This is a genomic window from Trichocoleus sp. FACHB-6 (assembly GCF_014695815.1).
Taxonomy (GTDB): Bacteria; Cyanobacteriota; Cyanobacteriia; order Cyanobacteriales; family FACHB-T130; genus Funiculus; species Funiculus sociatus.
On the sequence record NZ_JACJOY010000021.1, the window covers coordinates 1 to 115343 of the forward strand.

General features: G+C 45.7%; 104 protein-coding genes and 3 pseudogenes (1 of these 107 running past the window's edge). 51 read left to right on the forward strand and 56 right to left on the reverse strand.

All coding sequences use genetic code 11. The features are described from left to right. Nucleotides 1–128: pseudogene (locus H6F66_RS29190) on the forward strand (IS1 family transposase); the annotation flags it as partial. A 244-nt stretch (nucleotides 129–372) separates the two neighbouring features. Then, entirely contained in the window at nucleotides 373–975 is a 603-nt protein-coding gene (locus H6F66_RS03580; protein WP_206755769.1) for a GIY-YIG nuclease family protein, read from the forward strand. 67 nt (nucleotides 976–1042) lie between these two features. Here H6F66_RS03580 and H6F66_RS03585 read toward each other — a convergent pair whose 3' ends face one another. The 3 genes from H6F66_RS03585 to H6F66_RS03595 all read right to left on the reverse strand — a co-directional run bounded on the left by H6F66_RS03585 (nucleotide 1043) and on the right by H6F66_RS03595 (nucleotide 2260). Continuing rightward, nucleotides 1043–1429 (reverse strand): alr0857 family protein, encoded by a 387-nt coding sequence (locus H6F66_RS03585; RefSeq protein ID WP_190418287.1) that lies wholly within the window; start codon nucleotides 1427–1429, stop codon nucleotides 1043–1045. Nucleotides 1430–1444: 15 nt separating this feature from the next. Next, a complete protein-coding gene (locus tag H6F66_RS03590; protein WP_190418289.1) occupies nucleotides 1445–1963 on the reverse strand; it encodes an HNH endonuclease in 519 nt (172 codons plus the stop codon). 81 nt (nucleotides 1964–2044) lie between these two features. After that, nucleotides 2045–2260, reverse strand: a complete 216-nt coding sequence (locus H6F66_RS03595; protein WP_190418291.1) for a hypothetical protein — start codon at nucleotides 2258–2260, stop codon at nucleotides 2045–2047. A gap of 113 nt (nucleotides 2261–2373) precedes the next feature. On the opposite strand from H6F66_RS03595, the gene H6F66_RS03600 reads away from it, so the two are divergent. Further along, a complete protein-coding gene (locus H6F66_RS03600) occupies nucleotides 2374–2712 on the forward strand; it encodes a hypothetical protein (protein WP_190418293.1) in 339 nt (112 codons plus the stop codon). A gap of 155 nt (nucleotides 2713–2867) precedes the next feature. Here the strand turns inward: H6F66_RS03600 and apcB are convergent, their stop codons facing one another. Continuing rightward, nucleotides 2868–3377, reverse strand: coding sequence for an allophycocyanin subunit beta (apcB, locus tag H6F66_RS03605; RefSeq protein ID WP_190418295.1), 510 nt, complete (start codon nucleotides 3375–3377; stop codon nucleotides 2868–2870). Between the two features lie 160 nt (nucleotides 3378–3537). Further along, the gene (locus H6F66_RS27520) at nucleotides 3538–3861 is read right to left on the reverse strand and encodes a hypothetical protein (protein WP_199313293.1); all 324 of its coding nucleotides are present in this window, start codon (nucleotides 3859–3861) and stop codon (nucleotides 3538–3540) included. 330 nt (nucleotides 3862–4191) lie between these two features. Here H6F66_RS27520 and glnA point away from each other — a divergent pair, with 330 nt between their 5' ends. The 5 genes from glnA (at nucleotide 4192) to H6F66_RS03635 (ending at nucleotide 8715) form a co-directional block, all read left to right on the forward strand. Further along, nucleotides 4192–5613: a type I glutamate--ammonia ligase gene (glnA, locus tag H6F66_RS03615; protein ID WP_190418297.1), complete on the forward strand. Its 1422-nt coding sequence runs from the start codon at nucleotides 4192–4194 to the stop codon at nucleotides 5611–5613. A 252-nt stretch (nucleotides 5614–5865) separates the two neighbouring features. After that, complete coding sequence (locus tag H6F66_RS03620) at nucleotides 5866–6927, forward strand: methyltransferase domain-containing protein (protein WP_190418476.1); 1062 nt, start codon at nucleotides 5866–5868, stop codon at nucleotides 6925–6927. A 224-nt stretch (nucleotides 6928–7151) separates the two neighbouring features. Beyond that, nucleotides 7152–7652 (forward strand): YbjN domain-containing protein, encoded by a 501-nt coding sequence (locus H6F66_RS03625; RefSeq protein WP_190418299.1) that lies wholly within the window; start codon nucleotides 7152–7154, stop codon nucleotides 7650–7652. Nucleotides 7653–7754: 102 nt separating this feature from the next. After that, the gene (locus tag H6F66_RS03630; protein ID WP_190418301.1) at nucleotides 7755–8510 is read left to right on the forward strand and encodes a biotin/lipoate A/B protein ligase family protein; all 756 of its coding nucleotides are present in this window, start codon (nucleotides 7755–7757) and stop codon (nucleotides 8508–8510) included. 4 nt (nucleotides 8511–8514) lie between these two features. After that, nucleotides 8515–8715, forward strand: coding sequence for a hypothetical protein (locus H6F66_RS03635; protein ID WP_190418303.1), 201 nt, complete (start codon nucleotides 8515–8517; stop codon nucleotides 8713–8715). A 253-nt stretch (nucleotides 8716–8968) separates the two neighbouring features. Here H6F66_RS03635 and H6F66_RS03640 read toward each other — a convergent pair whose 3' ends face one another. From H6F66_RS03640 to psaK (H6F66_RS03650), 3 genes are all read right to left on the reverse strand, one after another. Then, nucleotides 8969–10174, reverse strand: a complete 1206-nt coding sequence (locus H6F66_RS03640) for a site-2 protease family protein (RefSeq protein WP_190418305.1) — start codon at nucleotides 10172–10174, stop codon at nucleotides 8969–8971. 158 nt (nucleotides 10175–10332) lie between these two features. Continuing rightward, entirely contained in the window at nucleotides 10333–10614 is a 282-nt protein-coding gene (psaK, locus tag H6F66_RS03645; RefSeq protein ID WP_190418307.1) for a photosystem I reaction center subunit PsaK, read from the reverse strand. 166 nt (nucleotides 10615–10780) lie between these two features. Beyond that, complete coding sequence (gene psaK, locus H6F66_RS03650; protein ID WP_190418309.1) at nucleotides 10781–11050, reverse strand: photosystem I reaction center subunit PsaK; 270 nt, start codon at nucleotides 11048–11050, stop codon at nucleotides 10781–10783. Between the two features lie 132 nt (nucleotides 11051–11182). Here psaK (H6F66_RS03650) and H6F66_RS03655 point away from each other — a divergent pair, with 132 nt between their 5' ends. Next, entirely contained in the window at nucleotides 11183–11818 is a 636-nt protein-coding gene (locus H6F66_RS03655; protein ID WP_190418311.1) for a phosphoribosylanthranilate isomerase, read from the forward strand. Nucleotides 11819–12194: 376 nt separating this feature from the next. Here the strand turns inward: H6F66_RS03655 and psaK (H6F66_RS03660) are convergent, their stop codons facing one another. Further along, complete coding sequence (psaK, locus tag H6F66_RS03660) at nucleotides 12195–12464, reverse strand: photosystem I reaction center subunit PsaK (RefSeq protein ID WP_190418478.1); 270 nt, start codon at nucleotides 12462–12464, stop codon at nucleotides 12195–12197. A gap of 401 nt (nucleotides 12465–12865) precedes the next feature. On the opposite strand from psaK (H6F66_RS03660), the gene H6F66_RS03665 reads away from it, so the two are divergent. Beyond that, the gene (locus tag H6F66_RS03665; RefSeq protein ID WP_190418313.1) at nucleotides 12866–13360 is read left to right on the forward strand and encodes an orange carotenoid protein N-terminal domain-containing protein; all 495 of its coding nucleotides are present in this window, start codon (nucleotides 12866–12868) and stop codon (nucleotides 13358–13360) included. Nucleotides 13361–13487: 127 nt separating this feature from the next. On the opposite strand, the gene folE is transcribed toward H6F66_RS03665, so the two are convergent. From folE to H6F66_RS03690, 5 genes are all read right to left on the reverse strand, one after another. Beyond that, entirely contained in the window at nucleotides 13488–14183 is a 696-nt protein-coding gene (gene folE / locus H6F66_RS03670) for a GTP cyclohydrolase I FolE (RefSeq protein WP_190418315.1), read from the reverse strand. A 126-nt stretch (nucleotides 14184–14309) separates the two neighbouring features. Continuing rightward, on the reverse strand, nucleotides 14310–15035 hold the full coding sequence (locus H6F66_RS03675; protein ID WP_190418317.1) for an SDR family oxidoreductase: 726 nt from the start codon (nucleotides 15033–15035) through the stop codon (nucleotides 14310–14312). A 276-nt stretch (nucleotides 15036–15311) separates the two neighbouring features. Then, on the reverse strand, nucleotides 15312–16292 hold the full coding sequence (gene accA / locus H6F66_RS03680) for an acetyl-CoA carboxylase carboxyl transferase subunit alpha (RefSeq protein ID WP_190418319.1): 981 nt from the start codon (nucleotides 16290–16292) through the stop codon (nucleotides 15312–15314). Between the two features lie 406 nt (nucleotides 16293–16698). After that, nucleotides 16699–17724, reverse strand: coding sequence for a long-chain acyl-[acyl-carrier-protein] reductase (locus H6F66_RS03685; RefSeq protein WP_190418321.1), 1026 nt, complete (start codon nucleotides 17722–17724; stop codon nucleotides 16699–16701). A 195-nt stretch (nucleotides 17725–17919) separates the two neighbouring features. Beyond that, nucleotides 17920–18612: an aldehyde oxygenase (deformylating) gene (locus H6F66_RS03690; protein ID WP_190418323.1), complete on the reverse strand. Its 693-nt coding sequence runs from the start codon at nucleotides 18610–18612 to the stop codon at nucleotides 17920–17922. Nucleotides 18613–18806: 194 nt separating this feature from the next. Here H6F66_RS03690 and H6F66_RS03695 point away from each other — a divergent pair, with 194 nt between their 5' ends. Both H6F66_RS03695 and H6F66_RS03700 read left to right on the forward strand, forming a co-directional pair. Further along, on the forward strand, nucleotides 18807–19643 hold the full coding sequence (locus H6F66_RS03695; RefSeq protein WP_190418325.1) for a carbohydrate ABC transporter permease: 837 nt from the start codon (nucleotides 18807–18809) through the stop codon (nucleotides 19641–19643). A gap of 110 nt (nucleotides 19644–19753) precedes the next feature. Further along, a complete protein-coding gene (locus H6F66_RS03700; RefSeq protein ID WP_190418327.1) occupies nucleotides 19754–20005 on the forward strand; it encodes a transporter suffix domain-containing protein in 252 nt (83 codons plus the stop codon). A gap of 49 nt (nucleotides 20006–20054) precedes the next feature. Here the strand turns inward: H6F66_RS03700 and H6F66_RS03705 are convergent, their stop codons facing one another. Next, nucleotides 20055–21092 (reverse strand): hypothetical protein, encoded by a 1038-nt coding sequence (locus tag H6F66_RS03705; RefSeq protein WP_190418329.1) that lies wholly within the window; start codon nucleotides 21090–21092, stop codon nucleotides 20055–20057. Nucleotides 21093–21274: 182 nt separating this feature from the next. On the opposite strand from H6F66_RS03705, the gene H6F66_RS03710 reads away from it, so the two are divergent. Together H6F66_RS03710 and H6F66_RS03715 are read left to right on the forward strand one after the other, a co-directional pair. Further along, on the forward strand, nucleotides 21275–21568 hold the full coding sequence (locus H6F66_RS03710) for a DUF433 domain-containing protein (protein ID WP_190418480.1): 294 nt from the start codon (nucleotides 21275–21277) through the stop codon (nucleotides 21566–21568). 184 nt (nucleotides 21569–21752) lie between these two features. Beyond that, a complete protein-coding gene (locus H6F66_RS03715) occupies nucleotides 21753–23852 on the forward strand; it encodes a pentapeptide repeat-containing protein (RefSeq protein ID WP_190418331.1) in 2100 nt (699 codons plus the stop codon). 34 nt (nucleotides 23853–23886) lie between these two features. Here the strand turns inward: H6F66_RS03715 and H6F66_RS03720 are convergent, their stop codons facing one another. Next, the gene (locus tag H6F66_RS03720; protein WP_190418333.1) at nucleotides 23887–24363 is read right to left on the reverse strand and encodes a DUF4278 domain-containing protein; all 477 of its coding nucleotides are present in this window, start codon (nucleotides 24361–24363) and stop codon (nucleotides 23887–23889) included. Nucleotides 24364–24651: 288 nt separating this feature from the next. On the opposite strand from H6F66_RS03720, the gene H6F66_RS03725 reads away from it, so the two are divergent. Then, nucleotides 24652–24867, forward strand: a complete 216-nt coding sequence (locus H6F66_RS03725; RefSeq protein WP_190418336.1) for a hypothetical protein — start codon at nucleotides 24652–24654, stop codon at nucleotides 24865–24867. Between the two features lie 63 nt (nucleotides 24868–24930). Here H6F66_RS03725 and H6F66_RS03730 read toward each other — a convergent pair whose 3' ends face one another. The 3 genes from H6F66_RS03730 to H6F66_RS03740 all read right to left on the reverse strand — a co-directional run bounded on the left by H6F66_RS03730 (nucleotide 24931) and on the right by H6F66_RS03740 (nucleotide 26805). Beyond that, nucleotides 24931–25890: an alpha/beta hydrolase gene (locus H6F66_RS03730; RefSeq protein ID WP_190418338.1), complete on the reverse strand. Its 960-nt coding sequence runs from the start codon at nucleotides 25888–25890 to the stop codon at nucleotides 24931–24933. A 138-nt stretch (nucleotides 25891–26028) separates the two neighbouring features. Next, nucleotides 26029–26532, reverse strand: coding sequence for a DUF4112 domain-containing protein (locus H6F66_RS03735; RefSeq protein WP_190418340.1), 504 nt, complete (start codon nucleotides 26530–26532; stop codon nucleotides 26029–26031). Between the two features lie 102 nt (nucleotides 26533–26634). Beyond that, entirely contained in the window at nucleotides 26635–26805 is a 171-nt protein-coding gene (locus H6F66_RS03740; protein ID WP_190418342.1) for a hypothetical protein, read from the reverse strand. 241 nt (nucleotides 26806–27046) lie between these two features. On the opposite strand from H6F66_RS03740, the gene H6F66_RS03745 reads away from it, so the two are divergent. The 5 genes from H6F66_RS03745 (at nucleotide 27047) to H6F66_RS03765 (ending at nucleotide 31513) form a co-directional block, all read left to right on the forward strand. Beyond that, a complete protein-coding gene (locus tag H6F66_RS03745; RefSeq protein WP_190418344.1) occupies nucleotides 27047–27238 on the forward strand; it encodes a hypothetical protein in 192 nt (63 codons plus the stop codon). A gap of 203 nt (nucleotides 27239–27441) precedes the next feature. Then, nucleotides 27442–27957, forward strand: a complete 516-nt coding sequence (locus tag H6F66_RS03750; protein ID WP_190418346.1) for an inorganic diphosphatase — start codon at nucleotides 27442–27444, stop codon at nucleotides 27955–27957. Nucleotides 27958–28159: 202 nt separating this feature from the next. Further along, a complete protein-coding gene (gene panD / locus H6F66_RS03755) occupies nucleotides 28160–28549 on the forward strand; it encodes an aspartate 1-decarboxylase (protein ID WP_190418348.1) in 390 nt (129 codons plus the stop codon). An 8-nt stretch (nucleotides 28550–28557) separates the two neighbouring features. Next, the gene (locus H6F66_RS03760) at nucleotides 28558–29493 is read left to right on the forward strand and encodes an MBL fold metallo-hydrolase (protein ID WP_190418350.1); all 936 of its coding nucleotides are present in this window, start codon (nucleotides 28558–28560) and stop codon (nucleotides 29491–29493) included. A gap of 337 nt (nucleotides 29494–29830) precedes the next feature. Beyond that, a complete protein-coding gene (locus tag H6F66_RS03765) occupies nucleotides 29831–31513 on the forward strand; it encodes an amidase family protein (protein WP_190418352.1) in 1683 nt (560 codons plus the stop codon). A 102-nt stretch (nucleotides 31514–31615) separates the two neighbouring features. On the opposite strand, the gene H6F66_RS03770 is transcribed toward H6F66_RS03765, so the two are convergent. From H6F66_RS03770 to H6F66_RS03780, 3 genes are all read right to left on the reverse strand, one after another. Next, on the reverse strand, nucleotides 31616–32716 hold the full coding sequence (locus H6F66_RS03770) for an anthranilate phosphoribosyltransferase family protein (protein ID WP_190418354.1): 1101 nt from the start codon (nucleotides 32714–32716) through the stop codon (nucleotides 31616–31618). Nucleotides 32717–32762: 46 nt separating this feature from the next. Beyond that, nucleotides 32763–33755: a LysR family transcriptional regulator gene (locus H6F66_RS03775; RefSeq protein ID WP_190418356.1), complete on the reverse strand. Its 993-nt coding sequence runs from the start codon at nucleotides 33753–33755 to the stop codon at nucleotides 32763–32765. 155 nt (nucleotides 33756–33910) lie between these two features. Further along, the gene (locus H6F66_RS03780) at nucleotides 33911–35227 is read right to left on the reverse strand and encodes a HEAT repeat domain-containing protein (RefSeq protein ID WP_199295151.1); all 1317 of its coding nucleotides are present in this window, start codon (nucleotides 35225–35227) and stop codon (nucleotides 33911–33913) included. A gap of 336 nt (nucleotides 35228–35563) precedes the next feature. On the opposite strand from H6F66_RS03780, the gene H6F66_RS03785 reads away from it, so the two are divergent. Further along, the gene (locus tag H6F66_RS03785; RefSeq protein ID WP_190418358.1) at nucleotides 35564–36130 is read left to right on the forward strand and encodes a hypothetical protein; all 567 of its coding nucleotides are present in this window, start codon (nucleotides 35564–35566) and stop codon (nucleotides 36128–36130) included. A gap of 213 nt (nucleotides 36131–36343) precedes the next feature. On the opposite strand, the gene larB is transcribed toward H6F66_RS03785, so the two are convergent. The 7 genes from larB to trmD form a co-directional block, all read right to left on the reverse strand. Continuing rightward, entirely contained in the window at nucleotides 36344–37114 is a 771-nt protein-coding gene (gene larB, locus H6F66_RS03790) for a nickel pincer cofactor biosynthesis protein LarB (RefSeq protein ID WP_190418360.1), read from the reverse strand. Nucleotides 37115–37202: 88 nt separating this feature from the next. Continuing rightward, the gene (locus tag H6F66_RS03795) at nucleotides 37203–38960 is read right to left on the reverse strand and encodes an ABC transporter substrate-binding protein (protein WP_347269336.1); all 1758 of its coding nucleotides are present in this window, start codon (nucleotides 38958–38960) and stop codon (nucleotides 37203–37205) included. 252 nt (nucleotides 38961–39212) lie between these two features. Continuing rightward, on the reverse strand, nucleotides 39213–41009 hold the full coding sequence (locus H6F66_RS03800; protein WP_190418364.1) for an ABC transporter substrate-binding protein: 1797 nt from the start codon (nucleotides 41007–41009) through the stop codon (nucleotides 39213–39215). Between the two features lie 29 nt (nucleotides 41010–41038). Further along, nucleotides 41039–41638 carry a PIN domain-containing protein gene (locus tag H6F66_RS03805; RefSeq protein ID WP_190418484.1) on the reverse strand — a complete coding sequence of 200 codons (600 nt, stop codon included), beginning with the start codon at nucleotides 41636–41638 and terminating at the stop codon, nucleotides 41039–41041. Beyond that, nucleotides 41635–42117 (reverse strand): type I restriction enzyme HsdR N-terminal domain-containing protein, encoded by a 483-nt coding sequence (locus tag H6F66_RS03810; RefSeq protein ID WP_190418366.1) that lies wholly within the window; start codon nucleotides 42115–42117, stop codon nucleotides 41635–41637. Before H6F66_RS03810 ends, H6F66_RS03805 begins: the two co-directional genes overlap by 4 nt. A gap of 103 nt (nucleotides 42118–42220) precedes the next feature. Further along, nucleotides 42221–42703: a 2-C-methyl-D-erythritol 2,4-cyclodiphosphate synthase gene (gene ispF / locus H6F66_RS03815; RefSeq protein WP_190418368.1), complete on the reverse strand. Its 483-nt coding sequence runs from the start codon at nucleotides 42701–42703 to the stop codon at nucleotides 42221–42223. 150 nt (nucleotides 42704–42853) lie between these two features. Beyond that, nucleotides 42854–43555: a tRNA (guanosine(37)-N1)-methyltransferase TrmD gene (gene trmD, locus H6F66_RS03820; protein ID WP_190418370.1), complete on the reverse strand. Its 702-nt coding sequence runs from the start codon at nucleotides 43553–43555 to the stop codon at nucleotides 42854–42856. A 474-nt stretch (nucleotides 43556–44029) separates the two neighbouring features. Between trmD and H6F66_RS03825 the strand changes: the two genes are divergently transcribed. Together H6F66_RS03825 and cphA are read left to right on the forward strand one after the other, a co-directional pair. After that, complete coding sequence (locus tag H6F66_RS03825) at nucleotides 44030–44881, forward strand: cyanophycinase (protein ID WP_190418372.1); 852 nt, start codon at nucleotides 44030–44032, stop codon at nucleotides 44879–44881. A gap of 251 nt (nucleotides 44882–45132) precedes the next feature. Beyond that, complete coding sequence (cphA, locus tag H6F66_RS03830) at nucleotides 45133–47826, forward strand: cyanophycin synthetase (RefSeq protein WP_190418374.1); 2694 nt, start codon at nucleotides 45133–45135, stop codon at nucleotides 47824–47826. A 48-nt stretch (nucleotides 47827–47874) separates the two neighbouring features. On the opposite strand, the gene tatA is transcribed toward cphA, so the two are convergent. From tatA to H6F66_RS03845, 4 genes are all read right to left on the reverse strand, one after another. Beyond that, nucleotides 47875–48051, reverse strand: a complete 177-nt coding sequence (tatA, locus tag H6F66_RS03835) for a twin-arginine translocase TatA/TatE family subunit (RefSeq protein ID WP_190418376.1) — start codon at nucleotides 48049–48051, stop codon at nucleotides 47875–47877. A 184-nt stretch (nucleotides 48052–48235) separates the two neighbouring features. Then, nucleotides 48236–49567 carry a serine/threonine-protein kinase gene (locus H6F66_RS03840; protein ID WP_190418378.1) on the reverse strand — a complete coding sequence of 444 codons (1332 nt, stop codon included), beginning with the start codon at nucleotides 49565–49567 and terminating at the stop codon, nucleotides 48236–48238. Continuing rightward, nucleotides 49564–49692 carry a hypothetical protein gene (locus H6F66_RS28715; RefSeq protein ID WP_277873877.1) on the reverse strand — a complete coding sequence of 43 codons (129 nt, stop codon included), beginning with the start codon at nucleotides 49690–49692 and terminating at the stop codon, nucleotides 49564–49566. The genes H6F66_RS03840 and H6F66_RS28715 overlap by 4 nt, the downstream gene beginning before the upstream one ends. Nucleotides 49693–49708: 16 nt before the next feature. Continuing rightward, the gene (locus H6F66_RS03845; protein ID WP_190418380.1) at nucleotides 49709–51130 is read right to left on the reverse strand and encodes a serine/threonine-protein kinase; all 1422 of its coding nucleotides are present in this window, start codon (nucleotides 51128–51130) and stop codon (nucleotides 49709–49711) included. 127 nt (nucleotides 51131–51257) lie between these two features. Here H6F66_RS03845 and H6F66_RS03850 point away from each other — a divergent pair, with 127 nt between their 5' ends. Beyond that, nucleotides 51258–51992 (forward strand): phycocyanobilin:ferredoxin oxidoreductase, encoded by a 735-nt coding sequence (locus H6F66_RS03850; RefSeq protein ID WP_190418382.1) that lies wholly within the window; start codon nucleotides 51258–51260, stop codon nucleotides 51990–51992. 161 nt (nucleotides 51993–52153) lie between these two features. Here H6F66_RS03850 and H6F66_RS03855 read toward each other — a convergent pair whose 3' ends face one another. From H6F66_RS03855 to H6F66_RS03865, 3 genes are all read right to left on the reverse strand, one after another. After that, entirely contained in the window at nucleotides 52154–53263 is a 1110-nt protein-coding gene (locus H6F66_RS03855; protein WP_190418384.1) for an S-(hydroxymethyl)glutathione dehydrogenase/class III alcohol dehydrogenase, read from the reverse strand. A 114-nt stretch (nucleotides 53264–53377) separates the two neighbouring features. Next, complete coding sequence (locus H6F66_RS03860) at nucleotides 53378–54922, reverse strand: NAD(P)/FAD-dependent oxidoreductase (RefSeq protein WP_190418386.1); 1545 nt, start codon at nucleotides 54920–54922, stop codon at nucleotides 53378–53380. Nucleotides 54923–54993: 71 nt separating this feature from the next. Beyond that, nucleotides 54994–55563: an SRPBCC family protein gene (locus H6F66_RS03865; RefSeq protein ID WP_190418388.1), complete on the reverse strand. Its 570-nt coding sequence runs from the start codon at nucleotides 55561–55563 to the stop codon at nucleotides 54994–54996. Between the two features lie 385 nt (nucleotides 55564–55948). Between H6F66_RS03865 and H6F66_RS03870 the strand changes: the two genes are divergently transcribed. The 6 genes from H6F66_RS03870 to H6F66_RS03895 all read left to right on the forward strand — a co-directional run bounded on the left by H6F66_RS03870 (nucleotide 55949) and on the right by H6F66_RS03895 (nucleotide 60426). After that, the gene (locus tag H6F66_RS03870; RefSeq protein ID WP_190418390.1) at nucleotides 55949–56143 is read left to right on the forward strand and encodes a hypothetical protein; all 195 of its coding nucleotides are present in this window, start codon (nucleotides 55949–55951) and stop codon (nucleotides 56141–56143) included. A gap of 134 nt (nucleotides 56144–56277) precedes the next feature. Next, the gene (locus tag H6F66_RS03875) at nucleotides 56278–57069 is read left to right on the forward strand and encodes a ChaB family protein (RefSeq protein WP_190418392.1); all 792 of its coding nucleotides are present in this window, start codon (nucleotides 56278–56280) and stop codon (nucleotides 57067–57069) included. A gap of 338 nt (nucleotides 57070–57407) precedes the next feature. After that, nucleotides 57408–57566 (forward strand): rubredoxin, encoded by a 159-nt coding sequence (gene rd / locus H6F66_RS03880; RefSeq protein ID WP_190418394.1) that lies wholly within the window; start codon nucleotides 57408–57410, stop codon nucleotides 57564–57566. Nucleotides 57567–57589: 23 nt separating this feature from the next. Then, nucleotides 57590–58858 carry an aminoacetone oxidase family FAD-binding enzyme gene (locus tag H6F66_RS03885; RefSeq protein ID WP_190418396.1) on the forward strand — a complete coding sequence of 423 codons (1269 nt, stop codon included), beginning with the start codon at nucleotides 57590–57592 and terminating at the stop codon, nucleotides 58856–58858. A 57-nt stretch (nucleotides 58859–58915) separates the two neighbouring features. Further along, nucleotides 58916–59959: a UDP-3-O-(3-hydroxymyristoyl)glucosamine N-acyltransferase gene (gene lpxD / locus H6F66_RS03890; RefSeq protein WP_190418398.1), complete on the forward strand. Its 1044-nt coding sequence runs from the start codon at nucleotides 58916–58918 to the stop codon at nucleotides 59957–59959. A gap of 167 nt (nucleotides 59960–60126) precedes the next feature. Next, nucleotides 60127–60426 carry a WGxxGxxG family protein gene (locus tag H6F66_RS03895; protein WP_190418400.1) on the forward strand — a complete coding sequence of 100 codons (300 nt, stop codon included), beginning with the start codon at nucleotides 60127–60129 and terminating at the stop codon, nucleotides 60424–60426. Between the two features lie 140 nt (nucleotides 60427–60566). On the opposite strand, the gene H6F66_RS03900 is transcribed toward H6F66_RS03895, so the two are convergent. Both H6F66_RS03900 and H6F66_RS03905 read right to left on the reverse strand, forming a co-directional pair. After that, on the reverse strand, nucleotides 60567–61118 hold the full coding sequence (locus H6F66_RS03900) for a peroxiredoxin (protein WP_190418402.1): 552 nt from the start codon (nucleotides 61116–61118) through the stop codon (nucleotides 60567–60569). Nucleotides 61119–61330: 212 nt separating this feature from the next. Continuing rightward, nucleotides 61331–62413, reverse strand: coding sequence for a DUF3474 domain-containing protein (locus tag H6F66_RS03905; RefSeq protein WP_190418404.1), 1083 nt, complete (start codon nucleotides 62411–62413; stop codon nucleotides 61331–61333). Between the two features lie 162 nt (nucleotides 62414–62575). Here H6F66_RS03905 and H6F66_RS28720 point away from each other — a divergent pair, with 162 nt between their 5' ends. The 3 genes and pseudogenes from H6F66_RS28720 to H6F66_RS03915 all read left to right on the forward strand — a co-directional run. Then, entirely contained in the window at nucleotides 62576–62710 is a 135-nt protein-coding gene (locus H6F66_RS28720; protein ID WP_277873878.1) for a hypothetical protein, read from the forward strand. Between the two features lie 88 nt (nucleotides 62711–62798). Further along, nucleotides 62799–63155, forward strand: a complete 357-nt coding sequence (locus tag H6F66_RS03910; protein ID WP_190418406.1) for a hypothetical protein — start codon at nucleotides 62799–62801, stop codon at nucleotides 63153–63155. Between the two features lie 67 nt (nucleotides 63156–63222). Continuing rightward, nucleotides 63223–63773: pseudogene (locus tag H6F66_RS03915) on the forward strand (spore photoproduct lyase family protein); the annotation flags it as partial. Nucleotides 63774–64073: 300 nt separating this feature from the next. On the opposite strand, the gene H6F66_RS03920 reads toward H6F66_RS03915, so the two are convergent. Beyond that, complete coding sequence (locus H6F66_RS03920; protein WP_190418408.1) at nucleotides 64074–64637, reverse strand: Uma2 family endonuclease; 564 nt, start codon at nucleotides 64635–64637, stop codon at nucleotides 64074–64076. Nucleotides 64638–64784: 147 nt separating this feature from the next. Here H6F66_RS03920 and fusA point away from each other — a divergent pair, with 147 nt between their 5' ends. After that, the gene (fusA, locus tag H6F66_RS03925; RefSeq protein WP_190418410.1) at nucleotides 64785–66854 is read left to right on the forward strand and encodes an elongation factor G; all 2070 of its coding nucleotides are present in this window, start codon (nucleotides 64785–64787) and stop codon (nucleotides 66852–66854) included. Nucleotides 66855–67044: 190 nt separating this feature from the next. On the opposite strand, the gene clpB is transcribed toward fusA, so the two are convergent. Continuing rightward, entirely contained in the window at nucleotides 67045–69666 is a 2622-nt protein-coding gene (gene clpB / locus H6F66_RS03930) for an ATP-dependent chaperone ClpB (protein WP_190418412.1), read from the reverse strand. Between the two features lie 690 nt (nucleotides 69667–70356). Here clpB and H6F66_RS03935 point away from each other — a divergent pair. Then, nucleotides 70357–70836: a pentapeptide repeat-containing protein gene (locus tag H6F66_RS03935; RefSeq protein WP_190418414.1), complete on the forward strand. Its 480-nt coding sequence runs from the start codon at nucleotides 70357–70359 to the stop codon at nucleotides 70834–70836. A gap of 364 nt (nucleotides 70837–71200) precedes the next feature. Here the strand turns inward: H6F66_RS03935 and H6F66_RS03940 are convergent, their stop codons facing one another. Then, nucleotides 71201–71827, reverse strand: a complete 627-nt coding sequence (locus H6F66_RS03940) for a D-Ala-D-Ala carboxypeptidase family metallohydrolase (protein ID WP_190418416.1) — start codon at nucleotides 71825–71827, stop codon at nucleotides 71201–71203. A gap of 264 nt (nucleotides 71828–72091) precedes the next feature. Between H6F66_RS03940 and lepB the strand changes: the two genes are divergently transcribed. Both lepB and H6F66_RS03950 read left to right on the forward strand, forming a co-directional pair. Further along, the gene (lepB, locus tag H6F66_RS03945; protein ID WP_190418487.1) at nucleotides 72092–72646 is read left to right on the forward strand and encodes a signal peptidase I; all 555 of its coding nucleotides are present in this window, start codon (nucleotides 72092–72094) and stop codon (nucleotides 72644–72646) included. Between the two features lie 103 nt (nucleotides 72647–72749). Further along, a complete protein-coding gene (locus H6F66_RS03950; RefSeq protein WP_190418418.1) occupies nucleotides 72750–73496 on the forward strand; it encodes a Uma2 family endonuclease in 747 nt (248 codons plus the stop codon). A 53-nt stretch (nucleotides 73497–73549) separates the two neighbouring features. Here the strand turns inward: H6F66_RS03950 and H6F66_RS03955 are convergent, their stop codons facing one another. Both H6F66_RS03955 and H6F66_RS03960 read right to left on the reverse strand, forming a co-directional pair. Further along, nucleotides 73550–73813 carry a hypothetical protein gene (locus tag H6F66_RS03955; protein ID WP_190418419.1) on the reverse strand — a complete coding sequence of 88 codons (264 nt, stop codon included), beginning with the start codon at nucleotides 73811–73813 and terminating at the stop codon, nucleotides 73550–73552. A gap of 403 nt (nucleotides 73814–74216) precedes the next feature. Further along, complete coding sequence (locus H6F66_RS03960; protein WP_190418421.1) at nucleotides 74217–74990, reverse strand: HAD family hydrolase; 774 nt, start codon at nucleotides 74988–74990, stop codon at nucleotides 74217–74219. Nucleotides 74991–75015: 25 nt separating this feature from the next. On the opposite strand from H6F66_RS03960, the gene H6F66_RS03965 reads away from it, so the two are divergent. The 3 genes from H6F66_RS03965 (at nucleotide 75016) to fghA (ending at nucleotide 78915) form a co-directional block, all read left to right on the forward strand. Continuing rightward, complete coding sequence (locus H6F66_RS03965) at nucleotides 75016–76749, forward strand: D-Ala-D-Ala carboxypeptidase family metallohydrolase (protein ID WP_242019136.1); 1734 nt, start codon at nucleotides 75016–75018, stop codon at nucleotides 76747–76749. A gap of 92 nt (nucleotides 76750–76841) precedes the next feature. Next, nucleotides 76842–77648 carry a hypothetical protein gene (locus H6F66_RS03970; RefSeq protein ID WP_190418423.1) on the forward strand — a complete coding sequence of 269 codons (807 nt, stop codon included), beginning with the start codon at nucleotides 76842–76844 and terminating at the stop codon, nucleotides 77646–77648. A 418-nt stretch (nucleotides 77649–78066) separates the two neighbouring features. Continuing rightward, on the forward strand, nucleotides 78067–78915 hold the full coding sequence (gene fghA / locus H6F66_RS03975; RefSeq protein ID WP_190418426.1) for an S-formylglutathione hydrolase: 849 nt from the start codon (nucleotides 78067–78069) through the stop codon (nucleotides 78913–78915). 305 nt (nucleotides 78916–79220) lie between these two features. Here the strand turns inward: fghA and H6F66_RS03980 are convergent, their stop codons facing one another. Further along, on the reverse strand, nucleotides 79221–79568 hold the full coding sequence (locus H6F66_RS03980; protein WP_190418428.1) for a hypothetical protein: 348 nt from the start codon (nucleotides 79566–79568) through the stop codon (nucleotides 79221–79223). A gap of 92 nt (nucleotides 79569–79660) precedes the next feature. Between H6F66_RS03980 and H6F66_RS03985 the strand changes: the two genes are divergently transcribed. Next, the gene (locus H6F66_RS03985) at nucleotides 79661–79957 is read left to right on the forward strand and encodes a helix-turn-helix transcriptional regulator (RefSeq protein ID WP_190418430.1); all 297 of its coding nucleotides are present in this window, start codon (nucleotides 79661–79663) and stop codon (nucleotides 79955–79957) included. Between the two features lie 7 nt (nucleotides 79958–79964). Next, nucleotides 79965–84137 carry an ATP-binding protein gene (locus H6F66_RS03990; RefSeq protein ID WP_190418432.1) on the forward strand — a complete coding sequence of 1391 codons (4173 nt, stop codon included), beginning with the start codon at nucleotides 79965–79967 and terminating at the stop codon, nucleotides 84135–84137. Between the two features lie 140 nt (nucleotides 84138–84277). Here H6F66_RS03990 and H6F66_RS03995 read toward each other — a convergent pair whose 3' ends face one another. Further along, nucleotides 84278–84988: a gamma-glutamyl-gamma-aminobutyrate hydrolase family protein gene (locus H6F66_RS03995; protein WP_190418434.1), complete on the reverse strand. Its 711-nt coding sequence runs from the start codon at nucleotides 84986–84988 to the stop codon at nucleotides 84278–84280. A gap of 266 nt (nucleotides 84989–85254) precedes the next feature. On the opposite strand from H6F66_RS03995, the gene H6F66_RS04000 reads away from it, so the two are divergent. The 3 genes from H6F66_RS04000 to H6F66_RS04010 all read left to right on the forward strand — a co-directional run bounded on the left by H6F66_RS04000 (nucleotide 85255) and on the right by H6F66_RS04010 (nucleotide 86930). Then, nucleotides 85255–85737, forward strand: coding sequence for a hypothetical protein (locus H6F66_RS04000; RefSeq protein WP_190418436.1), 483 nt, complete (start codon nucleotides 85255–85257; stop codon nucleotides 85735–85737). Nucleotides 85738–85782: 45 nt separating this feature from the next. Next, nucleotides 85783–86034: a hypothetical protein gene (locus tag H6F66_RS04005; RefSeq protein WP_190418438.1), complete on the forward strand. Its 252-nt coding sequence runs from the start codon at nucleotides 85783–85785 to the stop codon at nucleotides 86032–86034. 71 nt (nucleotides 86035–86105) lie between these two features. Beyond that, nucleotides 86106–86930: a hypothetical protein gene (locus tag H6F66_RS04010; RefSeq protein WP_190418440.1), complete on the forward strand. Its 825-nt coding sequence runs from the start codon at nucleotides 86106–86108 to the stop codon at nucleotides 86928–86930. Between the two features lie 66 nt (nucleotides 86931–86996). Here H6F66_RS04010 and H6F66_RS04015 read toward each other — a convergent pair whose 3' ends face one another. From H6F66_RS04015 to H6F66_RS04035, 5 genes are all read right to left on the reverse strand, one after another. Further along, entirely contained in the window at nucleotides 86997–89147 is a 2151-nt protein-coding gene (locus tag H6F66_RS04015) for a response regulator (RefSeq protein WP_190418442.1), read from the reverse strand. A 197-nt stretch (nucleotides 89148–89344) separates the two neighbouring features. Then, nucleotides 89345–89917, reverse strand: a complete 573-nt coding sequence (locus H6F66_RS04020; protein WP_190418444.1) for a chemotaxis protein CheB — start codon at nucleotides 89915–89917, stop codon at nucleotides 89345–89347. Nucleotides 89918–90096: 179 nt separating this feature from the next. Then, entirely contained in the window at nucleotides 90097–90921 is an 825-nt protein-coding gene (locus H6F66_RS04025; RefSeq protein WP_190418491.1) for a protein-glutamate O-methyltransferase CheR, read from the reverse strand. 251 nt (nucleotides 90922–91172) lie between these two features. Further along, complete coding sequence (locus tag H6F66_RS04030; RefSeq protein WP_190418446.1) at nucleotides 91173–97883, reverse strand: HAMP domain-containing protein; 6711 nt, start codon at nucleotides 97881–97883, stop codon at nucleotides 91173–91175. A gap of 337 nt (nucleotides 97884–98220) precedes the next feature. After that, complete coding sequence (locus H6F66_RS04035) at nucleotides 98221–99072, reverse strand: Npun_R2479 family HD domain-containing metalloprotein (protein ID WP_190418448.1); 852 nt, start codon at nucleotides 99070–99072, stop codon at nucleotides 98221–98223. Nucleotides 99073–99682: 610 nt separating this feature from the next. Between H6F66_RS04035 and H6F66_RS04040 the strand changes: the two genes are divergently transcribed. From H6F66_RS04040 to cysK, 4 genes and pseudogenes are all read left to right on the forward strand, one after another. Further along, a complete protein-coding gene (locus tag H6F66_RS04040) occupies nucleotides 99683–101626 on the forward strand; it encodes an AAA-like domain-containing protein (protein ID WP_190418451.1) in 1944 nt (647 codons plus the stop codon). Between the two features lie 43 nt (nucleotides 101627–101669). After that, a pseudogene (locus tag H6F66_RS04045) lies at nucleotides 101670–101837 on the forward strand (DUF4058 family protein); the annotation flags it as partial. Nucleotides 101838–101993: 156 nt separating this feature from the next. Continuing rightward, nucleotides 101994–105470, forward strand: a complete 3477-nt coding sequence (locus tag H6F66_RS04050) for a GAF domain-containing protein (protein ID WP_190418455.1) — start codon at nucleotides 101994–101996, stop codon at nucleotides 105468–105470. A gap of 628 nt (nucleotides 105471–106098) precedes the next feature. After that, entirely contained in the window at nucleotides 106099–107061 is a 963-nt protein-coding gene (cysK, locus tag H6F66_RS04055) for a cysteine synthase A (RefSeq protein WP_190418458.1), read from the forward strand. Between the two features lie 289 nt (nucleotides 107062–107350). On the opposite strand, the gene H6F66_RS04060 is transcribed toward cysK, so the two are convergent. Next, a complete protein-coding gene (locus tag H6F66_RS04060; RefSeq protein WP_347269335.1) occupies nucleotides 107351–107761 on the reverse strand; it encodes a DUF202 domain-containing protein in 411 nt (136 codons plus the stop codon). 286 nt (nucleotides 107762–108047) lie between these two features. Further along, nucleotides 108048–108638 carry a Crp/Fnr family transcriptional regulator gene (locus H6F66_RS04065; protein WP_190418460.1) on the reverse strand — a complete coding sequence of 197 codons (591 nt, stop codon included), beginning with the start codon at nucleotides 108636–108638 and terminating at the stop codon, nucleotides 108048–108050. A 130-nt stretch (nucleotides 108639–108768) separates the two neighbouring features. Between H6F66_RS04065 and H6F66_RS04070 the strand changes: the two genes are divergently transcribed. Further along, nucleotides 108769–109602: a PhnD/SsuA/transferrin family substrate-binding protein gene (locus H6F66_RS04070; protein WP_242019137.1), complete on the forward strand. Its 834-nt coding sequence runs from the start codon at nucleotides 108769–108771 to the stop codon at nucleotides 109600–109602. Nucleotides 109603–109699: 97 nt separating this feature from the next. Here the strand turns inward: H6F66_RS04070 and H6F66_RS04075 are convergent, their stop codons facing one another. The 4 genes from H6F66_RS04075 to H6F66_RS04090 all read right to left on the reverse strand — a co-directional run bounded on the left by H6F66_RS04075 (nucleotide 109700) and on the right by H6F66_RS04090 (nucleotide 113983). Next, complete coding sequence (locus H6F66_RS04075) at nucleotides 109700–111076, reverse strand: tetratricopeptide repeat protein (protein WP_199295154.1); 1377 nt, start codon at nucleotides 111074–111076, stop codon at nucleotides 109700–109702. Between the two features lie 636 nt (nucleotides 111077–111712). After that, nucleotides 111713–113353 carry an alkaline phosphatase D family protein gene (locus H6F66_RS04080; RefSeq protein ID WP_190418462.1) on the reverse strand — a complete coding sequence of 547 codons (1641 nt, stop codon included), beginning with the start codon at nucleotides 113351–113353 and terminating at the stop codon, nucleotides 111713–111715. Nucleotides 113354–113626: 273 nt separating this feature from the next. Continuing rightward, the gene (locus tag H6F66_RS04085; RefSeq protein WP_190418464.1) at nucleotides 113627–113830 is read right to left on the reverse strand and encodes a hypothetical protein; all 204 of its coding nucleotides are present in this window, start codon (nucleotides 113828–113830) and stop codon (nucleotides 113627–113629) included. A 6-nt stretch (nucleotides 113831–113836) separates the two neighbouring features. After that, nucleotides 113837–113983, reverse strand: coding sequence for a hypothetical protein (locus tag H6F66_RS04090; protein ID WP_190418466.1), 147 nt, complete (start codon nucleotides 113981–113983; stop codon nucleotides 113837–113839). A 358-nt stretch (nucleotides 113984–114341) separates the two neighbouring features. Here H6F66_RS04090 and H6F66_RS04095 point away from each other — a divergent pair, with 358 nt between their 5' ends. Continuing rightward, nucleotides 114342–115343, forward strand: the 5' portion of a protein-coding gene (locus tag H6F66_RS04095; RefSeq protein ID WP_190418468.1) for an IS701 family transposase. The gene runs 327 nt beyond the window's last position; only the first 1002 of its 1329 coding nucleotides appear in the window; the start codon lies at nucleotides 114342–114344; the stop codon falls past the right edge of the window.

The window sequence follows — 115343 nt, forward strand, 5'->3', positions numbered from 1 at the left end:
GACAAAGAATATCGCGTTTAGTAAGAAAAACTCTTTCGTTCTCTAAAAAACTCTCCAATCATATAGGAGCTATCTGGTATTTTATTCATGAGTATAACGCCAGTTTATCTATAGAGCAAAAAGCTTGATTATCATTACTATGCAGGACTACCCAAAACCTGTATAGGCAGGTTTCAAAAGTCCGCGTACCATCCGGACTTCGTTTGTGTAACCGCGATTACGAACATCGCTAGGGTTGCTTGCTCTTTTTATATATTCTCAGATAAGCTAAGGGCATTAATTAGATCCTTGTTTGTAGCTAATTTTTCAAAAATGATAAATATTAATCCGCAAACAATTGACCTAATGAATCTACCATCAGTTCCGTTGGAGATGAAATTTCAATTACCACGAACTTCTAGTATCTATTTCGCTATTGATTCATCGAACAAAGTCCAATATATAGGAAAAGCAAATAATCTACGTCAAAGGTGGAGTAGCCACAACAAGTTTTGGGAAATCAAGATATTAAATAGAGTTAGATTAGCATGGTTAGAGATAAGTGAGAAATCACAATTATCCTTAGCTGAAAAAGAATTAATTAAATATTTTAATCCACCACTAAACCGCATAAAAATTGACCCTAGAAGAACAGCCAAAGTTATAGAACTTAGGAGAAAAGGAAAAAGTCACCGTTTAATTGCAGAAGAACTAGGTATAGATGAAAAACAGGTGCGGCGAATCCTAAAAGGAATTAATGATTCGTTTCCAAATAAAGTTTTAGGAACAAATGGAAAGCTTTATAGTTGCAAATATAAACCAAATATTCAAAAACAGGGAGTTGGTGGAGGCATAACGAACATAGAAGAATTAGAGCAGCACTTAGCTTTGAAAGATGAAGAAATTCAGCGAATATCCCATGAATTGCTGCTCCTAAGCGAAGAAAATACTTCTCTTAAAGCCGAGCTAGAAAATATTTTACGTCCTCCATCTTAGATTCAGCTATTACCTCCAGAATGTCTAAAAAAGGGTGGGTTTTTTGACCCACCCAAAAGTGATTTGATTACCTCAAGGAGGAGGTACAGGATTGAGCATCTTGCCACAGCTTGAAGAGGAAGAATTCAGCGCGATCGCTTAATGCAGCTACAAACACACCTTCGCCATTCTCCCCATCTCCCTCGATCCAAGTTCCATTCAGACAGACTTCGATGTAATCGGCATCGCAAGCACACACGCCGATGATTTCAGAACCTTCCCGCTGTACCAGAGTTGCTAATTGTTCTACTTCTGGCAAAGTAGCGGGGAGCAAAAACGAAGCAGTGCTGGGTTCGATGGAGATACTTGTGCCAACTCGCAGCGCCAAAACAACCCGTAGTGTTACCCACTCCTCTAAGGATTGAGCCAGACATTCCAAGTAAAATCCATTTTCGGTGTATGTTAATTTCAACATTGCCTGGTATCTCCTTTACTCAGAGTGAGTGTGCTGTTCGCGCCAAAACTGTTCGGCAAAGGCAACAGCAGGGTGCATCGGTGCTTTTGGCTGGGTGCGAAGTGGCATTCCCGCTTGTAGGGGAGTGCGATCGCCTTTACGTTGGTTACACTTTTCGCAGGCTATAACTACGTTATCCCAAGTGTGTTTTCCGCCTTTTGATAAGGGAATGACGTGATCTATCGTCAACTGTTTCGTGTTACCGCAGTATTGACAGGTGTGATGATCTCGCCGCAGCAATTCTCTACGATTTACCGGGGGAACCCGCCAGACTCTCTCTGCGCCAGTCACCGTTAAGCGGATTTGTTCTGGCACATCGATAACTATGCTGGGCGATCGCACTTGCCAACCGGCTGCATCGCTAAAATTTAGCGGTTCGGCTTTACCGCTGATCATCAATGCGATCGCTCGTTTAATATTCACCCGGCTCATCGGTAAGTAATTCTGGGAAAATACCACTACCGACCTATTTAACACCTCAGTTGCGCTTGTCACGACTTGGCTCCTCATACAATTAACCCCCGCCTCTTTTTCTTAGAAGCGGGGGCTGGAAAACTGCTCTTGGGTCTTCTCGTCCTATATTGGTACAGTCACTTTTTGCCTGTACCTCCCGCTTTGTTTATTTATCTGTGGTTCTGCAAACCGCAGACTACCACCATTTTTGCCATCCAAATTTTTTTCATCAATCCCGCAGGAATCTCCCTGTAAGCCATAATCGCCCATAAATCGAAACTCCACGACAATAGCCGCCGATTCCCAACTTGTTTGGGCGTTCGGATGGCAGGTTGACATGGAGCGGGTAGGTATGTGTCTCACAGGAAAGCTTTTTGAAGGTTTTAATTTGAATGTGACTTTCAATATACTACACTTGTATTACTATGTCCACATCTTTAGGAGAAAAAATCATGCGTACCTTACCACGCACCTCGACAACAGAAATGGAAGTCACCAGCATACGCCTAGAAAGGGAACTCAAGGAAGAACTCAAAGAACTCGCAGGACATCAAGGATATCAAGCGTTGATTCGAGATATCCTCTGGAACTACGTGCAGCAAAAATCCGATGAGTATAAACCCAAATTTTCCCGGTCTGATATTCGAGCCAGCGTTCCCGCCACAGCGCAGCAGGAAGAACGCTGTGTACTGACAGGCAAGTTTATCCGACAGCATGAGCCAATGCTGTTAGGATACACAACACATGGGGATTTGGTGCCGTTAAGTGTCGAGAGTTTAGGATCGAGATAGGCTTTTATTTGGTTCAAAAAGCTACATAAAAAAGCGATCGCGCCTTTCCCCAATACAAAGGAAAAAGTGCGATCGCTCCAAAAAGCAAGTGGAAGGTTAGAAGGTTACAGGTTATAACCTCCAATCCTCCATCTTCTAAGCTTCAATCTTCTAGCTTAAACATCCTGTTCGCTCAAATCGCGAGTCATATGGTCAAACGGCTGATCTACAAATCCAGTATTTTCCACCCCAGCCGCTGCTACCTGCTGCTTCACAATATCCTTCATTATCTGGATACCGCGCACAGTCGGGCCAATAGGCACACCCAAGGAATTGTAGGTTTCCCGCAGACCTTGTAGCACTCGCTCATCCAGCACATTCGTATCACCCGCGACCAACGCATAGCTGGCATAGCGCAGATAATAGTCCATATCCCGCAGACAAGCCGCATAACGGCGAGTCGTATAAGCATTTCCACCCGGTCGAATCAACTCCGGCAATTCTTCAAATAGCTGGGAACCAGCTTGCTTGACAATCGATGCTGAATTGGCATTGATTGCCGCAGCCGCTTGGACTCGTGCCGTACCTGTCTGAAAATAAGACTTCAGCGAATCGACGGCATTACGATCCAGGTAACGACCCGAAACATCGTAATTCTTAATCAGGTTTGTGATTGCGTCCCGCATGATATTACTCTCCCAACAACAAGCTCTATAGATGATTTTCTATCACTCAGGGTGCTGTTGCCTACCCACTACCAACGTTGTAGTTTACAACACTCAACACTTCCCTGAGCATATTCTCATCTATTAAGCATCCCACAGTGTTGATGCGTGCGGTGCTTTCTTAGTGGGCAACTTTTGGAAGAGAGCAACTGCGATATGCCAGCGACCTTGTGCTGCTGTTTGGAGACTGGGAAGCTTGCGATCGCACTTTCCGACTCCCCACTGCTTTCAACCAGCTGACATTCATACCTGCTGCTGGCACCAATGTCAACTCTTCTGGATAGCGTGGTTGAGGATCATTAACCAACCAGATTGGCGGCACCATCATCGGGTCATATTCAGCAATAATATCTACAACCCCAGGACGCTGCTTTAGCTCTACCCGCGTTCCTGATTGATACTGTAGTGCTTCTTGCTGGTCAAAATCCTTATTTAATTTAAACACCACGCTTCCCCCGCCTAAAAAGTAGCTTTTGATACTGATTAATTATAATTATGATGCACATAAGAGATATTTGTAAATTTTGCTACAATTTTTAACTTTTTTCAGATTAGTGGCAAATCAGCACTCGTAATTTTGTATACTACGATACAAATTATCCGGAAACCTATCTTTAGGATGTTTCAGTACAAGCATTGCCTTCTGTCGGAAAATTGCTTGCCCTCGATCCAAGTTTTCCCCTTGACTTGGCGATCCACCACCCCTGATGATCGTTAGACCGTTTTTTTTGGCTTTCCAGATTTGAGCCAGCATAGAAATTAAGGAGTCCGCCAAATGTTCCAGAACCCGCAAGAGTTCCTAAATTACGTTAAAGAAAAAAACATCCAGATCATTGACCTAAAGTTCATCGATATGCCGGGTATCTGGCAGCATTTGTCGGTGTATCAAAACCAAATCGATGAAAGCAGCTTCACCGAAGGCGTACCTTTCGATGGCTCAAGTATTCGAGGTTGGAAAGCCATCAACGAATCAGACATGGCGATGGTGCTTGATCCAACAACTGCCTGGATCGACCCGTTCATGGCAGAGCCAACTTTGAGCGTAGTCTGTAGCATTGTCGAACCCCGGACAGGCGAACCATACAGCCGCGACCCCCGGACGATTGCCCAGAAAGCAGTAGATTACTTAATTTCTACCGGAATTGGCGATACCGTCTTCATCGGCCCAGAAGCTGAATTTTTCATTTTTGATGATGTTCGCTTTGACCAAAACCAGCATGAAGGCTATTACCACGTAGATTCCATCGAAGGGCGTTGGAATTCTGGTAAAAAAGAAGAAGGTGGCAACCTCGGTTACAAGCCTCGCTACAAAGAAGGTTACTTCCCCGTTGCCCCGACCGATACCTCCCAAGATATGCGGACGGAAATGCTGCTGACGATGGCAAAGTGCGGCGTGCCAATTGAAAAGCATCACCATGAGGTTGCTTCGGGCGGTCAGTGCGAACTCGGTTTCCGCTTTGAAACTTTGATCAAGGCAGCTGACTCTTTGATGACGTATAAGTATGTGATCAAGAACGTTGCCAGGAAATATGGCAAAACCGTCACCTTCATGCCGAAGCCAGTATTTAACGATAACGGTTCCGGGATGCACACCCACCAGTCTATCTGGAAAGATGGGCAACCGCTGTTTGCAGGCGATAAGTACGCTGGTTTGAGTCAAATGGCGCTGCATTACATTGGTGGCTTGCTCAAGCACGCACCCGCACTGTTGGCGTTGACTAACCCCACAACCAATTCTTACAAGCGCCTAGTCCCCGGCTTTGAAGCACCCGTAAACTTAGCTTACTCGCAAGGCAACCGTTCCGCCTCCATCCGGATTCCTCTATCTGGCACCAATCCCAAGGCGAAGCGCTTAGAGTTCCGTTGTCCGGATGCCACCAGCAATCCCTATTTGGCTTTTGCTGCGATGCTCTGTGCTGGTCTAGATGGTATCAAGAACCAAATTGACCCCGGCCCTTCCCTGGATGTTGATATCTACGACCTCAGCCCCGAAGAGTTGAGCAAAATTCCTTCCACCCCAGGTTCTCTGGATGCAGCACTCGAAGCACTAGAACACGATCACGCTTTCTTAACTGAACCGGGTGTGTTCACAGAAGACTTCATCAATACCTGGATTTCTTACAAGCTGGATAACGAAGTTAACCCAATGCGGTTGCGTCCTCATCCTTACGAGTTCGCCCTCTACTACGATTGCTAATTTTCTCGTTCTCGTTTCCAGTCTCCGACCGGGAACGAGAAAACCAAATCTAAAGCGCCACTCTGACGGGTGGCGCTTTTTTTTGCTGTCTCACCAAGGACAGATCGAAACTGAAAAAACTGAGCTACGATAAAAAATGTATCTTTACAAAACTAAATAAACCTTCTCATCGTTTTATACTCATCCCAAGTTAGAAAGCGCAAATCTTCAATCGCTATGCAGTCCACCTCCAAAATTGACCAATTAATTCCCATTCCTGACAATCTCGCCAAGCTGACCTATCAAACTTTTCAGCAGGGAAAAAGTTACTTTGGTCTAGCTCATAAAGCCTTAACTACACAGCTGCTGAACCTAATCTCTCCTCGTGTTGAGATAAAAAGTAAACCTGTTCCGCCAGAAGTTATACCCAAACTTCAACAACGGATGAATCAGATTATCGAAGCAGACTGGCAGGATGCCGAACGGGGCGTATATCCCCAGAGTGTGCTGTTTGATAATCCTTGGTCAGATTTTTTCCGCTACTATCCCGTGCTTTGCCTGGATACGCTGCAAATTTGGCAGCGCGCAAATCAGAAGCGTTATCAAGAGTTTTCGCCAGACATTGCGATGGATGGTTATCCTAGCTACTATCTGCAAAACTTCCATCATCAAACTGATGGCTACTTGAGCGATTGGTCAGCAAATCTGTATGATTTGCAGGTGGAAATTTTGTTTGGTGGCACAGCAGATCCGATGCGGCGGCGCATTCTCGCTCCGTTGAAGCAAGCACTAAAAGCTTTTGATTCAACTCCACCACAACAAATTCGCATCCTTGATGTGGCTTGCGGAACGGGTCGCACTTTGAAGTTAATTCGCGATGCTCTGCCGAAGGCATCCCTCTTTGGTGTAGATTTGTCGCCTGCTTACTTGCGTAAGGCAAATCAACTGTTGACGGAAAATCAAGGGGAATTGCCGCAACTGTTACAGGCGAATGGGGAAGAGTTACCTTATGTGGATAACTATTTCCATGCGACAACGTCTGTTTTCTTGTTCCACGAGTTGCCAGCGGCGGCGCGTCAGCGGGTGATTGAGGAATCCTTCCGGGTGACGCAACCGGGAGGAGTGTTTATTATTTGCGACTCGATTCAGATGAGCGATTCTCCAGAATTGAAGCCACTGATGGAAAATTTTCACGAAATGTTCCACGAGCCGTATTACAAGCACTACATCACTGATGATTTGGTGGAAAGGTTAGATAAGGCTGGGTTCACGGACATTACCACTGAGGTTCACTTTATGAGCAAGTATTTGATCGCGAGAAAGCCACTGGTATAACGATAGTCTCGCACTATGGTTGTCTCCTGGGGACGCGATCGCTTCCTTCTCTAGCGTTCCCAGGCTCATCCTGGGAACGAGTTATGGGGAGGGGAGGTATGAGGCTCGCCCATTCAAATTTCAGAAACTTAAAAAAAACTAATCTATTGGGGTGTCCTCAAAGCGTCCCTCTAGACGATAGAGTTGGTCTAAGCAAACCGCAAAACTCATAAGCAGAAGGTTTTATGACCACCAAACAGCCTGCTACCGAAATTTCCACTCAAGGACTTTCAACAGAGGATCTGATTACCAACGAGCAGATCGAGGATGCAACGGCAGTGAATTATGTAGATGTGATTCAAACTGTCATCTCCAGCTTGGATCAGGACGACACCGCGATGGTGAGTCAAGGCGAGGAAAATAAATACCTCTGGAAGTTTAAGTACGGTACTGCCGAAGTGTTTGTGCAACTCACTGGCATCACCGATGATGATACGTTTACAGTTTGGTCTAATGTACTGAAGCTACCTGCCAAAAACGAAGCGCAGTTAATGCGGAAACTACTGGAAATGAACTGGTCTGAAACGTTTGAATCGCATTTCGGTATTGTAGACAACCAAGTTGTTGTGCTTTCGTCTCGCACTGTGGCAGAGCTTTCTCCGGGAGAAATTTCCCGCGCTATTACCATTGTGGCGACTATTGCAGATAACAACGACGAACCTTTACAGGCTGAATATGGTAGTTAGTCATTAGTCAGTGGTCATTAGTCAAAAGCTAGTAGCTAATTGGTAATCTCAAAAACAAGATGGCAATTAGCTACTACGAATACTTCAATGGACAACTGACTAATGACTAATGACAACTATTGGCGTTTGATTCCCTTGCTGCAAGCGTCAGGTTGCGTCCAGATGGCTATCGACCGATGGTTATTGGAGCAACACCAGCTGGGACGGCATCCGCCAGCTTTGCGCTTTTATACTTGGTCTCCAGCGGCAATCTCGCTGGGGTATCACCAACTTCGATGGCCTGCATCTTGGCAGCAGCTAAATGCAGGTGGTGTGTTGGATTTGGTGCGTCGTCCGACTGGCGGACGCGCTGTGTTGCACCAAGGCGATCTCACCTATATGGTTGTTACTTCAGGGTTGGCTGGGAGTCGCCTGAAGGCGTATGAGGCAATTTGTGAGTTTTTGATTCAAGGATGGCGATCGCTTGGCTTAGACTTACACTACGGTACAGCTGGGCGTGGCTACATTCACAATCCGAATTGTTTTGGCACCGCCACTGGTGCTGATTTAGTTACTGTTGATGGTTATAAGTTGATTGGTAGCGCTCAACTGCGGCGAGGCAATGCTATTTTACAACACGGTTCGATGCGTTTGTCTCCGGATGCTGAGTTGTTTAAGCAGGTGTTTGGCGAAGTTATGACACCGATAAAGTTACCCTTTTCTCAGCAGGGAAATACGCTGATTCAAACTGTTGTGGATGCCCTAACTGTAGCAGCGGGTAATTGTTTCGGTGTTGAGATGGTGATGCAGCCTTTATCTGATGCAGAGTGGCAAGAAATTTTAGCGCACTCCAGTACAGATGTTATAGAAAAAAAGTAAAGTTATGAATCTCCTACGCCGCACAATTGTAATTGTGGGAACAGCTACTGTGTTGGCTGGACTACCTTTAATTATCTATGAACCACTACAAACACCTATTAATCACATGAGTGCTGAATACTTCTATAAACAGGGAATGGAAAAGGCTGGCATAGGGGATTATGAAGGAGTAATTGAGGATTTACAAAAAGCGGCGATACATTAATTATTGGCAAAAATTTGTATAATTCGTTAATGATTATACAGCAGCAAAAAATCATCTAAAGCTAATGTTTAGAGTTAGTATGTTAGCTTCTTATTATTCAACTTTTCTGAGATATTAACAAAAAAAGATTGGCTACATGGACAAAACTAGTAAGGTAGTTATTGCTTCGTGTTAGTGACGTTTGAGCGGAAGCTGAGTTATATCGACAAGTCAGGAAAGATAGTTATTCAGCCGTAACTTGAAGTTAATGGTGTTAGTCTTGGAGGGTTGCTGCTTTAGCGATCGCATTCAATTGTAAACTCGCCGGATAGCTAGCTTCTGCTTTGACGCGCTTGATGTCTGCATCGGAAATTGCCAGATTTAGTTTGGCGGCTACCGCACGCACAATATCACCTCTGTCAATAACGCCAGCAACCGCGCCTGCGGGTGAAAGTACGGTAATTCGATTTAACTGTTTGGCTTCCATAAAGTTAATCACTTCCGCTATGGGTGTCTTTTCTTCAACTGTGGCAATTTCTGTCAGCGGATGTACGATACTCTGTAGGGTTTCGGTTTCCCAACGGCTGCGTTCAATGAAGTGCAAATCGTCAACTGAAACTAAACCGCGATAGCGACCTTCGGAAGCTGCAAAGTAAACGGGGAAGTGGGAAGCTTCTAAAATGTATCCGTCAGCAAACTGACGCAAGGTCATGTTAGCATCCACAACTCGGAATTCCTGTTGCATAGCATCTGCTGCTATTATCTGTAGCAAGGTTTCCTGTAAGGTAGACATCCGCTCGTAGGACGTAGCGTTGCGGATGCCAAACCAGCCGAGTAAGCCAATCCAGAAGCCATTGAACCACTGATCATTGAAAGCAATAATTGCCATCCCCAATGCGATCGCGCCCCATCCTAAAACTAAACCAAATTTAGCTGCCCAACGCACGCCTTGAAAGCGGTTTCCGGTGGCTTTCCATACCGCAGCTTTCACAACTTGTCCGCCATCTAAAGGCAGTCCGGGAATTAAGTTAAATAATGCTAAGATAAGGTTTATTTTTGCCAGGTTTAATGTCATAACCTGCACTATACCCGTTACTGGGAGAGTGTGAGCCACGAGGTAAAATAACGACCAGAGAACAAAACTAACAGCAGGCCCTGCGATCGCAACTTGAAATGCTTCGCCTGGGGTTTTTGATTCCTGCTCGATAGAAGCAATTCCACCAAATAGAAATAAAGTAATTGAGTTAACTTGAATGCCTTGCTTTCGCGCTACCAAACTGTGGCCCAGTTCGTGTAGCAAGACGGAACCAAACAGCAATAAAGCCATTAATAATCCAGCGCCTCCGCCTAGAACTGGGCCTAAAACTGTTGAGAAATCTAGGGCATTGGCAAGAGTTATCAAAGCTAAAATAAAAAACCACGAATAATCTATAAACAGCGGAATTCCGAATATCGAGCCAATACGCCAACTTGCTTGCATCGAAATTTTCCTCTTTGATTCCTGCTATTACAAATAACAAACGATTCATCCCGTTGCTTCTAGCTGTGGGATGAATCGATTCAGAGCGCCATAATCACCAAGGTGAGCAATACCCACCTTAGTAACTTGTTCGTTTCGCTCGCAGTTAAATCAGAGTGCTAAAGGACACCAATGTTGGTCAGCCCTAAAATCGCACCAGTCCCCAGCACATGACCAAAGCTCATCCCTGCAAGAAATTGAGCAACGCTAAAGTTTTTACCAAAACCAGGAAGCTGCAAAGGCAATTTGGGGCCGACTCCCTTCTTTTGGACTGCATTGGCGGCGACGAACAAGCCAAGAAGATTGAAAATACCCATGATAATGAACCCGGCCATAGTGCCGCTTGGAGTTGGGGGAACAGTAGGCTGCACTGCGGCAAGTAAACTACTTAAGTCAACCATTTTTGTTTTCTCCTGAATTGTTAATAGGGGATAGGGGCTGAAAAGGAAAAAGTGAAGAATTATTTTTGCCTTTTGCCTGTTTTGCCTCAAGATCCGGGGAAGGCTGTAGCGCGATCGCGCTCATCCTCGCACCAGAATTTTGGACGCTTTTGCCTGTTGCCTTATTTTATAGCGCTCCGGCGTTAGTCAGTCCCAGAATGACACCTGCGCCAATTATGTGACCAAAGCTCATGGTTGCCAGCAATTCAGGAATACTGAAATTCCGGAACAGAGCAGGTTTTTCAAAGGGCAAGTCAGGCCCCACACCGGGTTTCTGGATGGCAAAGCGACCGATGACAATAGCAAGTAAGTTGCATAAAATCATCACCAGCCCTATTGTGGGAGTCCATGATGGTGTCGCGGGAACGGTAGACTGGAGGGCAGCTAGTATTGTCATCAAATTACTGTCTCCTGCTTTTATTAAAATCTAGTAACAAAAAAGATTATAAAAATCTCTTTGCACTAAGTCAGAATTTGTTTTAAGAGTTAACAGTTATATTAATTTTTAATACAAATCAGAACAATTTCAATGCGAATTAAAATTTGTGGGATTACGAAACCGGAGCAAGGGCAAGCGATCGCGCATCTGGGAGCAACCGCTCTGGGATTTATCTGCGTACAGGCGTCCCCGCGCTACGTCAGTGCCGTGCAAATCCGAGCAGTCGGGAAAGAACTGCCCCCCGAAGTTGACCGGATTGGTGTCTTTGCCAACGCTACACAAGAGGAAATCTGCGAAACTGTCGCCGTTGCAGCCTTGACAGGTGTACAGTTACATGGAATAGAAACAACGGAATTTTGCCACAAGCTGCGTCAATCTCTGCCTAACGTGGAAATCATCAAAGCGTTGAGAATAAAAACGACAGAAGATTTAACTCAGGCAGATGCCTATGGAGAGTGTGCAGACACTCTACTGCTGGATGCCTATCATCCCCAAATGCTGGGAGGAACCGGAAAAACACTGGACTGGGCTACCTTAGAACAATTCCAGCCTAGCTGTCCCTGGTTTCTTGCAGGTGGCTTAACACCCGATAACGTGTTGGATGCCTTAACGCAGGTGTATCCGTCCGGTATTGATTTATCTAGCGGCGTGGAGCGATCGCCTGGGGACAAAGATTTAGACAGAGTAGCCCAGCTATTTGAGAAGCTAGAAGGGAAGCGGCAGTAGTAATCTTACGATCTCTTCGTGTCTTTTATCTGCCCCATTGTCACCCTAAGACTGGGCAAAGTAGCCCGGATTAATAAAGCTGAAGCAAAGGTGAGATTAGAAGCATAATTGCACCCACAGCCACAAAAGCCAAAGTTGTCTAAAAAAAGATGCTCATAAACATTTCCTCGTCTTGATGTTTAGTAGTAGGGTGGGTATTGCCTACTCTACAAAATCTTAAAACCTCTTAGGTTATTGGCTTGACAATCTCAATTCAAACTTTTGCTTGATTTAGAGGCATTTTGCTTTCTTCCAGAGACTAATATTATTAGTCCTATAAAGAAAGTAAATTGCCTCTTTAAAATCGATAAACCACAACCTGATTAGCTGAGGGTAGTTACTTTAAAACTTGCATATTGGATAGCACAATAACTGCGGTAACTCCAATCATATGACCGAAGCTCATCGCAGCCAGAAAGCCTCCCACACTAATGTTGTTGAAAAGAGACGGGAAAGGCAAAGGCATCTTAGCACCAACTTGAGGATAGCGAATAGTGCGACTAGCAATTAATAAAACCAAGAGACAAGAACCAATTATGATTGGCGTTCCTTGCCAGTGCCATAATGCAGTATCGGGAGTGGTCGATTGTATTGCTGCCAATAACATTGAGTTAAACAAGAGTTTTCTCCTACTTTGACAAATTATTAGAAAGAATTCACCCACTGAAAGTAAGCATTCTTCCCATAATTTAGTTACAATAATGGGCTTTTTGCTTACCTTTTGTGTCACCCAAACTATGAGGCTACAGGATTTTTAAAACCTTTTTGCCAAAAGTGGGTGTGGCTACAAATCATAGTCTTAGCTTTACCTAATATTGCGCCTCCTACTGCCGAAGGATTTATTCGGATCAATATCTGGAAAAAGCCTCTGCCTTTGTATAGGCGTTGACCTTTTATTAAAGGTTTACATTTGTTTACAGAAATAACCTCGAATTACTCAGGGCGCAGTAAAGATATTTGCTTAGCCCCTGAGACTAAGAAGCTGTCGTCAATTTTTTAGAAGTCTCTATGACATTTACAAACACCGATACACTCGACCAAGCTGTAAAAGCCTTTAAGCGCTTACCTGTAGATGACCAGCTGGCTGCACTCGCCTCCATTTACACCGCAGCAAGCGGATCGCTTTCATCTTCCGCTTCCGGTATAGCTTCATCAAAAGATGCTGGAGAGATGCTAAAGCACGTTAAGGAAATGCGGCCGGATGAACAGGTGCAATTGTTGCGCGATGTTTTCTCCGACCAAAAGACTCAAGCAGAAGAGGAAGTGCTTGACCCACATCCTAGCAAGGCACTGCTGGAGCTGATTCCTGGGGTAGGTACTCCCCCCCTAAGTCAGTATCGCTCTCTGGATACTAACTCCCGTTTAGGCTTTTTGTATCAGCTTGCACAACAGGTTAGCTTGCCGACTGACTATCAGCTCTCGTCGGAAGGTACAGAATTGTTGAACTCTCTGAAATCTCTTGACTTTGACCAACAGGTGAAGTTTTTGAGCCAGGTAGTATAGCCCTTTAAGGCTTGGGTTCTATAAATCTGTAGGGACATGGCAATGCCATGTCCCTACAGTAAATAATTTTTTTTGATTCCCCAATCCCCCTAAATAAGGGGGTTGGGATTACCGCCTAAGAACCTTGCTAAAAGAAGGCTGGTTGATGGCGAATCAAGTTCAGAAACTCTTCGCGAGTTTTTTGATCCTCCTGAAATACGCCCACCATTGCACTGGTGACAGTCCAAGAACCGGGCTTCTGGACACCTCGCATCACCATGCACATATGAGTAGCTTCCATGACAACAGCGACTCCCTGCGGCTCCAAAACTAATTGAACTGCTTCTGCAATCTGCCGCGTTAGCCGTTCTTGCACCTGTAAACGCCGCGCATACATCTCGACAATCCGAGCCAGCTTACTAAGTCCTACCACTTTTTGGTTGGGGACGTAGGCGACGTGCGCTCTGCCCATAAATGGCAGCATATGGTGTTCGCAAAGGCTAAAGAAGTTGATATCCCGCACGAGAACCATTTCGTTGTGACCTTCATCAAAGATGGCTCCATTGACAAGTTCTTCCAAGGATTCATTGTAGCCACCAGTTAGGAATCGCATTGCCTCTGCTACCCGCTTCGGCGTTTTCAGGAGTCCCTCACGTTCTGGGTCTTCGCCTACTCCCAATAGGAGCGTCCGCACAGCGTCCATCATTTCGTCATTGATTTCTTCCGAGGGCGGCTGCAAATTCGGTTCTTTGCCATTGAGTGTGTTCCGGTCAGGTCGAGGCGCAGCAATTTTAGAGCCTAAATCGGCGGATAAGTTAGAGCCGCTGGAAGAAGCAATAGTCATGATAAGTCTGTGTTATGGTTTGGAGTTGTTTTGAGAGTTATAAATTTTGAGGATTGAGTTAAGAATTATTTGAGAGTATTGAATTATAAATTTCACTCTTCACATTCCTAACTCAAAACTCAAAACTCATAAAGCGCCAGCACTGGGCATTAAGGTTAGTTCTTCAATTACTGCCTGTTCTGGTAGCAGTGTCATGTGAAGAATCGACTGGGCAACTATTTCTGGTGTTAACATGGCTGAACGGTTTAGGTCAGCTTGAACCGTTTCTGTGTCCCAAATCGGGGTATTAACAGCACCAGGATTTATGGTAACAATGCGAATGCCTTTGGCACGTTCCTCAGCTGCGAGGGTTTTAGACAAAGCAACTAAGCCAGCTTTGCTGACGCTATAGGCACCCCAACCGGGAAAGGGTTGCTGGGCAGCAATTGATGTCACATTAATAATTGTCCCAGACCCGCGATCGCGCATCTGAGGTAAAATTCCTTGGATGCACTGAAATACGCTGGTAAGATTCAGGTCAATTACTTGCTGCCAGTCAGTTAGGGGTGTTTCCATAACTGTGTTGGTGTAGCCCATTCCGGCGTTGTTGACCAAAATATCAATGGCACCAAATGAGTTAGCGATCGCGCTAATCTTTTCTTTCACCTGACCAACTTCCGCCAGATCCAAGGGATAAGCTTTAGCTTCCACCCCAGCTTCCCTAGCAGCTTCGGCTACCGCCTCTAACTTTGACTCTTGACGGCTCACTAAAGCCAGATTAATCCCCGCTTTAGCAAACGCCAGAGCCGTCGCTTTGCCAATTCCACTACTTGCCCCGGTAATCAAGGCAGACTTACGAACAGGAGAAGTCATCAAATCTTCCCATTTTCTCGACGAAGAATAGCCATCAATTCTCAGCTTAGCTTTCCCCTTGAGGAATGCTACCAATAATGCCCACGGGAGCGCTTATTGCGTACATTTTCGCCTTTCGAGCCGTTGTCTATCATCTGTAAGCGACAGCTACAATTGCTAAGATTGCATCTGTCGCTAATTTTTAAGAAAGCTAACGGTCGCTGCCAGCAAAACTGTAATATTTCGTTACTCGCTAATTATAGCACTCGCCACAATGCCTGATACTGTCAACCTCCTCTAGGCAGAGATTTCAGTAAAAACCCCAATGCGACGAAACTTTTGATAGCGCAACTCGCGGCGTTGTTGTCCTGTCAAATTGGTGAGTTCTTCCAAATTTTGCAGAAGGGCATCTTTGAGGATACTGGCTGCTTTAAGAGGATCGGCGTGAGCGCCGCCAATCGGCTCTGGCAAAATAGTATCGAGAATGCCGAGATTTTTCAAATCCCAAGCGGTGATTTTGAGTGCGGCTGCGGCTTGGGGAGCTTTGCTGGAATCTCTCCAGAGGATAGCGGCGCACGCTTCGGGTGTTGCTACGGTATAAACTGCGTGTTCAAACATTAACAGGCGATCGCCTACGCCAATTCCCAAAGCGCCACCGGAACCGCCTTCGCCAATAACGGTGCAGACGATGGGGACATCTAGGCGGAACATCTCGCGCAAATTATAAGCGATCGCTTCTCCCTGTCCCAATTCCTCAGCTTCCACACCCGCCCAAGCACCGGGAGTATCGATAAATGTTAAAATCGGCATCCCAAAACGGTTAGCGTGTTCCATCAACCGCATTGCCTTGCGGTAGCCGCCCGGAGAAGCCTGTCCAAAGTTACGGGCGATATTGTCCTTTGTGTCTCTGCCTTTTTGATGACCGAGCATCAACACCGGACGACCGCCCAGACGAGCCACGCCGCCGACTAAAGCCGGGTCATCACAACCACCGCGATCGCCATGTAGTTCCATCCATTCATCGCTGATCGCCTGGATGTAGTCTAATGTACTAGGTCGCCGAGGATGACGAGCCAGTTGCAGCCGCTGAGACGGCGACAAACTGCTAAAAATCTCCTCACGAAGTTGCACCGCTCGCACCTCCAGCTGCCGAATCTGCTCCGAGACATCGACATCCTGATCTTCGGCAAGTTCGCGAATCTGGTGAATTCGTGCCTCCAGCTCAGAGAGAGGCTTTTCAAAATCTAAAAGTAACGGCTTGCGCTCAGGATTTGCCACCTTAACGAGTTCGATAACATTAAGTACATTATCTCAACATCCTACCTCGTAAGAGTATGCAAAAAATCTACCCTAACCTCGATCACCCGATTCTTGTTCGCAGAAATCTGCGCGAACTGCCAGAAAATTTGGATGGGATTTTACCGCAGGTAGTGACTGATGGCAAATAAGTGATTTTGCACCACTAAGGCAATGGTATAGCCGTTTTAGCGCCAATTGAAGATTTAGCGCTTTTGGTTTTAGTGAAAGTTGAACAGCGCCGGGAAATCTATGGCAATTTTACGTGAAAAAACTAGAGCGATCGCTCTAGTTCCTGTTGTACAAAATTGCGGTACATCGCATTTACAGTGGAATCGGCTGGATTATAAACTGCACTCCCAGTCTCTGACTGGGAACGAGAGTAAAGTTAATAGCTCAACAGCGGTCGGAATCCGTGCTTCACAGAAGCCTCGCCGATTAGCTCCATTTTTTCCACAGTAATCTGATTCCGTCCCCAAGAAAAGTTGGTATACCGCTTTTCAAATTCCAGCAGCATCGATTCAGCAAAACAGGCAAACAACTGACGACCTGGCACATCCATCAAGTTGACGATTTTCATAATTCGCCAGTCAATATCCAGGGAATGCTCCACAATTCCACCATTGACGACGTAAACGCCCGGATGCTGAATATTAGTTGCCATGTTTTTAGGATAGCCACCATCAATCAGCAAACATGGTTTCTTTAAAACCGTGGGGTCAATTTCGACACCTTTAGGCATACTGGCAACCCAAACCACAATGTCAGCTTGGGGTAGAGCTTCTTCCAAGTCCATAATTTTGCCCCTGCCCAATTCCGCCTGCAAAGCTTGCAATCGCTCTTGCTTCCGGGCAATCAGCAACAACTCCGCCACATCCGTCCGCGCATCTAGCCAGCGACATACAGCACTGCCAATATCGCCAGTAGCTCCACAAACTGCAACAGTCGCCTTATTCAGTTCGATTCCCAGCTTTTTCGATACCTGTTCCACTTGGCGGCAAATAATGTATGCCGTATGGGTGTTGCCTGTCGTAAAGCGCTCGAACTCTAGCTTGATGTTGCGAACCTGCTTGCTTTCGTGCAGGTTAAATTCTTCAAAAATAATTGAGGAAAAGCCGCCCAAAGCGCTAATGTTGATACCATGCTTTTGAGCATGAGCCATAGCATTGAGAACTTTCCGCACCGCCGTCTTCCCTCTGCCAGTGGCAAGCATTTCTGGCACAAAGCAAGATTCCACATACCGACCTTCGATTTTTTGCCCAGTAATGCTGGTGACGGTGATGTGATCGACGATTTGAGGCGGAGCGCTACACCAGAAATCCAGCCCTTGATCGGCGTATTCTGGATAGCCTAGCTCTCTAGCGACAGATTGGGCGTGTTGCAAATTGGTAAGGTGACCGATTAGACCAAACATGGACTGTTTTATTTAAACCTGCGTTTCAGGCAAAAAAGTGTGGATGGGACAGAGAACCAAAGATAAACCTTAAAAAGGTTACGCAAAATTGCCGATCAGAATACTCATTGACTGATCGGCACGACTGAGGACGAATTTAGGTGAAAAGATGATGGTTTTGGTTTTGACTTGAGTATCCTCACCGACCTTTTTCTATTATGCCCCGGTTAAACCGTAAGCTGAGAGGCGCATAATGTCGCGGGTGGTAAAGCCAATATTGCTTAGGGCTTCACCGTATTGAATCATGAAGTCTTCAACCAGCGATTCTTTTTCCATTCCCAGGACGCTAGCATCATCCTCAACAGAGTTGAGCATTTTCCAAACCAGAGGTAGGTTTTGACGATTCGCTTGTTCGAGTTCGGCTTTGGATTCCTCAAAATGGTTTTTCAGCCAAACTTCGCCGTAGTTGAGATGAGAGTATTCGTCTTTGACAACACCCTCAGTTATTTTACGGGCAAAGTCATCAGCCACAGGAATGTAGATGTTGTATGCCGCGATCGCAAAGCACTCAATAATCAATGATTGAATCAGCAAGCAGGTTACAATCTGACCTTGAGCTGCTGCATCTTGGAAATTTTTGTGCAATCCGGAAAAGAACTCGCGGGCAAAGTCCATGTCTGGTGTCACCGAAAGATTCCTGCCGCAAGCTTCAAATCCTTTCTTGTGACGATTCTCCATTTTGGATAGGCGGATTAACTCCTCCTTCTCCTCTGGGATCATTTCGCCCAGTTGGATGTAATTTTCATGTGCCTCTTGTTCGCCTTCAATCACTATGGCGTTGATGCGGCTGTAAGCGTCCTTGTAGGTTTCGCTCTGGAAGTCAATTGCGGCGTTGGCTGCAATCTGCATTTCTTGCTTGTCTCCTGTGTGCGTAACTAAGCTGTCCGAGATATGTAAACCCTGGAAATTCAGGGTGCGGGACAAAATGGTTAAATATAACTTAACAAATGTCTATGTTAGACGTTACTACTCTTTGATACATCTTCCCCATTTGGAAGAATAGCGGATCTGATTACTAAAAGCATAGAGTTAAATGCGTACTTATGCCTAAAAGACATCTAAAAAATTGGTCGGCTGGGTTTTGGCAACCGCTAAGCTTAGGTGTACTACTATTGGGCGCTGGGATTGTACTTCTGCCGCTGGGCATAGTTTTCTTCACCTCCTTTGATAAAGCTGGCACCGCGCCCGGTAGCTTGTTGCCATCTGCCCCTACCCTTGTAAACTACACAGAAGCTTGGCGGCGCGGAAAGTTCCCGCTGGCGTTTGCAAATTCGAGTTTAGTAGCGATCGCGGTGACTGCGTTTCAGGTTTTCACCTCAGCATTGGCAGGTTATGCCTTGGCGCGTCTCAAATTCCGGGGACGACAGGCAATTTTGTTAATTGTGCTGGCAACGCTGGTGATTCCGTTTCAGCTGTTGGTGATTCCGATTTTCCTGGTTTTGAAGTGGGGACACCTAATTAACACCTACTGGGCGCTAATTTTGCCCACAGCAGCGAATGGTTTTGGAATTTTCCTGCTGCGGCAGTATTTTCAGACAATTCCAGTAGAGTTGGAGGAAGCGGCGGCGTTGGATGGGGCGAATCGGCTGCAAATTTTGTGGCGGGTGATGCTTCCCTTGTCTCGTCCAGCTTTGGTGACACTGTTTCTGTTCACCTTTATTGGTGAGTGGAACGATTTATTTAAGCCGTTGGTATTCACCACGCGCCCAGAGTTGCGGACGGTGCAGCTGGCTTTGGCAGAGTTTCAGGAGCAATTTACCAGTAGTTGGCAACTGTTGATGGCGGCTGTAGTAATTGCTACCGTGCCTGTGGTGTTGCTGTTTCTCGCCGGGCAGCGTCAGTTTATTCGTGGTATTGCCGCAACTGGGATTAAGAATTAGCGCCCTTATGCGCGCAGGTTTCAATCTGCGGCTACATCGAACTTAGTTAATCATAGGGAATGGTTGAGGTACCCAAAGAGTAGACTCAAATTCTGCCACAATCAAGATATATGCAGAAGCTTGGTCTATTTTTAATTGTTTTCTCTTTTCTGCCTTGGGCGGCGATATTATTGGTTGTGCCGTTGCTACCACTAGCGATCGCTCAAAAAGCTCTCTTAGTTCCGGTGTTGGCGGTTTCGGCAGAAGTTACCTTTTGGGTGGGTTTGTTGCTAGTGGGAAAAGAAGCAGCAACCAAATATCGCCGTTACTTGAATCCTGGCACTATTTGGCAGAATTTGAAAAAATTGCTCCGCAGAAAGTAGAAACGCGCAAACCTACAACGTATCTTTAAGGGTAGGGAAGATGCCCGCCCTACTCAGCATCGGTGAGAACTTTGAGGCGAATAGTGCGCTCGCCTGTATCATCAAGATTAACTTCGATCACCTCACCAGCGAGACGTTCCAAGCAAGTGAGAAGCGATCGCAAATTGGGGGTACTTGCGCCAGTGTCCACATAAAGTCTATCTGCCAAACTGCCCAGACGCTTCCAGGTCATGTAAAATTTGGCGATAGTTTGTTCCAGCTGCGCCGCTTGCTTCACCATGTCAGCAGCGGTATTCAGACAACCCACCCGCAAAGCTTCCTCTAACGCCATTTCCACATCTAGAGTAGTTTCGCTGATCGCTTGGACTTGGGCAGCAGCATCCAGATACTTAGATAAATTACGGGCATCTGATGTAGCTTGTTTAACAGTATCAACGTCAGGATTTCCCGCAACTTCCCCTCTTAGTACCTTCAGGTGAGAGTCTGGCAATTTTTCCATTTCCTTGACTAGGGGAGACAGATAGCGGGAAGGAAGAGAACCGGATGCAGCCATTTCCTTGACTTCATCGGGTAGCAAGTCGGAATTCATCGCTGTCCACTCATCGGCAAGTTGTCGAACTTCCCGCCTGGTGATGCGATCGCCTTTATTCGCCGCCTCTGTCACCAGTTGTTGAATTTCTGGAGATGCCTTAGAAGTTTCAATGAAGGCGCGTTTGCTAAAGCTGCGAATGGCATCTGGGTCTAACTTTCCCTCTTCTAAGAGCGTATCAGCGCTATTTGCCAGTTGAATCAAGGAATAAGCCTGACTTTTGCTGATTTCCCGCTCTTTTAGCCAGTTGAGGAATCCCGTCCCGCGTCCGTCGCCGCCTTTTTTCTCTCTGTCGCGCACCACCCGCAAAATCCGCCCCCGCCAAATTTCTGTCTGTAGGTCGAAGCGATCGCACACTAGCCAAGCATTATCTACCTGCTGCTGAAAATCCAGTTCTGGAATCTCCTCGTCCTCTGGATCGGGCAGATGAAAATCCAAATCAACTGGGTTGTTCAGGATAGCAGCTAAGTCGCTGGGGGATTGGGGTACTTGCACCATTAGTAGCGTTCACTGGGGAGAGATCGCCCTATTATGACACAATCTGTAGGCGATCGCTGTTGGTTTAATCTTGGAATGAACCGCGAAGTCTAGGGCGGATGCGAAAAACAAGGGGAAGGAAAACGGATTTTTGCGCGATCGCTGCAACGTTAAAATATAAGCCAAATCTTACCGCGCTAAATATGTCAACTATCACCGACATCGGGACATTAATTATGCGTACTCCAGAAACCTGTGGAGGCCGTCCGCGAATTGCAGGGAGGAGAGTTTCTGTCCAAGCAATTGTCGTTTTGTACAAACAGGGTATGAGTCCGGAGGAGATTGCCGAGGAGTTTGAGTTTTTAACCTTGGCACAGATATATGCAGCTTTGGCATATTATCACGCTAACAAAGATGAAATAGAGGCCTATCTAGCAGAGGAGAAAGTCGAGTATGAACGTTTAGAAGCAGAATATATCGCGGGTAAGCTGAAGTGAGTCAGATTCGTTTATATCTGGATGAAGATATGATTAGGCGAACTTTGATACAGGCTCTACGAAACGCTGATATAGACGTAGTGACAACTTCAGAAGCTAATAATCTTATTTGTACAGATGAGCATTCTTCAGGCAGATATGCTATGCCTATATTAAAATTTATCCCAATTCTCTGTAACTGAACGTGGCTCAAGACTTTCGCCGTGCTAATCTCAGAGGCAAATCTTTCAAAGGGCAAGATTTAACAGGTGCAGACTTCTCGCACTCAGATATCCGAGGTGCAAACTTCACTGGTGCCATCCTGAACGGGGCAAACTTCAGCCACGCTAAAGCGGGATTGCAACGACGTTGGGCAACTTTTCTCGTAATCGTCTCATTACTTTTGTCAGAACTATCAGGATTTATTTCGTTTTTAACTACCTCTTTTACAGTATATTTTTTTACCCCTTCTATTATCAAAGAAATCACTATTATTCCTGGTGCGGTCTTCTTAATAGTGCTAGCAGTCTTCTTTATTGTTACTATCCGTCAAGGTTTATTGGCAGGGGCAGCGGCAGTGGCAGCGGCAGCGGCAGTGGCAGGTCTAGTTGCAGGTCTAGTTGCAGGTCTAGTTGCAGGGGCAGTGGGAGTGGCAGTGGGAGTGGCAGGGGCAGCGGCAGCGGCAGGGGCAGTGGGAGTGGCAGTGGCAGCGGCAGGGACAGTGGCAGGGGCAGCGGCAGTGGCAGGGGCAACGGCAGGGGCAGGGGCAGTGGGAGCGGCAGTGGCAGGGGCAGTGGGAGCGGCAGTGGCAGGGGTAGGGGCAATGGGAGCGGGAGCGGCAGGGGCAGGGGCAGGGGCAGCGGCAGGGGCAGGATTGGGTATCTATATGGCTTGGCGTGCCTTAGCTGGGGATGAGAAGTATGCCTTTATTCGCACCATTGCTATTGCCTTTGCTGCTACAGGTGGCACTAGCTTTCGGGGTGCTGATTTAACTGATGCTGATTTCACCCAGGCAACCCTCAAAAATACAAATTTTCAAGGTGCTATTCTTACGCGGACTTGTTGGCATCAAGCCAAAAAACTTGACCGCGCTAGAGTCGGTGATTCTATACTGGCTAAGGCTGCTGTAAGAGATTTATTAGTCGGTGGCAATGGCTATAAAAAATCTTATCAGGGTGCAAATCTCAAAGGTGCTAACCTTACAGGAGTAAACCTCAACGAAGCTAATCTGAAGGAAGCAGATATCAGTGAAGCTACGTTACAAAAAGCTAATTTAGAAGGGGCAAACTTGACGAAAGCTCAGTCAGTTGGCACTGATTTTACCAATGCTTCCTTAACTGACGCTTGCCTGGAAGCATGGAATATTGACTCGACAACAAAACTAGAGCAAGTTGATTGTCGATATGTTTATCTCCTTGAACATCCTAACCCTCTAACAGGCGATAGAGAGCGTCGCCCTCACGATCCCGATAAAGTATTTGAACCCGGTGATTTTGAAAAGCTCTATAAAAAAATCATGAATACTGTGCAGATACTTCTGCGAAACGGTATTAATCAAGAAGCTTTTAATATAGCTTTTCAGAAATTAATGGAGGAAAACCCAGAAATTCACCCCGATTCAATTCAAGCGATTGAGAAAAAAGGGAATGATGTTTTACTTACAATCGAAGTTCCCCAAGGAACCGATAAAGGCAAAGTTCAGCATAATTTTGAAGAAGCGTATGTAGCAAGACTAGAAGCGCAGAAGCAAGCTGCTCTACTAGAAGCAGAAATGCGTCACAATAAAGATATTAAAGAAATTGCTATAGCAGCTATAGTTAGTCACCAGTCATCTAGCTCTATATTTAACCTTACAAATGCAGTTACAGCGGAGAATAAAGCCATGAATGAAAGCACCGATCAAAGCCGTAGTATTAATGTACAAGGAGATTTTAATGCCAGCAATATCAGTGGAGTAGCATTTAATTTAGGTGAAATCAGCGATACGGTTGCCAATACCATCAACCAATTACCTGATTCATCTAAACCGGATCAGCCTGAAATCAAAGAACTCCTCAAGCAATTACAAGCAGCAATTGAGTCGGAGGCTGACTTGAGTGAAGAAGATAAAGCTGAGGCATTAGAACAAGTTAAGGCGTTAGCAGAAGCTGGGAAAAATCCCAAAGAAGGTGCAATGCAAAAGGGTGCAAAAACGGCAATGAAGATTTTGAAAGGCACAGCCGCCAGTTTGCCAAGTGCTGCAACATTAGTTGAAGCTTGTAACAAGTTGTTGCCTGCGATCGCATCCCTTCTATCCTTAGCTTAATGCCATCATAACCACCTCATACCTTAAGTACGACTTATGATTCTGGTGTAACTTTTTGTTCTTGAGCTACAGGTGTGTTAAAAGCTGGGCTAACAACGTTAGCACCTCGATACTTTAGTCGCGATGTTGGTTGAGTTGCGGAAGTTTTGTCTGTTTTGTTACATTTCCAAGCTTGACCTCGATATTTTCCTGTTATCTGGCTTTCAGTTCCTTCAACTGTGGGAGGGGTTGGTTCGTAGTCAATTCCGCGATAAGTGAGTGTAGTTTTTTGGTCTTCCTGAGTCTCAATTACAGGCTGGATTGGCAGCGAAAATTGTCTAGTGCTGAAGATGGCAATCCCTAGCAGCAAGCTTTTGAGCTGCCAAGGTGCTATCAACAAACTTAACAGTAAGGCGCTAATTGAAATACAGGCAGCGAGATAGGAAATTTCGTCAGCAGACTTTTTAAATATATAGATAGATAGCAGGACAACTGCCAGCGGCATCATGAAAGACAAGGGCATTTCTATCATTTTTACACCCAGCGTGAGAAGCGTGTTTAAAAAATATTAGGACAATTCGTCAAAATTAGTCTAATGCTTTCGGCTTAAATTACTCGATAGATTAGGAGGGACGTGGTGAGTGCTATATTAGCCGTATTCCTAAATTGGCAGAATCCCAGGAAAATCCGGACTTCTAAAGCTGGCTAGAACGGGTTGGCGATCGCTCTCGCCGCGTGAATGCACTCAGCCTGGGGAAAGCGCATTCGCAACATAACAATGCTGCTGCACGTCTTTTAGTTCTGCGTGTAAATCATTGCTATGTCGCTAAAACCTAAAATTCCCTTATCTCGAATTTTGACAAATTGCTTGCTGAGAACTATTGTCCCTGTAATGTCGCTGGCTGCGCCAATTCCACCAGTTCAAGGCTTAATACCCAGTTTTTCTGCGTTTGAAGTCAAGTATGCTGATAGCAACCCTCATCCTGTTGTCAGCGTCTATGGCACGGAACGCCAGTTAAAGCGATCGCTTATATGAAGGGTGATGGGAATCGGCGGCACGTCAAAAGCCAGCTTCTAGTTAACCATTTGAATTTATTTCTTATACTCCCTCTTTGCTGGTTCCAAGGCTGATAGGGGGTGAGGTTCTGCAAAATTCCAGAATTGCCGAATAAATTTCATCGGGGCAATTTGCCGCCGCATCGTGTCCGCAATTTGGAATAAGCTGGAATTTGGAACTGGGTAAATGGGCGTGTAGTTTCTCCCCATCTTGAAAAGGAAACCACTGATCTTGTGCGCCCCATAAAATGAGAGTGGGAGTTGCGATCGCGCTCAGTTTATCTTGTACATTACGAATCAGATTCGGTTGATTCTTTACCAAAAACTGAATTTCTCGCGCCGCGTGTTGTAAATCTTCGGCAGTTTTCGTCAAAGCATTCGGAAATTCAATGTACGGATATGTAATCCAATACACTTCTTCTGCTGTTATCTGTGCTGGATCGGAAACAACTTCACGCCGCCCCACCGCCACAATTTGCCTCATCAACGGTGCAAACAGTTTTGTCAACCGCATATCGTCCGCTATCCGCACTAAATCCAGGGGCAAATCTGCCAACAATTGCATACCCCAGAATGGCAATTTTTTTAGAAAAATTGGTACATTTATTACTACTAACTCAGAAAATAATTCTGGATTATTCTGAGCAGTAGCCAGTGTCACCAACGCTCCCAGTGATTGTGCCACCACTACAGCGGGTTGATCACACAAGCGTCTCATAATTCTTTCTAGTTCGACAGCTTGATGTCCCAATGTTTCTGGATGTAGTGGCTTTTCGGAAAAACCGTGTCCTTTGGCATCGAAACAAATGACCCGAAAATGTTGTGCCAGTGTGTCTACCAGGTAACGCCAATTATAGCTCCAACTGGCAACTCCATGCACCAAAAATAGCGGTTTGCCTGTGCCTTTCTCGCCATAAGCAATTTTTACAGGATGTCCGTTAGCGTCGGTAATTGTTACTGTTTGACGCCCTTGTGGAAATGTGGCTCGCCACCAGTCTTTCATATATTAAAAATTAGATATGTTTTCCTTAAAATTAAATCATGACAGAATTCCCATTTTTCCCTGGAAATTCAGTTTTTTCAACAACCTGGTCTAAATACGTCCTAAATTTAACAAATTTTAATTTTTTATGGGTAATTTTTAAAAATTTATCACTTGCCACAACAGTCTTAGGATAACAATACTCAGAGCTGCGATCGCCATCACAAAAAGCATCAACCCGCCCAACAGCAGTATGATAAACCACCAATCTGCCTTTTGGCTCTGCCGAGGGGAATCTAGGTGAGCTTCCAGCAAAGCGATATTTTTGACATTGGCTTTCCAGGTAGCATCAAAAAAATCCCCCACAACTGGCACAGTGCCAGCTAATGTCTCTAAAACGATATTTAACGCCATTCGTACCAAAGTTTCTCGCGGCAGTCCCAGCAGCGCTGCTTCTAGTACGATATAAGCTGAAAAGCCGCTTCCCAGAATATCTCCGCCTCCAGGTAGAAGTCCTAGTAGGGGATCTATCCCTATTCGATAGGATGTTCCCGGAATTGGAATCGCGTTATCCAAGATATAGCTTAAGCGGCGTACCCGCCTGAGTTTAGCAGCCTTGGCAATTTCTGATTTTGGGGAAGGTTTTGCAGGAGGTTGAGACATTACAACGAAGTAGTAGTCACTTAAGAGTGGTTAAGTTGTCAAGTTATTAGAACTCAACAACCTTTCAATGTTCAAAGGTTCAAATGCCAGTGGACACCTAGTTTAACACTGCAAACCTATCTCCTCTGGCGGTATTTCTTCTATTGTCGTCAGGGTTGAACTGGCTGCTTGTTCGATTTGATACAACAGCTTTTGAGCTTCAATGTCTCCCTTTTGGGCTAAATTCTTGAGGTAGAATTTAATTTCTTCGGCTAGGGCGTTGGGAATATACATAACTATCCGTCCCTGTGCGGATGTGGGCTTCCTTTATGAATGATACCTGGGTGCAGGCGCTCTCGTGAAGATGTTATTGACATCAGCGAATTTATTTGATAGCAGCGCCTAGAGGTTGAGATTGTTTAATGGAAGACAGTCTGCTGGGGAAAACTCGTTAGAATCAAGGGTAGAGGGGTTTAAAATTTGCATCCCTTTAATTTGCTTGAAATTGATTTTTGTTGAGTTTGTACCTAGTTTTATGGAATCAAGTGGCCAGTCCGCCAACTCTTCTGACCAACCTCCTCCTCAAAGGTGGGCAGAGTTTCTGGGAACTGCGATCGCGCTCATTACTCTGACTTTGCCTGTGTTTGCGATCGCCCACTACTCCCCTAGTCGGGTCGAAACCTTACAGCGGCCTACCCTATACTCATTACCCTTGCCAGAAGATTGATGGACTCCTCAACTACCTTCACTTAAACTGATGTAGCTGCACTCAAGCGGGATCTGGACACTCAGCGATTATCTGCTGACCGTCTTCCCGTAGAATGCTACACGGGGGCTGTTTGAAAGGATGAGATTTAATGAAGTCTCAGCTTTTTTTCCTTAGAGCCTTACAAGCTACCCCAAACCAACGTGTCGCTTAGGAGTAAAGTTTTGGATTTATCACGCATTCCTGCACAACCCAAACCAGGGCTGATTAATGTACTCATTGAGATTACTGCTGGTAGCAAGAACAAATACGAATACGATAAGGACTTGGAAGCCTTTGCCTTAGACCGGGTGCTTTATTCTTCTGTGCAGTACCCCTACGACTACGGCTTTGTGCCAAATACCTTGGCTGATGATGGAGATCCCCTGGATGGCATGGTGATAATCGAAGAACCAACCTTTCCGGGGTGTGTAATTGCTGCGCGACCGATTGGAATGTTAGAGATGATAGACGGAGGCGATCGCGACGAGAAAATTCTCTGCGTTCCCGACAAAGACCCGCGCTACGCCCACGTAAAATCTCTCAAAGACATCGCCCCGCATCGGCTGGATGAAATCGCGGAATTTTTCAAGACCTACAAAAATTTAGAAAAGAAGGTCACGGAAATTCGCGGTTGGAAAGATGTCGAAGAGGTGATGCCGCTGGTGGAACAATGTGTTAGAGCAGGTAGCAATAAGTAGCGCTATCGGATGAAGCGGGAAAAAATTGTGAAGCAGATGGTTTTTGAAGGTTAAAATCAACTGTAGCTCACAAAATTTTCCCTACTTACAAACATGGTGCTGATCGGGCCATAATGGGGAAGGTGCAGAGCCTGTAAAAGGAAGCATTTAGAACAAATGCACCTGCACTTTCAAAAGCATTGGTGGTAATTACCCGTCTTCTATGCAGCGATCGCTTCTTCTATCGAAAATTCATAGATGTACCCTCACAGGTTCCCATTTGGACTATGTGGGTAGTATCAGCATTGATAAAACTTTGTTGGATGCCGCTGGTATATTACCTTATGAGCAGGTGCAAGTTGTTAATATTGCTAATGGAGAGCGGTTCATTACCTATGCGATCGCTGCACCAGAAAATTCCGGTGTGGTTGAACTAAATGGTGCAGCGGCACGTCTAGGAATAAAGGGCGATTGCTTAATAATTATGACTTACGCACAATTTAGCCCCGAAGAACTGAAAACTTATCATCCAACGGTTGTCCTCGTAGACGGGGAAAATCGCCTGGTGGAAGTCCGACGCTACGACGATCTGCAACTCTTGCAGCTAATGTGATCTAGCATATGTCTTCTTTAGAGCCAGCCGCAGCAAATCCCCAAATGTCTAACCAAGCACATCTTTCAAGTAACGCTGATACCAAGTTTGTTGTCCAGTTTTGGGGGGTGCGCGGCAAAATTGCCGCTACAGGAAAACAGACAATTCGCTATGGCGGGAATACCCCATGTCTAGAGATGCGGGTAGGCGACAAACGGTTAATTTTTGATGGTGGAACTGGCTTGCGAATTCTGGGTAACAATTTGTTGCGACAGATGCCAGTAGAAGCTTATATATTTTTTACTCAGACGGAAATCGCTCGCATTCAAGGAGTGCCTTTTTTCGTTCCCGCCTTTATTAAAGGTAATTGCTTTCACATTTACGGCGCAGCTGCATGTAACGGCGCATCTATTAAACAAAGTCTCAGCGACCAGATGACACCGCCAAATTTCCCCGTCCCAATTCAGGTGATGCAGTCTGACTTGAAATTTTACGATCTTACTCCCGGTGACACGGTGACACTGGGAGAAATTGAGATTGAAACCTGCTTAACCAAAGACTCACTAAAGACAATTGGCTACCGAGTCACCTGGGATGGACACACTGCTGTCTATGTCACTTGTGCAGAACATAACTTGAAAGCCTCAGATAAAAATTTGCTGCACTTAGTCCGTCAAGCAGATTTGCTAATTTACGATAGCGCATCTAATTCGCAAGAAACCGGAGATTGCGGGTTGCATGGAAAGTCGGTGAAGTCTTGCGCTGATGAACTTGAGCCTTGGGATAACTGCTTTTGGCAAACCTGCGTTGAGACGGCTCATACGGCGGGTGTTAAACAGGTGGTAATGTCTTGTTACGAGCCTGACTACAACGATGATTTTCTTGACTTGATGGAACAGCAAATTCAGTCAGCTTTTCCCAATAGTTTACTGGCTCGTGAGGGAATGATTTTGTCGGTGTTTTAGTTATATTCCACTACTTAAATCCGATGGACAAACGCGCGATCGCTATAATTATTGGGGGCACAGCCATCGAAAATCGTTGTTACAGCAATATTTATATCGTTTTATTTATAGTTACTGTATCACCTCTAACAATATTTATTTTTAGAAAATTATAGGATGTCTGGCAAGTAAGTTTGCGGTCTTTTCATAACATCAACATCTTTCCTGGCTCGCTTCTTTAGGAGTTAGGAGTAACTGATGCCTAAGGGTTGTTTAGTTGGCTTGAGCGGCTAACGTATTCAGCCTAATTCGGTATGCAAACTTGCTGTTTCTGTGTTCCTATCAAGACTGTACAGATATGCAATTTAAAACTAAACGGGCTGTTACTTATTTAGCAGTTCAAACTGCACTGATTGGGATTTTACCGACAGTAGCACAAGCATTTTCATTCACCCTACAAGAAGCCACAATTCCTGAAATTAATCAGGCTTTTGACTCTGGACGGCTCACCTCTGAGCAACTGGTTCAGCTTTATCTAAACCGGATTGAAGCCTACGATGTCAACGGGCCCAAACTAAACAGCTTCATCACCATCAATCCCGATGCGCTAAAGACAGCAGCAGCACTAGATTTAGAGCGGCAGACCACAGGAGCAAGAAGCCCACTACATGGAATTCCCGTCCTCCTCAAAGACAACATCGACACATTCGATCTGCCCACCACAGCAGGTTCTGTTGCTCTGGAGGGATCGATTCCACCAAACGATGCTTTCATCACCCAGCAACTTCGAGATGCAGGTGCAATCATTCTGGGAAAGGCAAGCTTGACAGAGTACGCCAATTTCCTGACTAACGGGATGCCTGCTGGTTACAGTTCGCTAAACGGCTACACGTTTAACCCGTATAACCCGGTTCCTCTCCCAGGCGGAGATGGCAGAGCTATCCTTTCTCCGGGTGGCTCTAGTGCGGGTTCAGCAGCAGCGGTGGCGGCTAACTTAGTGACAGTTGCGATAGGAACTGAAACTTCTGGTTCAATTCTCAGTCCCGGTAATCAAAACTCAGTTGTAGGCATTAAGCCTACGGTGGGACTGGTTAGCCGGGATGGGATTATTCCAATTGCTGCCAGCCAAGATACCGCAGGCCCCTTTGGGCGCACGGTGACAGACGCAGCCATCCTGTTGGGCGCACTTACAGGGGTAGACTCCAACGATCCGGCAACCCTCACCAGCGCAGGTAAGTTTTATAGCGACTATACCCCCTTTCTCAAGGCGGATGCACTCAAAGGAGCGAGGATTGGTGTTCCCAAAGACTTTTATTGGGATTCACTGTCTGATGAGGAGAAGACAATTGCCGAAGAAGCGATCGCCATCATGAAGAGCATGGGGGCTGAAATTATTGATGCTAACATCTCCACAGCCAGAGAATTGTCTGCCTTCAGCTCCTCGGTATTGACTTACGAGTTCAAGCGCGACCTCAATGCTTACCTTGCTAGTCTGGGGCCAGACGCTCCTGTGAAGACTCTGGCTGATGTAATTGCTTTTAATGAGGCAAATGCTGAGATTGCCTTGAAGTATGGACAGACTCGTGCTTTGGCATCGGAAGCGATCGACCTGTCGCCAGCAAGCGACGATACAATCAAGTACCTCAGCGATCGGGCAACAGACCTGCGCCTTGCAAAAGAACAAGGGCTTGACTTCCTCATCGACACTTACGATCTAGATGCTGTTCTGTTTGCTGGAACCAGAGGCGCATCAATCGGAGCTAAGGCAGGATATCCTACCATTATTGTTCCGGCTGGATATCAAGCAAACTTGGCACCCTTCGGCATCAGCTTCTTAGGTAAGGCTTACACAGAGCCAACGCTGCTTGGCTTAGCTTATGCTTATGAGCAGGCATCGCTGGTTCGTCGTCCTCCTACCAGTACACCTCCACTGGCGGGCGAAACCATCCCCGAACCTGGAACGGTTGCGCCACTAGGATTATTTGCTCTAACTGGCATCGGCTTAAGGCTACAGCGGCGTAAAGCCATGAGTAGCAGTTAATTTCCTGTGGGTGTCCTCACAAACTCTCATCAAGCCCTACGCTATGCCTTGTGTAAAAATTTTCTGGGATTGCTGCAACTGATTCATCAGATGACGAGCGGGCTAACCCCCGCTCGTCAAGTCTCCAGCCCCGGATAGATATTTTTCAAACGTGCTTAAAGAAGCAACAGCCTTGCTAATCTCCTGTAGTTTCTGAGCAACCTGACCGCTTTTTAATAAGTTTTCTGCTTCAGCTAAACCGGATGATAAATCTGTCGCTACACCGCTATGCCACAAGTAAAATCCGCCGTTCCAGATAGCAGCTTGCGTGAATTCGCCTGGTTTGCCTTGCAATACTAGCTGCATTTCCGGCACTAAAGCTTTTTCGTCTAGGGGTACTTCCTTGCCTTCAAAACCGTAGTCGCGGGGATGCAAGATGATGCGTTCTAGATCGGAACCGGGTTGCCAGGTGCCAATGATGGGAGTGCGATCGCGTGGTAAATCGCAGCTACCCTCTAATCCCTTCACTGTCGTAAAATACTGCGGTTTGCCTCGCAACGCCGAAGCACCTTGAAACATTCCTTCTGTGGGGGGATGCACAAAACCTGCTATAACGTGAGCAACTCCTGCGTAGGGACACCACATCAACTCCATCGTGGCAAAGGGAGGACGTTTGCCAATTTGATCGCGGTAGGGAACCAAGGAAGCCGCGAGGGGAAAATGCGATGGCAAATAGATAAATCCTATTTTGGTCGTCTCAAAGACTTGCTGGGTTTGCGCTAAAGATAGCCGACTCCAATCAACGCCTAAACTCTGCCAAATCTCAACCAGCGGCAAGCCTTCTTTAGTGGGCATCCGGTCGCCGCCGTGCATCACCACTGGTTGCCCTGCGGTTGCCAGAATCAAAGCGGTTAATGGAGTCACAGGGGCGGTACGCGATCGCCCATCGTAGGGCGTTCCTAAAACTATAACTGGTCGCTGGGAGTCAATAATCGGTTGCAACTTTGGCCCCAGTTGGTCGCAAGCATCCAGCATCCCGGCTAATTCTTCGCCTGTAGGACGCTTAATTCGGTGGGCGATCATAAATGCCCCAATCTGCGCTGGTGTTGCTTCCTGTAGAAGCATCATCCGCGTCGCTTCCGCCGCCTCCAAGCGAGTCATATTTTCCCCGGTGTGGGGGCCGCTACCAATTTTTCGCAGAATTTCCCTAAAGGCGTTACTCATAAAGAGTTTTGAGTTTTGAGTTTTTTATTAGTTGTCAGTTGTTTTTCTAATGACTAATGACTGAGGCTGGCGAACAGATTACAGCGTTGCTAATTGCTTGCTTAAATTGCAACGGAATTGATTCGCGCACCAGCTGGCAAAAACGCTGAATGGGGGGAATTAGTAAGCGATCGCGTGTTGTCACCATCACCACTTGACGAGACAAGCCCATTTCTGTGAGAGAGTCGGCGACGCTATGCGATGCTGGGGTGGATTCAATGGTGCGGATAGCCAGCGTTGAATCGTGACGCGCATCCACCAAAGCTGACTGCGGCAAAAGGGCAATTAATTCTCCCTGACGCACAACGCCGCGAAAGGCATCAAGCGTATTTAACTCCATAACTGCCTGAAGATTAGCGCCAAGGCGCAAAAATCGCTCTTGCACTAAGCGTTGCATCCCGTAGCCATCTTTAAACACAACTTGCGGGTATTTAACGAGTTCTGACCAAGGCACCTGTTCATACTTAGTCAACGGATGATTTGCCGCCATCAGGATTTCGATGGGTTCATTGTATAGGATGTCTACCACCATATCCGGACTAGCCGTTAAAAAGCGGTTATTCATCACAATTGCCACATCCACCAGCCCGTCACGGAGGACTTTTAAGGCGCGATCGCTTCCCAGTGAAGTTACTCGCAGCTGCACATCTGGATAATTTCGGCAAAATTGCTGCAACACTGGCGGTAAATAATGGGCGCAAACTGAATGAATCGCCGCTACGCATAGTTCTGGCTGTTTCCCCGCCAACAAGTCTGCTAATTCCTGGGTGGCTTGTTGCCACTCTTGACAGATTTTGCCTGCTCTTGGCAAAAATCTTTCTCCCCCTAATGTTAGCTTTGCCTGAGCTGTGCGATGAAACAGTGGAACACCAAGTTCTGATTCTAGAGACTGGATTTGTCTGCTGATGGTGGACTGGGTGAATCCACATTTTCGCGCTGCTTGCTGAAAGCTGCCTGTTTGTGCAACTGCCAGAAATGCTTGCAACTGCTCTAACCGCATGGGTGTAGCCTAAATTACATTTCCTTCTGAAATGAATTTAGCGGATTTGGCTACTGAGTTTGGTAAGGCTTGATACAGCAGGATTGGGGATTGGGGATTGGGAATTGGGGATTGGGGAGAATTTTACCTAGTCCCTAGTCCCCAGCCCCCAGCCCCTAGTCCCCAGCCCCTAGTCCCCATTCTTGTAACGCGATCGCTACCCCTTGTTTTAACTCTGGTGTCAGCTTTTCGTCGGTAGCTAGTTGCTGTAATTTCTCTTTAGCAGTGGGGAATTTTTTCAAAGCTGCTATGCAATGCAGTCTTATCCCTGCATCTGGATCTGCTAAAAGCTCAATTAAGGGCTTTATCGCCAATGGATCGCCAAGATGTCCCCATGTCATTGCCATAGCTTGCTTAACTTTGGGATTTTGAGCTGTTGGACTTCCAATGTCAAGTGCGCTTTGGAGAATTTTAGCGGCTAATGGTACTAACTTTGGTTCCTCAACTCGCCCCAAAACCATGATAATTTCCTGCCATAGTTCAGGAGACTCAACAGAGAGGGCTTTTTGTAAATGTTCTAGGGAGGTTGCTGTTTGAGGAAGCGATCGCACAATATCTACTTTTAAGCGGATCGGCGTATGGGGGGATAAAAGTACCCCATACAAAGCGGCGGCGGCTTCCTCAGTACCCAGCCGCCCTAATGCGATCGCTGCCTGCTGGCACACTTCCAAATTAAAATCAAATAATAGCGATCGCACATGAGTAACCAGATCCAATTTTGGTAGTAAGTCAGGTCGCATTCCTAAACCAATTACAGCTTCTTTTCTGACTTGTGCTGCGGTATCCTTCAGAGCTTTTATCAGTATCGGCGGCACCCGGCTGTCGTGAAAGCTACCAAGTGCTTCAATAGCCGCAGCCCGGATCGTGGCTTCAGGATCTTCAACGACTCCCATCAGCGGCGCAATGGTTTCGGAACGACGAATTTGGGCCAGACTACGCACTGCTAACAGCCGCGTGTTGGGATCTGCCAATAGCCCAGTCAAAGCCTCCACAGCCGGAGAACCGATATTTGCCAAAGCCGCCGCCGCCGCCACAGTGAGTTCTTCATCATCAGCCGTTTTCAAGCTTTCTACTAAGGCTGTGACAACGGCGGGATCGTCAAATTCTCCCAGGATGCGCCCAGCAAACCAACGCTCTTCTATTTCGGCATCTTCGTCTTCTAAGATGGAAATCAGAGGAGCGATCGCGCAGCTGCCAAATTTCGGAAGCACCTTCGCCACCTCCCACCGTTCCCGAAAATCACCAGAGTACAGTACCTCTAAAGCCAAAGAAAGGATTTCCTCTAAACATTCATCTTCCAGCTGAATACTCGCCTCACCTTTTCCCGCCGAGGGTTTCGTCACTGGTAGCTGCTGCAAGCACTCGGTTAGCAATGACCAGTTTTTTTGCTGTGCCGCAATAGTAGCCTGTTCTATAACATTTAATGTCATCATTACAAATCTATGTTATCCGGTTTACATTACAAGAAAAAGTAAGCCTTACCCAAGCATCCCCAGATGCCTTTTTCAATTTGAACAATATAGTTTATAAATCAACTTACCTAAACTCTAAAATGTAAATAAAGCATTTTCTCAATGCGTTTGTTTCATTTCTTAAGTTTTTTTTGTATTTTTATATACCAATTAACCAAAATTCTCACATATTTTATATCAAAAAGCGGATTCACTAAACTAAACTATTTTACTTAAGGCAGTTTGTTTGAGTAATTTGTTGCGGCTATGTGTAATAAACATTAAAACAATTATCCAATTATCAAGTCGAACAAACTGATGTTAACAACTATGGAGCTGCGCTGGTTCTATCGCGGCACAATACCAGAAGAAATCAAACAGTGGTTCGGTGCAGATTCTCTCTTAGGTCATCTAACGCCACCAGAAGAACGGGAAGATTTATATTTATACGCGGCGGGGTGCGATTACCTGGGTATCAAATTTCGGCAGAATAAGCTAGAAATCAAATGGCGACAAGAAGAATTAGGCGTGCTGCGTGCAGACAAAGTGGAGGGGAAAGCAGAGAAATGGGTAAAGTGGAGTTGTAAAGATCCTACACCAGAGAGCTTCTTAGTAGCATCTGTTGCTGAAAAAGGCGAGTGGGTGAGTGTAAAAAAGGTGCGATCGCAGCGTCTTTATGAAACCTGCGCTGTAGAAATTGCTCAGGTGAATATCAGAGACAATGATTGGTGGAGTCTAGGCTTTGAAACTTTGGGCGAAGACGAGCATCTGATGGATAACCTAAAAGCTGTAGCCAGTCAAGTATTCCAAACTTATCACGGCTCCTTATTACAAGCTCAGGATTCTTTTGCCTATCCAAAGTTACTCGCGCTAGTTGTTGAGTAGATGTGGCGCGACTCAACTCAGGAAGGTTGCGGAGGCGTTAGCGGTGTCACCCTGATGCTTCGCTTTATTCTATTACATCTACCCAAAACCAATGATAATTTTAATATTAGGGGCTGCTTGTCTGGTTAATTTGCGGTTCTCATTCTATTTAAAATTATCTAAATAAATTTTAAAAAGTTGCGTGAAGTTCCTCAACCTAAGTTAATGCTAAATTTACTGCAACTTATAAGCAGTTCTCAAAATTTGTCCTGCTAAGATAGCGGCACCAAAACCATTGTCTATATTCACCACACCTACACCAGCCGCACAAGAATTAAGCATTGTTAATAGGGGAGCAAGACCGCCGAAACTTGCGCCATAGCCGACACTGGTGGGAACGGCAATTACCGGACAATCCGCCAAACCAGCAACAACGCTGGGTAAAGCGCCTTCCATCCCTGCCACGACAATTAGCACATTAGCCGACTCAAGGACGTGGCGGTTACTCAGCAGGCGATGAATGCCAGCAACGCCGACATCCCAGAGACGCTGTACTCGAAAGCCAGAGAGTTCGGCTGTCACCGCGGCTTCCTCGGCGACGGGTAAATCGGCTGTACCAGCAGAAAGAATGCCTATGGTACCGGGATACTGAGGTTCTATGGTAATAGGAGAGATAGCACAAATCCGGGCAGTGGGATAGTAGCGCAGACCAATAACTTTTTCTTGCAGCTGGTCTGAAACTGCGGGGTCAATGCGCGTCGCCATGACTACGGGGTTGCGATCGCGCATCACTTCCATAATTGCTGCAATTTGTTCCGGCGTTTTTCCCGGCCCCCAAATCGTCTCAGGGAAACCAGTTCTCAGACTGCGGTGATGGTCAACTTTAGCAAAATCGCCCACTGGTTCAAAGGCAAAGTGCTTGAGTTTTTCCAGGGCTACCTCTGGGTTTACTTCACCAGCGGCAACGGCGTTTAATAATGACTGTAAGGCTTCAGTTTGGGACACGGCTCATCCGATGCAAGGATTTTAGATTTTGGATTGGTCAGATAAAGTAGTTTACCCACGAATTGCTGATTTTGGTGTGTAAACTACTTTAATCAGATACTTTCAATTCATAAATATTCCAGAAGGCACCACCGAGGGAAGAGTATTTGATGCCAGAGACGCGATCGCGCACCGCCGACATTGACAGCGCATTCACTAGATAAATCATCGGTAAATATTCTTGCGTAATCCGCTGAGTTTCGGCATAAATTGCCTTACGCTTCGTTTCATCTAATTCCTGGCTTGCCTTAACGTAAAGATCTGCAATTTCCTGCTCCCAAGGATACACCTCCCGCCCTTCAATCGGCGTTTGCCCTACTTGGGGAGCCTGATTAAAGCTATGTAATCCCCCATCCGTAAACCAGACATTAGCACCACTATGTGGCTCAACACCGCCTGTAAAGCCCAAAAGATAACATTCCCAATCCAGAGTATTAGCAAGTTTATCTACCAGGGTGTTAAAAGCCATCGGGTTTAAATCAACCTGGATGCCAATTTGGCTCAAATTTTGTTTAATTGTAGCTCCTATTGACACGCGGGTTTGATTCTCAGCATTTGTAATCAGACTAAAGCGGACGGGGTTGCCTTCTGCATCTAGCAGTGCGCCTTTTTCATTATATTTAAATCCCGCCCCTAACAGTAATTTTTTTGATTTTTCTGGATTATATTCGTATACTTTTAGACCTTCTTTTGGAGAAATGTAGTAGGGACTTTGCACAGAGATAGGTGAATTTTGCAATTCACCCAAGCCGCGCAAGGTGTTGTTAATCATAGTTTGTCGGTCAATGGCATAAGCAACAGCTTGTCTAAATGCCACATTATTAAACCAGCGAGACTTGATGGGATCAATTAGGGGGCGGCTATTACGCCGTCCTTTGTTAAGGTTAAAGGCAATAAAATTTGTACCCGGTCTTCCCTCTCCAGTGTAAATTTTAAACTTTCCCCGCTTTTCTTCTCGCTTCAGTAGGGGAAAATCTTCTGGACGCATCCGTCCCCAACCGTCAGTAGTATCTAAATCTTTAGAGCGAAATTGGAGTAGCTGAGTATCCATATTTTCCGTAATTTGCCAAATTACGCGCTCAATGTAAGGCAAGCGATCGCCTTGAGCATCCCGCCGCCAGTAATAAGGATTACGCCGAAAAACAACCCGTTCGCTGGTGGTGTAGCTTTCTATTTTGTAAGGGCCATTAACAATAATTTCATCTGGTTTTGCATCAACTCCCCAAATAGACATTAATTTGGGTTTTCCTTCGGAGTTTTTTGACTTTACAGCGTCTTGAAGGGCGTGTTTTGGCAAAATAATAACAGCATCATTTTGTGTACCTGTGGTAGTTCGCAAAAAAGGCGCAAAAGGTTCTGGTAAAATAAACTCTACTCGTCGCTCATCTACCTTTCGGACTTTCGGAAAAGCACCAGAAGTTCCAATCTTTAGGCTATCTCTAGCATCGGTGGGAATTTCTTTATTAAAAACTACATCTTCATAAGTGAAGACAACATCATCCGCTGTCAGGGGTTCACCATTCGACCATTTCAAGTTTTCTCGCAGGGTGAAAACTACTCGTTTTTTATCTTTAGAAATTTCCCAAGATTCGGCTAACGCTGGTTCAATTTCACCAGTAACCCTGTTTTCAAATGTTAACCCCTCATAAGTAAAGAGAAAAACATGAGGAAACTCTTGGTTAAGCACCCAATTAAAGGTTTTGGGATCTGCCAAAGTCACTGTCACCAGTTGGGATAAATTCTCAGCCGCCTGACTTTTGAATGATTGCGGGCTACAGCCAAATAAGGCAAAAGTAACACAGATAATAAATGATAAAACCCAGCCTTGACGAAAAGAATTCGCGCCTACATTTTCTTTTTTCGTTATCAGGCTCAGCTTGGTAACGATGTTTAGGAGGCTCTGCCTGATAAAAAAGGATGTAAAAATTGAGAATTTTTCTAAATTTTTGCCATGTAAATATTTCCTTAGAGGAATCGTAAGGCTCTGCCTCATATTCTCGCTACCAGGGTGAGCCTGGTAACGAGATTTACGAAGTTTGTTGATCAAACTTTTCATCCTTTATTCTACAGATTTGGCTTTAAGTTCGGTAAGGTTCCAGAACGCACCTCCCAGAGTTGAATATCTTATCCCTTCAATGCGATCGCGTACTGCTTCCATTGTTAGCGGATTCACCAAATAGATAAATGGCAAATTCTCCTGGGTAATGCGTTGACTTTCCGCATAAATTTCTTTGCGCTTGGCTTCATCAAGTTCGCCAGCACCCCGAATATAAAGCTCCTCAATTTGCTTTTCCCAGTCGGAAACTTTCCAGCCAATCAGTGGCGGTTCGCTTTCTTGAGGGCCAAGATTAAAAGCATGCAACCCTCCTTTTGTCAACCAGGTGTTTGCTCCACCGTTAGGCTCAACACCACCGCCGCCAATTTTGCCAATGTAACTATCCCATTTCCGCTGAGTGTAGACTTGTTGGATCAGGGTATTGAATGCGATCGCATTGAAATCCACCTGAATACCAATCCCAGCCAAATCTTGCTTAATCTGAGAGCCAATCGCTTCTCGTAGCTTATTCCCTGCATTTGTCAGCATGGTAAAGCGCACCCGATTACCATCTGCATCGAAAAGTTGCCCCTGAGCATTGTATTTAAAGCCCGCTTTTCGCAACAAGTCCTTTGCTTTTTCCCGGTTGTAATCGTAAACTTTCAATCCTTCTTCCGGTGAAAGATAAAAGGGGCTTTGTTTATAGATTGGTGAATTTTGCGCTTCGCCCAGCCCCCGATAAATATTGTTAATCATTGCCGGACGATCAATTGCATGAGCCACAGCCTGTCTAAATTCCACCGTATTGAACCACCGAGATTTAATCGGATCTACCAACGGCTGATTTTTTGAATCTTTGGCTTGGTTCAGATTAAAAACTACAAAAGTTGTACTCATTTCCGCTTCCCCGGTATAAACCGTAAATTTTCCTTGCTTTTCCTGTTGTTTTAGCAAGGAAAAATAGTCAGGAGAAACAGTAAATGTATCCAAACTCCCAGAGCGAAACTGAAGTAATTGAGTGTCAGTAGATTCTACAATATTCCAGTAATAGCGCTCGATGTAAGGCAACTGATTGCCTTGTGCATCTTTTTTCCAATAGTAGGGATTGCGTCGTAACACTACCCGCTCGCTAGGCGTGTAGCTTTCCAGCATATAAGGGCCATTGACGACAATTTTTTTAGGATCTGTATCGGTGTCCCAAGTTGTAAGAAACTTAGGCTTTCCATCCTTATCTTTAGTTTGAACAGATTCCCGTAAGGCATGAGCTGGTAAAATTGCCAACCCACCGCTGTAGCGAAGAAAGGGAGCAAACGGCTCCGGGACTGTGAATTCTACCCTCAAATCGTCTATTTTGCGGACGCTTGGCAGCGCTTCACTTTTACCAATTTTGAGGATGTCTCTGATATCTGTGGGAATCTCCTTGTTTAAGAAAATATCGTTGTAGGTAAAAACCACATCATCTGCGGTTAGAGGCGCACCATCAGACCATTTCAGCCCTGGTTTGAGAGTAAAAACAATCCGTTTCTTATCTTCAGAAATTTCCCATTTCTCAGCCAAAGCTGGCTCTAGTTCTCCAGTGAGTCCATTTTGAGTCAGCAGCCCCTCATAAACAAGGCTAAGAACATCAGGTGCACCTTCGCTGAGGATGTAGTTAAAGGAATTGGGTTCGCTGAGGCTAGCGTCTCCGATATACGACAATTGGGCGGCTTCGGTTTTTTTGAGGTTTGTTGGGTTGCAGCCATGAAGCGCGATCGCGCTCACTACCGCCAGCCCAAAAGCCACCACACGCCGCCAACAATATTTAATAACAGGGATTCTCATAATGTTTCTCTACTAACTGCTGATAAAGCTTACTGAGTCTGTAGCCAACCAAGGAAGTCTTGCGTGCGGCTAAAATACCTATTCACGCCATTCTTACCCAAAGCCGCTTGAACTTCCGGCGTATTAAATTCTTTGAAATTAGCACTGAGGAAGACTTTGATATCTCTAGGATGCAGGTGTGCATGATTAAGAATGCAGTGCAAAATCAAGTTATCCGTAGGGTCTTTGTTGATAAAACGTGTATCCAAGCTTTCTTGAAGCATATCGCCAGTTAAGGGAATTATCTCTGCCTTGGTGTTGAGATGATCGAGGGCTTGAAAGAGACGGGTTTCGACATCATTGAATAGCGCCTGATTCTCAATTAAGGCCTGTTGTAAATGAGAAAAGAGAGACTGGGCGTGGGATGAGGTGACATCTCGTCGTAACTGGCTAATTTGTTTTTTCAGTTCATCCATGAAACGATTGCGGCGCTTCAGTTCATCCTCTAATGCAGAGAGAGCTTCCATGCAGCAAATACTTGGTATCGCTATCTGGACTGATGCGGTCGTATTCTCTAGCAAAGTATTCGCTTGGGAGTCGCGTCCTGTGGCAATGCTCATCAAGAAATTAGTCTCAACGTAAAGTATCACCAAGAAGCGCCACCTTCAGAGTAAGTATCTCCATCTTCCAGCGCCTGCAACAAACCGATGGCTGCCAATTCTTCTGATGCTGGCGGGGTTTCCGACTTCCAATGATAGGCTAAGTCTCGCAGCCAAGCTTCAACGAGTGTGTTATGGTATGGCCCAAATATCCGTTTGCTGCTAAATTCGGGGTCGTAATGATTAAGCACTGTAGCAGTCTTAAGTACGCTAACGGGTTCCGATAAATTAGCCCCGTCCCATTGAAAAATCTCAATGTTTTCAAGATCAGCCAGTATGGCAAAGGGAATTTTCGTATTCGCCGCTTGCAGATACGACTTGAGTTTCTCGATCGCCCATTGTTTTGCTTTACTATCATTGAGTTTAGTAGCTTTGACTTCAACTACTAGAACCGTTTGCCCTTCAGGGTTGCAGGCAATAATATCAACAAGAGAATCGCCCTGAGTAAGTTCAAATCTTCCAGCTTCCATTACCTTAATGCTCCCAGCGCGTTGAGAGTCTCTGCCTTATCCGTCTCTGGTTCATTCCTATCCTAAACATTTTTAACCTTTGACTCGATATGGTTTAGCCAAGTTAATTAGAAGCTACCAGTAAGACAACAGCATAAGCGGCGATTCCTGCTTCTTGCCCAACTGCGTCTAACTTTTCGTTGGTGGTGGCTTTGAGTCCAATTTGGTCGGGTTTTAATTCTAGGACGTGGGATAAGCGATCGCGCATTTTCTCTAGATGCGGTTTCAGTTTCGGACGTTCCGCCACCACCACAGAATCAATATTTCCAATTGAATAGCCTTTATCGCGAATTAGCGCATTTACCTGCGATAGCAGCACTAAACTATCAGCACCCGCCCACTTTTCATCTGTGGGGGGAAAATAATGACCAATATCACCCAAACTTAAGGCACCAAGCATCGCATCCATAATTGCGTGCGTCAACACATCAGCGTCACTGTGTCCCAGCAACCCCAACTCATGCTCTATTTTCACCCCTCCTAGAATCAGGGGACGACCGGAAACTAGACGGTGGATATCGTAACCGTTGCCAATTCTTATGTTCATAGAATTTTTACCTATTGGGGATTGGGGATTGGGAATTGGGGATTGGGGATTGGGAATTGGGAATTGGGGATTGGGAATTGGGGATTGGGAAAAAGTCTTACCTAGTCCCTAGCCCCTAGTCCCCAGCCCCTAGTCCCCAGCCCCCAGTCCCTAGCCCCCGTTAGCATTATCGTCCAACCATTGAGCGTATAAATCGGGGCGGCGATCGCGCGTTCTCTCTATTTGCTGTGAGTTTCGCCAGCGTTCAATCTCCGCATGATTTCCCGACAGCAGCACTGGTGGCACTTTCCAGCCGCGGAACTCCGCCGGACGAGTGTACTGGGGATAATCCAATAATCCCGCCTCGAAACTCTCTGCTTTCAGCGACTCTTCCTTTCCCACTGTTCCCGGTAGCAGGCGCACAACACCATTAATTAGTGCCAATGCTGGGATTTCTCCACACGTCAGCACAAAATCGCCCAAAGATACCTCCCGCGTCACTAAATGTAATACTCGCTCATCCACACCTTCATAGTGTCCGCAAATAATCGCTAACTGGTCATAATTTGTCGCCAATTCTCGCAACAGCGGCTGATTCATCGTTTGCCCCTGAGGTGTCATCAAGATCACCTCGCGTCTAGGTAAAACGGGTAGCGACTCCACAGCCGCGAATATCGGTTCTGGTTTCATCAGCATTCCCACGCCGCCGCCGTATGGTTCATCATCGACGCGGTGGTGTTTATCGGTGGCAAAGTCGCGGGGATTTACCAGATGCACTCCGGCAATCTGTTTGGCTAAAGCTTTCCCTAGCAGCCCTGAATTCAGGGGGGAGGAGAAAAAATCTGGAAAAAGAGTAACTATATCAATTCGCACAGCAGGAATAGGGATTGGGGATTGGGGACTAGGGATTGGGGACTAGGAAAGAGTTATGAGGCCAGGAGTGAGAAGTTATAAATTCAAAACTCATAACTCCTAATTCTCCCAGTACCTAGCCCCCAGTCCAAGCATTCTGCCCACAGGTTGATGTGTTACATAAAAAAATATTAAATCTTTTATAAAAAATGTTTACGGGATCTGGCATTATGCTTATAAGGTTAAGTCGCGATGGCGAGTAGTAACCATTGTTACTGAGCGGCTCAGGAAAAAAAAGCAAAATATTGGTGATGTTGATCGGACGCCTGTCATTAAGAAAAATTGGGACTATTGACAAGAGTGAAAATAGGGATTGTCCTTGTGAGCAAGGGTGTCCAGATAGTTGAGCAAAAACCAAGAACGCGATAAATTGGCATTCCTATCAACTAGCTCCAAAGATTGTATTCGATTCACCCTATGCTCAAAAGTGACATTATGCTGCAATTAGAATCTCAATCCTTAGTACAGACGATGCCCCAATCGACTAAAACCGCCATTATGATTATTGGCGGCGCTGAAGACAAAGTTCATGGACGCGAAATCCTACAAACTTTTTTTAATCGTGCTGGGGCGCTAGAGGCGACTATTGCGATTATTCCATCAGCATCGCGAGAACCAGCAGTTATTGGCGATCGCTACCGTACCATTTTTACGGAAATGGGAGCGAAGGTGGTAAAGGTGCTAGACATCCGCGATCGCTCTCAAAGTGAAGATCCCTTGATGCAGGAGTACATTGAAGAGTGTACTGGAGTATTCCTGACAGGTGGCGACCAACTGCGACTGTGCGGACTATTGGCAGAAACACCATTGATGGAAAGAATTCGCAAGCGGGCGCATTTGGGTGAGATTACTTTAGCAGGCACCAGTGCAGGGGCGGCGGTGATGGGACATCACATGATAGCTGGTGGCGGTAGCGGCGAATCTCCCAATCGTTCCTTAGTTGATATGGCAGTGGGATTAGGAATTTTCCCGGATGTAATAGTCGATCAGCACTTTCACAATCGCAATCGCATGGCGCGGTTGATCAGCGCGATCTCCGGTCATCCAGATAAGCTAGGGATGGGTATTGACGAAGATACCTGCGCCTTAATCGAGGGAGACGGTGTATTGCAGGTGATGGGTAAAGGTACAGTTTCTATCGTCGATCCCGGTGAAGTTTCTTACACGAACCAGCCTTCAGTGGGAGCTACCGAACCAATTAGTATATTCAATCTCCGGGTACACATTCTCAGCTATGGCGATCGCTACCATCTACAGCAGCGAGTCATTTTGCCCCCGAATGTTTGATTTTAAATTTTACATTTGTCATAAAACTGTTCGTAGAGAACAGTTTTATCACTTTTTAAAGCTGGAAACTAAGAGATTACTAAATAAGGGCGGGGTCATCAGGAACCAGTGCCAGCTTTCCCACCAAGATGTAAGGGCTTTCGCATTAAGTCTATATAAAAGAAAAGCACACCTATATCGAAATCGCTTTGTGTGAAAGTCCCTACCCCGCCCTACCGCCCACATCCTCTGAATCACCCGCAAAATTAGGTATGAGAATTCTAAAAATCCAGACATTACGGGGCCCAAACTACTGGAGCATTCGACGCCACAAACTGGTAGTCATGCGCCTAGACTTAGAAGAGCTGGCAGAGTTGCCATCTAATGAAATTCCAGGCTTCTACGAGGGATTAGTTCAGGCACTGCCGAGTCTGGTAGAACACTTCTGTTCCCCTGGTTGCCGAGGTGGCTTCTTAAGCAGAGTTCAGGAAGGCACGATGATGGGACACATCATTGAACACGTCGCCTTAGAACTACAAGAACTCGCGGGGATGAAAGTCGGCTTTGGGCGTACCCGCGAAACCGCAACTTCAGGCACTTACCAGGTAGTCATCGAGTATTTTGATGAACAAGCGGGTCGCTATGCCGCCAGAGCAGCAGTGCGGCTATGCCAAAGTATTGTAGACACAGGCAGCTATCCAGAGGCGGAATTACAGCAGGATCTCAAAGACTTGAGAGACTTGGCGCGCGATGCCGCTCTCGGCCCCAGCACCGAAACCATCGTCAAAGAAGCAGAAGCGCGGGGTATTCCCTGGATGTCTTTAAGCGCCCGTTCTATGGTTCAGCTGGGCTATGGCATTTACCAGAAGCGAATGCAAGCAACGCTCAGCACTTACTCCGGAATTTTAGGGGTAGAGCTTGCCTGCGACAAAGAAGGCACCAAAAAAATCCTACACGAAGCTGGGGTGCCAGTACCGCGTGGCACCGTAATTAACTATCTAGATGAACTCGAACAATCCATAGAAGACGTTGGTGGCTACCCAATTGTGATCAAGCCTCTGGACGGTAATCACGGACGAGGTATCACCATCAACATCAACGACGGGCAACTGGCACAGGAAGCCTACGATGCTGCCAGTGCTGCCTCCAAAACCCGATCCGTAATCGTGGAACGCTTCTATACCGGACGGGATCATCGGGTGCTAGTAATAAATGGCAAAATGGTGGCGGTAGCGGAACGAGTCCCCGCCCACGTTGTGGGAGATGGCAAGTCCACAATTGAGCAACTAATAGAAGAAACCAATCGCGACCCGAATCGCGGGGAAGGACACGATAACGTCCTCACCAAAATAGAACTAGACCGTACATCTTGGCAACTTTTGCAACGGCAGGGATACACCCTAGAGACGGTGCTATCCAAAGGTGAGATTTGTTACCTGCGGGCAACAGCAAACCTCAGCACCGGAGGCATTGCTGTTGACCGTACTGACGAGGTTCATCCAGAAAATATCTGGCTTTTTGAACGAATAGCTAAGATTATCGGTCTGGATATTGCTGGAATTGACGTGGTGACAAATGATATCAGCAAACCACTTAGAGAAATGAATGGCGTGATTGTTGAGGTAAACGCCGCCCCTGGATTCCGGATGCACGTCTGTCCCAGCCAGGGTTTACCGCGAAATGTCGCAGCACCAGTGCTGGATATGCTGTTCCCGCAAGGGTCTCCCAGTCGTGTTCCCATTGTTTCCATCACTGGAACTAACGGCAAAACCACCACCACGCGCCTGATTGCCCATATCTTTAAGCAGACAGGTAAAACCATTGGCTACACAACTACCGATGGCACCTACATTGGTGATTACATGGCGGAACCAGGAGACAACACTGGCCCGCAAAGCGCCAATTTGATTCTTTCAGATCCTACGGTAGAGGTGGCGGTGCTGGAAACTGCACGCGGCGGTATTCTTCGGTCTGGGTTGGCTTTCACCACTTGCGATGTGGGCGTAGTTTTAAACGTCGCCGCAGATCACCTGGGAATTGGTGATATTGAAACCATACATGATATGGCTCATCTTAAGAGTGTGGTAGCTGAAGCGGTTGCGCCAGAAGGCTATGCGGTACTTAATGCAGACGATCCTCTAGTGGCGGCGATGGCAAGGCGCGTGAAAGGGCAAGTAGCTTATTTCACCATGAACCCGGAGAATGAGTTGGTGCAAAGCCATACGCGCAAAGGCGGCTTGGCAGCAGCTTATGAGAATGGCTATCTGTCAATTTTAAAGGCAGATTGGACGCTCCGAATTGAGCAGGCGGTGAATGTACCATTGACAATGGGTGGGTTGGCACCTTTCCAAATTGCGAATGCGCTGGCGGCGAGTCTGGCGGCGTTTGCTCAAGGGGTGAAAATTGAGGAGATTCGTCAGGGTTTAAGTACGTTCCGGGCTTCGGCTTCTCAGACACCGGGGCGGATGAATATGTTCAATCTGGGCAAATATAATGCTCTGATAGATTATGCTCACAATGCAGCTTCTTACGAGGCGCTGGGCGGTTTTGTCCGCAATTGGCCTGGGGTAAGGATTGGGGTTGTGGGTGGCCCTGGCGATCGCCGTGACGAAGATTTTGTGACGCTGGGTAAACTCTCTAGCCTAATATTCGATCGCATTATCGTTAAGGAAGACGATGATACGCGGGGACGCGATCGCGGTAATGCCTCTGAGTTAATTTCTCAAGGGATATCCCAAGAAAAGCCAGATGCTCAGTATGAAACTATCCTTGATGAGACGACAGCGATTAACACCGCTCTCGACCAAGCCCCAGAAGGCAGCTTGGTGGTGATTTTACCAGAAAGCGTCACTCGCGCAATTAGCTTAATTGAGGCGCGTCGCCCAGTCGGGGAAAACATCGAAAATAACACTATCCCAGTGGAGAACAAAGATAGTGTGAAGTCTTCTGTAGTACAGAAGCTATAAAAAGGTAAAAGGCAAAAAGTGAGGAATTCTTCCTTTTGCCTTTTGCCTTTATTTATTATCTTGATTTTCCTGGGATGGTTCCTCGCCTTCGCGATTCATTTCATCCTTAAAGCCGCGCAAGGTTTTCCCTAGCGCGCTACCTAATTCTGGAATCTTCTTGGGGCCAAAGATTAAAATAGCAGCGAGCGCTACCACACCCACTTCCGGCCATCCTAAACCAAACATATCACTCTCCTGTAAAACATCTTAATTTAACTAGGACTTACGCACTGAGGGTTTCAAACCTCGATCCCTCCGCCTGCGGCGACCCCCTTAATAAGGGGGTTAGGGACATCTCTTTGTCCTTTAGCCCCCCTTAATAAGGCGGGTTGGGGGATCTCTTCGTGTCCTATCAACTCTCGCTACTAGGTCATTTCCTGACATTGATTGGTAATCCTAACCAATCGCTAAGTTCATAAGCCAGCCAGTCGAGTTCCGGTTCAGAAATGATACCGTTACCGCCAAGCTCATATTTTTGCGTACCTACCCAAATAATAATCTTCTGCCTAACTTGGTCTACATATTTCACTTCCAACTTATTGATATCTTGTTTCGATGCCGAACTGGGATATTTAAACTTTATTCCAAATATCTCATAAATTAGGGAAATTTGTCGCTGATCGAGCCGCAACCTGACTCGGCGAAATAATGCAAACAAAGTCCTCCACAAAGGTAGTATCAGCACCAAAAAGAAAAATTGGCTCATCCAAGGGATAGAGGCAGAAAAGGCAGAAAACAGAACTATAGCCACAAAAAGGTCAACACAGTACAAGAATACCAAATTAAACTTAAATCCCTCTGGATGGAGGAGAATTTCTAAATAATCATTGTCTTTTTTCAAAGAAACTTTGCTACCCGTTGGTTTACTAACAACTAAAGGAGCGATTTCTGGTTCTTCCGGCGGCTTTTCGAGTGCTTGCAGCGCAACGGGCGCAGAAGCAAAGCGGCGGTCTAAACTGGGTTCTATCATCCACCGCAACCATCTGCTAAAGGCTGGACTAGGATTGCACGCTTTCTCAAATTGAATGCGTCCATCCTTGTGCGGTAAATCTGCGGGATGACTTCCCGTCACCAAAGTAATCAAAGTTGCGCCTAAGCTGTAAAGATCGGATGATGGAACTGCGCGATCGCCAAATTGTTCTGGCGGCATATAGCCATAAGTTCCCACCACTGTAATTGTCCCACCATCCTTAGCGGCGAGAGTCTGCACCGAACCGAAATCAACTAAGTAGACTTCGCCAACGCTATTACCAGAACGATTGGCTAATAAAATATTGCTAGGTTTAATATCCCGGTGGATAACGGGAGGCTGACGACCATGCAAGTAAATTAAAATTTCTAAAAGGTCTTTGGCTAGTTGCTTTACTTCGTCTTCGCTGAAAGTACGTCCAGCTTTAAGATGTTCTTCTAAAGATTTCCCATCTACATAACTTTGTACGAGAGCAAATCCTTTACCTGTGGGTAAATCTAGCTCAAAAAAATCGAGATAGCGGGGAATAGAAGTATGGGAAATAGTTTTTAAAGTTTCCGCTTCCCGTTCAAATAACTTAAGAGCCTCCCATTCAAAATCGCTGCTAAAAGATAATAGCTTGACTACAACTAATTCTTGAGTTTGGTTGTCACGCGCTAACAGCGTTCTTCGTCCAGCACGTTTACCTAGCTGCTGTTCGATTTGGTAGCGGCCTAATACTTCACCCTTCATACTTTTACTATTGTTGTCAAACTTTTTTGTAACAAGAATGAGATTTCTTGAAAAAGAGCGATCGCTATTACACCCACTTCAGTCCATCCTAAACCAAACATCCCAGTCTCGGATAAACTATCCATGCTCAAATATAGGAGACTAACTATCAGATGGAAGAAGCTGCTCGCTTTTAATGGGTCTTATAATTGGCAATTTCAACCAATCGCTCAGTTTATGAGCGAGCCAGTTGAGTTCCGGTTCAGTTATCAACTCATCAGTAACCAACTCATATTTCTGCGTTCCCGCCCAAATAATAACGCGGGGTTGGACCTCAATTTGTCTGCCCCTGTGGCCTGTTGTCAAATATTTTCTGGTGTGTTCCAGCATAGTGATGTCTTGTCTTTGTGCTGGCTTAGGAAAATTGAATTTAAATCCAAATATCTCATAGGTTAAGGTAATTTTCTGCGGATCGAGACTCAGCCGAACACGTCCAAACAACCCAAAGAGAACCTGCCATACCATATAAATGCCTTGGTACCAAAAAGGTAGGGAGAACAACACCATGAAGAAGTTAATACCGGAAGCTGTAAAGAATAAAGAACTTGTCCACAGTAGTATGAAAGAATTCCAAGCGATCGCAAAAAAGCACAGCTTTAAAATATTAGAATTGAACCCCAGTGGAGGGATGAAGATTTCTAGAGAATCTGCTTTTTCAGTCACGGAAATTTTGCTACCAGCCGGTTTCCTCACAGTTACATGAGCAATGTCTGGTTCCTGCGGCTGCATGAGGGCTTGCAGTGCTTCCTTAGCAGAAGCCAAGCGTCGGTTGAGACTGGGGCGAGTCATCCGCTTTAACCAATTGATTAAAGCAGGACTGAGATTAGCAGCTTTTTCAAATTCAATTTGTAAGTCATCGGTTTGCGGTAAATCGGCAGGATGCTTACCCGTTGCTAGATATATTAAAGTTGCACCTAAACTATAAAGATCGGATGCGGGAACTGCACGTCCACCAAATTGTTCTGGTGGCATATAGCCATAAGTTCCCACCACTGTAATTGTCCCGCCTTCTTTGGCGGCGAGAGTCTGCACCGAACCAAAATCTACTAAGTAGACTTCGCCAACCCTATTACCAGAACGATTGGTTAATAAAATATTGCTGGGTTTAATATCGCGGTGGATTACTGCTGGTTGACGGCTATGTAAATAATTGAGAATTTCTAAAATTGCTGTGGCAATTTCCTTGATATCTGCTTCGCTAAAAGTTCGTCCTCCTTTGAGATGTTCTTCTAAAGATTTCCCTTCCACGTAGGTTTGAACGAGGGCAAATCCTTTGTATGCTGATGAATTAAGTTCAAAATAATCTAAGTAGCGCGGAATAGCCGGATGGGTTAAAGATTTTAAAGTTTCCGCTTCCCGTTCAAATAACTTAAGCTCCTCCCACTCAAAATCGCTGCTAAAAGACAATAGCTTGACTACGACTAATTCTTGAGTTTGGTTGTCACGCGCTAGCACCGTGCGTCTTCCAGCACGTTTACCTAGCTGCTGATCGATTTTGTAGCGCCCTAATACTTCACCCTTCATATTTTTACTGCTGTCACTGGCATATATAGGCTGTTATAGCTTTTTTTGTCCCTGACAAGCTGATATTCTTAACCTACCTGTGTCTGCTGCTGGATTATCGTAGTTAAGAGAAAGCAAATTTTAAGAAATGTTAGAAACTTCAAAGTCTTCCCTACGCGAACAACAACACCCTCTAATTCGCCAACTGGCTGACACTATTGAAGCAGTTTGGCACAAACACCTCGATCTTTCACCTTACCAACTACCAGCTGAGTTGGGTTATGTGGAAGGAAGATTAGAGGGAGAAAAGCTGACGATTGAAAATCGCTGCTACCAGTCGCCGCAATTTCGCAAAATGCACCTAGAATTGGCAAAAGTCGGCACAATGCTGGATATTTTGCATTGCGTGATGTTTCCTCACCCACAATACAATCTGCCGATGTTTGGCTGCGATTTAATCGGTGGTCGGGGACAAATTAGTGCAGCGATCGCGGATCTTTCTCCCGTCAGCAGCGATCGCTCATTACCCGAAGAATATACTTTTTCCCTTGGGGGGCTACCCGCCCCCAACTTCTCTCAACCCCGCGAATTACCCGATTGGGGCGATATTTTTTCGGAATTTTGCTTTTTTGTGCGTCCTGGTAGCCCAGAAGAAGAAAATCAGTTTCTCTCTCGCGTGGAGTCGTTTTTAGAAATTCATTGTCTCAATGCGATCGCGGCCGAGCCAGTAAGTTCTGAAAAACAAGCTGAAATCCTTAACGGGCAACGCTACTACTCTACTAAACAGCAGCAGAATGACAAAACTCGTCGGGTGCTAGAAAAAGCCTTTGGTTTGGAGTGGGCAGAACATTATATGACGACTGTTTTGTTTGACAGCGTTTAGAAAATGTGCGACGACACAAACTCGCGCTTGTGTCGTCGCACCTGTTTAAAAATAGCTTTCACGAACCACTCCAGCCAAAAGAAGATGTAGAGAAAATTTGAGAGAAAAAAGGATAATTTCAGGGGAATTAGAGTTGGTAGGCAATGCCTACACTACTAAATCTAAAATGTGACGACGCTGCGGATAGATTCGCCGTGGTGCATTAAATCAAAAGCATCATTGATGCGTTCAATCGGCATAACATGAGTAATTAAGTCGTCAATGTTGATTTTACCTTCCATGTACCAATCAACAATTTTCGGGACATCTGTGCGACCTCTAGCACCACCGAAAGCAGAACCTTTCCAAACGCGCCCGGTGACAAGTTGAAAGGGGCGAGTGCTGATTTCTTGCCCAGCACCAGCAACGCCGATAATAACACTAACTCCCCAACCTTTATGGCAGCATTCTAAAGCTTGGCGCATGATATTCACATTACCAATACACTCGAAGCTGTAATCGGCACCGCCTTTAGTTAAATCTACCAAGTAAGCAACTAAATCGCCTTCGACTTCTTTGGGATTTACAAAGTGAGTCATGCCGAATTTTTCTGCAAGCGATCGCTTACTCGGATTAATATCAACACCCACAATCATATTAGCGCCAACCAGCCGCGCCCCCTGAATAACATTTAAACCAATACCGCCTAATCCAAACACTACAACATTGGCTCCCGGTTCTACTTTGGCAGTGTTGATAACTGCGCCAATCCCTGTAGTAACGCCACAACCGATGTAGCAAACTTTATCAAAGGGGGCATCTTCACGGATTTTGGCAACGGCAATTTCTGGCAATACTGTATAGTTGGCAAAGGTTGATGTCCCCATGTAATGATGTATCATTTGACCATCAATGGAAAAGCGACTCGTGCCATCAGGCATTACACCGCGCCCTTGCGTGCTGCGAATAGCTTGACATAAATTAGTTTTTCTGCTTAGACAGTATTCGCACTGACGGCATTCTGGAGTGTAGAGGGGAATTACGCGATCGCCTTCTTTTAAACTACTCACTCCGGTGCCAACTTCCACAACAACTCCAGCGCCCTCATGTCCTAAAATTGCCGGAAACAAACCTTCAGGATCGGTACCAGAAAGGGTGTAAGCGTCAGTATGACACACCCCACTTGCCTTAATTTCTATCAGCACCTCGCCCGCCTTGGGGCCATCCAGCCGTACCGTTTCAATAGTTAACGGTTTACCCGCCTCAAATGCTATTGCTGCTTTAACGTCCACGCTCACGCTCTCCCGTCTAATATCTATCTATAAACACAAAGGTAGCGCTGTCGCGCCGCTTCGCTAACGCAAAGCCTCCCTGCTCATTTGCGATTACCTTAGCGTACCTTTGCCTTAACAACTAAAGTCTCGCAACACGCGCTGGGCTGAATTATAACCCGCCGCACCAATCACAGAACCAGCGGGGTGACAAGCTGCACTAGCAGAATAAAGTCCCGGTATCGGTGTATTGTAAGGCAACCTGTCAGCAAAACCAAAAGAGTTATCAACGTGATGAATGTGTCCCCGCGTCAAACCAAAGTATTGTTCTAGCTTCTGGGGATGGAGGGGAAACACTTCTTGAACTAATTGTGACGTGTTGGGGGCGAAGCGATCGCATATTTCCAGCAAATGACTAATATATCTGCTTTCTTCCTCATCCCAAGTTGTACCCTGTAATTCATAAGGCACCCACTGCACAAACAGCGCTGAATTGTGGTGTTTCTCAGCATCCTGCATAGATGGGTCGAGGGTAGTGTGAATATACCACTCAATCGCCGGAAAATCCGGGAGGCGACCAGCTTGCACATCAGCGAAAGTGCTCCGCAACTGCTGCATCACCTGTGCCTCATCTGGAAGCAGGTGAATTGTAGTGCCGTACTGACCGCAATCTTCAGGCAGACAGGTAAATTTTGGCAATCCTTTGAGACATAAATTCACCTTAAAGGTAGAACCGTCTTTGCGATAATTATCGATTCTGGCGTTGTAATTTGCTGGCAAATTTTCCGCACCAATTAAATCGCGCATTCGGAAGGGATCGGCATTCACAATTACAGTATTAGCAGATATTTCCGTATCATTTTGCAAAACAACGCCTTTGGCAACGCCATTTTCTAGCAGAATTTGCCTCACACCGCATCCCGTTTCTATCTTCGCACCAGCTTTAATTGCCGCATCCGCAAGACGTTGAGTTACTGTACCCATACCGCCTTTAATCATCATCCAAGTGCCGTCGCTATCTGGAAGTCTGCACATATTATGAATTAAAAAATTCATCCCCGTACCAGGAGTATCCCAAGTGCCATAGAGTCCCGAAAACCCATCAGTCACAGCGTACATTGCTTTTAGCAAATCGCTTTTAAACTCAAAGCGATTCAGATATTCGCCTACTGATTTTCGACACAAATTAATGAATACCTGACGCAAAGATGGGCGTAGGTAGCGTTCTGCTGTATCTTCAATTGAAAGCGGTTCTTCTAGCCAAGTTGGTGTAATATCTTCCCGAATCTGGGCAATTTCCTCTTGCAACTTCTGGTTAGCTTTCCAGTCAGCTTCAGAGAAGAATTCTGTAAATTGTTGCTGCATCGCCTTTACGTCTGAACCGAACAGCAGATAACGCTTGTCTGTTGTGGGGAGAAAGTAGTGCGGGTCACGGCGGATGAGAGGCAAATCTATATCTAAAATTTGCAGGAGTTCCGGGGGCATTAATCCCAGCAGGTAAGCACCAGTTGAAATGTTTAATTGTGGCGCAGTTTTAAATGGTTTTTCTGTACGACAAGCACCGCCAATAACTGCTTTTTCTTCAACTATTAAAACGTCAAATTTTTGGCGTGCTAGTAGTAGTGCTGCTACCAAGCCATTGTGACCGGAACCGACGACTAGGACATCAACTTTTTTCATGAGGTCATTGGATTGGGGATTGGGGATTGGGGATTGGGAAAAAATCTTACCCAGCCCCCAGTCCCCAGCCCCTAACCCCCACAAAGAACCTGCCGCATTTTTCGCATATTAGCAGGCAATTCCAATTGCATTGCCTGTTCAATAAAAAGTGACGGTACTGGGATAGTGGGCGTTGCTTGCACAGCATAGGTGAGCAAAGTTCCATCCGCGTAATCTTGCAGACTTAAATCGGCTGAGAAATCAACAAAACTGCCTTTTTCTAAGCGAAACTGAATTTGCTGCTGAACAATTTCAACTACCCTTAGATAAGCCTCAACCTGGATACTGAGAAACAGGAAAGCTTTATTGGCAACTTGATAAAGACGTTTGCAACCTTGATTTAAAGCATCTGGTGGGTGAAGAACCTCCGAACGAATGACATCCGGGAAATAATGCACCCATCGGGGGTAATCTGTTAATTGGGGCCAGATAAGCGATCGCGAAGAAGGCAAATACATTTGGGCTGTGACAGCACCACCCCAAGCAGAATGCTTTCGGGTTTCCAACAAAATCTCGCCTTTTAAAAGCGCCGTTGAGCATCCCCTACTCAGCGGTGAGTCTGAGAAGGCATCCATCGAGTCCGACGGAGAAAGTATACTCATGCTGACTCAGCCACTCCTAGATCATTTTTTCTGAGATTATACTAATTCCATATGTAGTGAACGTTGCTCTGCCCAAGGGCAATAGTCAAAGCAAATCAGTCCATCTACCGATTATCCCACCCAGTCTCATTTCAGGAGTCAACGAAAGTGAGCCGTTCTAACGCCGGAACGTCAATCGTGTTGTATATTTTTGGCATGGCCAGAGCGATCGCATCCACTATCGTGATTCAAAAGAGGGTCAGGTGTTATCCAGCAGATTCCTGAATATGTCATCTAAGCTTTAGCCTTGTTTACAGTCGGTGCTGGTATCAAGAGCGCCATAAACAGCCTGAGCAGACGTTAACTAATCGTATACTCTGTTTTACCATTTATTTGGTCAAGGAAAGTGAGTCGATCTCCTAATTCCGAAAATCTGATTTCTGCTATTTTTGCTGGTGTTCTAGGGCTAACCGTCGCTGTTTATGTGCTGAGGGGCTTTGGCATTCTCACGTTCTTACCAGGCGGCGTAATTTGGATGTTAATCCTGCTTTCGATTGCTACTGGGATTTTGTTCGGAATTGAGAAAACTAGGCGGTACTAGCTCAATCTATTAATTATTATCAGTATCCAAAAGTACATTTTTTTAATCAATCTTGGGGGCCATGCAGCGCGATCGCATTGTTACATAAACTCCTAGAAGACTTAACAAAAGTTAAAAATTCTCAGGAGAAGTGAATGACAGCCATAGACACCACTACACAGTCCACGGTTTCCATTGTTGAAAGAACTATATCAGCCGTTTTCAAAGAGCGCGAGCAAATTGATAAAGTAATTCCCCGCTTGCTGGAGCGTGGGGTTTCCCGCGATGACATTTCAATTATCGGCAAAAACTTTCACTCGGAAACCCGGATTACTGGCTTCATCACCAAAAAAGATGTAATCTTAGGTGGACTCAAACAAGGTGGAATCTTTGGTTCCTTGTTTGGTTCAGCTCTAGCTTTGCTGACTGGCGTGGGAATGCTATTTATTCCGTTTGTGGGGCAAGTGGTGGCAGCAGGGCCATTGGGTGCAGCGTTGCTGGGTGCAGCTAGTGGAGCGATCGCAGGTGCAACTGGCGCTGGCTTAGTCTCAGCTTTGATAGCTCTGGGAATGCCAGAAGAAAAAGCCGCCATCTATCAAACCCGCGTGGAAGCCGGAGACTTTTTGTTAGCTGTGGAAGTCCCCGCCGATAAAACTGGTGAAATTCAGCTACTACTAGAAAGTGCTGGTGGCGAAGAAGTGCATACCAGCGAAACAACATTACCCCGCAAACGTTCCGGACAACTGGAAAACCCCAGCGATTTGTCCCCAGAAGTTCGCTCTCACCTTTCAGAAGACGCTCAAAGAACATTTATCGCCAATTACAATCAAGCTTTAACTGAATCTGGCGATGAATCTAAGGCTGAACATCATGCTTGGGATGTAGTTTCTGAGCAATTTGAACAAGACGAACACGGCTATTGGTCGAAAGGAAAAGCCAAGCTGTAATTTTGTGGGTCTTGAATCGATTAAGTCTACAGCTAAGATCAGCCCCCAATCTACCCAAGGGTAAATTGCAGAGTGGTTTCATTTATTACAAGAAAATTTTGTAATGTTGATTTTGGTCGGCGGTAGGGGCTTTTGATTGCCATGCTCCTACAAAGTATGGCAATTTTCGATATTTTGTAGGGGTTGTATGAACCACCCTGCTGCCTTCAAAAGGGGGGTAAGATTAATAAAATTGCACCAGTATTAATCGAGACTGGAGCCTGCTGATTAATAAGCCTCTGGAGTTCCGACTTCAGGGGGCTTTATCATACAGAAGAATTGTAAGGAAAACAGATAAAATGAAAAAGTATCTATGTAAGTGCGGATACGTTTACGATCCCGCAGAAGGCGATCCAGATGGAGGTATCGCACCAGGCACACCTTTTGAAGATATACCCGATGACTGGGTGTGTCCTCTGTGCGGTGCCACCAAAGAGGATTTTGAATTAGAAGAATAGTAGTTAGATATTACCTTTTGATTGTGCAACCTTTACGAGTCGTGGTAATTGGCGGTGGGGCAGCGGGTTTTTTTGGTGCCATTACCTGTGCCAAAGCCAATCCGCGCGCCCAAGTTATTTTGTTAGAAGCAGGGAGACAACTTCTGAGCAAAGTTCGCATTTCCGGCGGCGGACGGTGCAACGTCACTCATGCTTGCTTCGACCCCTCTGGATTGGTGCAAAATTACCCCAGAGGCGGAAAAGCTCTGCGGGGTGCTTTTAGTCGCTTTCAAGCCAAGGATACAGTAGAGTGGTTTGCTACTCATAGCGTAAAGTTGAAAACTGAGCCGGATGGTAGGATGTTTCCGGTTACAGATAGTTCAGAAACGATTGTGAATTGTTTGATTAAGGCAGCAGACGCAGCTGGGGTCGAAATTCGCACGGGGATACCTGTGGCATCGATTTTACCGTTGAACCCTGTTGATGGAATCGAGGCTGAGGCGGGGAACGAGGAGGGGGGAGGGTTTGAGATAGTGTTGAAGTCAAAAGAGAGAATAAATTGCGATCGCATTCTCCTCGCAACTGGTAGCAACCTTCAAGGCTACCACTGGGCAAAAGATTTAGGACACACTATAGAACCACCAGTCCCCTCACTATTTACCTTTAACATCCCTGACTCCCGCCTAAAAGATTTGCCTGGAGTCAGCGTAGAAAACGTGCGCCTGCGGTTATTAACTGCCGGTAAAACCCAGCTAGAACAAACAGGGCCATTGCTAATTACCCATTGGGGTGTAAGTGGCCCCGCCGCGTTGAAACTCTCTGCTTGGGGTGCCAGAGTGCTGCACGACTGCAAATATCAGGCGACTTTGCAAATTAACTGGCTTCCCCAGTACAATCCAGAAAGCCTGCGGGAAATGCTATTAGCAGTTAAATCCCAACTACCCCAAAAAGCAATTTCCACCAGCTGCCCAGTTCCCCTACCGCGTCGCCTGTGGCAAAGTTTAATTGCCGCTGTTGGCATTAGTACCGAACAACGTTGGGCAGAACTATCCAACAAAACCCTCAACCAGTTAACTCAAGAACTCACCCAAAGCCAATACCAAATTAAAGGCAAAGGAGTTTTTAAAGAAGAATTTGTCACCTGTGGCGGTGTCACCCTCAAAGAAGTAAACTTCAAAACGATGGAAAGCCGCATTTGTCCCGGACTTTACTTTGCCGGAGAAATCCTAGATATCGACGGAGTAACAGGCGGCTTTAACTTCCAAAATGCCTGGACAACAGCTTACATAGCAGGAAACGCGATCGCCTCCTAACCCTTCTCTGTTCCTCTCTTGTCTCTGCGGTTTATTCTCTTAAATCTCTCAGCCACAATGCTCAAATTCAGCGAAATCGTCCAAAAACTCAATGCCACCAACACCAGCCTCACATCCCACAGCGATCGCGATCCAGAAATCACCGGAATAGCCGCAGTCGATGAGGCACAACCAGGCACTCTCAGTTACATCGAAGGGGGAAAATTTGCCGCTTTCGTAGAAAAAACTTCAGCCAGCGCCTTAATTTTACCCAAGGATGAAAAATTACAACAGCAAGCCAGCGATCGCAATATTGCCTGGATAGCTGCATCCGATCCGCGATTGGTATTTGCAGGCGCGATCGCACTCTTCTACAAACCCTTTCGCCCCGCCCCCGAAATCCATCCTACAGCGATAATTCATCCCGACGCAGAAATTGGCAAAGACGTTTACATCGGCGGCCATGCCGTAATTCAAGCCGGGGCGAAAATTGGCGATGGGGTAGTAATTCATCCCAACGTTGTAATTTACCCACAAGTGGAAATAGGCGATCGCACCGTCTTACACGCCAACTGTAGCATCCACGAACGCACCCGCATCGGCGCAGATTGCGTGATTCATAGCGGTGCAGTTATTGGTGCCGAAGGCTTCGGTTTTGTCCCCACGGCGACAGGTTGGTTCAAAATGGAGCAGTCTGGCTACACCGTGCTAGAGAATGGTGTCGAAGTTGGCTGCAACAGCACCATTGACCGCCCTGCTGTAGGGGAAACTCGCATAGCACAAAATACGAAAATTGACAACTTGGTACATATCGGTCACGGCTGCAAAGTGGGGTCTAACTGCGCGATCGCTGGACAAGCGGGGATGGCAGGCGGCGTAACAGTGGGAAATCGGGTGTTGCTGGCAGGACAGGTGGGGATAGCGAATCAAGCGCATATTGGAGATGGCGCGATCGCTACCGCCAAAGCAGGCATCCACAACAACATCGAACCTGGAGCCATTGTTACAGGTACCCCAGCCATTCCCCACAAAGTATTTCTCAAAGCAGCAGCTATTTACCACCGCCTTCCAGAGATGTATCAAACTCTCAAGCAGCTACAGCGCTTGGCGGAAAAGAAATAATTGCTAATAAGCATATACTACTAAAGCTGTAGAGTGACATATACTCTAACGACTTTTTCTATATCTTGGGCAGGAACAAAGAGGCGGTTTAGTTTCCAGCTACAGATGGAGTTAATTGGAGGTGTGCGATCGCTATTCTTAGTAGTAAGAGAAGAGGAGATTAACACATGAAATTTTCAAACGTTTCCAAATTTGTTAGTGCTAGTGCGATCGCAGCCAGCGTAGCCGTTCTGCCCCTAGCCCTACCTGCCGTTGCCCAGACAGGCGATACAACAACTGGCGATACTACTACTACTACTGCCCCCACTACAGGCGTTTACGACACCCAGGAAGATAACAATTTTGATTGGGGTTGGTTAGGTCTACTAGGCTTACTAGGTTTGGGTGGTCTTGCAGGTCGCAAGAACAGCGAACCAGCCCGTTACCGTGACCCCGAAGAAGTTGGTTCTACAACCTATCGTCGTTAAGGAAAAAAAGCGATTTCTTTTGGGTTATTGAGTGATTAAAACTTGGTTTTAGATTAATAGGTTGCTGGTGAACTTGAAGGTTTACCAGCAATTTTGTTATTTGCTAATAGCCATTTCGTTTATTGCCATTAGCCATTAGTTTATGTTGTTTGCAATTCATCCAGGCGAGACAACACCTCAGTACTGTGAATCGCTGGGTTTACTCCCGTAAAAGTCTCCCGCAGCATTCCCTGTGGATCGACAATGAAAGTATGACGCATTGAGACAAAGCCAATCCAAGACCCGTAAGCTTTACTTACTTTGCCATCGATATCAGCTAAAAGCGGAAATTTTAACTTTTCAGAATCGCAGAATTTGGCGTGGGAATCCACAGAATCCGCACTCACACCAATGATTTGAGTATTTTTGTCCAGGTATTTCGGCAAATCCTGCTGAAATCGGCGGGCTTCCAGAGTGCAACCAGAGGTGAAGTCTTTCGGGTAAAAGTAGAGAACCACCCACTTACCCCGGTAGTCCGACAAAGAGAGTTCGCGATCGCCGTTGTTGGTTGGCAGGGTAAACTCTGGAGCAGGTTGATTTACAGAGGGCAGCTTGCCGCCTAGTGCAGATGCAGATGGTGAGATGTTAAACCAGGCAATTAAGGCTAAACAACTGGCTAGTAAAACATTCACAAAGGTGCGACGGGAAATCATAGTGAAAACTAAGGACTTTATTTAACATAAGTTTACAATTTTCCACCACCTCTCTATAAAAAGGCAATATCTCAATAGTGTTTTCTCCTCCCCCTCAGATGCCCGAAATGCCTACGATTCAGGTGCCTGGGACAAAATAGACTTTCAGGCATAAAAAAAGGAGGCTCTTCGCCTCCTGCAATACGTTCAGAGTCTCTGACTAGGAACGAGAATTAATTTTGCTTCATTAATTCCTTTTTGGATTTGTAGTAAACTACCGCGCCTGTATCCGGCACAAAATGGCAGGAAGGATAGGAACGCAGGAAGGCTTGGAAGACAGACACGCTGGATTTTCGGTAGTAATCCCCCAAAATTGGTTTAAGCGCCTCAGTTGCCGTTTTCAGATTGTAGTGAGGAATGTTTAAAAACAGGTGATGAGCGACATGGGTGCCGATATTGTGGTGAATCTCATTGATAAACCCGTAATCGTGGTCAATTGTGGACAAGGCACCTTTGAGAAAATACCAGTCTTTGCCACGATACCAGGGGATATCCGGGTCGCTGTGGTGTAAAAATGTCACAAAATCAAGCCAGGTTATAAAAACCACGTATGGCCCCAAATAGTATTTTACCAGCCACATCCAACCCCACTGATAGGTCAGCAAACCCAGCAAACCTACCATCAATGTCCAGAGAGTGGTGCTAGTAATTACATCCCATTTTTCTGAGGGTTTAAACAGAGGGCTATCGGGGGAAAAGTGGGAGCCTTGCTTACCTGGAGAACGCTTAAACAGATACAGGGGATAGGCAAGCAGTAAGGCATCGAAGCGGACAAATTTTTCAGCCCACCCCATCTCCTTATACTTGGTTTCCGTTACTGGATACCAGCTTTCATCAGTATCAATGTTGCCAGTATTCTGATGGTGAGTTCGGTGGCTGATGCGCCAAGCGTGATAGGGAACCAGTATGGGAGTATGAGCTATATGACCAATCAGATCGTTTAGCCATTTTTTCCTAGAAAAGGAACCGTGACCGCAGTCGTGTCCGACGACAAACAACGCCCAAAACATCGTTCCCTGCATCAGCCAGAATACGGGACAGAACCACCAGGAATCAAGGTAGCTGGCAACTGCATAAAGGATGCCAATTATAGATACATCCAGCAAAAAGTAGGAAAGCGATCGCCCAATAGATGGCATAAAGCAATCTGAGGGAATGGCAGCTTTCAATTGTTGCAGGGTGAAGGGGGGTTCTGTGTTACCAGAATATGACTCCTCTTCAAGAGGATTATTTAACTTTGCAAGATTCGATTGCACGTAGTTTCCAATTTAACCTGACTTGTAGACCAAAGTGCATTATTCTACAGCCATCCAATAGACGCAATAGCGATCATAAGTGCTGTTTAGTCAACAGTAGGCGGTTGTGTACTCCCAAAACAAAATTACCGAATTAATACGGTTGCTTATGTACTCTTTAATATGTTAAAGGAATTTGTATACGCGATCGCATTTTGCCGCCAATTTTCTAAGTCGGACTTGACAAGGTTACCCGTAGGGAATGATAGCGGTGTCAAATCGCTTGCGCGATCGCGCAGCGGATACTACTACATTTAAAGGGGTAGAACCCGCTCTAGTTATAGCTAATAGGTCTTTTAGCAGGAGTTTAAAATAGAAGTAAGGAACAAAATAAACATTCTTCTAAATGAAACTACAGTCAGCGGTCTTAGTCCATCTCGGATTTGGAAAGTACGTGCGCTCCGACCAGGTGACAGCAGTTATCCCAATTGAGGAAGAGCGTGGACCGGGGCGGCGAACCTTCGTTCATCTACAGGGGGAAGCTGACCCCATCGTTGCCTCACGAGCTGAAGATACCATTGTCCGTGACTTAGTACAAGAACCGCGTGAAGTCACCCAATCGCGTCAACAGCAAGAAATTCTCCAAGATTTATTGGTAGACCTAGGCAACGTTAACTCAACTGTGCGTCGCATTAGTCGCGATGAAGGCGGTCTGGATCTGGAACGGTTGGAACGGCGCATCCGCCAAGTTTTAGAGAATTAAGGTCATGGGTAAGGGGTAATTATGATTACCCCTTACTTAAGCTCCAAGTTGATAAATATCGAGAACCACGCGGACGAACGGATATCTGCGTTGGGTTTCTAAGTTCGATGCGCTGGATGAATTACTCGGCTTGCCGCACAGTGGTCACACTCGCTGTCGAATCAGTGTGAATGCCGATCCGGTGTCTTGTCGGTTCGAGGGCGGTACAGCGTCGGTAGCGTCCCGGCTGCAAGCTTTGCGGCAGTTAGCTTTACCTTGATCCTCTGGCGTGGCGGCTATCCAGTGGGTTTAGCGATCGCGCCGATTATGCCTATAGAGGATTGGGAGACACACTACACTCGTTTGTTTGACTCGATTAGCGAAGCACTCGATTTTGATTGTGACCTAACTTTCGAGTTGATTTCCCACCGCTTCACACTTGGATCAAAAGAGGTTTTGCAAACTTGGTATCCCCAATCAAAGTTGGACATGGACGAAGAAACACGCACTGTTAAGCGGAACAAGTTTGGCGGCACCAAGTATGTTTATGACACTGACACGATGAAGACGCTACGGCGCTTTTTTGAGAGTGAGATTACTAAGCGCTTTCCCCAAGGTCGCATTCTCTACTGGACTTAGGATTTCTAGCTAAATCTAATCTTATTCGCTGACCCAAATTACAGGTCAGCTTTTTTATATTTTGAGCGAATTTGCAATGGGGGAGAAGGCGATCGCTCTGGAGAGCTTATCCATCTGATTCCTTTTTTTCGGCGTCTACACACTTCGGTTTAGCCAATACTAACTAATCGCTTAGTGCGCGATCGCGCTGACTCACTTTATCTGGGACAAAGGAAAGGAAGCGAACTGACAAGTCAGCGCTTCGCTATCGCGCTAAGTTTTATTTCAAATTTTTCACCACTTCTTCCATCACTTCTAGTATCAAAAGAACTTAGACACCAAGCAACTAAAATTAGGCAAGAAAGGTGAACTTATTTCATCATTGCTAAACAATGTTGCTATTAATTGTAACGCTGAGTTACTACGGCGATAAACTTCAATTTTTTGCAAGCGCCAATCAACAATCCAGTATTCTTGTACTCCTCGCACCGAGTATAATTTAAGTTTAGCTTCTCTATCTCGGCGTTCATTTTGCACTCCCGAAGATAATACCTCTACAACTAACTCTGGTGCGCCTGTCAGGTGTCCTGAATCATCTACCAGAGCAGCTAATTTTTCCTTACTAATCCAAATCACATCCGGCTCTACATTATCAGCTTCCGTGAAAATAATGCCCGGATTAATAAACGCCTCCCCCAGTCCAGTGTCTTCTGACCAGTCTTGTAACTTTCGGTACATATTGCCACAAGTGCGTTGATGGCTCAAGTGGGGGGATCTAGACATAAACAACTCTCCATCAATAATCTCGTAGCGCGTACCGTTCTCTGGCAATAGTTCCAAATCTGCGGTAGTCCAGCGTACCCCTTGATTTACTGTTTGACTCATAAAAGCAATCCTTGTGAGTAGCTATATATTCTAGATTAGCTGCACTTCCCACACCCTTGACACTTGTGTAGTACATTTTGTAGTATTAATGTTGCCGCACAAGGCAAATGTCTTTTCATGGCTCTGGTAAGGCAGAGTATTTGTCCTATGATTCCCCGAACGCGCATCCGTAATATTGGAATTTCCGCTCACATCGATTCTGGCAAAACAACCCTCAGCGAGCGGATTCTGTACTACACGGGCAAAATTTACAAGATTGGCGAAGTTCGGGGAGGTAGCGATCGCGCGACGTTGGACTACATGGAGTTGGAGCAACAAAAAGGCATTACCATCACTTCAGCAGCGACAACTTGCGTATGGAATGATACGCAGATTAACCTGATTGATACTCCAGGACACGTAGACTTCACGATTGAAGTTGAACGTGCATTGCGGGTTCTCGATGGTGCGATTATGGTGCTGTGCGCGGTTGCTGGTGTGCAATCGCAATCGATTACCGTAGATAGGCAGATGAAGCGCTACCGAGTGCCACGTATTGCCTTCATTAATAAGATGGATCGGACGGGTGCAAATCCATTCCGAGTCGTGCGATCGCTGCGAGAAAAACTGGCTTTGAACCCGGTACTGCTTCAATATCCTATTAGCAGCGAAGATAAGTTTGAAGGCGTCATCGATTTGATTGAAATGACGGCAAACTATTTTGCTGGAGAAAAAGGCGAAATTCGCGTTATTGAGTCGATTCCCGAACACTTACGGGATGAGGCAAAAGAAGCACGAGAAAAGATGCTCGATCAACTCTCTATGTTCTCCGAACCGATGATGGAGATGCTACTTGAGAGCGAAGAAATTCCCAAAGAAATGATTTGGGAAACCCTGCGTCGGGCAACTTTAAGCTTGCAATTGACTCCAGTTTTGATGGGTTCCGCCTTCAAAAATAAGGGGGTTCAGAACTTATTAGATGCTGTTGCTCTTTACTTGCCGTCACCAGTGGATAGAGAGGTGGTGAAAGCGATCGCGATTTCGACCAATGAGCCGATTCATGTCTATCCAGACACAGAAGCAGCACTGGTCGCTTTGGCTTTCAAAATTGCCAAAGATGAGTACGGACAACTGACTTATACCCGCATCTATTCTGGGACGTTGCGCCAGGGACAGCGCATCTACAACACTCGCACCAATCAACGGGTGCTAGTGAGCCAAATTGTGCGGATGCACGCGAACAAACGCGAAGAGGTCGAAAGTGCTGTCGCTGGCGACATTGTAGCTCTGCTGGGTGTTGAGTGCGCTTCTGGCGATACGTTCTGCTCGGAGGGAACTAACCTTTCTTTAGAGGGAATATTTGTGCCAGAACCCGTGATGACGCTAGCGATCGCGCCCAAGAAACGGGAAGATGCCGATCAACTGTCAAAAGCGCTGAATCGCTTTACATGGGAAGATCCTACCTTCCGCGTCAGCATCGATCCGGAGTCCAAGGAAACCCTGATTTCGGGGATGGGCGAACTGCATCTAGAAATCTACATCGAACGCATGAAGCGAGAATACAACGCCGAAGTGAACGTCGGTGCGCCAGCAGTCGCTTACCGCGAAACCGTTACCCAGTCGGCAACCTTCGACTACAGGCTCAAGAAGCAAGGCGGCGGTCCCGGTCAGTATGCTCATGTTATCGGTCGGATTGAACCGGGGGAAGAACCGTTTGCGTTCGAGAATCGGGTGGTTGGGGGTGCGATTCCCAAAGAATTCATCCCCGCTTGCGAGAAAGGTTTCCGCGAAGCGATCGCAAGCGGACATCTCATCGGTTATCCGATGGTTGGCGTCAAAGCGATACTAGAAGCGGGTTCTTACCACGCGATTGACTCTTCGGAAATGGCGTTCCGAACTGCGGCGAGTCTTGCCCTCAAGCAAGCCTTTGCCAAAGCAACGCCAGTTATCCTCGAACCGATTATGCTCGTGGAAGTGGAGACACCGAACGAGTTTGTGGGGCGCGTGCAGGGCGATCTCTCGTCTCGTCGCGGCGTACTGCTGGGTTCTGAGACGATGGAAAACTATGCCGTCATCCGTGCGGAAGTGCCGTTCGTGGAGATGTTCGGTTATTCAGCACAGTTGCGATCGCTTTCTTCCGGTCAAGCTAACTTCTCAATGGAGTTCGTCTCCAACAAGCCGGTACCTGCCAACCTGCAACAGCAGCTGATGGAAAACGGCGCCCATCTGCGCGGCTAAAACCTTCATCTGAAAATAACACTAAGGAGTGTTCGCGTAGCAGCACTTTCTTTGCGGACTGAGGACTAAATTTTTAGTTCTCAGTCCTTTTCAGATTTATCGACGAGAGGCGGCGACCTGAAAGATGTGGGTTTTACCGCGTTTATTTGATAAAAAAATAGGGTGGGAAGAAACCCACCCTACCTAATACTTAATGTGCAGTTACTAACTCAGCTGGTAAGCGCTTGAAGGCAAGACGCTCATTTTCCACATCGACAAAGATGGTGTCACCATCGTTGAATTCGCCGCGCAGAATACCCTTGGCGATTTGGGTTTCCAGTTCCCTTTGAATGGCACGCTTTAAGGGACGTGCGCCGAAAACTGGGTCGTATCCAACTTCTGCCAAAAAGTCAAGAGAAGCTTCGGAGAGTTTGAGAGACATCTTGCGATCGCTTAACCGTTTTTCCAATCGCTTGACTTGGATTTGGACAATCTGCCGCAGTTCGGACTTCTGCAAGCCGTGGAAGATGATAATCTCGTCAATTCGGTTCAGGAACTCTGGACGGAAGCTAGTACGCATCGCCTCCATCACCCGGCTACGCATCTCATCGTAGTGGCTATCGTCACCAGCCAAATCTAAGATGAACTGCGAACCGATGTTGCTGGTCATGATGATGATACTATTCTTGAAGTCTACCGTGTGACCTTGAGAATCGGTAACGCGACCATCATCGAGAATTTGCAACATGATGTTGAAGACATCCGGGTGAGCTTTTTCGATTTCGTCGAACAGCACCACTGCGTAGGGACGACGACGGATAGATTCAGTTAATTGTCCGCCTTCGTCATAACCGACGTATCCGGGAGGCGCACCAATAAGCCTTGAAACGCTGTGCTTCTCCATGTATTCCGACATATCGATTCGCACCAAAGCTTCTTCAGTGTCGAATAGATATGCAGCGAGGGCTTTTCCGAGTTCCGTCTTGCCAACACCAGTGGGGCCAAGGAAAATAAAGCTAGCAGTCGGGCGATTTGGATCGGCAAGACCAGCACGCGATCGCTGAATCGCATCAGCTACAGCTGTCACCGCTTCATCCTGACCGATGACGCGCTTGTGCAGTTCGTCTTCCAACTGCAAGAGTTTTTCCTTCTCTGATTCCACTAACTTGCTGATCGGAATCCCAGTCCACTTAGAAATGATTTCAGCAATATCAGATTCAGTGACTTCTTCTCGAAGTAGCGATCGCCCACTATTTTGAGTTTGCGCTAGTTGCGTTTCCGTCTCTTCTAACTGACGTTGCAATTCGGTCAACTTGCCATATTTCAATTCAGCAGCTTTGTTAAGATCGTACTCTCTCTCAGCTTGTTGAATTTCAATATTCACCCGATCGATTTCTTCTTTGAAGGTTTTACGGCGTTCGAGAACATCTTTCTCAGCTTGCCATTGAGCATTCAGCGTCCGTTGTTTTTCCTCAAGATCGGCAAGTTCTTTATCCAACCTTTCCAGCCGTTCTCTAGAAGGTGCATCGCTTTCTTTTTGTAGCGACAAACGCTCCATTTTTAGCTGGATAATTTTGCGGTCGATTTCGTCAAGTTCCTCTGGTTTAGAGGTACTTTCCATCTTCAAGCGAGCGGCGGCTTCATCTACTAAGTCAATCGCTTTGTCTGGGAGGAAGCGATCGCTAATATATCTAGTAGACAAAGTAGCCGCAGCCACTAACGCACTATCAGAGATTTTCACGTTATGGTGCGTTTCGTAGCGATCTTTCAAACCCCGCAGAATGGAAACAGTATCTTCCACGCTGGGCTGATCGATATAAACTTGTTGGAAACGCCGTTCTAAAGCTGCATCTTTCTCGATGTACTTGCGGTATTCATCCAGAGTTGTCGCACCGATACAACGCAACTCACCTCTTGCTAACATTGGTTTGAGCAAGTTGCCAGCATCCATCGCCCCTTGAGTTGCACCAGCACCAACAACGGTGTGAATTTCATCTATAAATAGGATGAGTTGTCCTTTGGAATCGGTAACTTCCTTGAGAACAGCTTTCAAGCGTTCTTCAAATTCACCCCTATATTTGGCACCAGCAATCAAAGCACCCATATCGAGGGCGATAAGTTTGCGATCGCGCAACGACTCAGGAACATCACCGCTGACAATTCGCTGCGCCAAACCTTCAGCGATCGCAGTTTTACCTACCCCAGGTTCACCAATCAGCACCGGGTTATTCTTAGTGCGACGAGACAGAATTTGGATCGTGCGGCGAATCTCATCATCGCGCCCAATCACCGGATCTAACTTCCCTTCACGGGCGAATGCTGTCAAATCGCGCCCATATTTTTCCAAAGATTCATACTTGCCTTCTGGATTTTGGTCAGTCACTTTTTGGCTCCCGCGAACTTGGGCGATGATAGTTCTTAGCTTGTTTTCATCCAGTTTAAATTCTTGAAACAAAGCCTTACCAAAGCGATCGTCTTTGGGATAAGCCAGCATCAAGTGTTCGATAGAGATAAAGTCGTCTTCAAACTCTTTGCGAAAAGCTTCAGCCCTATCTAGCAAAGTATCAAGACTGCGCCCTACATAAACAGAGGTGCCGCTACCAGAAACCTTGGGCTGACGCTTAATAAAGTCTTCCGTGCGTTCTCTAAATCGCTGCACGTTCGCCCCAGCTTTGTTGAGAATGCTGGTGGCGAGTCCTTCTTGATCCAGCAGCGCTTTCATCAAGTGTTCGCTTTCCAGTTGTTGCTGCTGGGCAGATTTAACAATATCTGGGGTGCGGGTGATGGCTTCCCAAGCTTTTTCTGTAAATTGGTTCGGATTAGTTGGTTGCATGATAACTACTGCTTAACAGACCACTCCAGACACCCATAACACAGAAAAATCAGCATTACATCTGGCTTATGGCTGCCTCTATGGTCATTGTAAGTAGCCTTGTGCAATCCCAGGATCGGTATTTACGTATCCTCGGTTAGGTATTACCGTCCCAAAAGCGTCCCATCTTTAACAAATCCTTAACAAACTGCGATCTCCTTCATCAATCCTTTATATAATACTTTTAATCATTTGTTAACCTGAAGTTAATTAAGTATTTCTGATTAGCTAAATTACCAGTTTAAAGTTTAGCTCGATTCAGCACCAGCAACCGCCGTGCTGTAATTTCTCATGAAAAAAACAAAGAAAAATTCATTTGTTTTTCCAGGAATTTATCATCAAAAGTGCCAGGAAGATGAAACAACAGCAATTAAAGCTTGAACCAACCTCAATTAATTTAAATTGCTTTAAAAATTTACTACCAATATTGGTGTTAGCATATATACCCACTGTTGTTGTTTTAATTATAATTAAATTACAAAAGGTAAACCTAACTCTGATTGTGTAGTAACGGAAGTCATAGGAGTATTGTTAACTCTGATAGAAGCCATTGTAGGCAGCTATTAGCAAAGTGAGGCTACTCACCCTTTTCCCTCTGCGGTTCGTTCCCTCTAAATAGCGCCATAATAAAATTAGAATGCTATAAATACTATGAAACTCAAAACGCTAGTTGCCGCGCTATCAGTGCTGTGTTTAACAACACCCGTACAAGCTGCAAATCCGGGACACGTAGATCGTTTACTAAAAACCAAAGAATGTTTAGGTTGTGATCTCAGCGGTGCCGATTTAAGCGGCGCTGACTTGAGAGGCGCTAACCTGCAACGGGCAAACTTGACAAAAGCTAACTTGACAAAAGCAAATCTTGCTGGTGCTAATTTGTACGTAGCTAATTTAGATCGTGCCCAACTCAAGCAAGCTAACTTGCAAAATTCCTTTCTGAGATTTACTAACTTGCGCGGTGCTAATTTAGAAGGTGCTGACTTGCAACAGGCAGATATGAGATTTGCTAACTTAGCATACGCCAAGATGATAGATGCAAACTTGCTTGGTGTTAATCTGCAAAATGCTAATTTATACCTGGCCCAGCTAAGGGGAACTATACTGCAAGGTGTACTGGGAATTAATTACTAAAATTGAGAATTGAGAATTGGGAATTGGGAATTGGGATTAAAGTTAGTTAAAATTTACTAATTACTGGCTCCTCACCTCCTAATTTTTCACTCTCCCATTAACAATTAACTTTCCCAATTTTAAGATGTAGATTGTCGAATTGATTCCCGCTCTAAAGAGCACATTTGTTGATATAGCAGTCCTAAACGAGTTATGAAATATTTTTTCCTCTGTAGCGTTCTCGCCTGAAACTTGCTCTCCCGCCTGTCCTACAGTTTACAAATGAAATAGGACTGCTATAACTTTCCTACTATCTCGTAATAAAAGAGTTTTGAGTGTTAAGTTTGAATTGAAAGCTGTTTAAACTCATAACTCATAACTCTCCCTAACGGGGATATGGTGCTTGCCAGCGGCGGCGGGGGCCAATATCTAGATGAACCATGTAGGGTACATAAAGGTACGTACCTAAACCGCCCTCCCACCAATCCAACATCTGAGCCAGTTGAGGACCAGTATAGCCCTCCACCCAAAAATCAACAGCTCCTCCCATGACATACTCTTTTTTCGACGCTCCATTGAGCTTAAAACCAAAGGGTTGATGATGATACCAGCTGGTAATGCGGAAAGGCTTGCCAATTTGGTCTCTAATAACTTGTAGCTGCTCGGCTAGGGTGATAATATTTTGGACGATTTCTTTGTTTTCGGGGAGGTGGCGATCGCCATTAGGAATCGCTTCTGCCCAAGTAATATCGCCCCCTGGAATAATCGGATCGTCTAAACGAATTTTATCAGAGTAGCTTGCTAGATCAAGAATTTCACTAGTTTGTTTTTTCGGTAAGGCGATCGCTTCCGCGTGAATTTCTGGGGTGGGCCCACTTAGCAAAGCTTGGTGAAATTTCTCTAACTCCTCTGGGTGCTTATCGTGCAACCATTGTTCTAGCTCATCAATAGCTTGATTTTGATGATCTAAATTTTGATAAAACTTAAAGGCGTTCCTCAGTTTGAATTCCATATCGATCGATCCCTCCAGCGGGCAATTCCCTGATACCAGCCTACCGCGCTACCGTACCAGTATCTTCAGGTAAATGTGAAAATAGCGATCGCATTCCCAACCCACTTGTCTAGAGGCGCTATAGACATCGGCAATCTGCTTTACAACCCTTTACATTTCGCCAAATGGCACAATCACCTCAGCTTAGCGTCTTCAAGGCTTAGCGAAGTAAACTAAAGCAACACTATATCAAGGGAGGCAAAAGTGACAGATAAACATCAGCAGATGAAAGTTAACAATGTTTGGCTTGAGGGTTTTAAAACAGTTGGGCTAAGCCTAATTTTTGCCTTTGGGTTTCGCACTTTTGTTGCCGAAAGTCGCTATGTTGCTTCCGGCTCTATGTTGCCTACCCTGGAAGTTAACGATCGCGTGATGGCAGATAAGGTAAGTTATCATTTTGAAAATCCTCAGCGTGGCGACATTGTATTGTTTTCACCTACAAAAAAGCTACAGGAACAAAATTTCCACGATACATTTATTAAACGTGCGATCGGGTTGCCGGGGGAAAAGGTAGAAATTAAAGCCGGAAGAGTTTATATAAATGATAAACTTCTGCGGGAAAACTATATTGGAGATACTAAGGGGGAAGATTGGGGGCCTGTTATTGTACCGCCTAATTCTTATTTAGTATTGGGTGATAACCGCCAAGATAGTTATGATGGTCGCTACTGGGGTTTTGTACCACGCGATCGCATCATCGGGAAAGCATTTGTGCGCTTCTGGCCTTTCGACCGTTTGGGCAAATTGAAGCCAAATTTTACTAATACTTCTACTAGGTGAAATCAGACGCGATCGCTCTCGCAAGGAAACGCTTTATTGCCAGGCAGAAAACCCTGATTACTTTGCTAGAATTCAAGCAATCAGGATAAAAGAAAAGTTTTATATGGTACAGTACAATCCGTTGCAGTACCTTCCCACAGAGGAGGAGCTGCCCAACTCTGACAATACCCCTGTGGATAACGAATTCCAACTTTTGATTCCTCATCTGCTGCGCGTCATCCTATGTCTATTATGGGCAAACCGCACAGACTGGTTTTTTGGGATCAATATGGGAGTTTATTATGACCCCGAACAGCCAGCAATTGTACCGGATGGGTTCTTAAGTTTAGGAGTACCGCGACACAAGAGTAACCGAGGAAGACTCAGCTATTTAATTTGGCAAGAACAGGTTGTCCCCCAGTTTGTCTTAGAATATGTTTCCCAAACAAAAGGCGGGGAATATGACGACAAAATGACCAAATATGCCAGCATCGGGGCGCTGTATTACGTTATTTATAACCCGGACTACTGGCGGCGGGACAAGCACGATCCTTTTGAAGTCTATCGGTTAGAAAATGGGGTTTATATCCGACAGTTTGGCAACCCAGTATGGATACCAGAAATTGATTTAGGCATTGGGTACGAGTCGGGGACGCATCATGGTTGGACTCGTGATTGGCTGTACTGGTATGACCAGAACGGAAACCGCTTCCCTACGCCTGAGAATGTCATTGAACAGGAACGCCAACGTGCTGAAACTGAAAGCCAACGCGCTGAAAGTGAACACCAACGCGCTGAGAACGTTCAACAGCAGCTTGCAGAGTTAATGGCTAAGTTACAAGAACGGGGAATTAATCCCGATGAACTTTAGATAGCGCGATCGCGTTGCTACTCCATGACGAATGCGATCGCTCATTAACTCGATCACAACTCAAAGGGAATTGGGCGATATTTTTTTATGTTTTCATAATGTACGCTTTCTACTAAGTTGTGCCAGTTAAGTATGAAATCGTTGTGTTCTTCCTCTAAATTACAATCAAACTCAATTAGGATATTATGCGCTTCCTTCCCTATTTGAGATTTAGCATAACTTAATGTATTCCAAACATCACTAATTTTAATTATCTCCTCAACAGTTTTACCTTGATGACTAATTATTAGGAGTTCATAGGTTTTTCTATCTATCATTCTTGATCGATCGTTTTTCTTAATGCAGATGGTAGGACAGTGATAATTTATAATTTTACTTCAGCTTAAATTTCTGGCAACCCTAAACCAGTATATTTAGTAAGGTAATATCCTTCTGTAGCGTCCTATTTTAAAATACTGGTGTAGCCAGCCATTTGTAACAATCCAAAGTGTACTGCTCTTTTAATATATCGTATTCTTCTGGGGCAATCGAATTGGGAAAGTTATCATCAAACTGTTCCCATTAGGGACACTAAAATTATAAGCACAAACAGCTAACTACCAAAGTTAAAGGCGAACAAACGAAGCCTGGGTCGGCTGGCTTTTAAGGCAGAAAGGGCAGTTTTTGTACGCGAAAGTCCGAAAGTAATAGGAATGCAGACTACAAAAATTCTATCCCGCTCTACTTTAAAAGTAATTTCGCTAATTCACAAAATCCCTCGCCTTCGGCAAACTTGGTAATGTAAGCGGGTTTATGAGTTAACTGATTGGCATACTCTAAAACATTTGCCACGCCAACAGAAACGGGAAAATATTGAGGATTAAATAAACTTTCATCGTTGGGACTATCGCCAACTGTGACCACTTGTTCTGGTGGGTATTGAGGGAAGTGATGGGTTAATACTTGCAGCAACCCAGTTGCTTTATCTTGTTGCTTTGGTTTGATGTGACACTGTATGGAACTGTAGGTAAAACTCCAGCCCGATTCTTGACAAAATACGTTTATAGTTTGCAGATCATTGGGTGTCACTTCGCGATTATCAAATGTCCAATCGGTGATGCGAAAACGATTGTCACCAGATTCTTGAAGATGAGGAAATTTAGATTTGAGTTGGTCAAAAATATGATGAAGCTGTTGTCTGTGGGCGACAATATCGGGAATGGGGGTTAAAGTTACTGGGGTTTCGGTGCCAGATGGGTAGAATAAACCGCCGTTTTCTGCTAATGCACCCGCAATTGGCAATATCGCGCTTAAACCACTCATCCAGCCAGCGGAACGCCCGGTGACAATCAGCACGGGAATGCTGGCATCTGCTAAATTTTCTAAAGCTTGGAGTAAACTTGCGGTAAACTTGCCTTGGCTCGTCAAGGTGCCATCCATGTCGGTTGCAACTAGACGAACATTTTTCAAGTAATTCTTCATATTAGCTTGATGAAGCGGTAGGAAAGTGATCATAAAGTGGTTTTAGTGGGAAAAAAAAATGGCTATGCCAACACTGACACCAAACCAGCGCAATTACTACTATCTTTTAGAAGCGGAACGCACGGGCATCCACAAGCCGATTTTGGCAGCGCTTTATCAAGTACACTCTTCACCGTCGCTATCGGACACAGAAAAGGGGCTGGGCATCTCTCCGGCTAACCGGATTCCTTTGGAAGAGGTAGATTCTTTTCCGAAACAGGTGCAATATGCGGCTAATACTATTGGAAGTCTGTGCAACAGTTTAGTTGTTCAGGGGTGGAAAGGTGCCGAAATGTGGGATGTGGAAAAAGGTCGTTATAGCGATCGCTTCCTTCAATCTGTCGCTGCTGGTTATGTACCATCTGCCAGCGAACCCACGGCGGCGCTTTTGGAAGCAAGTAACGCTGATGCGCTACTGCAAGCTTACCTGAAAGACATGGCTATAGATTTTTCGGTGGCAGGCTTGCCGGAAAATCTTGCTTATCTGGATCAGGCGTTAGTAACTTTGGTGGAACGTGTTGCTGATTACTATATAGGCTTGTCTCAGCAACGGGATGCGGTGCTGGAAGCGGTGCGGATATGGCATCACTTGGATACCAGGGAAGATGCGATCGCAAAGCTTTCCGTAGCATCTTTGCAGAAGATACCCCCAACCCCCCAATTCATGGGAGGAGAAAAGCCCCCCAATTCATCGAGGGATCAAGCCTTAGCTGAAGACAACTTCGATGAATCTGCGCTAGATATTCCCCTGAAGCAATTTATCCAGCAAGTTGCCCAAAATTACTCTGGTTATCCGTATCAACGGGAAGCACTGCTGCGCCTAACTCAGCTGTGGCGACAACTCCAGTCGCGGGAAGATGCGATCGCATCTTTGAAAAACAACACCTCCGCCGAAACTGGAATCAAAATAATTGATTCTGCACTGATTGCCTTTGTGCAGTTTATCCCGCAGTATTATCAAGGAACGGGAACCCAGCGCCATGCCCTCACCGAGTTGTTGCGACTCTGGCGGAAATTAGACTCGCGTGCGGCGGCGCTGGCGGCTTTGGGCATCGATCCCCAAATGTTGGGTAGCAGTACCGCAGATCGCACTACCCTCTCTCATCTTGCCGTCCAGTTGGACAATGAATTACTAGAGTTTGTCCGCCGTTTGCCTATTGAATATAAAGAACTGGATTACCAACGGGAAGCTTTAATTCGTCTGGTTCAACTTTGGCGCAATGTGACTAGAGATCAAGCCATCCGTTCCCTGTTTGACGATCTCAAACGCATAGATAAGGCGCGGAAAGATTCCCCAGATTCCCCACCCAAACCAATGCCAATTATCTTTAAAGAGCGTCCCGAACACTGGACGCTAGAAAATATTCAGCTGTCGGCTGCGATTGTGCCGGATGGCAACTTTACCTGGGCAGAAGCTACCTCTGGAGGTATCTGGATGCCACCCAATCAAGAGACTTTAGATGCCATCGTCCGGATTGCTAAAATGGCACAGAAAGCACGCGATCGCATTGGACGGCCAATTTTAGTCGCCAGCTGGTATCGACCACCAGCCATTAATCGAGCGCTTGGTGGCGCATTATACAGCCGTCATATTGTTGGGGATGCAATAGACTTCACCTGCGAAGGGCTTTCTGGCGCTCAACTTTATTGGTTCCTCGACCCCTGGTGGTCTGGTGGCTTGGGCCGCTACACCCGATTTCCAAACCTATGCCATATTGATGCGCGATGTTACCGCACGCGGTGGCAAAACTAAATCAATAAAAATGGAAAATTAAATTATTTTTCATTTTTAACTTTTACTTTGGGCATCCTGATAATAGACATCAATTTCTAGCCGTAGCCTATATGTCCACTCCCATCATTTTTGTAGACTCTCTTTTAGCTCAAACCCCTGCTAAGAAGACTCAACTCCCAGCCAAAAAAACTCAAACCGCACAACAAGCAGCCGCAGCTGCTAACCCTCAACCACCGTCAATCTGGATGTTCACCACCGGAGGACTGGCTTTACTGCTAGTTGCTGGGGGAGTATTTGTCAAGATCAAATCTAATGAGATAGCAAAGAGAGCCAAGTTACAAGACTTTAAAATCAAAGACCTCCAGAAAAAGTTAAAGTTGGCGCTTGATTCTATTCATAGAATGGAAAGCAATCCTGACTTGGTTAACTCGCGGGAGTTTAACTTAGACTACCTGAGAATGCGAATGGAGGAGGAGGTGTTTCACTTTGCGGTCGTCAATCAAATTAAAGTTAAAGTTAAAGAACTAATCACCTTAGCTCTCCGTCCGACTCAAGCATCGCAAGCAGCGGTTGGAATTGCTAGTACGCAAGCTCGTCAAGTGGATGAAATCTTTGATGTTGCTTATGAGACGGGAGAAGGCACAAAGCGCTCTAAACGGGTGCTCTTCCGCATCCAAATTAAGTTAATGAAATTACCGACTCAGGCTACTTCTGCTACAATTAGCCAAATTATTGACTGTATCGAAACATTCCTCTCTCCAGCAGACGATCACGATACTTGGCAACCAACAATTCAGGGGCGCATTGTAAAACTAAATTGGGATCAGAAGGCAAAGCCAACACCTCTGTTGGTGCTAGAGCAATTAAGCGATGGGGTGAATGTGAGTTTTCGCACAAAGCGGGCTGCTGGTACTTAATTATCTTCGTTAAGAGGCTCAGCCTGGGAATGCTATTACTTAGGTACCTCATCTTTGGGGGAGACAGAGCAGCGATCGCTCTAGTTATTAATAGTAGGGAATAGTTAAGCGATGCAACCCAACAAAATTCTGATAAAGTTGGGTAACGCCCACCTCAACTATTTCCTACAATTAACTAAACATTTTATGATAGACGGGGTACTACAATTGTTCTTAACTAAACCGTATTGTGCTACATATGCAATAGTTTCTAATCCAAAATTGGATTAGCTCAGCTTGGTTATCGAGTGAGCCGCTCAAGACTTTAGTCTGGCGTTACAGAAACAAAGCCTGTATAATTAAGCCTGCCAACGCTACGGCTTCGTTTGCGGAGCATCGACCGCAACAGGAGTGTGGGCATACTATTGGATGAACCCTTATGTCAGCGTTTCCCAAACTGGTTTCTGAGCATCTTTGTTTTGGCGGTAAAATTGGTTTTTACCGCCATGTTTCTGATACTTGTAACGGCGAAATGCGATTTTCTGTCTATCAGCCACCGCAAGCAAAATCAGCACCAGTACCAGTTCTTTATTTCCTCTCAGGTTTGACTTGCACTGAAGAGAACTTTATGGGTAAGTCTGGCGCACAACAATTTGCTGCTAAGTACGGGATAATGCTCGTTGTACCAGATACCAGCCCTCGCAATAGGGGAATTGAAGGTGAAGATAAAGATTGGGATTTTGGTACTGGTGCGGGATTTTACGTTGATGCTACTCAGGAAAAGTGGCGATCGCATTATCAAATGTACAGCTATGTTGTCCGCGAATTACCTGCTCTAATTGCCGATAATTTCCCAGTACAACCTGAAAAAATGGGGATTTTCGGGCATTCGATGGGCGGACACGGAGCTTTAGTATGTGCTTTAAGAAACCCTGAGCTTTATAAATCGGTTTCAGCTTTTGCACCCATTGCCGCGCCGATGCGCTGTCCTTGGGGTCAGAAAGCTTTCAGTAACTACCTTGGCGCAGATAAGGAAAGCTGGCGCGACTACGATGCAAGCGAATTGGTACTGAGTGCCAAATTTAAACGTCCCATTCTCATCGACCAAGGCACAGCGGATCAGTTTCTCGCCGAACAACTGCTTCCAGAGGCGTTTGAAAAAGCGTGTGCAGAAGCGGGACAACCGCTAACTTTGCGCTACCAAGAAGGGTACAACCACAGTTACTATTTTATCGCCACTTTCATTGAAGATCACATCCGCCACCACGCGATCGCGCTGTGTAGCTAAATTTCTCCTTCCCAGTCCGCAGCCTGGGAACGAGGACAATTGGTTTTGAGGGAGTATTTTCATGTTTGCACGGAAAATTCTTCAGGATCGATTCCCCAATTCACCCAGCGAATTGCTTTTCTATAGCAATCCTCGCCAGAGTTGTGAGATACCAGCCCTTCAGATCCCGGACTTCTTACAGAAGTCCGGGATCTCTCCTTCACGAATCATTTAGGACTGCTATAGCAATCCTATTTAAGTTGTGAACGAGTATTCACCCTGGCGTAGGGACACGGCAGTGCCGTGTCCCTACAGGGGTTCACGAATCATTTAGGATTGCTATATAGTTGGTACGCTAGATACTGAAATTGTCTTGCCTTGTGGCTCATCAGTTGCTGCTCTAATTTCCATTTCAGCTCAAAGTCAAATAAATTTGCTAAAAATCTCCCTTTTCTATTTAGAATCGGGCTGTTCAAAGCTGCATAAGGGCTATCAAAAAAAATAATTTCAGGCTCTTTTTTGCGAATTACGGAGTAAGCAACTTTAACCGCTTCTTTAGCTTTTGAGCGATTAATTAGCCCTTTGGAGAAAACAATTGCTCTCCATTTTTCACGGATTACCGGAATCAGTGCTTCTTGTTCAGGAGTAAGACTTTTAAGCTTAGTCTTTGCCATATAACTCCACATTTATCTATAAGGGCAGAACATTGCTTTTTTCTACCTTATGATGGATAAGAACTATAATATTTGTTACGTATACCACTTTTATGGGCTTTCCTAAAAATGCAGCAGTCAACACCAAATCTGTGCTGGAGCAGCCTGAAGTTGGCAAATTAATTGATGAACTAGGGCAATTGACCAACTTGACTCAGGGGCAGCTTGCAGAGATACTGGGTGTTGCTTACGCGACTATCAATCGGTGGGAAAACGGGCATATTCAGCCTTCACCTCTGGCAATAAAACAGTTTCGCGCACTAATTGATCAACTCAGCGAGTCTTCTTCACAAACGCTTCGAGCCGGAATCCAACGGCTGCTAACGCAGCACTTCTCACACGAAGGATAGGCGTGTCATGGGTGAAGTCAGCACATTATCTGAGAATTTGTTTGTGGGTGGTGGCGAGATGGGTGCGTTGATGCGATCGCGCGATTGGTCGCAAACGCCCTTGGGGGCTGTCGAAACCTGGCCTCAAAGCTTACGCACCATTGTGCCTTTAGTCTTGAACTCCCGCTTCCCGATGGTCATTTGGTGGGGGAAAGAATTAGTATTGCTCTACAACGATGCTTGGCAACCCATCCTGGGGACTAAACACCCAAAGGCACTAGGACGACCCGGACAAGAAGTTTGGTTAGAAATTTGGGACATTATTGGGGTGCAGCTAGAGAGCGTACTGGAAACAGCACAGGCAACTTGGTCTGACGATATGCTGCTGCTAGTTGATCGCTACGGATACACCGAGGAAGCTTTTTTCACCTACTCCTACAGCCCAATTTTTCTAGAAACAGGCGAGGTGGGAGGGGCGTTTACGGCTGTGACTGAAACGACCCGACGAGTGATTGGTGAACGGCGGCTCAGAACGTTACGGGAACTCGCTGCTAGTACCGGAGAAGCCAAGTCCGTTGAGGAAACCTGTCGCATGGCCTGCGCCACCCTTGCGAACAATCCTTACGACATTTCCTTTGGTTTGCTGTACCTGGTCGAACAGGAGGGGCAACAAGCTCGGCTGGTGGAAACGGTCAGGATAGACGCTGGGACACCCGCGGGGCCCAAGCTCGTTGACTTGGCTACTGAAGGTGATTGCTGGAAGTTTGCACAGGTTAAGAAGACTGGGGATGCTGAGATTATTGATGAATTAATCACCCGGTTTGGGATGCTCTCTGGTGGAGCCTGGGATGAACCGTCGAAGCAGGCGATCGTCTTGCCGATCGCGATGGCGGGTCAAAAGCAGCTATTAGCAGGATTTCTAGTCCTTGGAATTAGCCCTAGACGTGCGTTTGATGATGAATACCGGAGCTTCTTTGACCTGGTAGCCAGCAATATTGCCACAGAGATCGCAAATGCCCAAGCCTATGAAGCAGAACGCAAACGCGCCGAAGCACTGGCAGAACTCGATCGCGCCAAAACCACCTTTTTTAGCAATGTTTCCCACGAATTTCGCACGCCGCTGACCTTAATGCTGTCGCCGTTGGAAGAGGTGATCGCGAATCTGGATGGAACCATTCCACCCCAAGAAAGCGAACAATTATTACTGGTGCAGCGGAACGGAATCCGGCTGCTCAAACTTGTCAATAGCTTGCTCGATTTTTCACGCATCGAAGCAGGTCGAGTCCAAGCAGCTTATGAACCTGTAGATTTGGCAACTTATACGGCGGAACTTGCCAGCACGTTTCGCTCGCTGATTGAACGAGCCGGAATGTCGCTGATTGTGGACTTTCCACCCTTACCCGAAGCGATTTATGTCGATCGCGGAATGTGGGAAAAAATCGTTCTCAATCTTTTATCAAATGCCTTTAAGTTTACATTATCTGGCTCAATTACCGTTCGATTGCAGTGGGTAGACTCTCACGTTAAATTATCGGTTGCGGATACAGGAGTCGGCATTCCGGCTGAAGAATTACCGCATTTATTTGAGCGATTTCATCGGGTCGAAAATTCTCAAGGACGGAGTTTTGAAGGCTCTGGCATCGGGCTGTCGCTGGTGCAAGAACTCGTCAAACTACATGGGGGAGCGATCGCGGTTTCTAGCACCTTCGGGCAGGGCAGTTGCTTTACGGTGACGATTCCCGCCGGAACTGCTCATCTGCCGCCAGAGCGCATTCGTGCCAGTTGCACGTTAGCATCAACGGCGTTAGGGGCAATACCCTATGTCGAAGAAGCTCAACGGTGGTTGCCAGAAGGCGATTTTAGATTGCCGATTGTGGATTTTGAATTAGACAATAATCCTACTAACTTAAATCTGGCACCAGCCAATCGGGCCGCTCAATCAAAAATCTTATTGGCAGATGATAACGCTGATATGCGCGATTATATTCGACGACTCCTGAGCGGTTCTTATACCGTTGAAACCGTCGCCGATGGCGTTGCCGCTTTGACTGCCATTGAGAACAATCCCCCTGATTTGGTATTAAGCGATGTGATGATGCCTTTTATGGATGGGTTTGAACTGCTGCGATCGCTTCGTTCTAATCCCATAACCCAAGACATTCCCATCATTCTCTTATCAGCCCGCGCCGGCGAAGAATCCCGCATTGAAGGACTTGCAGCTGGAGCCGACGACTATCTGATTAAACCGTTCTCGGCGCGTGAACTGCTGGCAAGGGTAGAAGCAAGTTTGAAGCTGGCACGGCTGCGGCAGGAAGCAACTGTGCGAGAGCGAACCATTCTGGGGCGCATAACCGATGCGTTTATGGCATTGGATCTCGACTTTCGCTTTACCTACGCAAACGTTGCCGCCCAACGAGTGACCCAAACTCCCTTAGAAGCAATGCTGGGTAAAACGCTTTGGGAATGTTTCCCAGGCACGGTTGGCGCTCAGTTTGAATTTCAGTATCGGCGATCGCTCAGTGAGCAGGTCGCGGTGGACTTTGAGGAGTATTATCCGCCGCTCGATCTGTGGGTAGAGGTTCACGTTTATCCTTCCCCAACTGGGCTATCTCTTTTCTTTCGGGATATCAACGATCGCAAACGTATTGAGGGTGCCTTACGCCAATCTGAGGAACGCTATCGAACGCTGTTTGAGTCGATCGATGAAGGCTTTTGCATCATTGAAGTGCTGTTTGATGCCAATGACACGCCGATCGACTACCGCTTCTTAGAAATCAATCCTGTCTTCGAGCAACAAACAGGACTTCAACAAGCAGTTGGTAAAACCGTGCGTCAGTTAGTTCCAAATTTTGAAGACCACTGGATTAAGATTTACGGACAAGTTGCCCTGACGGGTGAAGCCGTTCGTTTTGAGAATGCCTCCGAAGCACTGAACCGTTGGTTCGACGTTTATGCTTGCCGCACCGGGCAGCCAGAAGCTCGAAAAGTGGCGGTTGTGTTCAAAGATATTAGCGATCGCAAGCGCATCGAAGCTGAACGCGAACAACTCCTGCAACGCGAACAGACTGCACGAGAAGCCGCTGAACGTGCCAACCGCATTAAAGACGAGTTTCTGGCAGTGCTGTCTCATGAGTTGCGATCGCCGCTCAATCCGATTCTCGGCTGGTCGAAGCTGTTACAGCGAGGGAATCTGGACGCTACAAAAACGGCTACCGCCCTTGTCACGATCGAACGCAACGCCCGACTCCAGGCACAACTGATTGATGACCTGCTCGACATCTCCCGCATTCTGAGCGGCAAACTGAGTTTGAATGCGATGTCTGTTGACTTGAATATGGTGATCTCGGCCGCGTTAGAAACCGTTCGACTAGCCGCCGAAGCCAAGTCACTGCAAATTCAAACCACCTTTTCACCCTCCCAAGGAATAGTAATTGGCGATTCCGGGCGTTTGCAGCAAGTAATCTGGAATCTTTTATCCAATGCCGTGAAATTCACCCCTCAAGGCGGGCAAATTACCGTTAGGTTAACCCAAAGTGGAACTCATGCCCAGATTCAAGTCACCGATACTGGAAAAGGCATCAATCCTGACTTTCTACCTTATGTGTTTGAGCATTTTCGGCAAGAGGATGGAGCCACAACTCGTAAATTTGGGGGTTTGGGATTGGGACTGGCGATCGCGCGGCAAGTTGTCGAGATGCACGGTGGTACGGTTACAGTAGAAAGTCCAGGTATTGGGCTAGGTGCGACATTCACAGTTCAAATTCCCTTAGCACCTCGGTTAATTGAATCACCAACCTTAGATCCATCACCTATTAGAGATAGTGATTTGAGCGGTATTCACATCTTAGTCGTCGATGACGAAATGGACTCACGAGAATTTGTGGCTTTTGTTTTAGAACAAGCTGGTGCGATCGTTACCAGCGTTGCTTCTGGAATTAACGCACTACAAGCTTTCTCTCAATCCGTTCCTAACATCATCATCAGCGATATTGGAATGCCAGTGATGGATGGCTATATGCTGATGCGTCAAATTCGCGCACTTCCGGAGGGGAAAGAAATTCCTGCGATCGCTCTGACTGCCTATGCCGGAGAAGTCGATCGACAGCAAGCGGAAGCAGCAGGCTTTCAACGTCACGTTGCAAAACCCATTGAGCCAGAGGTCGTGGTGGCGATGGTCGTCGAATTACTATCATCAGTCTAAATTGGACAAAATGCTCGCGACCTTACTGTCAAATCTTGCCCCTTTGACTGCTGCCCGAAGAAGCTCCAATCAAAACTTTTATCTGTAGTAAATTGCAACTAGATATCCTTCAGGCGATCGCATCCTCTATTTCTTTAAAATTAGCTCATGCGATCGCGTGCTGCTTCGACTAGCGACTGGAAGATGCGTTGCTGATGCGGATCGTGGGGTGCCATTTCTGGATGCCATTGGAGAGCGATCGCCCAAGGATGCGTTTCATGCTCTAATGCTTCAATAACACCATCACCAGCTTTTGCCGTGACGCGCCACCCCACCGGAACTGTTCGCACAGCTTGATGATGCCAAGATACTATATGTGCCTCTGTGATGCCAATTGTAGATGCGAGGCGACTTTTTGGGCAAATTTTTACAGTATGCTCAGAATGGCGAGACTGATGAGAACGGTGCGCGATCGCTTCCCCAAATTCATCTGGCAAATGTGGCACCAAATTACCGCCAGTTGCTACCACCAGCACTTCTAAACCGCGACAAATACCCAAAACAGGGATATCTGTAGCCAGCACCAACTTTGCTAAAGCTAACTCAAAGCGATCGCGTTGCTGATCTACGTTATAAACTGTCGGATGCGATGAACCATTGTAAAGGGTCGGCTCAATATCACCCCCGCCAGATAAAATTAAACCATCCACTCGTTCTAAAATGGCACCTGGATCGGGTTCTCCCGGCGGTAATAAGATGGGTAAGCCACCTGCTAGCCGCACTGCGTCTACATATTCGCCCCGCACGCAGAACAGACTCGTTCCCAACTGTCCGGCGGTGGTGATTCCAATAAGTGGCAGTTTAGATTTCATTTTCAAATTTTAGTAGTTGATATAGTGTTCTAATTCTCAGGCTGTTACCTGGGTATTATCAGTATTCCCGTCCTGATGTTTGAAATTACATAAATCACATTTAGCATTGTTCTGCATACAGATATAGGGGCGCACGGCTGTACACCCCTACATAAACGAACCAAATAACTTTGAATTTTAGTAAATCAAAGTTGCAATCAGAAATTTGTATTGAGAGATACTGCAACCTTAGTAAAATTAAGACAATTATGCACAAGGTAAAAAGCATGAATGAAGCACAGCCGCCTATTCCCTTAGCTACTCTCACTGATGTAGCGGCAATTGATGCAACTGTCAAAGAGTTGTATGCGGCAATTTCTTTTGTTGAGGGAGAACCAAACTGGAACCTCCTGCGATCGCTATTTGCTCCAGCTGGACAAATGATTCATGTGAAGGTAAACAGCGTCGAGGCAATGTCGGTTGAAACTTTTATTTCCCGAATGGCTGAACAAATTCAAACAGGAAAGTTGCGGGGATTTTACGAAGTAGAAATTTCCCGCCGTCTGGAATTGTTTGGAAATATTGCCCATGTTTTTAGCACATTTGATGCCCGCTACAAGGCAGACGATCCGAAACCCCTGGCGCGTGGCATCAATAGTATTCAACTGCTCAAAAATGGCGATCGCTGGTTGGTTATCTCCCTATTATGGGACGAGGAGCGCAGCGATCGCCCAATTCCAGCCGAGTACCTTCCTGAAGGCATTGCTTGAACCGAAAGCGCCCTTGTAGACCAGCACAAAATTTGTGGTGATTTTTTGCCGGATTTGCCTGGGGAACGGCGAGTATTAGATAAAAGGAATTGGGCGATTCTCTATCTATCTGAAGGAACATACTGCTCTAGAAAAGCGTCTCAGAATTTGGCAGAACTGCAAGCAAAAGGAATTCTCCAACAGCAGCGCCAATCGGAAGCAAAAATTAAAGCGCTAACGGGTAAAGCAGTACCTCCAACAGGAGAGAAGGCATGGCGAACTGATGCGAGTAAATCTCCTTTCGTAGGTATCCCCTAAGGGGATAGTTTTGCTTTTATTAGGCTCTTTGAAAAGTAAAGCAGCAAATTTTAAACTTCGAGGTAAAGAGAATGCTCAACAGATTCAAACCAGTTCTTTTAACAGCGCTCCTCGTTGCCATTGCCAGCCCTACTATAATTCCCCAACAGGTACAGGCGCAAAGCCTTGATCGCCGCTACTACGGGCAAATTGAGCAACTTTTAGAGCGGATAGAAACGAGAACAGATAGTTTTCGCCGTGTCATCGACCAAGCGCTAGATCGCACCCGTCTGGATGGTTCCAGCAGAGAAGATAACATCAACGAGTACATCAGAAATTTTGAAGAAGCGACAAATCGGCTGCGCGATCGCTACAACAGACGACAAGTTGTTTCTAGTGATGTTCGGGAAGTGCTAAATAGGGCAGCTAGAATAGATGAATTTATGCAGCGCAGACGTTTGGGAGGTGAAGCTGAACGCGAGTGGGCGAGTCTGCGTCGCGACTTGGTGCAACTAGATCGCATCGCCCCAGGAACGACCACACCAGGAGGCGATAGCCGCTCGTACAATGGGCAAGTGCAGCAACTGGTAAACAACATAGAAAGAAACGCCAATCGGTTTCGCAGTAGCCTTGACCAAGCACTAGACCGCACTCGTCTGGATGGTTCTAACCGAGAAGACCAAATTAACCAGTATGCCAAAGATTTTGAAAGTGCGACAAATCGGCTGCGCGATCGCTACAACAATCGTCAAACTGCTACCGCTGATGTGCAGCAAGTGCTAACTAGCGCATATCAAATAAATACTTTCATGCAGCGCCGACGTTTGGGCGGTCAGGCTGAAAGCGACTGGGCAATGTTGCGCCGAGACTTGAATGAACTAGAGCGGGTTTATTTCAACAGAAGCGGAAGGTTTTAAAAAGGCAATTTGCTAATAGCTAATGGCTAATTGTTAAATGCCATTAGCTATTAGCAAAAAACCTAATTAAGTATTAGTCTCCGAGCGCTCCAAATCCGAGATATTTTCTCTTTGGGCAAGTTGGGCAACCATTGCAATTAATTCAGCTGGCTGCACTGGTTTAGGTAGATGCGTCTGAAAGCCAGCTTCTAGCGATCGCGATCGCTCTTCACCCTTAGCATACCCAGACAGAGCGATCGCTGGAATCGTCTCCCCACCTTCTGCCTCCAAGGATCTGACTTTGCGGATCAACCCATAACCGTCCTCCATCGGCATCCCAATATCGCTCACCAGTACATCTGGTTTCAAATGTTCAAGTGCCAGGAGTGCCTCCTGCACCGATCCTACAGCCGTCACTTGCATCTGATATTCTTCTAGCACTGTAGTCAGAAAATCGCGAGTGTCAGTATCGTCATCCACCACCAGCACCTGCAATCCTGTGAGGGAGTGATGGGACGATGGGGTTATCGGATGCTCGCAATTAGGAGTGGGGGACAAGGTAACTTCCTGATCTCCCAAGCCTCTCTTATTTTCCGAAACAACTTCCCTACTTCCAGGGAGTGGCAGATTTACAATAAACGTCGCCCCCTGATCCTCTCCTTCACTCTGGGCAAAGACAGTACCGCCTTGCAGTTCCACCAAGTGGCGGACAATCGCCAAACCCAGTCCCAGACCGCCATATCGCCTTGTTGTTGTGCTATCAGCCTGACGGAAGCGATCAAAAATATACGGTAGAAAGTCTGCGCTAATGCCAACGCCGGTGTCGCTTACCTTAATTTGGGCATAGCTGTCTGTTGGTGTTTTCACATTCCAACTTAACAACTCTTTCCTGACGACTGACAGTTCAACTTCGACACGTCCTCCAGCAGGTGTGAACTTAATCGCATTCGAGAGAAGATTCCAGACAACTTGCTGCAAGCGGCTTGGATCGCCGGAGACAATCAGGGGTGTTATCGATAAATTGTCCGTCTCCTTTAAAGAGGAATCCATTACAAAATCTAGTTGAATCTCCTTATCAACAGCTGCCAGACGCAACGTATCTATCGCCGCCTCAACAATTGGTATCAGGTTGACTTGGCAAATATTTAGATTCAGTTTGCCTCGAATAATCCGCGAGACATCCAAAATATCCTCGATGAGTTGCGCCTGCAACTTCGCGTTGCGCTCAATCGTTTCCAAAGCACGAGCCGTAGTCTTTTCATCAAATTTCCGACTCCGGAGCAGCTGCGTCCAGCCCAGCATTGAGTTCAGGGGGGTGCGGAGTTCGTGGGAAAGGGTTGCTAGGAACTCGTCTTTTACCCGGTTTGCCGCCTCTGCTTCCTGTCGTGCCACCTGTTCGCGGATAATTTGAGCGCGTGCTTCTTCTGCGGCTTTGCGCTCGGTGATGTCTTCTACTGTGCCAACATAACCGATAAGTTCGCCTTGAGCGGAGAGCATTGGGGATGAGCGGGCATTAACCCAACGCACTATGTCCTCATGAGGCGGTTGTACGCGAAACTCGTCCGAGTATTCCCTGCCTTCATTGGCGCAGGTATACCAAGTGCTAAAGACCGCCTCGCGGTCATCGGGATGAATTGCGGCAGCCCAACCTTCTCCTAAACTCTCTTCAAGGGTGATGCCATAAATAGCTTGGTAGCGTGGGTTGGTGTAGGTACAGTTACCTTCGATATCTGTTAAGAAAATACCAACAGGCGAGCAGGCACTCAAAGAACGAAATTGCTCTTCACTTTTTCTCAGGTTTGCATTGACGGCTGCAAGTTGTGTAGCTTGTCGTTTTACCTCCTCTGTCTTTTTGAACAGGTCAACAAACACCGCCACCTTAGATAATAATATTTCCGGCTCTAGAGGCTTCAGCAGGTAGTCCACCGCACCCAGTGAATAACCTTTAAACACAAAACTGTCGCTGGTGCTGAATGCTGTCAGGAAAATAATGGGGGTGTAGCGCGACGATGGGCGTTGTCTAATCAACGTCGCTGTCTCAAATCCATCCATTCCTGGCATCTGGACATCGAGCAAAATCACAGCAAAATCTTGATTTAGCAGGCACCTCAAGGCTTGTTCGCCCGATGTGGCTCTTACCAAATTTTGGCCGAGACTGCCCAGTATTGCCTCTAAAGCCAACAGATTTTCTGGATGATCGTCCACTAAAAGGACATTAACTTTATCTTTGGGCTGCATTTTATAGCGGTGCTTTAAACAAAGGCGGAATTGATCAAATCGGGGTTCTTCTGAGACTGGCAGTATTTAGCATTGGATACCACTATCCAAGGTTACAAACTTCAGGCACAGGAATCCAGAATGTAGAAATAAGAGTTTTATAGTTCTACATTTTTAAATGCAACGCCCTGATACTTTAGGTGTAGCAAGCCTGCTATTCACTGGACTGCTGGTTGACAAAGTTTGATTAAACACGGGGCAATGTCGTGTATCTGCAAAATCCAGTCTACCTCTACAGATGCGATCGCTGCTTCTGGCATAATACGACTTTCTGCTGTTTCTGGATCTTGAACTATAGCTAATCCGCCGTGTGCTTTGATTTTCAGCAGTCCCCAAACACCATCCCGACTCGCCCCCGTCAAAATCACCCCGATAACGCGATCGCTATAAGCATCAGCTGCTGACTCGAACAATACATCAATAGACGGTCTTGCATGGCTGACAGGAGCCTCAGTGGAGAGAGCAAAGTGACCTGCTTCCACCAGCAAATGATAATCGGCGGGAGCCAAATATACCCTTCTTGGCTGAATTTCTTGTTTATCTTCCGCCTCTGTAAGCGGCAGAGGACTATATTGCTGTAAAATGCTGCACAAGGCGTTGTTGGGGTCTTTGTGGCGGTGTTGTGCCACAACCACAGCACAGGGGAAATTTTTTGGCAGACCTGCTAGAAGGCAGCTGAGGGCATCTAAACCACCCAACGACGTACCGATGACGACAATTTCAACTGCCATAACTCTTTTCTCGTCTCTGAGTTCCAGTTTTCTAACTGGGAATGTTAAAGTTGCGGCAGTTGCCGCAACTTTTCTTTATACTATAATTTCTGTCCGCAGAGGGAGGCTGAACCTCCTATAGTTTCATTCCCAGCCAGAGACTGGGAACGAGAAATAAAAAGGCAAATACTTTTGCCTTTTTACCGTATCCGTCTGTAAAGTTTCTCATTCCCTTCCAACTCTTCATAGTGTTTTTCATGAGGAGTTGCTTTGAGTGATTCTTGCCGTCCTAATCCCAAGATTCCAAATCTACCGAGGCTCTCATACAAAAGATTGTGAACCCGCTCTTGAAGCAATTGATTAAAATAAATTAGAACATTTCGGCACAATATAACATTAAATTCATTGAAAGAACTATCAATAGCCAGATTATGTTGGGAAAAGATGACATTTTCCTTCAGAGAGGAGCTAAAAATAGCGCTCTCATAAGCGGCAGTGTAATACTCAGAAAAAGACTTTTTACCGCCAGCATTAATATATTGCTGAGTATATTCTTGCATCATTTGCAGCGGGAAAATCCCAACTTTAGCTTTTCTTAATACCATTTCGTTCATGTCGGTAGCGTAGATTCGACACCGATGATAAAGACCTTCTTCTTGCAGCAGAATTGCCATAGAATAGACTTCTTCGCCAGTGGAACATCCTGCACACCAAATCCGAATAAATGGATAGGTTCGCAATAGCGGTACAACTTTGTGTCTAAATGCTAGATAAAAGGTGGGGTCGCGAAACATAGCTGTAACATTGACGGAGAGATTGAGCAGAAATCTCTCCATACATTCTGGATCGTGGAGTACCTTTTCCTGAAGTGCGGATACGCTAGTTAACTCCTCCTCTTGAATGGTGTTCCAAATACGGCGTTTGAGTGAGGCTGGAGCATAATTTCTAAAATCAAAACCGTAATACAGATATACACCTTCTAATAGCAACTGAATTTCTATGTCTTCGAGTTCAGTTTTTTTCATGGAAACAAGGCGATCAGCAAGTTGCATAAGGCTAATATTCCACCTCCTTTATTTTTATAAATACCAGGAATTCGAGAAAGTTGTTGTTAAGACGACTTTCTCGAAATTATTAAAGTAAGTATGGCAGACTCCTAGAAAATAGGGATCTTCCCTAATCCCTAATCCCTTAGCAATAGTAGTTTGCCCACTTATATCCACCATTCGGGAATTGGTGGATATGAGTGGGCAAACATAATCTAATTGCTAGTCCCTTAGCGATAGAGCCAAACTCGCAGCAGCGAAAGTAATTGCTCAGTATCGACAGGTTTGGTGATGTAGTCAGAGGCCCCTGCTTCGATACACTTCTCGCGATCGCCTTTCATGGCTTTGGCGGTGAGGGCGATCATGGGTAGCGATGCGAATTCAGCGATCTCGCGAATGGCTTTCATCGTCTCGTAACCGTCCATTTCCGGCATCATCACGTCCATGAGAACGATATCAATGTCGGGGGTTTCTTGCAACTTAGCAATACCATCTCTGCCGTTTTCAGCATACAAAACCTGCATTTGCTGCTGCTCTAGCATACTTGTCAAAGCAAAGATGTTACGCACATCGTCGTCTACAATCAGGACTTTTTTGCCAGCAAGTACGGGATCGTTCTGATGCAACTGTTCGAGCATTTGGCGCTTGGTTTGAGGCAAGTTTGCCTGGACTCGGTGCAAGAACAAAGCAGTTTCATTAAGGAGACGTTCCGGCGATCGCACGTCTTTGATGATAATTGTATCTGCGATGCGCTTGAGTTCGGTTTCTTGCGCCCTGGTAAGCTCTCTCCCTGTATAAACAATGATTGGCAGCCGATTCATGTTTGGCTCCTGCTTAATCCGTTCAATCAGTTCAAAGCCAGTCATGTCGGGCAATCCCAAATCCAGAACCAGACAGTCAAAGTGTCCGTTTCTCAAGGTTTCCAACGCTTCCTCACCCGTACCCACAGCAGTTGTAACAACATCGCTGTTGCCGATTAGCTCTACAATGCTGTGGCGTTGATTTTCGTCGTCTTCTACGACGAGCAAGTTCTTAACTGGACGCTCAACAAAACCTTTAATTTCAGTCAGCGCCTTCGTTATGGCTTCGCTGGACACAGGTTTTTTCAGATAAGCGATCGCTCCCTGTTGCAAACTGCGCTGTTGTCCTTCCTCAACGGAGAGGATATGTACCGGGATGTGCCGAGTTGCCGGATCGTGCTTCAAACGGTCTAGCACCGTCCAGCCATCCATGATTGGCAACCGGATATCCAGCATAATCGCGTCTGGCTGATAGTGTCGCACCATTGCCAGACCTGTATCGCTTCGCAACGCCACCAGGCCTTTAAAACCTTGCTCTCGTGCCATATCTAACATGATCCGCGCAAAGTTGACGTCATCTTCGATGATCAGCAGGATGCGATCGCCTTGTTCAATATTCTCTCGGTCATCAGCGATCGCTGACGGCGATTGCACATAACCCCTGCCTTCGTCAATAGGCATTGGGTTAGAGACAATAGAACCGTCCTGTGGAGACGAGGCTGGGGGAATCGGGCTTGCTGGTATGGCAGGCACTGAAATCCGACTTGGCGCTGAGTTATGCATAATAGCTGGCGCCTGCCCACTCGTACTGCTGCCGTCTTCTGCGTTGCCGTGGTAAGTTTGGGGTAAATATAGAGTAAACGTGCTTCCCTGACCAGGGCTGCTTACCAGGCGAATTTCTCCGCCCAGCAGTCGGGCAATTTCTCGGCTGATAGATAAGCCTAGTCCGGTACCGCCGTATTTGCGGCTGGTGGTGCCATCAGCTTGCTGAAACGCCTCAAAAATTATTTTCTGCTTACCCGGTTCAATGCCAATGCCCGTATCCCTGACTGCAAAAGCGATCACAGCTTGAGCGCGGTTTAATTCTACTTGGTCTTTACTCCATCCACCTGTCGCCACCTGCACTTGCAATCGTACTTCCCCTCTGTCGGTAAATTTAAAGGCATTGGAAAGCAGATTTTTCAGGACTTGTTGTAAACGTTTCGCGTCGGTATACATCGCCCTTGGCAGAGCTGACTCAAAGTCTAAGACAAAGTTGAGTCCTTTGTCGTGGGCTACTTGCCCGAAGGTGCGTTCCATCTGGCTTCGCAATTCGGCAAATAACATCTGGTCAACATCAACTGACATAGTTCCAGATTCAATTTTTGCCAGATCCAGAATGTCATTAATCAGACCTAATAAATCAGTACCTGCTGAATGAATTGTACGGCTATATTCGACTTGCTTGCCTGTCAAGTTGCCGTCACTGTTATCAGAAAGCAGTCTGGCTAATATCAACAAACTATTGAGTGGTGTCCGCAGTTCGTGGGACATATTTGCCAGAAACTCTGATTTATATTTGGAAGTAAGCGCCAGTTGTTCAGCTTTCTCCTCCACAGACTGCCTTGCTTGTTCAATCTCCTGATTTTTGCGTTCAACTTCTCGGTTTTGGCGTGCCAACAAGCGCGATCGCTCTTCCAATTCCTCATTAGTTTGTTGCAACTGTTCCTGCTGTCTTTTCAGCAGTTCTTCCGATGCTTGCAGCGATTTCGCTTGTTGTTCCAGTCGCTTATTAGTATCAGTTAGTTCTTTTTGCTGAGTTTGCAGTTCTTCTGCCAGAGATTGCGATTGTTTGAGCAATTCTTCTGTTCTCATCGAAGCAGCGATCGTGTTCAACACAATGGCGATACTTTCGGTGAGTTGATCGAAGAAAGTCAGGTGAATTTCGCTAAATCTTCGGAAAGAGGCAAGTTCAATAACTGCTGTAACTTGTCCTTCAAACAAAACTGGTAAAACGACGACATTAATCGGAGTAGATTCCCCTAAGCCAGAGCTAATCTTGATGTAATTGTCTGGTACTTCGGTGAGCAGAATCCGTTCTTTTTCTATGGCGCATTGTCCCACCAAACCTTCACCCAGATGGAAACGATTTGCTAGATGCTTGCGTTCCCGGTAGGCGTAGGTACTCAGGAGTTTTAGATATATCTGATGGTCGATAGATCCTTCCATCAAGTAAAATACGCCGTGTTGCGCGGAAACCAGAGGTGCGAGTTCCGACAAAATCAGTTTGGAGACTGTCTCCAAATCTCGCTGACCTTGTAACATTCGGGTAAACTTGGCTAAGTTGGTCTTCAACCAATCTTGCTCAGTATTTTTCTGCGTAGTCTCCCGCAGGTTAGCGATCATCTGGTTGATATTATCTTTGAGGACTGCTACCTCGCCTTCCGCTTGGACGTTAATCGTGCGGGTCAAATCTCCCTTAGTCACGGCGGTAGCAATTTCAGCAATTGTCCGGATCTGGGTTGTCAGATTCGCCGCTAGTTCGTTCACGTTGTCTGTCAGCGCCCGCCAAGTGCCAGCAGCCCCTGGAACCTTCGCCTGACCTCCCAGTTTACCTTCGATTCCCACCTCACGCGCCACGGTGGTAACTTGCTCAGCAAAGGTTGCTAGGGTGTCGATCATCTCGTTGATCGTATCAGCTAAGGTTTCAATTTCTCCCTTCGCCTCCAGCATCAGTTTTCGCTTCAAGTCGCCATTGGCTACCGCAGTCACGACTTTGGCAATACCGCGCACCTGTGCAGTTAAGTTACCCGCCATTGAGTTTACGTTGTCGGTTAAGTCTTTCCAGGTTCCAGCAACGCCGCGCACCTCTGCTTGACCGCCTAATTTCCCTTCCGTTCCCACCTCACGCGCCACTCTGGTCACTTCTGAGGCGAAGGACGAAAGCTGATCCACCATCACGTTGATCGTGTCTTTGAGATCCAAAATCTCGCCTTTGACATCAACAGTGATTTTCTTGGAAAGGTCGCCGTTAGCAACAGCTTTGGTAACTTCGGCAATATTTCGCACTTGCGCTGTCAAGTTACCCGCCATTGAGTTTACGTTGTCGGTTAAATCTTTCCAAGTTCCAGCAACACCCCGGACGTAAGCTTGTACTCCTAATTTACCTTCCGAACCGACTTCGCGGGCAACCCGCGTCACTTCACTAGCAAAAGAGTTGAGTTGATCCACCATTGTATTAATAGTGTTTTTCAACTCTAAAATTTCGCCTTTGACATCTACGGTAATTTTTTTGGATAGGTCGCCATTAGCAACAGCTGTAGTAACTTCGGCAATATTTCGCACCTGCGCTGTCAAACTTCCCGCCATGAAGTTCACACTGTCGGTCAAGTCCTTCCAAGTTCCCGCTACCCCGCGCACTTCTGCTTGTACACCTAACTTACCTTCAGTTCCCACCTCTCGCGCCACTCTGGTTACTTCCGAGGCGAAGGAATTGAGTTGATCCACCATCGTGTTGACGGTGTTTTTCAACTCCAAAATTTCACCTTTGACATCTACGGTGATTTTCTTCGACAGGTCGCCGTTAGCTACCGCCGTCGTGACGGCGGCGATGTTCCGCACTTGCGCTGTCAAACTTCCCGCCATGAAGTTCACGCTGTCGGTTAAATCTTTCCAGGTTCCCGCTACACCCCGGACATCAGCTTGGACACCCAGTTTACCTTCTGAACCCACCTCACGGGCAACCCTAGTGACTTCCGAGGCAAAAGACGAAAGCTGATCCACCATGATATTAATGGTGTTTTTCAGTTCTAGAATTTCGCCTTTAACTTGGACAGTGATTTTTTTAGAGAGGTCGCCGTTAGCGATCGCCGTCGCCACTTCCGCAATATTTCGCACTTGTTCCGTCAGGTTCCCCGCCATCGAGTTCACGCTGTCGGTCAAGTCTTTCCAAGTTCCTGCCACCCCGCGCACTTCTGCTTGTACGCCCAGCTTACCTTCCGAACCCACCTCTCGCGCCACTCTGGTTACTTCCGAGGCAAAAGACGAAAGCTGATCCACCATGATATTAATGGTGTTTTTCAGCTCTAAAATTTCGCCTTTGACATCTACAGTAATTTTCTTGGACAAGTCCCCATTCGCAACAGCTGTGGTAACTTCCGCAATATTCCGCACCTGCGCCGTCAAGTTCCCCGCCATCGAGTTAACACTGTCGGTCAAGTCCTTCCAAGTTCCCGCCACGCCGCGCACTTCGGCTTGTACGCCTAACTTACCTTCCGTTCCCACCTCTCGCGCCACCCTGGTGACTTCCGAAGCAAAGGAATTGAGTTGATCCACCATCGTATTGACGGTATTTTTCAACTCCAGAATTTCCCCGCGCACATCGACGGTAATTTTCTTAGAAAGGTCGCCATTAGCAACAGCTGTGGTAACTTCGGCGATGTTCCGCACTTGCGCTGTCAAACTTCCCGCCATGAAGTTCACGCTGTCGGTCAAGTCCTTCCAAGTTCCTGCTACGCCCTTGACTTCAGCTTGACCTCCCAGCTTCCCGTCTGCGCCTACCTCTCGCGCCACCCGCGTTACTTCCGAGGCAAAGGACGAAAGCTGATCCACCATGATGTTAACGGTGTTTTTCAGCTCTAAAATTTCACCTTTGACATCTACAGTAATTTTCTTAGAAAGGTCGCCATTAGCAACAGCTGTGGTAACTTCGGCAATATTCCGCACCTGCGCTGTCAAGTTACCCGCCATCAAGTTTACAGAGTCGGTAAGATCCTTCCAGGTGCCAGCGACTCCACCAACTTCGGCTTGTACGCCTAACTTACCTTCAGTTCCCACCTCTCGCGCCACCCGCGTTACTTCCGAAGCAAAGGAATTGAGTTGATCCACCATCGTATTAACGGTGTTTTTCAACTCCAAAATTTCGCCTTTGACATCTACGGTGATTTTCTTAGACAAGTCGCCATTAGCAACAGCTGTAGTAACTTCGGCAATGTTCCGCACCTGCGCTGTCAAACTTCCCGCCATGAAGTTCACGCTGTCGGTCAAGTCCTTCCAAGTTCCCGCCACCCCGCGCACTTCTGCCTGACCGCCTAGTTTCCCGTCTGCACCTACCTCACGCGCTACCCGCGTTACTTCACTAGCAAAGGAATTCAACTGATCCACCATCACGTTGATGGTGTCTTTCAAATCCAAAATCTCGCCTTTGACATCTACGGTAATTTTCTTCGACAAGTCGCCATTAGCAACAGCCGTGGTAACTTCGGCAATGTTCCGCACCTGCGCTGTCAAGTTACCCGCCATTAGGTTCACCGAGTCCGTCAGATCCTTCCAGGTTCCGGCTACACCTCTAACTTGTGCCTGACCGCCTAATTTACCTTCCGTTCCTACTTCTCGCGCCACCCGTGTCACTTCCGAGGCAAAGGAGTTTAGCTGATCCACCATGACGTTGACGGTGTTTTTCAGTTCTAAAATTTCCCCTTTCACATCTACGGTGATTTTCTTGGAAAGGTCGCCGTTAGCAACAGCTGTGGTAACTTCGGCAATATTCCGCACCTGCGCTGTCAAGTTACCTGCCATTAAGTTTACGTTGTCGGTTAAATCCTTCCAAGTTCCGGCAACGCCCTTAACTTCTGCTTGAACGCCCAGCTTACCTTCTGTCCCCACCTCACGCGCCACCCGCGTTACTTCCGAGGCGAAGGACGAAAGCTGATCTACCATCGTGTTGACGACTTCCGCGGTTTGGAGAAATTCACCCTTGAGGGGTCTGTTTTCAATTTCCGTCGCTATTCTCTGAGATAGGTCGCCATTGGCAACTGCCCGGATCACACGAGCAGTTTCAGCTGTAGGTTGAACTAAATCTGTAATCAGTGTATTGACCGATTCAACACTCTTCTCCCAGGAACCGCCTGCGTTTCCCAAGGAGGCACGTTCGGAGATTTTGCCTTCTTTCCCAACAATGGTGCTAATTCGCTCTAATTCGGCTGCCATCCTCTGGTTCAGCTCAATCACATCGTTGAGGGTATCGGCTATTTTCCCGGCTATGCCAGTCTGGTCGATAGGCATCCGAACAGAAAAGTCACCTTTTTTTACAGCTGCTAGGGTTTTGAGGAGTTGTCTTTCGTCGAGATTATCTGTATCGTTGGGTGCCTGTGCAGTTGGCATAGCTTTATTCTTTAAAGGATGTTTACTAATTGCGGTAGCCGAATATTAAGTCGCAGGTGCTGTCATCTCAATGATGATTCTGCCTTATAGAGACATCTGTTGACATCTTTTCTTTTGTGTTTCCCCACAGAACTTAACCCCCAGCCGCTTCGTTTGCACTTGGTGGGTTAGAAAGCCAGCGCCTTGCGTATTTTCCTAACCCTTGTGGTGACTGGCGTGGAGGAGTCAGGGTGTAGTGCATCAAACTGATTTTTTATAGAAGTGAAGACGACCACCTCACTTATATAGCATTCCCTTCTCTGACCTAGGAACGAGAAGTGGTAGGATGAGCGATCGCTTAACGCTTGTGAGCTACGGGGGATTCGTACTCGACCCGAAACACGTTCGCGTAGAGGTTCGCCAAAATCTGCTTTCCCTCTTGCGTCACGTCCAAGAAATCCAACCCTGTTTGAATGTAGGGAAAAACAACATTCCAATAAAACTTTGGGTAGTTTCTCCGCAAGTCGCCTGGGTTGCGGTAGCCTAAGTCTTTGTTCACTCCTGTTTCTTCAAATTCGTAGAACAAGGCACTAATTTTTTGCAAGTAGCGCGGATCGCTCATTTGCCCGATTAAATCGGCGGCGCGAATTAATCCAGGAAAGTTTGTTGTGTCTTGATGATCTTCGTCTGCTGGCACAGGAAAACGGGTTAATTCGATATTGCGCTTAATCACTTCGGCATCAATTAGTTTGTGACCGCCAAAGCGCTCTTCAATAAACTGTTTTCCCCGATCCACATGGTAAGGTGTGAGGCTGGCATCGGTTAAACCTGGAGGTAGGGAAACCATTGTACCGTTTACACCTGTGGCATACAGTCTTTCACTGTTTCGGTCTGCCAGACAAACGCCTTTAACGTACCCGATATCGTGGCACAACAAAGAAATGATGGCGTGCAACCAATCTTCGCAGTACACTCTACCTTCGCGAATTTGCTTCCCCCGCAAAATTTCCTGTCCCACTAATGTGACGTAAATTGTGTGTTCGACGTTGTGATAAAGGGCATCGCTGTTGGCAATGTTTTCCAGCGCCATGTTTCCAGCCCACGCGATGATGTCGGCGTAGTCTGGTTTGAGTCCGCCGTAAGTGCGGCGGTAGCCAGCTCGCAGGCATTCAACGAAGGTATCAATCATCACTGTGGTGGGATTAAACATCTCTATTCCCCTGACAAAAATTCTGCGAAGTAATAAATTAAATTAATGAAGTCAGTTGTGACAATTCTAATTTGATAATCATAATTATTTGGATAAATACATTATATTAATTATGTATTATTTCTAAAAGTAAAACCGGGTGAATTAGAAACTTATATCAGTAGTTTCACTTATGTTTCATTAGATAGCAACCAGGAAAGCTCATAAATTTTGAGTATTTTTTCTAGGTTGAGCTGACGACAAGTAACCATGCGCGATCGCGTATTCTTATGTGCAAAGTACGCGATCGCTCTCTAATATGCCCTTCTAGCTGCCGAAAACCCCAGGAAATCTCAGAAAAACTCCGTAAAAACTCTCTTCTATCGGGAATGTATGATACATAGGGTACAGGGAAAACAGAAAGACAGGGAGAGAGGAAGAAAAGAGATTTTTCTTCCAGGCTGGGGAGCGATACTCTTGCCTGCTATCCTAATCATGGCAAGCATTTTGCCTGTCTTCCAAGACGGAACATCTACAGACTGGAACAGTTGCATTTTGTATAATATAGACTATTACTTAGTTAAACTTTGAAAAAATACTTGATTTTTTCAAACAAAAATTTACACAACCTATGGATGTTAAAGAGGCATTAGAGTTTACAGATAGCTTAATTTGTGCTACTACGGGAAAATACCTAAATGACCTCGAACGGCAAGTATTTACAGGGTCTTGGGAAGGTAAAACTTATGAAGATATTTACCCTCTTCACCCTCAGTATATAGAAAAAGATGTTGGCTATAAGTTATGGAAAAAGCTGTCAAATGCCTTAGATGAAAAGGTTACAAAAAAAAACTTTAAAGGAGCGATAGAACGCGCCATTAAGCAGCAGCCACAATCTACAGAAGCGCCAATAATTCTTGACCAAAAATCACCCCCACAAGAAGCAGCGTGTAATTTAAGAGTCTTTATTTCCTATTCTGCTGTTGAGCCTGGGCGGAGCCTTGCGGCTCAGTTTTATGAAGCTATAAATGCTGCTGGACACACAGCATTTATGGCTACTGTAGACGCAAATAATTTGTCTAAGTCCTCTGATTTACCAGAAAACTCGCTAGATCGCATTGATATCGAATTGCAACACTGCGACTATTTTTTGTTGCTACTTTCTCCCCAAGCTGCGGTTAGTGAAATGGCACTCGAAGAGTTACGACTGGCTAAAGAGTTGCGGTTTATTCACCATAAGCCAATTGTGCTACCTATTCGCGTTAATTGTCCCTTAAATTCGTCTTTAAACCACGATTTACGCGGCTATTTGCAGGGGATAGGGCAACTTGAATGGGAATCCCCGGCTGATACTGCAACTCTTGTGCAAGAAGTCCTGAACCTTTTAGCAAGTAAGGGGGATTGGGGGGATGGGAGATTGGCAAAGTATAGAGACATTGCATACAACATCTCTACAATCCAAAATAACGCGATGTTTTGGGAAGAATCAATCTCCCCAAAAATCGCTTCAAAATCCAAAATTCCCTCTCCTTTACCAGTAGCAGAACCAGAGTTACCAAGCGGTCAAGTACGTTTGGCTTCGGCTTTTTATGTGGAACGAGTTCCCTATGAAGCTCAATGTTACAAAGAAATTTTGCAACCAGGGGCGCTGATTAGGATTAAAGCACCGAGACAGATGGGGAAAACTTCCCTAATGGCGAGAATCTTGTATCAGGCACAAGAGCAGGGATATCGCACAGTTCCGTTGAGTTTTCAACACGCAGATACGGCAGTTTTTACAAATTTGAACCAACTATTAAAGTGGTTTTGCGCGAGAATTTCTCGAAAGCTGCGGCTACCGCATCAAGTTGATGATTATTGGTCTGATACTTATGGCAGTAAGGATAATTGTACTGCTTATTTTGAAGATTGTTTGTTGTCAGGAAACGAGAGTCCACTGGTGTTAGGTTTGGATGAGGTGGATCGGGTTTTTCAATATCCGAAAATTGCCGATGATTTTTTTGGGTTGCTACGTGCTTGGTATGAGGAAGCTGGATATGGTGGTGGCGATAGCGATCGCTGGCAACAACTGCGTCTGGTGGTGGTACACTCAACGGAAGTTTATATCCCCCTTAATGTCAATCAATCGCCGTTTAATGTAGGGTTGCCGATTGAGTTACCAGATTTTAGCCCGGAACAGGTGCAAGATTTAACTGAGCGTCATGGGCTGAATTGGGATGCAACGCAGGTTGAGCAATTGATGACGTTAGTAGGTGGACATCCTTATTTAGTAAGATTGGCGCTTTATCATATCGCTCAACAGACGATTACGTTGGAGCAATTTTTGGAAACTGCTCCGACAGAGGCGGGACTTTACGATGACCATTTGCGAAGACATTTGTGGAATCTGCAACAACATTCAGAGTTAGCAGCTGCTTTCGCTAAAGTAGTGACAGCGGACACACCCGTAGAATTAGAATCAGTGCCAGCATTTAAACTGCACAGCATGGGACTGGTACAGTTGCAGGGAAATTATGTCACGCCGCGCTTCGATTTGTATCGGCAATATTTTAGCGATCGCTTGGGAAAATTTTAGATATTAAAACGAATTTGACCAAATTATTACTATAGGTGAGACAATGCCTTCTCCATTTCCAGGGGTAGATCCATATTTAGAAAATCCTGAATTGTGGGCTGAGGTACATCATCGGTTAATTATCGCGATCTTCATTGCCATAGCACCCTATCTTCGTCCTAAATATCGCGTAGCAATTGAAAAGTCGATTTATTTAAGTGATATAGAAGAAAGGGGTACGGTGATGAGGAGATTGTGAGCGAAGCGACAGGTCGGCGCGAGGCTAACGCTATCGCACTGTTCGCTAAAAGTATAGATAAGTTATTAATTACTCACAAAAAACTCATTTATCAGAAGCATGGTGTTTTCTACCCAATCAGAACCCCTTATGACCCAAGAGCCAAATTCAGCCTATAACTATAAAGTGGGTGGACATTTACCGCTTGATGCTCCCACTTATGTAGTGCGACAGGCAGATTTTGACTTATATGAAGGACTGAAGGCGGGGGAGTTTTGTTATGTGCTGAATTCTCGGCAGATGGGGAAAACTAGCTTGCGGGTGCAAACGATGCACAAGTTGCAAGCAGAAGGATTCGCCTGTGCAGCAGTAGACTTGACGAAAATTGGTAGCCAAGATATTACGCCGGATCAGTGGTATGCAGGGGTGATGCGGCGTTTGGTGACAAGTTTCCAGCTTTCAGACAAGATTAACTTACAGAGTTGGTTGCGCGATCGCGCTTTTCTTCCTCCGGTGCAGCGCTTGAGTGAATTTATCGAACAAGTGCTGCTAACATCAGTCAGCCAGAAAATTGTTATTTTTATCGACGAAATTGATAACGTTCTCAGCTTAAATTTTAAGACTGATGACTTTTTTGCGTTTATCCGCGCCTGCAATGAATACGAACGTCTAACTTTTGCCTTACTGGGGGTGGCGAGTCCCTCTGATTTGATGCAAGACAAAAACCGGACTCCTTTTAATATCGGTCGGGCGGTTGAATTATATGGTTTTCAATTACACGAAGCGCAGCTTTTAGCGGAGGGTTTAGCAGGGAAAATTAGCAATCCTCAAGAAGTGCTTAAAGCGGTATTAGATTGGACGGGAGGACAGCCTTTTCTTACCCAAAAACTTTGCAAATTAGTCCTCCAACAAGCAGAGAAAAACTTATTACCCATTAACGAAATTCCAGATTGGGTTGAGAAATTAGTGCGATCGCGTATCATCGAGAGTTGGGAAGCGATGGATGAACCACCGCATCTAAAGACGATACGCGATCGCATTCTCCGAATTGGACAGCGAAGCCGTGCGCTACTGGATATCTATCAGTTAATTTTGCAACGAGATGAATTAGCATTTGACCAAAGTTCAGAACAAATTGAATTGCTACTCTCAGGAGCAATTGTCAAGCGGCAAGGGAAGTTAAAGGTTTGTAACCGCATTTATGCCTCTGTCTTTAACGAGAGATGGGTGAACAAGGCATTAGCGGATATGCACGCCGACTTTATGCAAATTGTTGCCACGCAAGAACAAAAACTTCTATCTATGCTTAGCGTGATGGAAGGCAAGACATTTAATGATATTCTTTCAGAAATATTAGGTTCTATTACCTTTAAAATGGGCGAACTACTGAGCGTAGATCGCACAACAATTTTCTTTATAGATGAAGAAAAAAGTGAACTTTGGTCAATTATCGCTAGACATGAAGACGGAAATCATCCCGAACTTCAAATTTTGTCAAATAAAGAAACGAAAGGACGGTTAACTTATTTCAAAAAATTTGTCAGCACTCCCTTTAGCTTTTGCGACGAGCCGGCTGATTTGGAAGCGGACGAGCCAGACAACAATAAGGGATATCGCACCTACAACGAGTTAATTTTACCATTATTAAATGAGCAGGGAGATTTAGTTGCAGTAGTCCAATTACTAAATAAGTTAAAGCAGCCGAATAATCCGCAAGCTCGCTTAGCAGAAAGAATTGATAAATACGGCTTCACAGAAGCCGATCAAAAACAGTTTGCTGACTATGCTCCGGCAATTCGTCGAATTTTGGAAAGATGCCAGTATTGTTACAAATTAGCCCAAAGGCTACAAGCCTCAGAAGCACTCACAGAAGCAACGCGATCGCTCTCTCAAAGCAGCCTCGATTCTGAAGAAGTCCTGGGTCGAGTTATGGATGCGGCAAAAAAACTGATGAATGCCGACCGCAGCACGCTTTGGTTAATAGATCGAGAGGCAAATGAACTATGGACAAAAATTCTTTTTGAGGACGGTTCTTTTCAAGAATTGCGAGTCAAAGTAGGGCAAGGTTTTGCTGGCAAAGTTGCCGCATCGGGAGAAACTTTAAATCTTCCCTTCGATCTGTACGATCACCCTGATTCGGAAACAGCCAAAAAAACTGATCAAAAGACGGGTTATCGCACTTGTAGTTTACTCTGTATGCCCGTTTTCAGTCCTGATGGGGAATTATTAGGTGTCACCCAATTAGTGAATAAAAAGAAACTAGGTGTGTTTCCAGAATATAACCCGGATAATTGGCCTGAAGCCCCCGAATGCTTCAAGGCTAGTTTTGACGGAAATAGTGAAAAATATATGCAGATTTTTAACTCTCAAGCGGGGGTTGCTCTGCAAAACGCCCAGAAATTTGCCAGCGTCAAAAAAGAGGCAGAATCTCAGCAAAAAAATGTGGTGAGTCAAACTCTGGCGATGCTAAATAGTGTCATGGATAACCAGGGCTTCGATGATATTTTGGATAGCACCTTGCGTTCGATTACTCTAAAAACGGGCAAGTCTTTGAGTGCCGATCGCACGAGTATCTTTCTATTAGATGAAGATAAAAATGAATTCTGGTCAATTATTGCCGAAGCAGATGGAGATGGTTCTTTAGAAATTCGCATACCTGCCAATAAAGGAATTGTGGGCGAGGTAGCAACCCGTAAAGAAGTTATCAATATTCCCTTTGATTTCTATGACGATCCTCGCTCTGATGCAGCCAAAGAGCAAGACAAAAAAAATGGCTATCGTACTTATACAATGTTAGCGTTGCCGCTCTTAAATGAGCAGGGTAATTTAGTCGCAGTTATTCAGTTACTTAACAAATTAAAGCGGTTTGGCGACCGGACTGCATCCTTAGCAGAAAGAATCGATCAACAGGGCTTTACGGAAGCAGATGAAGAACGATTTGCGGAAAATGCCCCGATGATTCAAATGATTTTAGAAAGCTTCCGCTCTTATCATAAAACAGCTAGGGGACAACGAGTGGCAGCCGCACTAATGGCCGCAGCTCGTTCTGTGAATCAAAGCAGTTTGGAGCTGGAAGAAATTCTCAAGCGGGTCATGGAAGCAGCCAAGAAACTGATGAATGCCGACCGTAGTACTTTGTGGATTTTAGATCAAAAGGCTGGTGAATTGTGGACGCAGATTCCTTTTGACGATGGTTCTGTAAAGGAATTCCGAGTAAAAGTAGGACAAGGTTATGCTGGCAAAGTTGCTGAATCCGGAGAGCCTTTGAATATTCCTTTCGACTTATATTCTCGCCCGGATTCGGATACAGCAAAAAAGACCGATCATCAGACGGGTTATCGCACTTGTAGCTTATTATGTATGCCAGTCTTCAGTCCCGATGGTGATTTGATTGGTGTGACTCAATTAGTTAATAAAAGGAAACTGGGCGATTTTCCCGAATATGACCCGGCGGATGGAGGGGAAGCGCCCGATTATTTCCAGGCTAGTTTTGACGAGAGCGATCAAAAATATATGCAAATATTTAATAATCAAGCTGGAGTTATTCTCCAGAATGCGGAACTTTTTGCAGCATTTAAGAAACAAGAGCGATCGCTATTGAGATCACCAGGCAACCTTGTGATATAACACATCGAAAATGAGTCGATTAGAGGCTTTTGATAAGACATACTCTCTCTTTTTTAAGGGTATGCTACTGTATACACTTCTTGGCGCTTTCAGATTCTCAATTTCTTACTCTAGAGATTGAATCCGCTCAAACAAAACCCAAATAACTTAAACTTCTATATCTGGCAGACTCTCAGAATTGAGCCAACTAGCATCCTTTTTGCTTAATTGTGCAACCCCCAAAAGAACGGGTGTAGCGAATTCCCCAAATCTTCGGGCGAGACAGAGGGGGCCGTTGGGGGGATCTTCGAGGGATGAACATACTTAACCGAACCGTATTGGCACCATTACCTTCTCAGATATTTACAATCTACGGCTAACTGGTACGATTACTGGAGTTTATTCATTTTTGTCTATAGCTCGCGCACAATAAGGGTTAAAGAGCAAAAAGATATGTAAAGACCTAAAAATCTATCGGGAAACCGGATATTGTTGAGGTTAAAATACATAAAGCACAGCGGATAACCGTAGTGAAGGAAAAAAGCTATTTATAGGCTCACGAGTTTTGGCAGATCGTAGTGCAGAAAACTACGGAGGTTGCGATCGCACTCAGGGCAGATATCGGACATGAAGCTTTAAGGAGTGGAAAATGCGAATTGCTAATAATGTCACGGAATTGGTTGGGAATACGCCTCTGGTTCAGCTGAATCGACTACCCCAAGAACAAGGGTGTCTAGCGAGAATCGTCGTGAAGCTGGAGAGTATGAACCCAGCGGGTTCTGTTAAAGACCGCATCGGTGTAAGCATGATTCAAAAAGCTGAGGAAGCGGGGCTAATTCAACCTGGTAAAACGGTTTTAATTGAACCAACTTCAGGAAATACTGGCATTGCCTTAGCGATGGTGGCGGCGGCTAAAGGCTACCCTTTGATTTTGGCAATGCCAGATACGATGAGCCTGGAACGGCAGAGAATGCTAAAAGCATATGGTGCCAAACTGGAACTAACACCTGGAGCTGAAGGGATGAGGGGCGCGATCGCTCGTGCCGAAGAAATTGCAGCGACAACACCTAATTCTTATATGCCGCAACAGTTTCGCAACCCAGCCAATCCCCAAATCCACGCCGAAACAACAGCCGAGGAAATTTGGGCTGATACTGATGGTGAAGTGGATATTCTGGTATCTGGGGTTGGTACTGGTGGCACAATTACTGGTGTTGCTGAGGTAATTAAACAGCGAAAACCGAGTTTTCAGGCCGTTGCTGTGGAACCAATCACCAGTCGCGTTCTCTCTGGAGGTAAGCCGGGAGGTCACAAGATTCAAGGAATTGGGGCTGGGTTTATCCCGGAAGTTCTGCGAAAAGAGCTGATTGATGAAATTGTCACCGTCTCGGATGAGGAGGCGATGTATTACAGTCGGCGGCTGGCTAGGGAAGAGGGGTTGCTCTCAGGTATCTCTACAGGAGCAGCTTTAAGTGCGGCAATTCAGATTGGAAGACGTGTAGAGAATGAAGGCCGTTTGATTGTAATGGTGCAACCGAGTTATGGCGAACGTTACCTAAGTACGCCATTATTCCAAGAACTAGAACACTTGGAGGCTGCCTCTGTTCGCTAAACTGGGAATCATGAATTGACAGCGATCGCGCCCACTCGAAATATAGCAATCCGATTTGAGTTGTGAATTAGGTTGGAGCGCGGCAAATGGGTAATTGCAAACAATTACCCATTCTCCACAAATTATTTTTCCCAAATTAACTAGGCTTAATAGTATATAAATCCTAATCCATTTATGAAATTCTCTTTTTTCTGTGTTCTGGAGCCTCCTCAGCAGTTCGTCAAAAAAAGGTAGTTTTCACAAATCAAATAGAATTGCTATATAAAAAGCGAAAAGCTAATTGTTGCCATTACTCAAGCGTAAAAGAATTCGTTGGGTTAAAGGGAACTGTGAAAACGAAATATATAACCCCAGCACCCAAAAGTGTAATCGCCAGGCTGAACACAACTACCCAACGGCCTGTCGGTTCGTAGGTGTCATCATCAATGGCATCGCGGATAGTGAAATAGTGCCAAGTTGAGAGTAACACTGTCATCAAACCCACGAGGGAGAAGATTAAACCCAACTTCCAACCAGTGCCGAGATGAGGTATTTGGGGAGGTTGGAAGTAGCGTAGACGCACGATAACAACACCAAAACCCATCAGCGCGATCGCTGTCCGCATCCATGCTAGGTATGTGCGCTCATTTGCCAAATGATCCCGCACCCGCGAGGAATTCTGTCGCCCTTTGCTGTGTGTATTTGCAGCTGTATTAGTCACTGCTCACCCTAACTTTTTATCTAAACTGTCTGAGATTTATCATTCAAAATTATGCAATTCTTGGAAAAAATCGATGTCCCCAAAAATCACTTCAAAATCTAAAATTCTAGAAGCGAGATAGTACATGATCACCAGCATAAAGCACTGTCGCTTGTGAGTGAGGTAGACAGATACCCGACTTCTCCAAGAAGTCGGGTATCTCTCCACATAGCCTGTACTTCATTCGACTGCAAGCCGCTGTAAAGGTAAACATGGTAGATGACTTAATCCTTTTCTACGCTCCTGATTAGATTTCGTAATGCCAGAACGGTTGTTGCTCGTGCAGAAGAATGAAGTGCTGAGGCAAACGTTGAATAATACCCCGCTTCTCAAACTCATTCAGCAGTCGCGTCACGGTGACTCTGGTAGCACCGATGATTTCAGCAATTTCCTGATGAGTCAATCGTAAATCGATCAGTTGTCCTTGCTCAATTTCACGACCAAACTTTTTTGCCAGCCAACTCAAAAGGCGTAAAAGTGCGGCATCCACCGATTTACTGTGGAGAATTTCCATAAATTCTTGAAATTGTTGGATGTGCTGGATTGTCAACTGGGCAGTTTGTTGCCAATCGTTAACGGGCAAGAGGGTTGCTTCTACAAGTGTGAGACATTCAATTTGATAAGCCTCAGCTTTTGATAAAACCTTACCAGCAATATCCCCTGTCCCCCATACACCGAGAGTGATGGGCGTATCGTCTTCGAGCCAGGTTAAGGTGCGAACCACCCCAGACTCGATTTTCCAAAGATAATCCTGCTCTAAGGGCAGTAGAGAGCGGCGAGCAAATTTTCGTTGCTTGAGTTGAGCAGGACTAGAAAATAAACGCAAAGAGGCGGTCATTAGAGTAATCCAATGTTGAAATTACAGCCAACCGAGAGTTGTGGGGGTGGATTTCAGAGATTTTTACTAATATACTATATTCCGATAGACAAACTGTAGATTTAATAGCCAAAACCGGAGTATCCCTCAATTGGACAGAAAATCAACCAGCCAACCAGACAAACTCAGCTTAGTGTCTTACCTAGCTCCCAATATGTTCTGGTTCTACGAAGCAGTTGGGGCATATTTGGGGGGAGTATTGGGTGTAGAATCGCAGATTGTGCAAAGCGAGTACGATCCGCTTGCAGATCCGGTGATGCTGCAAGATAAACTGGACATTGCTTTTATTTGTGGTTTGCCTTTTGTGCAGCTTGACAGCATCGTTCCCGGTCAACTCAAGGCTTTAGTTGCGCCAGTGATGGGGGGTAGCCGCTATCAAAATCAGGCAGTTTACTTCTCGGATATCATCGTCAATGCTGAGAGTAACCTGAAAAGTTTTGAGGATCTGGCAGGAAAAATATTGTGCTACAACGAGCCGGGTTCAAACAGCGGCTACAACTTGTTGCGCTATCGACTTTTACAGGGTGGATATAGTAGCTTTTTCGGCAAGGTAATCCAATCTGGTTCGCATCAACGTTCTATTCGATTAGTTGTTGACGGACTGGCTGATTGTTCGTCGATCGACAGCACTGTGTTAGAACAAGAACTGCGCGATTCGCCGGAATTGTCCGATCATTTACGGATAATCGAGTCAATTGGGCCATGTCCGATGCCTCCCGTAGTTGTATCGCAGCGGCTGAGTACAGCTTTGATAAATGCGCTAGAATCTGCGCTACTACAGCCAGATACAGAATTGCAATCTGCCATGAATCGGGCGCAAATACAGTCCTACGTTGCTGTGCAGTCGGAAGATTATGCTCCAATTGGCAGGATTTATGATGCTGCTGTACGCGCAGGTTACCAAATAATCGGCTCAAGAGAGTGAAAAGATTTTGTAATTGCCAAGACTCTAACTACGTGATTAAGCAACTCAGATTTATTAACATTTCTATTAGCTTAGTGTAAGCGCTAACCAATAGAGATTAATAGGACTGTGATGCTTTTTCAGGGCGATGTACTGCGCGATCCACCTTAATCGTTAGCTCCAGATTGTTGACATTTAATGTCAGTTTACGCTTATCTGAGTGAAGATTATTACAGGCTGCAAGGGGCTGTTCCACCAACTGAAGTGCCTCATGATTCTGCTCAGTACGCAGCCACGCATCGAGAAAAACTTGCTCAAATAGTTCACGTTGAGCATGGGAGCCGCCAATTTCATACAAGCGCGGTAAAGTTGATCCTAGTTGCGCGATCGCTCTGTGGCAATCTGTTCTAGCATGAGCAACCATGCCTCGCGCTGCTGGCAATACTACTTCATCCCACGTCCGTTTTATAAAGGGTTTAGCAGCTTTGGCGTAAGCTTGCATACTTAAGAGCATTTTGGTCACTTGGTCATTTTGGCCTGCTCGTGCTAAAGCGTAAACATAATGCAAATCTTGAAAAGGTAAGGCGTGTTCGTGAATTCTGGGGGCGAGGTAAGGAGCAATATTTTGCCAGCGATCGCCCACATCTACTCCTCTTAATTCCAACCGCAACAGCAGCGAAATAGCACCCACTTGGTCTTTTGACGATTCTTTCCAGGCACGACCCCAAATGTGAGTATCGTAGAGTTTCAATACTTTCTTTATTTCTTCTTTTTCTAGATAGTAAAGGGCAATGTGCCACCAATTATGCGTGTACAAAAGTGAGTTGCAGTTCTCCCAGGTATCAGAGAGGTTTTCCATCCAAGCAATTCCTTCATCCAGTCGCCCCTGCGTTTCCATCACATGAGCTACTGCATGATGCGCCCAAGGATCGTGACGGTTCATTTCTGTCGCCTTTCGCCCCCATTCTTCAGCTTCTTTCAGGCGATGGCACTGTTCTAAACCGAAGGCAATCATCCCGTATAAATAATGATTTTCGCGATTGCTAAAAAAAACTTTTTCAGCAATATTTAGCAGCCCTTCTTTGTCTCCCAAATAGAAGTAGTGATACTGTCCTCTCTGAACAGAAGCAATGTCGCGGGGAAACTTTTCGGCAATTTCCTCATGGTAAGCGATCGCTCGATCTATATCCCCGCTAGCCCAAGCTGAAATCCCATAAACATAAAGCTTCTCACGCTCATTCGCCTGCGAGAGGTACTTTTTAGCTGCTTGCAGATAGGGTGCTGCTTGATTTTTAGCTTCTGCACTTTCCAGCGAGAGGTAATGCGCTGCTGCATGAGCATTGGCGATAACGCAGGTTGGATCTGCGGCAATTCCTTGCAGGATTGCTTCCGCATCATTGCCGTAGCTGAGTGACTGATCTACAAAGTGATTGATGGCTGCGATCGCATCCGGGGAGTTGGTAGTCACTTCAAGCCCTTGAGAGTCTTTTAGCATAATCTACGGTAATCCGGTCAAGATACTGTATTTAACTTAAATTGGAGTATGTCACAGCTAACTTTAAAAAGCAAGTATGTGTCTACCTGATTTGATTGCGCTCGTATATAAGCTGCAACCAACAAATCTTCATCTGTCTTATGGAATATTTTATTTATACGCACTCATAGCATTGCTATTTTGATGCGCTTGATTTAATTTTCTTTGCGCCTTTTTAATTGCAATAGACTGTATCTACATTCCCCGCGAGACTGCTTTTACCACACGAACAGTTTTGCAATTGTGCTTTGCATAATGTCTTCAAGTTGGTTTATAAAGGCCGTTTCAGATTGGCGATACTGCTCAATTCTGGTTAAACTCTCTCACACCAAAGCTATACAAGCTTAGCCTTGATAGGTGTTTAACCTTTGCCTTAGCGATTTGAAAGTAGCAGATAAAGATATTTTCGCTAAAGCCTAAAAAATAAAAGACGTGTTCCCGACTTTTTAAAGAGTTAAAAAACGGTTTCTAAAAAATTTATTCTCCTCCCCCGGTAGCAGATGCACAGGGAGATTTAAGCAGATATACGGCTTCATTGAAGAATTATCGATTTAGATTGATGACTATTTTTACCTGTTTAGGATTGATGTATTCTACTTAGATTAACTCAATCCGTTTGTTTTCGATCTTTGCATTATCTTTATCACTACTAAACAAATCGTAGATAACAGATAGTTCACCGTCAGCCATTTGTTTGACGCGAATAATGCTGAAATTATTCCTTAGGCATAAATATAAATTCTGAAATTTATAGGGAACATTGTCTTTATTATCCCCAAGGCAACCTTGATCTTTAACCAGGTTTTCTAAAACTTTTAAACCAAATTTGCCTAAACCTGCATAGGCGATGCCACTGGAGGTAAGCTGAAACACTCTGGCAGCAGGAAATTGTTCATGAGATAGCTTAAAAGCTGCGCCCATGTGAACATCACCGCTTAAAAATACCGCCATTTGCTTTGTTTTTTGCGACCATTCAAACACTTTCCCTAAAAAAAGATTCCGTTCCGTCCAGTTAGAGTCATGCTCCCAATGATCTCTAAAATCATCGGTATATTTCCAATAAGGGATATCTAAGCTGTTGACTATAAAACTATTAAAGTGAACTACTGGCACTGGTGACACAATAAATAAGATGCGTGATTCAGAGTTATAGTGTGAATTTATCCAAGTTTCAAAGCGATTCCATTGTTCAACACCTAAAAGACGAAATTCTTGACGATTGTAATCGTGATGCGCCCTCATATCTAATACATAAAAAGTAGAAAAGCCGCAATTAAACTGATAATCAAATTGGTCAATGCTAGGGTCGGTAGGCGGGTTATGAGAATGTTCGTATTCGTAATAAACTTGCTTTGCAGCTTGAAACATTTCATTCACCAGTCGCAGATGTTCGCTGGTATTTCGCAATTGCCATGAGGTGTCTAACTGCGCTGCTAATTCGTTGCGCGTATAAGAACCCCAGCCATCCATGATTTCATGGTCATCCCAAATCATATACATGGGAAAACTTTGAAAAAGTTGCTGGACTTCGGGTATTCCCCAGTAACCCCGGTAAATGTCTCGATACCAGGAAATCATGTCATTTCGAGAGGGTTTGTGCTGTTTTACTTTTTTCAGCCAATCCCATACATTTAATTGTTTAGCACCTTCTCCATCTACATATACTTGGTCGCCAGTACCGATAATAAAACGAGCGTTAGCATCAGATAACTTTTTATAAAAAGTCTCCCACATTTCCAGATTTATCAGCTTATGTTCGTCGTAGGGCATATGGCAACTGTACATCCCAAAGTTGACTTCTGTGGGATGTTCTGGGAATGTTTGAAATGATAGTTTTTTTTCAGTTCCTAGTTCCCAAGGTTTTTCTCGGTTGGGGTGAATTAAGGCGTAGTAATACCGGGTGTCGGGTTGGAGATTTTCTAGGTCTACTACACCCGTTAAGTCATGCTCTTGTTCTAGTTGAAGTGAGACAATTTTAGCAGTGGGAATGTCTTGGTTAAGATGTAAGGTAGTTAATTGCAACCGGAGTGAATTTTCATCAGTGATTATTTGCGGGATGCCGTTAGTTGGTATGGGATGGGGAGAAACAACTAGCCAGTAATTTCCAGGTTCAGAAGCTCGGAACCACAGGCGGACGCTGGTGGTGGTAGTATGTCCAATTATGGTGGCACAATTGAGACGAGGATTGGGCCAGGGACGCTCATCAGGATCATAAAAATTTAGATTTTGCGGTGTCAAATTTAAACTCCAGCTTTGAGAAGATGTTTGCGGATTTCAATATTATCTAAAAACTCTTTAGTACATCAAATACCAATTTTTTTCGTGATAATACACCTCAGATACCCCTAATCCCAAGGGTAAATTGGGCGCTAAGGAGAAGGGTGTAATGGTGAAAAAGCGAATTGGTATAATTGCACAATCACCTTTTTTGTAGCACGGTAGAAGCCTACGCTACGTTAAATATATTTGCACAAAGCTAGATAATTTTGGAGAAAGTGAGTAATTTGTTGACTATTGCAGAGATGACGAACCTGGTTGACATTCTGTTGCACATTTGCATTCGCGAATGCAGATCGTCACGCAGGCGATCGCTCCCCTGTAGCTGAGAGTAACGCCAAAAGCCACATCTAGCCTAGCGACAGACACGATGACAACACAAGTCGCAAGACCGCCAAATCCGGACTCGTCATCAGCGATCGCTTGCGGCAAACCCATAGGAGATTAAATCAGCTGGAAAGAAATATAAATTTCCGTTGAATAAGCCTCGACAATCCGGATTTTTTGCCACATCGCAATTTTTTGGCTTTTTCGTGCCAGAATCGCAGCAAAGGCAGAAAGTCCTGGGCCCCGGATACTCAAAAACCTCATCTATATATTCCCTCGCTGATTGCATTGGTCATAGATAGAATTGTCACCACCTGCTATTCATCCCGGCGCTAATCCGCAGGATATAGCGAAATCCTCCTGCAAAAGCCTAATTAAAATTTAAGGCTCAATAGGGATTCCGGGGAGTTAAGCAAGTAGGTTCTCCAACAAAGCAATAGACCTCCTGCACGAATAGTAATGTAGTGTGACAGTTCACGACGAGAGTGACTCGAAGTAGAGTAGAGTCCGAGTGAGGAATTGGCTGGAAAATGCAGACATGGGATATATCCCTCTTCTGTCACTCTCCGGGTATTATAAGTAGAAGAATGAAAAGAAAAAACTCTACAAGGTAGATAGAGCAATGGATGTAGAATTACAAATCCGGAAACATTTGCCAAGGGATGCCCAGCCAACAGTGGCAATAATAGATGAATATTGTGCAGAGTATAAAGACCTGTTCAAAGAAGTCAGAAATTATGAATACTTAAAGTATTTACATTTAGGAATAATATCAGAAATAAAAAGAAAATCATTACCAGAAATAGCCAAAGTAGTAAGTATAAACTCGGCACAGTCATTACATCATTTTCTTGCCTATTCAGATTGGTCAGTAAAGAAATTAAAAAGCCGAAGATTAAATAAGTTAAAGAGAGCCTTAAAGGGAAAGGCGATAACCGTAGTAATAGATGAAACGGGAGATAGGAAGAAAGGTAAAAAGACAGATTATGTAGCCAGACAATATCTAGGGAGTGTCGGAAAAATAGATAATGGAATAGTGTCAGTCAACGCTTATGGAGTTTATGAAAATATAACATTTCCATTAAGTTTAAAAATATTTAAACCCAAGGGAACGCTAAAAGAAGGAGATAAATATAAAAACAAAATAGAGTTAGCGTCAGAAATTATTACAGAATTAATTAATGAAGGCTTTAATATTGAACGGGTACTAGCTGATAGTTTATATGGTGAAAGTAGCGAATTTATTAAAAAACTGAATGAATCTGAATTAGCGTATGTTGTAGCAATTAGAAGTAATCATGGTGTCTGGCTGCCAGCTAATCAGAGGGTAAGAGCTAATAAGTGGTGCAAATTTGAGAGAACATTTAGTAATAAAAAATCAGAAACCAGATACATTCGAGAAATAGTTTATGGTAAAAGAAGAGCCATAACGTACTGGGAAATAACTACTGACCCAGAAACAATGCCGGAAAATTCTACTTCATTTGTCATGACGAATCTTCAAGGGAATCTCAAGAAAACTTTAGGTGACCTATATGGATTAAGGACATGGGTAGAATATGGATTTCGGCAGTGCAAGCAAGAATTAGGCTGGACAGATTATCGATTTACTAATTTCCAACAT

What these genes read in the sequence shown, in the direction of transcription:
- H6F66_RS03950 (WP_190418418.1), top strand. Translation starts at nt 72,750, where the DNA reads ATGGTACAGTACAATCCGTTGCAGTACCTTCCCACAGAGGAGGAGCTG.
- H6F66_RS03875 (WP_190418392.1), top strand. Translation starts at nt 56,278, where the DNA reads ATGACAGCCATAGACACCACTACACAGTCCACGGTTTCCATTGTTGAA.
- H6F66_RS03635 (WP_190418303.1), top strand. Translation starts at nt 8,515, where the DNA reads ATGAATCTCCTACGCCGCACAATTGTAATTGTGGGAACAGCTACTGTG.
- H6F66_RS03850 (WP_190418382.1), top strand. Translation starts at nt 51,258, where the DNA reads ATGTTAGAAACTTCAAAGTCTTCCCTACGCGAACAACAACACCCTCTA.
- H6F66_RS03970 (WP_190418423.1), top strand. Translation starts at nt 76,842, where the DNA reads ATGTCCACTCCCATCATTTTTGTAGACTCTCTTTTAGCTCAAACCCCT.
- H6F66_RS03900 (WP_190418402.1), bottom strand. Translation starts at nt 61,118, where the DNA reads ATGATTTCCCGTCGCACCTTTGTGAATGTTTTACTAGCCAGTTGTTTA.
- H6F66_RS03995 (WP_190418434.1), bottom strand. Translation starts at nt 84,988, where the DNA reads ATGAAATCTAAACTGCCACTTATTGGAATCACCACCGCCGGACAGTTG.
- H6F66_RS03740 (WP_190418342.1), bottom strand. Translation starts at nt 26,805, where the DNA reads ATGTATATTCCCAACGCCCTAGCCGAAGAAATTAAATTCTACCTCAAG.
- H6F66_RS03785 (WP_190418358.1), top strand. Translation starts at nt 35,564, where the DNA reads ATGTTAACAACTATGGAGCTGCGCTGGTTCTATCGCGGCACAATACCA.
- psaK (WP_190418478.1), bottom strand. Translation starts at nt 12,464, where the DNA reads ATGTTATTGGCAGCAATACAATCGACCACTCCCGATACTGCATTATGG.
- H6F66_RS03895 (WP_190418400.1), top strand. Translation starts at nt 60,127, where the DNA reads ATGAAATTTTCAAACGTTTCCAAATTTGTTAGTGCTAGTGCGATCGCA.
- psaK (WP_190418309.1), bottom strand. Translation starts at nt 11,050, where the DNA reads ATGACAATACTAGCTGCCCTCCAGTCTACCGTTCCCGCGACACCATCA.
- ispF (WP_190418368.1), bottom strand. Translation starts at nt 42,703, where the DNA reads ATGAACATAAGAATTGGCAACGGTTACGATATCCACCGTCTAGTTTCC.
- H6F66_RS03800 (WP_190418364.1), bottom strand. Translation starts at nt 41,009, where the DNA reads ATGAGAATCCCTGTTATTAAATATTGTTGGCGGCGTGTGGTGGCTTTT.
- H6F66_RS03655 (WP_190418311.1), top strand. Translation starts at nt 11,183, where the DNA reads ATGCGAATTAAAATTTGTGGGATTACGAAACCGGAGCAAGGGCAAGCG.
- apcB (WP_190418295.1), bottom strand. Translation starts at nt 3,377, where the DNA reads ATGCGGGACGCAATCACAAACCTGATTAAGAATTACGATGTTTCGGGT.
- H6F66_RS03965 (WP_242019136.1), top strand. Translation starts at nt 75,016, where the DNA reads ATGGCTATGCCAACACTGACACCAAACCAGCGCAATTACTACTATCTT.
- H6F66_RS04010 (WP_190418440.1), top strand. Translation starts at nt 86,106, where the DNA reads ATGCTCAACAGATTCAAACCAGTTCTTTTAACAGCGCTCCTCGTTGCC.
- H6F66_RS03910 (WP_190418406.1), top strand. Translation starts at nt 62,799, where the DNA reads ATGAAACTACAGTCAGCGGTCTTAGTCCATCTCGGATTTGGAAAGTAC.
- H6F66_RS28715 (WP_277873877.1), bottom strand. Translation starts at nt 49,692, where the DNA reads ATGGATAGTTTATCCGAGACTGGGATGTTTGGTTTAGGATGGACTGAA.
- H6F66_RS03760 (WP_190418350.1), top strand. Translation starts at nt 28,558, where the DNA reads ATGTCTTCTTTAGAGCCAGCCGCAGCAAATCCCCAAATGTCTAACCAA.
- H6F66_RS03960 (WP_190418421.1), bottom strand. Translation starts at nt 74,990, where the DNA reads ATGATCACTTTCCTACCGCTTCATCAAGCTAATATGAAGAATTACTTG.
- H6F66_RS03825 (WP_190418372.1), top strand. Translation starts at nt 44,030, where the DNA reads ATGCTGCAATTAGAATCTCAATCCTTAGTACAGACGATGCCCCAATCG.
- H6F66_RS03580 (WP_206755769.1), top strand. Translation starts at nt 373, where the DNA reads ATGAAATTTCAATTACCACGAACTTCTAGTATCTATTTCGCTATTGAT.
- H6F66_RS03775 (WP_190418356.1), bottom strand. Translation starts at nt 33,755, where the DNA reads ATGCGGTTAGAGCAGTTGCAAGCATTTCTGGCAGTTGCACAAACAGGC.
- H6F66_RS03780 (WP_199295151.1), bottom strand. Translation starts at nt 35,227, where the DNA reads ATGATGACATTAAATGTTATAGAACAGGCTACTATTGCGGCACAGCAA.
- H6F66_RS03685 (WP_190418321.1), bottom strand. Translation starts at nt 17,724, where the DNA reads ATGTTTGGTCTAATCGGTCACCTTACCAATTTGCAACACGCCCAATCT.
- H6F66_RS03840 (WP_190418378.1), bottom strand. Translation starts at nt 49,567, where the DNA reads ATGAAGGGTGAAGTATTAGGCCGCTACCAAATCGAACAGCAGCTAGGT.
- clpB (WP_190418412.1), bottom strand. Translation starts at nt 69,666, where the DNA reads ATGCAACCAACTAATCCGAACCAATTTACAGAAAAAGCTTGGGAAGCC.
- H6F66_RS03730 (WP_190418338.1), bottom strand. Translation starts at nt 25,890, where the DNA reads ATGAAAGACTGGTGGCGAGCCACATTTCCACAAGGGCGTCAAACAGTA.
- H6F66_RS03770 (WP_190418354.1), bottom strand. Translation starts at nt 32,716, where the DNA reads ATGAGTAACGCCTTTAGGGAAATTCTGCGAAAAATTGGTAGCGGCCCC.
- H6F66_RS03710 (WP_190418480.1), top strand. Translation starts at nt 21,275, where the DNA reads ATGTCAACTATCACCGACATCGGGACATTAATTATGCGTACTCCAGAA.
- lepB (WP_190418487.1), top strand. Translation starts at nt 72,092, where the DNA reads ATGAAAGTTAACAATGTTTGGCTTGAGGGTTTTAAAACAGTTGGGCTA.
- fghA (WP_190418426.1), top strand. Translation starts at nt 78,067, where the DNA reads ATGTCAGCGTTTCCCAAACTGGTTTCTGAGCATCTTTGTTTTGGCGGT.
- lpxD (WP_190418398.1), top strand. Translation starts at nt 58,916, where the DNA reads ATGCTCAAATTCAGCGAAATCGTCCAAAAACTCAATGCCACCAACACC.
- H6F66_RS04020 (WP_190418444.1), bottom strand. Translation starts at nt 89,917, where the DNA reads ATGGCAGTTGAAATTGTCGTCATCGGTACGTCGTTGGGTGGTTTAGAT.
- H6F66_RS03940 (WP_190418416.1), bottom strand. Translation starts at nt 71,827, where the DNA reads ATGGAATTCAAACTGAGGAACGCCTTTAAGTTTTATCAAAATTTAGAT.
- H6F66_RS03725 (WP_190418336.1), top strand. Translation starts at nt 24,652, where the DNA reads ATGTCGCTAAAACCTAAAATTCCCTTATCTCGAATTTTGACAAATTGC.
- psaK (WP_190418307.1), bottom strand. Translation starts at nt 10,614, where the DNA reads ATGGTTGACTTAAGTAGTTTACTTGCCGCAGTGCAGCCTACTGTTCCC.
- H6F66_RS03720 (WP_190418333.1), bottom strand. Translation starts at nt 24,363, where the DNA reads ATGATAGAAATGCCCTTGTCTTTCATGATGCCGCTGGCAGTTGTCCTG.
- H6F66_RS04035 (WP_190418448.1), bottom strand. Translation starts at nt 99,072, where the DNA reads ATGTTTAATCCCACCACAGTGATGATTGATACCTTCGTTGAATGCCTG.
- H6F66_RS04075 (WP_199295154.1), bottom strand. Translation starts at nt 111,076, where the DNA reads ATGCTAAAAGACTCTCAAGGGCTTGAAGTGACTACCAACTCCCCGGAT.
- H6F66_RS03735 (WP_190418340.1), bottom strand. Translation starts at nt 26,532, where the DNA reads ATGTCTCAACCTCCTGCAAAACCTTCCCCAAAATCAGAAATTGCCAAG.
- H6F66_RS04090 (WP_190418466.1), bottom strand. Translation starts at nt 113,983, where the DNA reads ATGAGGTTTTTGAGTATCCGGGGCCCAGGACTTTCTGCCTTTGCTGCG.
- H6F66_RS04030 (WP_190418446.1), bottom strand. Translation starts at nt 97,883, where the DNA reads ATGCCAACTGCACAGGCACCCAACGATACAGATAATCTCGACGAAAGA.
- cphA (WP_190418374.1), top strand. Translation starts at nt 45,133, where the DNA reads ATGAGAATTCTAAAAATCCAGACATTACGGGGCCCAAACTACTGGAGC.
- H6F66_RS03600 (WP_190418293.1), top strand. Translation starts at nt 2,374, where the DNA reads ATGCGTACCTTACCACGCACCTCGACAACAGAAATGGAAGTCACCAGC.
- H6F66_RS03920 (WP_190418408.1), bottom strand. Translation starts at nt 64,637, where the DNA reads ATGAGTCAAACAGTAAATCAAGGGGTACGCTGGACTACCGCAGATTTG.
- folE (WP_190418315.1), bottom strand. Translation starts at nt 14,183, where the DNA reads ATGACTATTGCTTCTTCCAGCGGCTCTAACTTATCCGCCGATTTAGGC.
- H6F66_RS03845 (WP_190418380.1), bottom strand. Translation starts at nt 51,130, where the DNA reads ATGAAGGGTGAAGTATTAGGGCGCTACAAAATCGATCAGCAGCTAGGT.
- H6F66_RS03865 (WP_190418388.1), bottom strand. Translation starts at nt 55,563, where the DNA reads ATGAGTATACTTTCTCCGTCGGACTCGATGGATGCCTTCTCAGACTCA.
- H6F66_RS03630 (WP_190418301.1), top strand. Translation starts at nt 7,755, where the DNA reads ATGACTAATGACAACTATTGGCGTTTGATTCCCTTGCTGCAAGCGTCA.
- H6F66_RS03765 (WP_190418352.1), top strand. Translation starts at nt 29,831, where the DNA reads ATGCAATTTAAAACTAAACGGGCTGTTACTTATTTAGCAGTTCAAACT.
- H6F66_RS03675 (WP_190418317.1), bottom strand. Translation starts at nt 15,035, where the DNA reads ATGACTTCTCCTGTTCGTAAGTCTGCCTTGATTACCGGGGCAAGTAGT.
- rd (WP_190418394.1), top strand. Translation starts at nt 57,408, where the DNA reads ATGAAAAAGTATCTATGTAAGTGCGGATACGTTTACGATCCCGCAGAA.
- H6F66_RS03595 (WP_190418291.1), bottom strand. Translation starts at nt 2,260, where the DNA reads ATGTCAACCTGCCATCCGAACGCCCAAACAAGTTGGGAATCGGCGGCT.
- H6F66_RS03585 (WP_190418287.1), bottom strand. Translation starts at nt 1,429, where the DNA reads ATGTTGAAATTAACATACACCGAAAATGGATTTTACTTGGAATGTCTG.
- H6F66_RS03625 (WP_190418299.1), top strand. Translation starts at nt 7,152, where the DNA reads ATGACCACCAAACAGCCTGCTACCGAAATTTCCACTCAAGGACTTTCA.
- H6F66_RS03700 (WP_190418327.1), top strand. Translation starts at nt 19,754, where the DNA reads ATGCAGAAGCTTGGTCTATTTTTAATTGTTTTCTCTTTTCTGCCTTGG.
- H6F66_RS04015 (WP_190418442.1), bottom strand. Translation starts at nt 89,147, where the DNA reads ATGCAGCCCAAAGATAAAGTTAATGTCCTTTTAGTGGACGATCATCCA.
- glnA (WP_190418297.1), top strand. Translation starts at nt 4,192, where the DNA reads ATGTTCCAGAACCCGCAAGAGTTCCTAAATTACGTTAAAGAAAAAAAC.
- H6F66_RS03980 (WP_190418428.1), bottom strand. Translation starts at nt 79,568, where the DNA reads ATGGCAAAGACTAAGCTTAAAAGTCTTACTCCTGAACAAGAAGCACTG.
- H6F66_RS03985 (WP_190418430.1), top strand. Translation starts at nt 79,661, where the DNA reads ATGGGCTTTCCTAAAAATGCAGCAGTCAACACCAAATCTGTGCTGGAG.
- H6F66_RS03955 (WP_190418419.1), bottom strand. Translation starts at nt 73,813, where the DNA reads ATGATAGATAGAAAAACCTATGAACTCCTAATAATTAGTCATCAAGGT.
- panD (WP_190418348.1), top strand. Translation starts at nt 28,160, where the DNA reads ATGCAGCGATCGCTTCTTCTATCGAAAATTCATAGATGTACCCTCACA.
- H6F66_RS03690 (WP_190418323.1), bottom strand. Translation starts at nt 18,612, where the DNA reads ATGCAGATTGCAGCCAACGCCGCAATTGACTTCCAGAGCGAAACCTAC.
- H6F66_RS03640 (WP_190418305.1), bottom strand. Translation starts at nt 10,174, where the DNA reads ATGCAAGCAAGTTGGCGTATTGGCTCGATATTCGGAATTCCGCTGTTT.
- H6F66_RS03665 (WP_190418313.1), top strand. Translation starts at nt 12,866, where the DNA reads ATGACATTTACAAACACCGATACACTCGACCAAGCTGTAAAAGCCTTT.
- tatA (WP_190418376.1), bottom strand. Translation starts at nt 48,051, where the DNA reads ATGTTTGGTTTAGGATGGCCGGAAGTGGGTGTGGTAGCGCTCGCTGCT.
- H6F66_RS04085 (WP_190418464.1), bottom strand. Translation starts at nt 113,830, where the DNA reads ATGGGTTTGCCGCAAGCGATCGCTGATGACGAGTCCGGATTTGGCGGT.
- H6F66_RS03935 (WP_190418414.1), top strand. Translation starts at nt 70,357, where the DNA reads ATGAAACTCAAAACGCTAGTTGCCGCGCTATCAGTGCTGTGTTTAACA.
- H6F66_RS04040 (WP_190418451.1), top strand. Translation starts at nt 99,683, where the DNA reads ATGGATGTTAAAGAGGCATTAGAGTTTACAGATAGCTTAATTTGTGCT.
- H6F66_RS04065 (WP_190418460.1), bottom strand. Translation starts at nt 108,638, where the DNA reads ATGACCGCCTCTTTGCGTTTATTTTCTAGTCCTGCTCAACTCAAGCAA.
- fusA (WP_190418410.1), top strand. Translation starts at nt 64,785, where the DNA reads ATGATTCCCCGAACGCGCATCCGTAATATTGGAATTTCCGCTCACATC.
- H6F66_RS03860 (WP_190418386.1), bottom strand. Translation starts at nt 54,922, where the DNA reads ATGAAAAAAGTTGATGTCCTAGTCGTCGGTTCCGGTCACAATGGCTTG.
- H6F66_RS03695 (WP_190418325.1), top strand. Translation starts at nt 18,807, where the DNA reads ATGCCTAAAAGACATCTAAAAAATTGGTCGGCTGGGTTTTGGCAACCG.
- H6F66_RS04000 (WP_190418436.1), top strand. Translation starts at nt 85,255, where the DNA reads ATGAATGAAGCACAGCCGCCTATTCCCTTAGCTACTCTCACTGATGTA.
- H6F66_RS04025 (WP_190418491.1), bottom strand. Translation starts at nt 90,921, where the DNA reads ATGAAAAAAACTGAACTCGAAGACATAGAAATTCAGTTGCTATTAGAA.
- H6F66_RS03705 (WP_190418329.1), bottom strand. Translation starts at nt 21,092, where the DNA reads ATGGTGCAAGTACCCCAATCCCCCAGCGACTTAGCTGCTATCCTGAAC.
- H6F66_RS03990 (WP_190418432.1), top strand. Translation starts at nt 79,965, where the DNA reads ATGGGTGAAGTCAGCACATTATCTGAGAATTTGTTTGTGGGTGGTGGC.
- cysK (WP_190418458.1), top strand. Translation starts at nt 106,099, where the DNA reads ATGCGAATTGCTAATAATGTCACGGAATTGGTTGGGAATACGCCTCTG.
- H6F66_RS04050 (WP_190418455.1), top strand. Translation starts at nt 101,994, where the DNA reads ATGACCCAAGAGCCAAATTCAGCCTATAACTATAAAGTGGGTGGACAT.
- H6F66_RS28720 (WP_277873878.1), top strand. Translation starts at nt 62,576, where the DNA reads ATGTTAAAGGAATTTGTATACGCGATCGCATTTTGCCGCCAATTTTCT.
- H6F66_RS03745 (WP_190418344.1), top strand. Translation starts at nt 27,047, where the DNA reads ATGGAATCAAGTGGCCAGTCCGCCAACTCTTCTGACCAACCTCCTCCT.
- H6F66_RS03810 (WP_190418366.1), bottom strand. Translation starts at nt 42,117, where the DNA reads ATGGAAGCTGGAAGATTTGAACTTACTCAGGGCGATTCTCTTGTTGAT.